At 66.4% G+C, this 113,316-nt stretch carries 104 protein-coding genes and 1 tRNA gene (2 of these 105 only partly in view); 54 read left to right on the top strand and 51 right to left on the bottom strand.

Annotated features, from left to right (window positions below):
* From xdhA to CFB40_RS04195, 4 genes are all read left to right on the top strand, one after another.
* A protein-coding gene (xdhA, locus tag CFB40_RS04180) for a xanthine dehydrogenase small subunit (RefSeq protein WP_089424623.1) crosses the window boundary here: on the top strand, positions 1–552 show its 3' portion. Its footprint begins 1,014 nt before the window's first position; the window shows 552 of its 1,566 coding nt (coding positions 1,015–1,566); the start codon falls outside the window, past its left edge; its stop codon occupies positions 550–552.
* 18 nt (positions 553–570) lie between these two features.
* Positions 571–2,934 carry a xanthine dehydrogenase molybdopterin binding subunit gene (gene xdhB, locus CFB40_RS04185; RefSeq protein WP_089424624.1) on the top strand — a complete coding sequence of 788 codons (2,364 nt, stop codon included), beginning with the start codon at positions 571–573 and terminating at the stop codon, positions 2,932–2,934.
* An 84-nt stretch (positions 2,935–3,018) separates the two neighbouring features.
* Positions 3,019–3,636: a xanthine dehydrogenase accessory protein XdhC gene (xdhC, locus tag CFB40_RS04190; protein WP_089424625.1), complete on the top strand. Its 618-nt coding sequence runs from the start codon at positions 3,019–3,021 to the stop codon at positions 3,634–3,636.
* Positions 3,637–3,724: 88 nt separating this feature from the next.
* Positions 3,725–4,126, top strand: a complete 402-nt coding sequence (locus CFB40_RS04195) for a polyketide cyclase (protein ID WP_089430679.1) — start codon at positions 3,725–3,727, stop codon at positions 4,124–4,126.
* 34 nt (positions 4,127–4,160) lie between these two features.
* On the opposite strand, the gene CFB40_RS04200 is transcribed toward CFB40_RS04195, so the two are convergent.
* The 3 genes from CFB40_RS04200 to CFB40_RS04210 form a co-directional block, all read right to left on the bottom strand.
* Positions 4,161–5,108: a LysR family transcriptional regulator gene (locus tag CFB40_RS04200; RefSeq protein WP_089424627.1), complete on the bottom strand. Its 948-nt coding sequence runs from the start codon at positions 5,106–5,108 to the stop codon at positions 4,161–4,163.
* A 68-nt stretch (positions 5,109–5,176) separates the two neighbouring features.
* Entirely contained in the window at positions 5,177–5,815 is a 639-nt protein-coding gene (locus CFB40_RS04205; RefSeq protein WP_089430680.1) for a 2-hydroxychromene-2-carboxylate isomerase, read from the bottom strand.
* 94 nt (positions 5,816–5,909) lie between these two features.
* A complete protein-coding gene (locus CFB40_RS04210; protein ID WP_089424629.1) occupies positions 5,910–7,352 on the bottom strand; it encodes a TAXI family TRAP transporter solute-binding subunit in 1,443 nt (480 codons plus the stop codon).
* Between the two features lie 438 nt (positions 7,353–7,790).
* On the opposite strand from CFB40_RS04210, the gene CFB40_RS04215 reads away from it, so the two are divergent.
* The 3 genes from CFB40_RS04215 to CFB40_RS04230 all read left to right on the top strand — a co-directional run bounded on the left by CFB40_RS04215 (position 7,791) and on the right by CFB40_RS04230 (position 12,836).
* Positions 7,791–8,156 (top strand): BON domain-containing protein, encoded by a 366-nt coding sequence (locus CFB40_RS04215; RefSeq protein ID WP_089424630.1) that lies wholly within the window; start codon positions 7,791–7,793, stop codon positions 8,154–8,156.
* A gap of 136 nt (positions 8,157–8,292) precedes the next feature.
* Complete coding sequence (locus CFB40_RS04220; RefSeq protein WP_089430681.1) at positions 8,293–10,383, top strand: D-(-)-3-hydroxybutyrate oligomer hydrolase; 2,091 nt, start codon at positions 8,293–8,295, stop codon at positions 10,381–10,383.
* Positions 10,384–11,000: 617 nt separating this feature from the next.
* The gene (locus CFB40_RS04230; RefSeq protein WP_089430682.1) at positions 11,001–12,836 is read left to right on the top strand and encodes a S10 family peptidase; all 1,836 of its coding nucleotides are present in this window, start codon (positions 11,001–11,003) and stop codon (positions 12,834–12,836) included.
* 157 nt (positions 12,837–12,993) lie between these two features.
* Here CFB40_RS04230 and CFB40_RS04235 read toward each other — a convergent pair whose 3' ends face one another.
* From CFB40_RS04235 to CFB40_RS04255, 5 genes are all read right to left on the bottom strand, one after another.
* A complete protein-coding gene (locus CFB40_RS04235) occupies positions 12,994–13,782 on the bottom strand; it encodes a sulfite exporter TauE/SafE family protein (protein WP_089430683.1) in 789 nt (262 codons plus the stop codon).
* A 342-nt stretch (positions 13,783–14,124) separates the two neighbouring features.
* Positions 14,125–15,561: a DHA2 family efflux MFS transporter permease subunit gene (locus CFB40_RS04240; protein WP_089430684.1), complete on the bottom strand. Its 1,437-nt coding sequence runs from the start codon at positions 15,559–15,561 to the stop codon at positions 14,125–14,127.
* 136 nt (positions 15,562–15,697) lie between these two features.
* Positions 15,698–16,429 carry a DsbA family oxidoreductase gene (locus CFB40_RS04245; RefSeq protein ID WP_089430685.1) on the bottom strand — a complete coding sequence of 244 codons (732 nt, stop codon included), beginning with the start codon at positions 16,427–16,429 and terminating at the stop codon, positions 15,698–15,700.
* 207 nt (positions 16,430–16,636) lie between these two features.
* Positions 16,637–17,431, bottom strand: coding sequence for a helix-turn-helix transcriptional regulator (locus tag CFB40_RS04250; RefSeq protein WP_089430686.1), 795 nt, complete (start codon positions 17,429–17,431; stop codon positions 16,637–16,639).
* Entirely contained in the window at positions 17,428–18,402 is a 975-nt protein-coding gene (locus tag CFB40_RS04255) for an ornithine cyclodeaminase family protein (protein WP_089430687.1), read from the bottom strand. Before CFB40_RS04255 ends, CFB40_RS04250 begins: the two co-directional genes overlap by 4 nt.
* 379 nt (positions 18,403–18,781) lie before the next feature.
* Between CFB40_RS04255 and CFB40_RS04260 the strand changes: the two genes are divergently transcribed.
* The 9 genes from CFB40_RS04260 (at position 18,782) to CFB40_RS04305 (ending at position 27,957) form a co-directional block, all read left to right on the top strand.
* Positions 18,782–19,561, top strand: a complete 780-nt coding sequence (locus tag CFB40_RS04260) for an ABC transporter substrate-binding protein (protein WP_089424638.1) — start codon at positions 18,782–18,784, stop codon at positions 19,559–19,561.
* A gap of 73 nt (positions 19,562–19,634) precedes the next feature.
* Complete coding sequence (locus CFB40_RS04265; protein ID WP_089430688.1) at positions 19,635–20,879, top strand: NAD(P)/FAD-dependent oxidoreductase; 1,245 nt, start codon at positions 19,635–19,637, stop codon at positions 20,877–20,879.
* Positions 20,880–21,363: 484 nt separating this feature from the next.
* Positions 21,364–24,321, top strand: coding sequence for a beta strand repeat-containing protein (locus CFB40_RS04275; RefSeq protein ID WP_089430689.1), 2,958 nt, complete (start codon positions 21,364–21,366; stop codon positions 24,319–24,321).
* A gap of 295 nt (positions 24,322–24,616) precedes the next feature.
* Positions 24,617–24,976 (top strand): COG4315 family predicted lipoprotein, encoded by a 360-nt coding sequence (locus CFB40_RS04280; protein ID WP_089424641.1) that lies wholly within the window; start codon positions 24,617–24,619, stop codon positions 24,974–24,976.
* Positions 24,977–25,010: 34 nt separating this feature from the next.
* Complete coding sequence (locus CFB40_RS04285) at positions 25,011–25,526, top strand: sigma-70 family RNA polymerase sigma factor (protein WP_039361534.1); 516 nt, start codon at positions 25,011–25,013, stop codon at positions 25,524–25,526.
* On the top strand, positions 25,523–26,305 hold the full coding sequence (locus CFB40_RS04290) for an anti-sigma factor family protein (protein ID WP_089424642.1): 783 nt from the start codon (positions 25,523–25,525) through the stop codon (positions 26,303–26,305). Before CFB40_RS04285 ends, CFB40_RS04290 begins: the two co-directional genes overlap by 4 nt.
* Positions 26,306–26,336: 31 nt before the next feature.
* Complete coding sequence (locus CFB40_RS04295) at positions 26,337–26,768, top strand: quinol oxidase (RefSeq protein ID WP_373452670.1); 432 nt, start codon at positions 26,337–26,339, stop codon at positions 26,766–26,768.
* Positions 26,765–27,397, top strand: coding sequence for a LolA family protein (locus CFB40_RS04300; RefSeq protein WP_089424643.1), 633 nt, complete (start codon positions 26,765–26,767; stop codon positions 27,395–27,397). Before CFB40_RS04295 ends, CFB40_RS04300 begins: the two co-directional genes overlap by 4 nt.
* A 44-nt stretch (positions 27,398–27,441) precedes the next feature.
* Positions 27,442–27,957, top strand: a complete 516-nt coding sequence (locus CFB40_RS04305; protein ID WP_089424644.1) for an SRPBCC family protein — start codon at positions 27,442–27,444, stop codon at positions 27,955–27,957.
* 56 nt (positions 27,958–28,013) lie between these two features.
* On the opposite strand, the gene CFB40_RS04310 is transcribed toward CFB40_RS04305, so the two are convergent.
* The 6 genes from CFB40_RS04310 to CFB40_RS04335 all read right to left on the bottom strand — a co-directional run bounded on the left by CFB40_RS04310 (position 28,014) and on the right by CFB40_RS04335 (position 35,773).
* Positions 28,014–29,063, bottom strand: coding sequence for an ABC transporter ATP-binding protein (locus CFB40_RS04310; protein WP_089430690.1), 1,050 nt, complete (start codon positions 29,061–29,063; stop codon positions 28,014–28,016).
* A gap of 28 nt (positions 29,064–29,091) precedes the next feature.
* Positions 29,092–30,690, bottom strand: a complete 1,599-nt coding sequence (locus CFB40_RS04315; RefSeq protein WP_089430691.1) for an ABC transporter permease — start codon at positions 30,688–30,690, stop codon at positions 29,092–29,094.
* Between the two features lie 2 nt (positions 30,691–30,692).
* Positions 30,693–31,727 carry an iron ABC transporter substrate-binding protein gene (locus tag CFB40_RS04320; RefSeq protein WP_089430692.1) on the bottom strand — a complete coding sequence of 345 codons (1,035 nt, stop codon included), beginning with the start codon at positions 31,725–31,727 and terminating at the stop codon, positions 30,693–30,695.
* A gap of 65 nt (positions 31,728–31,792) precedes the next feature.
* Positions 31,793–33,097: an iron uptake transporter deferrochelatase/peroxidase subunit gene (gene efeB / locus CFB40_RS04325; RefSeq protein ID WP_089430693.1), complete on the bottom strand. Its 1,305-nt coding sequence runs from the start codon at positions 33,095–33,097 to the stop codon at positions 31,793–31,795.
* An 11-nt stretch (positions 33,098–33,108) separates the two neighbouring features.
* Positions 33,109–34,242, bottom strand: a complete 1,134-nt coding sequence (locus CFB40_RS04330; protein ID WP_089430694.1) for a hypothetical protein — start codon at positions 34,240–34,242, stop codon at positions 33,109–33,111.
* A 64-nt stretch (positions 34,243–34,306) separates the two neighbouring features.
* A complete protein-coding gene (locus CFB40_RS04335; protein ID WP_089430695.1) occupies positions 34,307–35,773 on the bottom strand; it encodes a carbohydrate porin in 1,467 nt (488 codons plus the stop codon).
* A gap of 680 nt (positions 35,774–36,453) precedes the next feature.
* On the opposite strand from CFB40_RS04335, the gene groES reads away from it, so the two are divergent.
* Positions 36,454–36,747, top strand: a complete 294-nt coding sequence (groES, locus tag CFB40_RS04340) for a co-chaperone GroES (protein ID WP_039361157.1) — start codon at positions 36,454–36,456, stop codon at positions 36,745–36,747.
* 46 nt (positions 36,748–36,793) lie between these two features.
* Positions 36,794–38,434, top strand: a complete 1,641-nt coding sequence (groL, locus tag CFB40_RS04345; RefSeq protein ID WP_039361154.1) for a chaperonin GroEL — start codon at positions 36,794–36,796, stop codon at positions 38,432–38,434.
* Positions 38,435–38,589: 155 nt separating this feature from the next.
* On the opposite strand, the gene CFB40_RS04350 is transcribed toward groL, so the two are convergent.
* The 6 genes from CFB40_RS04350 to CFB40_RS04375 all read right to left on the bottom strand — a co-directional run bounded on the left by CFB40_RS04350 (position 38,590) and on the right by CFB40_RS04375 (position 44,617).
* Positions 38,590–40,404 (bottom strand): hypothetical protein, encoded by a 1,815-nt coding sequence (locus tag CFB40_RS04350; protein WP_089430696.1) that lies wholly within the window; start codon positions 40,402–40,404, stop codon positions 38,590–38,592.
* Positions 40,405–40,453: 49 nt separating this feature from the next.
* Positions 40,454–41,374 carry a hypothetical protein gene (locus CFB40_RS04355; RefSeq protein WP_174973407.1) on the bottom strand — a complete coding sequence of 307 codons (921 nt, stop codon included), beginning with the start codon at positions 41,372–41,374 and terminating at the stop codon, positions 40,454–40,456.
* Positions 41,332–41,976 (bottom strand): class I SAM-dependent methyltransferase, encoded by a 645-nt coding sequence (locus tag CFB40_RS04360; protein WP_089424653.1) that lies wholly within the window; start codon positions 41,974–41,976, stop codon positions 41,332–41,334. Before CFB40_RS04360 ends, CFB40_RS04355 begins: the two co-directional genes overlap by 43 nt.
* Positions 41,973–43,007: a glycosyltransferase family 2 protein gene (locus tag CFB40_RS04365; RefSeq protein WP_089424654.1), complete on the bottom strand. Its 1,035-nt coding sequence runs from the start codon at positions 43,005–43,007 to the stop codon at positions 41,973–41,975. Before CFB40_RS04365 ends, CFB40_RS04360 begins: the two co-directional genes overlap by 4 nt.
* Positions 43,008–43,120: 113 nt before the next feature.
* Positions 43,121–43,705, bottom strand: coding sequence for a hypothetical protein (locus tag CFB40_RS37750; protein ID WP_143329811.1), 585 nt, complete (start codon positions 43,703–43,705; stop codon positions 43,121–43,123).
* 45 nt (positions 43,706–43,750) lie between these two features.
* Entirely contained in the window at positions 43,751–44,617 is an 867-nt protein-coding gene (locus tag CFB40_RS04375) for a hydroxymethylpyrimidine/phosphomethylpyrimidine kinase (protein WP_089424656.1), read from the bottom strand.
* A gap of 254 nt (positions 44,618–44,871) precedes the next feature.
* On the opposite strand from CFB40_RS04375, the gene CFB40_RS04380 reads away from it, so the two are divergent.
* From CFB40_RS04380 to CFB40_RS04415, 8 genes are all read left to right on the top strand, one after another.
* The gene (locus CFB40_RS04380) at positions 44,872–45,042 is read left to right on the top strand and encodes a rubredoxin (RefSeq protein WP_004186709.1); all 171 of its coding nucleotides are present in this window, start codon (positions 44,872–44,874) and stop codon (positions 45,040–45,042) included.
* A gap of 104 nt (positions 45,043–45,146) precedes the next feature.
* Positions 45,147–46,448, top strand: a complete 1,302-nt coding sequence (locus CFB40_RS04385) for a hypothetical protein (RefSeq protein ID WP_089430698.1) — start codon at positions 45,147–45,149, stop codon at positions 46,446–46,448.
* Positions 46,449–46,630: 182 nt separating this feature from the next.
* Positions 46,631–47,209, top strand: a complete 579-nt coding sequence (locus CFB40_RS04390; RefSeq protein ID WP_011351143.1) for a YqgE/AlgH family protein — start codon at positions 46,631–46,633, stop codon at positions 47,207–47,209.
* Positions 47,206–47,655 carry a Holliday junction resolvase RuvX gene (ruvX, locus tag CFB40_RS04395; RefSeq protein WP_089430699.1) on the top strand — a complete coding sequence of 150 codons (450 nt, stop codon included), beginning with the start codon at positions 47,206–47,208 and terminating at the stop codon, positions 47,653–47,655. Before CFB40_RS04390 ends, ruvX begins: the two co-directional genes overlap by 4 nt.
* On the top strand, positions 47,642–48,154 hold the full coding sequence (gene pyrR / locus CFB40_RS04400) for a bifunctional pyr operon transcriptional regulator/uracil phosphoribosyltransferase PyrR (protein ID WP_039361132.1): 513 nt from the start codon (positions 47,642–47,644) through the stop codon (positions 48,152–48,154). Before ruvX ends, pyrR begins: the two co-directional genes overlap by 14 nt.
* Before the next feature lie 73 nt (positions 48,155–48,227).
* A complete protein-coding gene (locus CFB40_RS04405; RefSeq protein WP_006476735.1) occupies positions 48,228–49,259 on the top strand; it encodes an aspartate carbamoyltransferase catalytic subunit in 1,032 nt (343 codons plus the stop codon).
* Between the two features lie 52 nt (positions 49,260–49,311).
* Positions 49,312–50,592, top strand: coding sequence for a dihydroorotase (locus CFB40_RS04410; RefSeq protein WP_089424659.1), 1,281 nt, complete (start codon positions 49,312–49,314; stop codon positions 50,590–50,592).
* Between the two features lie 19 nt (positions 50,593–50,611).
* Positions 50,612–51,469 (top strand): lysophospholipid acyltransferase family protein, encoded by an 858-nt coding sequence (locus tag CFB40_RS04415; protein WP_089430700.1) that lies wholly within the window; start codon positions 50,612–50,614, stop codon positions 51,467–51,469.
* A 32-nt stretch (positions 51,470–51,501) separates the two neighbouring features.
* Here the strand turns inward: CFB40_RS04415 and CFB40_RS04420 are convergent, their stop codons facing one another.
* Complete coding sequence (locus tag CFB40_RS04420; RefSeq protein WP_089424661.1) at positions 51,502–52,341, bottom strand: symmetrical bis(5'-nucleosyl)-tetraphosphatase; 840 nt, start codon at positions 52,339–52,341, stop codon at positions 51,502–51,504.
* A gap of 342 nt (positions 52,342–52,683) precedes the next feature.
* Here CFB40_RS04420 and rfbB point away from each other — a divergent pair, with 342 nt between their 5' ends.
* The 17 genes from rfbB to CFB40_RS04505 all read left to right on the top strand — a co-directional run bounded on the left by rfbB (position 52,684) and on the right by CFB40_RS04505 (position 74,678).
* Complete coding sequence (gene rfbB / locus CFB40_RS04425; protein ID WP_089424662.1) at positions 52,684–53,745, top strand: dTDP-glucose 4,6-dehydratase; 1,062 nt, start codon at positions 52,684–52,686, stop codon at positions 53,743–53,745.
* 11 nt (positions 53,746–53,756) lie between these two features.
* On the top strand, positions 53,757–54,650 hold the full coding sequence (rfbA, locus tag CFB40_RS04430) for a glucose-1-phosphate thymidylyltransferase RfbA (protein ID WP_089424663.1): 894 nt from the start codon (positions 53,757–53,759) through the stop codon (positions 54,648–54,650).
* Positions 54,635–55,186 carry a dTDP-4-dehydrorhamnose 3,5-epimerase gene (rfbC, locus tag CFB40_RS04435; RefSeq protein ID WP_089424664.1) on the top strand — a complete coding sequence of 184 codons (552 nt, stop codon included), beginning with the start codon at positions 54,635–54,637 and terminating at the stop codon, positions 55,184–55,186. Before rfbA ends, rfbC begins: the two co-directional genes overlap by 16 nt.
* Positions 55,179–56,078 (top strand): dTDP-4-dehydrorhamnose reductase, encoded by a 900-nt coding sequence (gene rfbD / locus CFB40_RS04440; RefSeq protein ID WP_089430701.1) that lies wholly within the window; start codon positions 55,179–55,181, stop codon positions 56,076–56,078. The genes rfbC and rfbD overlap by 8 nt, the downstream gene beginning before the upstream one ends.
* A gap of 402 nt (positions 56,079–56,480) precedes the next feature.
* The gene (locus CFB40_RS04445; protein WP_089424666.1) at positions 56,481–57,929 is read left to right on the top strand and encodes a mannose-1-phosphate guanylyltransferase/mannose-6-phosphate isomerase; all 1,449 of its coding nucleotides are present in this window, start codon (positions 56,481–56,483) and stop codon (positions 57,927–57,929) included.
* Entirely contained in the window at positions 57,929–58,723 is a 795-nt protein-coding gene (locus tag CFB40_RS04450) for an ABC transporter permease (RefSeq protein WP_089424667.1), read from the top strand. The genes CFB40_RS04445 and CFB40_RS04450 overlap by 1 nt, the downstream gene beginning before the upstream one ends.
* Positions 58,723–59,943, top strand: a complete 1,221-nt coding sequence (locus CFB40_RS04455) for an ABC transporter ATP-binding protein (RefSeq protein ID WP_089430702.1) — start codon at positions 58,723–58,725, stop codon at positions 59,941–59,943. The genes CFB40_RS04450 and CFB40_RS04455 overlap by 1 nt, the downstream gene beginning before the upstream one ends.
* Positions 59,910–61,379, top strand: a complete 1,470-nt coding sequence (locus tag CFB40_RS04460) for a methyltransferase domain-containing protein (protein ID WP_254600199.1) — start codon at positions 59,910–59,912, stop codon at positions 61,377–61,379. The genes CFB40_RS04455 and CFB40_RS04460 overlap by 34 nt, the downstream gene beginning before the upstream one ends.
* Positions 61,379–65,089: a glycosyltransferase gene (locus CFB40_RS04465; protein WP_089430703.1), complete on the top strand. Its 3,711-nt coding sequence runs from the start codon at positions 61,379–61,381 to the stop codon at positions 65,087–65,089. The genes CFB40_RS04460 and CFB40_RS04465 overlap by 1 nt, the downstream gene beginning before the upstream one ends.
* A 15-nt stretch (positions 65,090–65,104) precedes the next feature.
* Positions 65,105–66,139, top strand: coding sequence for a GDP-mannose 4,6-dehydratase (gene gmd / locus CFB40_RS04470; protein WP_089424671.1), 1,035 nt, complete (start codon positions 65,105–65,107; stop codon positions 66,137–66,139).
* Entirely contained in the window at positions 66,117–67,034 is a 918-nt protein-coding gene (locus CFB40_RS04475) for an NAD-dependent epimerase/dehydratase family protein (RefSeq protein WP_089424672.1), read from the top strand. Before gmd ends, CFB40_RS04475 begins: the two co-directional genes overlap by 23 nt.
* A complete protein-coding gene (locus tag CFB40_RS04480) occupies positions 67,031–68,182 on the top strand; it encodes a glycosyltransferase family 4 protein (RefSeq protein WP_089424673.1) in 1,152 nt (383 codons plus the stop codon). Before CFB40_RS04475 ends, CFB40_RS04480 begins: the two co-directional genes overlap by 4 nt.
* Before the next feature lie 25 nt (positions 68,183–68,207).
* Positions 68,208–69,284 (top strand): glycosyltransferase family 4 protein, encoded by a 1,077-nt coding sequence (locus tag CFB40_RS04485; RefSeq protein WP_089430704.1) that lies wholly within the window; start codon positions 68,208–68,210, stop codon positions 69,282–69,284.
* Positions 69,281–70,471, top strand: a complete 1,191-nt coding sequence (locus CFB40_RS04490; RefSeq protein ID WP_089430705.1) for a glycosyltransferase — start codon at positions 69,281–69,283, stop codon at positions 70,469–70,471. The genes CFB40_RS04485 and CFB40_RS04490 overlap by 4 nt, the downstream gene beginning before the upstream one ends.
* Positions 70,472–70,793: 322 nt before the next feature.
* On the top strand, positions 70,794–71,759 hold the full coding sequence (locus CFB40_RS04495) for a UDP-glucose 4-epimerase family protein (protein ID WP_089431358.1): 966 nt from the start codon (positions 70,794–70,796) through the stop codon (positions 71,757–71,759).
* A 6-nt stretch (positions 71,760–71,765) separates the two neighbouring features.
* Positions 71,766–72,782: an MraY family glycosyltransferase gene (locus CFB40_RS04500; protein ID WP_089424676.1), complete on the top strand. Its 1,017-nt coding sequence runs from the start codon at positions 71,766–71,768 to the stop codon at positions 72,780–72,782.
* Positions 72,783–72,794: 12 nt separating this feature from the next.
* Positions 72,795–74,678, top strand: a complete 1,884-nt coding sequence (locus tag CFB40_RS04505; RefSeq protein ID WP_089424677.1) for a polysaccharide biosynthesis protein — start codon at positions 72,795–72,797, stop codon at positions 74,676–74,678.
* A gap of 82 nt (positions 74,679–74,760) precedes the next feature.
* Here the strand turns inward: CFB40_RS04505 and CFB40_RS04510 are convergent, their stop codons facing one another.
* From CFB40_RS04510 to CFB40_RS04530, 5 genes are read right to left on the bottom strand one after another with little or no spacing between them, the layout of a single operon-like run.
* Positions 74,761–75,867 carry an MraY family glycosyltransferase gene (locus CFB40_RS04510; protein ID WP_089424678.1) on the bottom strand — a complete coding sequence of 369 codons (1,107 nt, stop codon included), beginning with the start codon at positions 75,865–75,867 and terminating at the stop codon, positions 74,761–74,763.
* A gap of 27 nt (positions 75,868–75,894) precedes the next feature.
* Positions 75,895–76,917, bottom strand: a complete 1,023-nt coding sequence (galE, locus tag CFB40_RS04515; RefSeq protein ID WP_089424679.1) for a UDP-glucose 4-epimerase GalE — start codon at positions 76,915–76,917, stop codon at positions 75,895–75,897.
* Between the two features lie 15 nt (positions 76,918–76,932).
* A complete protein-coding gene (locus CFB40_RS04520; protein ID WP_089430706.1) occupies positions 76,933–78,069 on the bottom strand; it encodes a glycosyltransferase family 4 protein in 1,137 nt (378 codons plus the stop codon).
* A 51-nt stretch (positions 78,070–78,120) separates the two neighbouring features.
* On the bottom strand, positions 78,121–78,945 hold the full coding sequence (locus CFB40_RS04525) for a glycosyltransferase (protein WP_089430707.1): 825 nt from the start codon (positions 78,943–78,945) through the stop codon (positions 78,121–78,123).
* Positions 78,942–80,198: a lipopolysaccharide biosynthesis protein gene (locus tag CFB40_RS04530; protein ID WP_089430708.1), complete on the bottom strand. Its 1,257-nt coding sequence runs from the start codon at positions 80,196–80,198 to the stop codon at positions 78,942–78,944. Before CFB40_RS04530 ends, CFB40_RS04525 begins: the two co-directional genes overlap by 4 nt.
* Before the next feature lie 262 nt (positions 80,199–80,460).
* Between CFB40_RS04530 and CFB40_RS04540 the strand changes: the two genes are divergently transcribed.
* The 4 genes from CFB40_RS04540 (at position 80,461) to waaA (ending at position 85,625) form a co-directional block, all read left to right on the top strand.
* Positions 80,461–81,855 (top strand): phosphomannomutase/phosphoglucomutase, encoded by a 1,395-nt coding sequence (locus tag CFB40_RS04540; RefSeq protein ID WP_089424683.1) that lies wholly within the window; start codon positions 80,461–80,463, stop codon positions 81,853–81,855.
* Between the two features lie 462 nt (positions 81,856–82,317).
* Positions 82,318–83,313, top strand: a complete 996-nt coding sequence (waaC, locus tag CFB40_RS04550; RefSeq protein WP_089431360.1) for a lipopolysaccharide heptosyltransferase I — start codon at positions 82,318–82,320, stop codon at positions 83,311–83,313.
* A gap of 34 nt (positions 83,314–83,347) precedes the next feature.
* On the top strand, positions 83,348–84,232 hold the full coding sequence (locus tag CFB40_RS04555; protein WP_089424685.1) for a Kdo hydroxylase family protein: 885 nt from the start codon (positions 83,348–83,350) through the stop codon (positions 84,230–84,232).
* Positions 84,233–84,269: 37 nt separating this feature from the next.
* Positions 84,270–85,625 carry a lipid IV(A) 3-deoxy-D-manno-octulosonic acid transferase gene (gene waaA, locus CFB40_RS04560; protein ID WP_089424686.1) on the top strand — a complete coding sequence of 452 codons (1,356 nt, stop codon included), beginning with the start codon at positions 84,270–84,272 and terminating at the stop codon, positions 85,623–85,625.
* Positions 85,626–85,691: 66 nt separating this feature from the next.
* Here the strand turns inward: waaA and ureG are convergent, their stop codons facing one another.
* The 16 genes from ureG to hemN all read right to left on the bottom strand — a co-directional run bounded on the left by ureG (position 85,692) and on the right by hemN (position 100,391).
* Entirely contained in the window at positions 85,692–86,339 is a 648-nt protein-coding gene (ureG, locus tag CFB40_RS04565; protein ID WP_046196649.1) for an urease accessory protein UreG, read from the bottom strand.
* A gap of 17 nt (positions 86,340–86,356) precedes the next feature.
* Positions 86,357–87,037 carry an urease accessory protein UreF gene (locus CFB40_RS04570; RefSeq protein ID WP_089431362.1) on the bottom strand — a complete coding sequence of 227 codons (681 nt, stop codon included), beginning with the start codon at positions 87,035–87,037 and terminating at the stop codon, positions 86,357–86,359.
* Positions 87,024–87,623, bottom strand: a complete 600-nt coding sequence (ureE, locus tag CFB40_RS04575) for an urease accessory protein UreE (protein WP_089430710.1) — start codon at positions 87,621–87,623, stop codon at positions 87,024–87,026. Before ureE ends, CFB40_RS04570 begins: the two co-directional genes overlap by 14 nt.
* Before the next feature lie 22 nt (positions 87,624–87,645).
* The gene (ureC, locus tag CFB40_RS04580) at positions 87,646–89,352 is read right to left on the bottom strand and encodes an urease subunit alpha (protein ID WP_089424689.1); all 1,707 of its coding nucleotides are present in this window, start codon (positions 89,350–89,352) and stop codon (positions 87,646–87,648) included.
* A 28-nt stretch (positions 89,353–89,380) separates the two neighbouring features.
* Entirely contained in the window at positions 89,381–89,686 is a 306-nt protein-coding gene (locus CFB40_RS04585) for an urease subunit beta (protein ID WP_046545089.1), read from the bottom strand.
* 8 nt (positions 89,687–89,694) lie between these two features.
* Positions 89,695–89,997 (bottom strand): urease subunit gamma, encoded by a 303-nt coding sequence (gene ureA, locus CFB40_RS04590; protein WP_006406310.1) that lies wholly within the window; start codon positions 89,995–89,997, stop codon positions 89,695–89,697.
* 236 nt (positions 89,998–90,233) lie between these two features.
* On the bottom strand, positions 90,234–91,109 hold the full coding sequence (locus tag CFB40_RS04595; protein ID WP_089430711.1) for an urease accessory protein UreD: 876 nt from the start codon (positions 91,107–91,109) through the stop codon (positions 90,234–90,236).
* Between the two features lie 208 nt (positions 91,110–91,317).
* Complete coding sequence (gene urtE / locus CFB40_RS04600; RefSeq protein ID WP_047851116.1) at positions 91,318–92,010, bottom strand: urea ABC transporter ATP-binding subunit UrtE; 693 nt, start codon at positions 92,008–92,010, stop codon at positions 91,318–91,320.
* A gap of 4 nt (positions 92,011–92,014) precedes the next feature.
* Positions 92,015–92,872, bottom strand: coding sequence for an urea ABC transporter ATP-binding protein UrtD (gene urtD / locus CFB40_RS04605; RefSeq protein ID WP_089430712.1), 858 nt, complete (start codon positions 92,870–92,872; stop codon positions 92,015–92,017).
* The gene (gene urtC / locus CFB40_RS04610) at positions 92,869–94,056 is read right to left on the bottom strand and encodes an urea ABC transporter permease subunit UrtC (RefSeq protein WP_089430713.1); all 1,188 of its coding nucleotides are present in this window, start codon (positions 94,054–94,056) and stop codon (positions 92,869–92,871) included. The genes urtD and urtC overlap by 4 nt, the downstream gene beginning before the upstream one ends.
* Positions 94,053–95,678: an urea ABC transporter permease subunit UrtB gene (gene urtB / locus CFB40_RS04615; protein ID WP_089430714.1), complete on the bottom strand. Its 1,626-nt coding sequence runs from the start codon at positions 95,676–95,678 to the stop codon at positions 94,053–94,055. Before urtB ends, urtC begins: the two co-directional genes overlap by 4 nt.
* Positions 95,679–95,827: 149 nt before the next feature.
* A complete protein-coding gene (gene urtA, locus CFB40_RS04620) occupies positions 95,828–97,135 on the bottom strand; it encodes an urea ABC transporter substrate-binding protein (protein WP_089430715.1) in 1,308 nt (435 codons plus the stop codon).
* 428 nt (positions 97,136–97,563) lie between these two features.
* Positions 97,564–97,887, bottom strand: a complete 324-nt coding sequence (locus tag CFB40_RS04625; protein WP_089424695.1) for a rhodanese-like domain-containing protein — start codon at positions 97,885–97,887, stop codon at positions 97,564–97,566.
* Between the two features lie 14 nt (positions 97,888–97,901).
* Entirely contained in the window at positions 97,902–98,558 is a 657-nt protein-coding gene (locus tag CFB40_RS04630) for a protein-L-isoaspartate O-methyltransferase family protein (RefSeq protein WP_089424696.1), read from the bottom strand.
* Between the two features lie 104 nt (positions 98,559–98,662).
* Entirely contained in the window at positions 98,663–98,920 is a 258-nt protein-coding gene (locus CFB40_RS04635) for a hypothetical protein (protein WP_006488573.1), read from the bottom strand.
* A 79-nt stretch (positions 98,921–98,999) separates the two neighbouring features.
* Positions 99,000–100,391 (bottom strand): oxygen-independent coproporphyrinogen III oxidase, encoded by a 1,392-nt coding sequence (gene hemN / locus CFB40_RS04640; RefSeq protein WP_089430716.1) that lies wholly within the window; start codon positions 100,389–100,391, stop codon positions 99,000–99,002.
* Between the two features lie 161 nt (positions 100,392–100,552).
* Between hemN and CFB40_RS04645 the strand changes: the two genes are divergently transcribed.
* The 3 genes from CFB40_RS04645 (at position 100,553) to CFB40_RS04655 (ending at position 102,372) form a co-directional block, all read left to right on the top strand.
* Positions 100,553–100,882, top strand: coding sequence for a YkgJ family cysteine cluster protein (locus CFB40_RS04645; protein WP_254600200.1), 330 nt, complete (start codon positions 100,553–100,555; stop codon positions 100,880–100,882).
* The gene (locus CFB40_RS04650; RefSeq protein WP_071334060.1) at positions 100,879–101,460 is read left to right on the top strand and encodes a DUF1439 domain-containing protein; all 582 of its coding nucleotides are present in this window, start codon (positions 100,879–100,881) and stop codon (positions 101,458–101,460) included. The genes CFB40_RS04645 and CFB40_RS04650 overlap by 4 nt, the downstream gene beginning before the upstream one ends.
* A gap of 81 nt (positions 101,461–101,541) precedes the next feature.
* Positions 101,542–102,372, top strand: coding sequence for an undecaprenyl-diphosphate phosphatase (locus tag CFB40_RS04655; protein ID WP_039367732.1), 831 nt, complete (start codon positions 101,542–101,544; stop codon positions 102,370–102,372).
* A 111-nt stretch (positions 102,373–102,483) separates the two neighbouring features.
* Here the strand turns inward: CFB40_RS04655 and trmB are convergent, their stop codons facing one another.
* From trmB to CFB40_RS38975, 6 genes are all read right to left on the bottom strand, one after another.
* Positions 102,484–103,251: a tRNA (guanosine(46)-N7)-methyltransferase TrmB gene (gene trmB, locus CFB40_RS04660; RefSeq protein WP_089430717.1), complete on the bottom strand. Its 768-nt coding sequence runs from the start codon at positions 103,249–103,251 to the stop codon at positions 102,484–102,486.
* Positions 103,252–103,385: 134 nt separating this feature from the next.
* Positions 103,386–103,460 (bottom strand) — tRNA-Gly (locus CFB40_RS04665).
* A 128-nt stretch (positions 103,461–103,588) separates the two neighbouring features.
* Positions 103,589–104,431, bottom strand: a complete 843-nt coding sequence (locus CFB40_RS37755) for a hypothetical protein (RefSeq protein ID WP_143329812.1) — start codon at positions 104,429–104,431, stop codon at positions 103,589–103,591.
* Positions 104,432–104,445: 14 nt separating this feature from the next.
* Positions 104,446–106,050, bottom strand: coding sequence for a hypothetical protein (locus CFB40_RS37760; RefSeq protein ID WP_143329813.1), 1,605 nt, complete (start codon positions 106,048–106,050; stop codon positions 104,446–104,448).
* Positions 106,051–106,562: 512 nt separating this feature from the next.
* A complete protein-coding gene (locus tag CFB40_RS38970; protein WP_256976546.1) occupies positions 106,563–107,642 on the bottom strand; it encodes an HNH endonuclease in 1,080 nt (359 codons plus the stop codon).
* A gap of 52 nt (positions 107,643–107,694) precedes the next feature.
* The gene (locus CFB40_RS38975) at positions 107,695–108,027 is read right to left on the bottom strand and encodes a hypothetical protein (RefSeq protein WP_256976547.1); all 333 of its coding nucleotides are present in this window, start codon (positions 108,025–108,027) and stop codon (positions 107,695–107,697) included.
* Here CFB40_RS38975 and CFB40_RS04685 point away from each other — a divergent pair.
* Positions 108,010–108,324: a hypothetical protein gene (locus CFB40_RS04685; protein WP_089430719.1), complete on the top strand. Its 315-nt coding sequence runs from the start codon at positions 108,010–108,012 to the stop codon at positions 108,322–108,324. The two genes, CFB40_RS38975 and CFB40_RS04685, sit on opposite strands and share 18 nt — an antisense overlap.
* Before the next feature lie 61 nt (positions 108,325–108,385).
* Here the strand turns inward: CFB40_RS04685 and CFB40_RS38980 are convergent, their stop codons facing one another.
* Both CFB40_RS38980 and CFB40_RS04695 read right to left on the bottom strand, forming a co-directional pair.
* A complete protein-coding gene (locus tag CFB40_RS38980) occupies positions 108,386–108,520 on the bottom strand; it encodes a hypothetical protein (RefSeq protein WP_256976548.1) in 135 nt (44 codons plus the stop codon).
* 238 nt (positions 108,521–108,758) lie between these two features.
* A complete protein-coding gene (locus CFB40_RS04695) occupies positions 108,759–109,487 on the bottom strand; it encodes a DUF5343 domain-containing protein (RefSeq protein WP_089430720.1) in 729 nt (242 codons plus the stop codon).
* A gap of 893 nt (positions 109,488–110,380) precedes the next feature.
* Here CFB40_RS04695 and CFB40_RS04700 point away from each other — a divergent pair.
* The 3 genes from CFB40_RS04700 (at position 110,381) to CFB40_RS04710 (ending at position 112,809) form a co-directional block, all read left to right on the top strand.
* Positions 110,381–110,725, top strand: coding sequence for a cupin domain-containing protein (locus CFB40_RS04700; protein WP_006752094.1), 345 nt, complete (start codon positions 110,381–110,383; stop codon positions 110,723–110,725).
* A gap of 342 nt (positions 110,726–111,067) precedes the next feature.
* Positions 111,068–111,532, top strand: coding sequence for a hypothetical protein (locus tag CFB40_RS04705; RefSeq protein WP_089430721.1), 465 nt, complete (start codon positions 111,068–111,070; stop codon positions 111,530–111,532).
* 116 nt (positions 111,533–111,648) lie between these two features.
* Positions 111,649–112,809 carry a mandelate racemase/muconate lactonizing enzyme family protein gene (locus CFB40_RS04710; protein WP_089430722.1) on the top strand — a complete coding sequence of 387 codons (1,161 nt, stop codon included), beginning with the start codon at positions 111,649–111,651 and terminating at the stop codon, positions 112,807–112,809.
* Here CFB40_RS04710 and CFB40_RS04715 read toward each other — a convergent pair.
* On the bottom strand, positions 112,795–113,316 hold the 3' portion of the coding sequence (locus CFB40_RS04715) for a LysE/ArgO family amino acid transporter (protein ID WP_089430723.1). It continues 123 nt past the right edge of the window; the window shows 522 of its 645 coding nt (coding positions 124–645); its start codon lies off the right edge, out of view; it ends in the stop codon at positions 112,795–112,797. The two genes, CFB40_RS04710 and CFB40_RS04715, sit on opposite strands and share 15 nt — an antisense overlap.

The raw sequence follows: 113,316 nt of genomic DNA on the forward strand, positions 1-113,316 counted from the left end.
GCGCTCGGCGCGCGCGTGGTGCTGCGCGGCGGCGACACGGTGCGCGAGCTGCCGCTCGAGGCGCTGTACACGGGCTATCAGCAGAAGGACATGGCGCCGCACGAATTCGTCGTCGGCCTGAAGGTGCCGACCCGCACCGGCGCACGCGAGAAGCTGCAGTTCCGCACGTACAAGCTGTCGAAGCGGTTCGACTCCGACATCTCGGCCGTGTGCGCGGCGTTCGCGTTCATTGCGGACGGCGACACGATCCGCGAGCCGCGCATCGCGTTCGGCGGGATGGCAGCGACGCCGAAGCGCGCGACCCAGACGGAAGCCGTGCTCGACGGCGCGCAGTGGCACGAAGCCACCGCGCAGGCCGCGATGCAGGCGCTCGAGCGCGACTACCAGCCGCTGTCCGACATGCGCGCGACGAGCACGTACCGCCTCGATACCGCGAAGAACCTGATGTATCGCTTCTGGCTGGAGACGCGCCCGCACGACCCGCTGCCGCCGCAAGCCCTGAATGTGCGTGAAGTGGCCGCCGAACTCGGCACCGACGCGGCGCGCGTCTGAAGACGGAGAACACCGAACATGAACCAGCAAGCAGAACCGTTCCTGAGCACCCTCGACCCGCAAGCCGACGCCGCGCAGGTCCACGTATCGCGCGCGCACGAATCGGCGCACCTGCACGTCAGCGGGCGTGCCACCTACACCGACGACATCCCGGTCGTCGCGGGCACGCTGCACGCGGCGCTCGGCCTGTCGGCGAAGCCGCACGCGAAGATCGTGTCGATGAACTTCGATGCGGTGCGCGCGACGCCGGGCGTAGTCGCCGTGTTCACGGCCGACGACATCCCGGGCGTCAACGATTGCGGCCCGATCATCCACGACGACCCGGTGCTCGCGAAGGGCATCGTGCAGTTCGTCGGCCAGCCGATGTTCATCGTCGTCGCGACGTCGCATGAAACCGCGCGGCTCGCCGCGCGCCGCGCCCAGGTCGACTACGAGGAGCTGCCGGCGATCCTCACCGCGCAGGAAGCGCGCGCGGCCGAAACCTACGTGATCCCGCCGCTGAAGCTCGCACGCGGCGACGCGGCCGCGCGGCTCGCCGTCGCGCCGCACCGCGAGTCGGGCGAAATGCTGCTCGGCGGCCAGGAGCAGTTCTACCTCGAAGGGCAGATCGCGTACGCCGTGCCGAAGGACGACGACGGGATGCACGTGTACTGCTCGACGCAGCACCCGAGCGAGATGCAGCATCTCGTCGCGCACGTGCTCGGCGTCGCGTCGCACAACGTGCTCGTCGAATGCCGCCGCATGGGCGGCGGGTTCGGCGGCAAGGAATCGCAGTCGGGCCTGTTCGCGTGCTGTGCGGCGCTCGCCGCGTGGAAGCTGCTGTGCCCGGTGAAGCTGCGTCCGGACCGTGACGACGACATGATGATCACCGGCAAGCGGCACGACTTCCATTACCGCTTCGACGTCGGCTACGACGACGATGGCCGCATCGACGGCGTCGCGCTCGACATGACGTCGCGCTGCGGTTTCTCGGCCGACCTGTCGGGCCCGGTGATGACGCGCGCGGTGTGCCACTTCGACAACGCGTACTGGCTGGGCGACGTGAACATCGCCGGCTACTGCGGCAAGACCAACACGCAGTCGAACACCGCGTTCCGCGGATTCGGCGGCCCGCAGGGGGCGTTCGCGATCGAGTACATCCTCGACGACGTCGCGCGCGCGCTCGATCGCGATCCGCTCGACGTCCGCTATGCGAACCTGTACGGCAAGACCGAACGCAACGTCACGCCGTACGGGCAGACGGTCGAGGACAACGTGCTGCAGGAGCTGCTCGGCGAACTCGAAGCGACGAGCGACTACCGCGCGCGGCGTGCGGGCGTGCGCGAATTCAACGCACGCAACACGGTGCTGAAGAAGGGCATCGCGATCACGCCGGTGAAGTTCGGCATCGCGTTCAACGTCACGCACTTCAACCAGGCCGGCGCGCTGGTGCACATCTACACCGACGGCTCGGTGCTCGTGAACCACGGCGGCACGGAGATGGGGCAGGGGCTCAACACGAAGGTCGCGCAGGTCGTCGCGCACGAGCTCGGCATCCGCTTCGGCCGGATCCGCGTGACGGCGACCGACACCAGCAAGGTTGCGAACACCTCCGCGACCGCTGCGTCGACGGGCTCGGACCTGAACGGCAAGGCCGCGCAGGATGCGGCGCGCCAGTTGCGCGAGCGGCTCGCGGTGTTCGCGGCGAAGCAGTTCGGCGACGGCAAGGTCGATGCGGCCGACGTGAAGTTCGCCAACGACTTCGTGTGGGTGGGCGGCAACGGCGTGCCGTTCGGCGAAGTGATCGCGAAGGCGTACCTCGCGCGCGTGCAGCTGTGGTCCGATGGTTTCTACGCGACGCCGAAGCTGTACTGGGATCAGTCGAAGCTGCAGGGCCGGCCGTTCTACTACTACTCGTACGGCGCGGCCGTGTCGGAAGTCGTGATCGACACGCTGACGGGCGAGATGCGCACGCTGCGCGTCGATGCGCTGCACGACGTGGGGGCGTCGCTGAACCCGGCGCTCGACATCGGCCAGGTCGAAGGCGCGTTCATCCAGGGGATGGGCTGGCTCACGACCGAGGAGCTGTGGTGGAACAAGGGCGGCAAGCTGATGACGCATGCGCCGTCCACGTACAAGATCCCGACGGTGAACGACACGCCGCCGGAATTCAACGTGAAGCTGTTCAAGAACCGCAACGTCGAGGACAGCATCCACCGGTCGAAGGCCGTCGGCGAGCCGCCGCTGCTGCTGCCGTTCTCGGTGTTCTTCGCGGTGCGCGATGCGGTGGCCGCGGTCGGCGATTACAAGGTGAACCCGCCGCTCGATGCGCCGGCGACCGGCGAGTCGATCCTGCGTGCGGTCAGCGCGGTGCGTGCGGCACGCGCCGGTCAGGCAGGCTGAGATGAAACGCCTCCCACGCTCACTTCGTTCACTGTCCCCCGAGGGGGTGGTCAGCCTCCTTGGGGCGGCCCGGCGGAGGCTGACATGAACGGCCCCGCCCGCTCGCTCCGCACCGCGTCGACTCCGGCGTTCGCGCCGGGCACCGGCCAGCGCAACCGCGCGACCGGCACGCCCGCGCCGATGCACATCGTGCTGTTCGGCGCCGGGCACGTCGGTCACGCGCTCGTCACGCTGCTCGGCGCGCTGCCGTGCGTCGTGCAGTGGGTCGACACGCGCGACGAGCTGTTCCCGGACGAATGTCCGCCGAACGTGCAGCCGGAGCCGACCGACACGCCGGAGGCGGTCGTCGACGCCGCGCCGCCCGGCGCGTACTTCCTCGTGATGACGCACAACCACGCGCTCGACTTCTCGCTCGCCGCGCAGATCATGCGGCGGCGCGACTACGCGTACTTCGGGATGATCGGTTCGCGCACCAAGCGCGTGAAGTTCGAGCGCCGGCTTGCCGCGCGCGGCGTCGATCCGGCGCGGCTCGTGGAGATGGTGTGCCCGATCGGTGTCGCGGGCATCGTCGACAAGGCGCCGGGCGCGATCGCGGTGGCCGTGTGCGCGGAGCTGCTGCAGGCGCGCTCGGGCATGCCGGTGGCCGACGCGAAGGCCGCCGCTTCGGGGCGTGTGCGCGACGACGTGTCCTGCGCGCGGTAGCGCCGCGCGGCCAGCGCGGGGCCGCGCAATTTTGCATACACTGCACGACGACGCGCGGCATCCGGCCGCGCCTTACCGTGCACGTGCCATGTCCGATCATCAGGTTTATCTCGACGCGCTCGATGCGAGCCTCGTCGCCATCGAGCGCTGGCTGTCCGGCGTCGATGCCGCGCCCGAGGCGCTCGATGCGCTGCTCGCCGCGTTTTCCGCCGAATTCACGATGATCCTGACCGACGGCCGCGTCGTCGATCACGACGGTACGCGCGCGCTGTTCGAAAAGCTCGCCGGCGCGAAACCGGGGCTGCGCATTACGCTGTCGGACACCCGCGTGCTCGCGGCCGATGCGTCGCATGCGACGCTCACCTATCTCGAAGCGCAGCACGCAGCGTCGGGCGAGCTGCCCGCGCGCCGTTCAACCGCCGTGTTCGAGCGCGACGCGGCGGGTGTCGTGCGCTGGACCCATCTGCAGGAAACCTTCTGCACGGCCTGAACTCGAGCGGCCGCGCCGCGCTTTGTGCCGCGGCTCAGCGCTTGCGGCTGCGGGGAACCGTCAGCTCGTCGGACACGCTCTGCATCAGCGCGCACAGCCACGCGATGTCGGTCGGGCGGTCGGGCTGCGGATGCGTGAGCAGGTAGCTCTTGATGCGCGGGAACGGCACGGGCGGCGTGACGACCACGAGCGGCAGCAACTGCGCATAGTGCGTCGCGAAGCGCCGCGTCGTCGTGAAGATCAGGTCCGACTGCAGCAGCACCTGCGGCACGATGCCGAAGTAGGGCAGCGTCGTCACGATGCGCCGCGTGAGGCGCGCGCGTGTCAGGCCGATCTCGATCGCGTTGCGCTTGTCGCCGGTGTAGGGCGTCGGCGCGACGTGCGCGGCCGATGCGTACGCTTCACGCGTGAGCGGCACGCGTGCGAGCGGGTGCGCATCGCGCATCAGGCACACGATCGTGTCGGAGAACAGGTCCTGGCGCGCGAACTGCGGGTCGGGCTTCGGCCAGTTGCCGATCACGAGATCGAGCGCGCCCGATTCGAGCGCGCCCGCGTGATCTAGTGCGGGATTCAGCGAATCGATTTCCAGATGGGCATGCGGCGCCGCGTCGCGAAAGCGCTCGATCAGCGTCGGCATGAAGAAATCGTTCAGGTAATCGGGTGCGGCGACGCGGAACGTGCGCCGTGCGGACGACGGATCGAAGTCGCCGTGCGGCGTCGCGATGAAGTCGACCTCGCGCAGCGCGCGCTGCGCGGCCTCGAGCAGCGACGCGCCGTATTCGGTCGGGACCATGCCGGATTTGCCGCGCACGAGGATCGGGTCGTTCAGCGTCTCGCGCAGCTTGCGCAGCGCGGTGCTGATCGCCGGCTGGGTCTGGTTCAGCCGCAGCGCGGCCTGCGTGACGCTGCGCTCGAGCAGCAGCGTGCGCAACACGCGCACGAGCCAGATATCGAGCGAGGCGGTACGGTCGTCTTCTTCCATCGTAGGCGGGGATTGCGGGGAAGCGTAACCTTACCGCAGCCGCGCATTGGCGTGCGTGATACCGGCCATCACACACGGCCCTTCGGCAGCGCGCTGATCCGCTTGACCTCGCGCGATTCGAGCCAGTTCGGCGTGCGCGCGCAGTACAGCACCATCGGCAGCGCGTCCTCGCCCCAGAACAGCTGCCGGTTCATCCAGAAGGTCGGCACGCCGAACACGCCGAGCGCGATCGCGTCGTCGGTGTTGCGGCGCAACTGCGCGCTCGTCTCCTCGAATTCGATCAGCTCGTCGCCGTGGCCGACGCCGACGCGCTCGCACAGTGCCGCGAAGCCTTCCGGCGTCGACGGGTCGTTGCCGTCGTGCCAGATGAAGCGGAACATTTCCAGCACGGTCGCGATGTCGGCGCGCAGCGCGATCGCGAGGCGCAACACCTTGTCGGAATCGAACGGATGGGCGGGCGGCATCTTGAAGCGGATGCCGAGCTGCTCCGCGCGAAACAGGGCGTGACGGTACGTGAACACGCGCTTGGCGGGCACGTCCGCGCTCGAGCGTTGCCCCCAGTGGCGCTGCAGGTCGGGCAGCGACACCGCGACGGGCTCGAACGGCACGTCCGGCCATTTGTCGAGCTGTTCGAGGAGCAGGTAGGAGAACGGCGACACGAAGTCGTAGAACCAGGCGGGTTGGGCGGTGTCGAGGCCGGTTGTCATGGCGATCTCCAGAAGGTGGGGCGTGCGGCGCCTGGCGGCGGCCTCCATGTTACGCGGCGGCGCGCGCATGCAGCAATGATCGCGGATCGTCCGCTCACGCGGAACCGGGAGTCGCCCGGGGGGGCGTGCCGGCCGGCGGCGCGGCTTCGGCCCGTGCCTGCGGCGGGCCGCCTGCGCCCGGCGGGCTGGCCGGCGTGTCCTGATCGTGCGCGGTGAGCCGTTCGCGCACGAAACCGATGTGCTCGCGCAGCACGTAGAACTGCCCGGCATAGGCCAGCGGCATCTTCATCCGGTTCACGGCTTCCTCGATGTCGTCGAGCTCGTCGAGCAACTGCACGCGCTCCTCGGCCGTGTGCTCGCCGAGCGCGCTGCGCTCGAGCGCGATCAGCGCGCCGTACCAGCGGTAGATGCGCGAGCGTACGCGCCAGCCGTACAGCGACGGCACGAGCCGCAGCCCGGGGATCAGCACGACGATCAGCGGCACGACCACGACGAGCAGCCGGTCGACGAGGCTCGCGACCCAGAACGGCAGCCGCCGGTACAGGAAGGTCTTGCCTGATTTGTAGTAGCGCGCGGCGTCGTCGGAGAGCTGGAAGCCACGCGTGACGGGCGACGGGAATTCACCCGCGTGCTGCAGGATCGTCGCGTGGCCGTGCACCTCGCGCGCGGCCTCGATCAGCAGGTCGGACAACGCGGGGTGCAGCGAGTCGCGCGCGACGAGTTCGATGGTCGGCGCGACCGTGTGGATGTCGGCGGGCGGCAGGTTCCGGCCGAGATCGTAGACCCCCATCGGCAGCGTGATCGCGGTCAGGTACGGAAAGCGCCGCGCGTACGCCTCGGCCTGCGTGAACGAATACACGTGCACGCCCGGCGCGCGGAACAGTTTCGCCATCACCGGGATCTGCGTCGAGTCGCCGGACAGGAACGCCGCGTCGATCTTGCCGTCGAGCAGCGCGGTGGCCGCGTCCTCGCCGGCGGTCGGCAGCAGCTCGGTCGAGCCGCCCGGCACGATGCCGTTCATCTTCAGCAGCGCGAGGCTCAGCTCGCGCGCGCCGCTGCCCTCCGCGCCGAGCGCGAGCCGCTTGCCCTTGAAGTCGGACAGGCGCGCGACGACCGGGCCGCGATACATGATCGCGAGCGGCACGTAGCCGATGCTGCCGAGCGACACGAGGTGTTCGTCGCGCTCCTTCGGGCCGATGCCGCTCTGCACGAAGCCGACGTCGACCGGCGCGTTCGGGTTCGACAGCCGCGCGAGGTTCTGGGCAGACCCTTCGGACGACTGGACGTCGAGCGTGACGCCGTTCTTCGCGAGGATCGTCTTGTATTTCTGCGCGGCGTTCCAGTACGTGCTGCCGGGCGGCCCGGACGAGATCACGAGCGTGGACGGCGGGGCCGGCTGGATCAGCTTGACCGCGAGCCAGACGGCCGCGCCGGCGAGCAGCACGGTCGGGCCGATCGACAGCGCGAGGTCGCGCCACGATACCGCGACGAAGCGGGCGAGGATGCGGCGAGGCGGGCGAGGGCGGGCTGGCTTCATGGGGGCGGCGGATGACGCTGGCGTGACGTATCGGTGACGATCGGACGGTTGTCATGGACGACGCCGATGCTCGCGGCGATGGTACCCGGTTTCACCGGGCGTGCGCGAGTGGGGCGGCCTGGCGCGGCCCCGCGGCGACAGTGGCGGGCGGCCCCGCGTCAAAAGCTTTGCGCTTCCGCGGGCGCTGGATTACATTGTGCGACGCAGCCGCGCCCGATTTGCGCGCGACCCGGCACGCAATGAGACCGGGCGCGTTCGGCCGGCGGCTGTCCGGCCCGGCCGGCCCGCTTTCGCGTGCGCCGGCCGCCAGCCCGTCTCGCCTCTCTCGTATCGCCGTGGAAAACACCGGCTGTCCCGCCCGTTCGCGCGCGGGCCGGCTGTTTTTGGGGGTAATCGGCCGTACTGTGCACGGCCGTTCCGGAGTGATAAGGAGATAGCATGAAGTCGATCGTGTTGAGAGCGTTGGGCGTTGCCGCCGTGGCGGCCTGTCTGTCGGGCAGCGTGTATGCGCAGTCGAGCGATGCCGCGGCAACGGAAGCGCCCGCGGCCGCGACCAGCGCGCCGAAGGCCGCCGCGAAGACCGCGAAGAAGGCGAACCGCAAGCTTGGCTATGCGGTGCGCAAGGCCATTACGAAGGCGGGCGGCATCGACGTGGCGAACATCGTCGTGCGCTCGAAGGGCGGCGCGATCACGCTGGAGGGCACGGTGCCCGACCAGGCCCAGATCGACAAGGCGGAAGAGGCGGCGAAGGGCGTGAGCGGCGTGACGTCGGTGTCGAACAAGCTGACGGTTCAGCAGCAGTAACGCCGGGCGACGGCGCGTGAGCGCCGCATGCGCCCGTTTTCAGGCGGGCCCCGGCATGCCGGGGCCCGTTTGCGCTTGAGAGGCCGCAAGCCGCACGAAGCGGCGGCGGACCGATAACGATATCGAGAGGGCGGCGATGACGAGACTCGGGTGGGGCAGGCGGATGGTTTTCGGCGCGGCGCTGGCCGCGGTCGCGATGCTCGGCGCCTGTAACGGCGACGAGTCGGCCGAGCGCAACCGGTTGCCCGGTTTCGTGTCCGGCAGCGTGCGCACGACGGCCTATGACGGCGCGAGCGACGACCTGCTGACGGCCGGCCTCGGCAAGACGGGCCTCGGCTCGGCGAGCGCCCCCGGCTTTGCGAATGCCGCCCGGCCGACGGGCGCCGAGCTGCGCCGTCTCGCGATCTGGTCGAACTACCGCGCGCTGGTCGACATGAGCGCCAACGGCGGCTACGGCCGCTTCTGGGGGCCGAACGTCGACCTCGACGGCAACGACACGCTCGGCGAAGGCAAGATTCCCGGCACCGAATATCTCGCCTACGCCGACGACGGCAGCGGCAGCAAGAACGTCACGCTGCTCGTGCAGGTGCCCGCCAGCTTCAATCCCGCGCAGCCGTGCATCGTCACCGCGACGTCGTCGGGCTCGCGCGGCGTGTACGGCGCGATTTCCGCGGCCGGCGAATGGGCGCTCAAGCGCGGCTGCGCGGTCGCCTACAACGACAAGGGCGGCGGCAACGGCGCGCACGAGCTGATGTCGGACACCATCACGCTGATCGACGGCACGCTCGCCAACGCGGTGCTGGCCGGCACCGCGAGCCTGTTCACCGCGAACGTCACCAGCGGCGATCTCGCCACGTTCAATTCCCGCTTCCCGAACCGCTATGCGTTCAAGCACGCGCATTCGCAGCAGAATCCCGAGCAGGACTGGGGGCGCGTGACGCTGCAGTCGGTCGAGTTCGCGTACTGGGCGCTCAACGAGCAGTTCGGACCGCTGGTCGACGGCTCGCATCACGGCGTGCGCTATCGCGCGGGTGACATCACGACGATCGCCGCATCGGTCAGCAACGGCGGCGGCGCGTCGCTCGCGGCGGCCGAACAGGACAACCGCGGCTGGATCACCGCGGTCGTGGTCGGCGAGCCGCAGATCAACGTGCGGATGGCGCCGAACGCGGTCGTGCGCTCGGGCGGCCAGCCCGTGCCGTCGTTCGGCCGGCCGCTGGCCGACTACGCGACGCTCGCGAACCTGCTGGAGCCGTGCGCGGCCGCGTCGGCGTCGCTTGCCGACGCGCCGTCCCTGAGCGCGCTGCCGGCGGCGACCACGCAGTCGATCCGCACCCAGCGCTGCGCGACGCTCGCCGCGGCCGGGCTCGTGTCGGGCGCCGATACGCAAAGTCAGGCCGCCGACGCGCTCGCGCAGCTCCACGCGGCCGGCTACCTCGCCGATTCCGACCTGCTGCAGGCGCCGATGTGGGATTCGCAGGCGATTCCGGCGATCGCGGTCACGTATGCGAACGCGTACACGCGCTCGCGCGTCACCGACAACCTGTGCAATTTCAGCTTCGCGACGACGAACCCGGCGACGGGCGCCGTCGTCGCGCCCGCCACGTCGCCGATGCCGGCCGTGTTCGGCGTCGGCAACGGTGTGCCGCCGACGGCCGGCATCAACCTCGTGTTCAACACGGGCGCGGGCGTCGACCACCGGCTCGCGACGCCCGACGGGAGCTTCGCGGGCGCGCTGTGCCTGCGCCAGCTCTGGACGAACGGGATGCTCGGGATGCCCGCGAACGTCGACGCGGTGCGCGTGAACGCGAACCTGCAGGGCAAGCCGGCGATCATCGTGCAGGGCCGCAGCGACGCGCTCGTGCCCGTGAACCACGCGTCGCGCGCGTACGTCGCGCAGAACGGCATCAGCGAAGGCGGGCGCAGCCAGCTCGTGTTCTACGAGGTGACGAACGGCCAGCACTTCGACGCGTTCCTGCCGGTGCCGGGCTTCGACACTCGCTTCGTGCCGGTTCATTACTACAACCTGCAGGCGCTGAACCTGATGTGGAAGCACCTGAAGAGCGGCGCGCCGTTGCCGCCGTCGCAGGTGATCCGCACGGTGCCGCGCGGCGGCACGCCGGGCGCCGCGCCCGCGCTGACGAGCGCGAACCTGCCGCCGATCTCGGCCGCGCCGGGCGCGAATACGATCACGACCGGTGCCGGCGCGATCGACGTGCCGTTCTGACGGCGCGCGCCGCGCCGCGCTCACGAAGCCGGACACTCGTCCGGCTTTTTCTTTTGGGTGCTCTGGAATCGGTCCCGAACTGCCTTTTATCGGAATGGCGAGCGCCGTAACAAATTATTACTTTACGGCGATAAATCTGAACCCTAATATGCGCCGGTATTTTCACTTAATTTAATAAATTCCAGATACGAGGATATTCCTTTCCATTTAGTTAATCGATCCTTTCGATTTTATTAAATCGGCTCGAGTCGCGATTGATCGTCATTTTGCGATTAATCGGCATCTCGCCGAGGGGGATTGTTCGTCTGTTCGAAGCGAGGCGCCCTTGCCGGGGATGGCCTGGCAAGGGCGTGTTTTTGCCGTCGATTTTGTGCGTGTGCAAATGCGCTGAACGAATATGTATTGCTGCGGATTATCGAATTGTCGTTCGCAATGGAATTGATTTCATTGTGCGGTCGCAAAAAAATATGGGTGGGGTAAATCATGCCGGTCGGTATTCGCCGAGCCGGTAAAAAACTCGGAGTGCGTCGCATAACGAATGCATTCCCGGTGCGGAGCGCCGGCGCAAATGATCCTTTGCGACCGGCGGTATTTATCGTTCTGTTCGAGAGGCAATAATGACGACACGGAAGTCCTTGAAAGACGGTTTCGCGCTATTCGGAACGACACTGAGCGTGCCGCTCGCAGCGGCCGCGGCCGCTGCGCTGCTCGTCACGGGGTGCGGCGGCGACGACGGGTCGAGCCCGGCCGCTTCGGCCGCCGCCGCCGCCGCGACGTCGGCCGGCGCCAGCACGTCGGCCAACACCACCGCAACGGCCGCCGCGGCCGACCAGCCGTACGTCGACAACGACGTGTACGGCACCGGGCCGAACGACGCGGTCACGGATTCCACGGAAGGGGCGGCCGTCGTGCACCGCACGGTCACGATCGGCGGCAAGACCATCAAGTACACGGCCACCACGGGCCACCTGACGACGATCGATCCGGTCACGTCGGCGCCGAACGCGAAGATGTTCTACGTCGCGTACACGCAGGACAATCCGGACCCGTCGAAGCCGCGCCCGGTCACGTTCTTCTACAACGGCGGCCCCGGCTCGTCGTCGGTCTACCTGCTGCTCGGCTCGTACGGGCCGAAGCGCCTGCAGTCGTCGTTCCCGAACTTCACGCCGCCCGCGCCGTACAAGCTGCTCGACAACCCGGACAGCCTGCTCGACCGTACCGACCTCGTGTTCATCAACCCGGTCGGCACCGGTTACTCGGCGGCGATCGCCCCGGCGAAGAACAAGGACTTCTGGGGCACCGACCAGGACGCCCGCTCGATCGACCGCTTCATCCAGCGCTACCTGACCAAGTACTCGCGCTGGAATTCGCCGAAGTTCCTGTACGGCGAGTCGTACGGCACCGCGCGCAGCGCGGTCGTTTCGTGGGTGCTGCATGAGGACGGCATCGACCTGAACGGGATCACGCTGCAGTCGTCGATCCTCGACTACGCGAACGCGCTGTCCGCGCCGGGCACGTTCCCGACGCTCGCGGCCGATGCGTTCTACTGGAAGAAGACGACGCTCAACCCGACGCCGACCGACCTCGACGCGTACATGGTCCAGGCCCGCAACTACGCGGACAACACGCTCGCGCCGCTCGCGCAGAAGCCGAACCCGCAGGACGGCGGCTTCGTGAACGTGCGCCTGAACCTGAACCTGCAGACCGCGCAGCAGATGGGCGCGTACATCGGCACGGATCCGACGTCGCTGATCCAGACGTTCGGCAACCCGGCCGCGCTCGGCAACGTGCCGTCGTCGAACGACAACCCGCCGTACACGTTCTTCCTGACGCTCGTGCCGGGCACGCAGATCGGCCAGTACGACGGTCGCGCGAACTTCACGGGCAAGGGCATCGCGCCGTACATCCTGCCGAACTCGGGCAGCAACGATCCGTCGATCACGAACGTGGGCGGCGCGTACACGGTGCTGTGGAACAGCTACATCAACACCGACCTCAAGTACACGTCGACGTCGTCGTTCGTGGACCTGAACGACCAGGTCTTCAACAACTGGGACTTCAGCCACACCGATCCGACCGGCGCGAACAAGGGCGGCGGCAATACGCTGTACACGGCCGGCGACCTGGCGTCGACGATGAGCGTGAACCCGGACCTGAAGGTGCTGTCGGCCAACGGCTATTTCGACGCCGTCACGCCGTTCCACCAGACGGAGCTGACGCTCGCGCAGATGCCGCTCGACCCGACGCTCAAGGCGCAGAACCTGACGATCAAGAACTACCCGTCGGGCCACATGATCTACCTGAACGACGCGTCGCGGACCGCGCTGAAGGGCGATCTCGCCAACTTCTACGACGGCATCCTCGCCAACCGCACTGCGCTGCAGCGCGTGCTGAAGCTGCAGATGCGCACGCAGCAGCTCAAGCAGCAGAAGTTGCAGCAGCAAGGGCAGTAAGCGCCGCGGGCGGCTTGCGCCGCCCCGGATGGACGACAGCCCGATCGGCGCAGGCCGGTCGGGCTGTTTTTATGTGCGGCGGGCGATGGGTCGGCGCGTCGTTCGCCGGCCGCGAAACGGCATCAAACCATCGAGGACAGGGCGGTTGCGCCGCGTGTTACGCCAGCACGAGCCGCACGCCGACCGCGACGAGCGTCGAGGCGAGCAGGTTGCGCAGCAGCCGTTCGGGCGCGCGCGCCGACAGCAGGCTCCCGATCACGATGCCGGGCAGCGAGCCGAGCAGCAGCGACAGCAGCATCGACCAGTCAACCGAGCCGAGCAGCCAGTGGCCCATGCCCGCGACGAGCGTGAGCGGCACCGCGTGCGCGATGTCGGAGCCGACGATGCGGGTGGTCGCGAGCATCGGATACAGCAGCAGGAGCACGGTCACGCCGATCGCGCCGGCGCCGACCGACGTCATCGACACGAGCACGCCGAGCACGGCGCCTGTCAGCACGGTCGACCACAGCGTGCGCGCGGGGCTCGGCGCGAGCGGGTTGCGCGCGGCGAACGCGGTGAGCTGCGGCCGGAAGATCAGCGCGAGCGACGTGAGCAGCAGCGCGATGCCGAGTACGAGCTGGATCATCCGCGCGGTGCCCGGCGCGTTCATCCCGTGCGTATGCAGCCACCACAGCGTGACGGCCGCGGCCGGGACGCTGCCCGCCGCGAGCCGGCCCGTGATGCGCCAGTCGATCGAGCCTTTCAGGCCGTGGACGAGCGTGCCGGTAGCCTTGGTCGCGGCCGCGTACAGCAGGTCGGTGCCGACCGCCGTTGCCGGGTGGACGCCGAACAGCAGCACGAGGATCGGCGTCATCAACGAACCACCGCCAACGCCCGTCAGGCCGACGAGGATACCGACGAACAGGCCGGACAACGAGTACAGCAGATCGATATGGGGAAGCGACATCGGAAGCAGGCGGTTATGCGGCGACGGTTATGCGATGTTCGGCGGCGGCGCGTGGCCGCGGCGCGCGCATCAAAGTCCGCCATTGTCGCAAAAGTGGCGCGTCGATGGTCGACTGCGTTAAAAATCGGCGGGGGAAGCCCGTGGGGCGGGCATCTGGCCCGAAGTAAAACAGGCGTTTGAGCGGAGCGAGGGGCGTGATGGCTGTTCTCCTCGCGACTGATCCGCCCGAAGCGCCCGGTGAAGCGAGAGCGGGTGCCAGGCCCGGCACGCATAAAAAAGGGCGCGACAGTGCGCGCCCTGGTTCGAGGGCGGCGGTCGATGCCACCCGCCGCCGGCCACCGGTCAGTGCATCGCGGAGCCGACGCCTTCGACCGCACCCTGCTGCCGGATGCGCAGCGCGAGGCCGATCAGCGCGGCGACGGCAGCGAATGCCGCGCCGAACGCGAAGGCCGCATGGTAGCCGCCGTTCAGCGCGTCGAGCGGGGCATTCGCCGCCGCGAGCGCGTTGGTGCGGGCGGCCGCGAGGCTGGCGAGCACGGCGAGGCCGAGCGCGCCGCCCATCATGAACGCGGTGTTGACGATCCCCGACGCGAGCCCGGAATCGGCCGGATCGACGTCGCTCATCGCGGCGAGCAGCACCGGATTGAACGCGACGCCCGCGCCGATGCCGAGCAGCGTCATGCCGGGCAGCACGTGCCAGACGAAGCCGCCGTCCACCGGTGCGCGCGAGAACAACGCGAGGCCGCACGCCGCGATCAGCAGGCCGGCCGCGATCGGGCCGCGGATGCCGAAGCGCATCACGATCCGCGCGGACAGCCCGAGCGAGAACGCGGCCATGATCAGGTTCGCCGGCAGGAACGCGAGGCCGACCTGCAGCGGCCCGTAGCCGAGCACGCGCTGCATGTACAGCGCGGACAGGAAGAACCATGCGAACATCGCGGCCGCCCACAGCACGGCGATCACGTTCGCGAGCGCGACGTTGCGCGAGGCGAACAGCGAGAGCGGCATCAGCGGATGCGCGGCGCGCGCCTCGATCGCGATGAACAGCGCGAGCAGCGCGGCGGCCGCGCCGATCAGCGCGACGGTCTGCGTCGACAGCCAGCCGGCTTCGTTGCCGCCGACGATCCCGTAGACGGCCAGCATCAACGAAGCAGTGACGGTGATCGCGCCCGCGACGTCGAGCCGTGCGTTGCCGGCCGGCGCGCGCAGGCGCGGCAGCAGCGCGGCGCACATCGCATAGACCGCGATGCCGATCGGCAGGTTGACGAGGAAGATCCAGTGCCATGACAGCGAGCTCGTCAGCAGCCCGCCGAGCAGCACGCCGATGCTGCCGCCGCCCGCGCAGACGAAGCCGTACACGCCCATCGCGCGGGCGCGTTCGCCGGGCTCGGTGAAGAGATTCATGATCAGCGACAGCGCGACCGCCGATACGACCGCGCCGCCGATTCCCTGCACCGCGCGCGCGGCGATCAGCATCGCCTGCGATTGCGCGAGGCCGCACGCGAGCGATGCGAGCGTGAAGACGACGAGGCCGGCGAGGAACATGCGCCGCTGGCCGTACAGGTCGCCGAGCCGTCCGCCGAGCAGCAGGCAGCCGCCGAACGTCAGCAGGTACGCGTTGACGACCCACACGAGGGCCGTCTCGGTGAAATGGAGGTCGGTGCTGATCGACGGCAGTGCAACGTTCACGATCGTGCTGTCGAGCACGATCATCAGCACGCCGAGGCAGAGGACGATCAGCGCGTACCAGCGCTTCTCGCCGTGAATCCCGTGGGTCATGGGCTTGCCGCCTTCTGATAGTTATTTGAAAGGCTGCATTGTAGACCCCCTCGGCGCGGGCTTCCTGCCGGTTTGTGGCAGCAGCGATGCGTAGTCGCGCGTCCGGGCGGGACGCGCGCGATGGAGGCGACGGGCGTTACGAGCGCGCCGGCAGTTCGCAGCCATCGGGGCCGCACGCGGCTGCGTCGCCGCCGTCGAGTTCGACGATGCCGTCGCGCCATGCCTGGTCGAGCGCCTGCGCGAACGCGTCGGCCGGTTGCGCGCCCGACACCGCATAGCGGCCGCCGAACACGAACAGCGGCACGCCCCGGCCGCCGATCTGCGCGGCGCGGGCGGCATCGGCCTCGACTTCGGCGCGGTACAGGTCGCTGCGCAGCACGGCTTCGACGGCCGAGCGCTCGAGCCCCGCTTCGACCGCGAATTCGGTCAGCTCGGCGTGATCGAACAGCGAGCCGTGCTCGCAGAAATACGCGCGGTACAGCCGCTCGGTCAGCGCGTGCGCGCGGCCCGTCGCTTCCGCGAGCTTCACGAGCCGGTGGCCGTCGAGCGTATCGCCGACGAGCGTGCCGGGCAGGTCGTAGCGCAGCCCGACGCTCGCGGCCGCATCGGTCACCTGGCGCAGCATCTGGTCGACCTGCGCGGGCGACATCCGGTACTTGCCGCCGAGCATCGCCTCGACCGGCTCGACGGGCTGGCCGGGCATCAGCCGGTACGCGCGCAGCGCGACGTCGACGCGGTCGGCGTGCGCGAACGCGGCGAGCGCCTCGTCGAAGCGGCGCTTGCCGATCCAGCACCACGGGCAGATCAGGTCGGACCAGATCTCGACGGTCAGGGTCGGGCGGGCAGTCGGGGCGGGAGCGGTCGTCATGGGCAATTCCGGGCAGCAAAAAAATGTAACCGGGACTATATCATTTTGTACTTCGACGTTTCGTCCTGGCCGGGCGGCCATGCGGTCATATGAAACGGGCGCCCGGCGTATCACGAAGCATAGACACGGAAGCGGCGTCCCGATAGCGAATGCCGATGCCCGGCCGTCGCCGTATGCGGCGGCGAATCTGCCCGAAGGGTGGTTCGCTTACGCGTCGCCCTGCGTTTCCTTCAGGTGCTTGAGGTGCTTGTAGACCGTCGCGCGGCCCATTCCGAGCACGTTCGCGACATAGTTCGCCGCGCTCTTGCCGCGGAACGCGCCTTCCGCGTAAAGCGCTTCGACGAGCTCGCGCCGGTGCTCGCGCGTGAGCCCGTTCAGCCCGACCTGCCGCTCGCGCAGCCAGCCGTGCAGGAACGTGTTGATGCGCTCCTGCCAGTCGTCGCGGAACAGCTCGTCCGGCTGCGCGACGACGCCCGCGCCCTTGATGAACAGGTCGAGCGTCGCGCGCACCTCGTCGAACACCGCGATGTTGAAGTTGATGCACATCATCCCGGCCGGGCGGCCTTCGTCGTCGAACAGCACGTTGCTCACGCAGCGCATCCGCCGGCCGTCCCAGTTCAGCTTCTCGTACGGGCCGATCACGCGCTCGCGCGCGGAATGATCGATTTCCTCGAGCGCGGAATCGTCGCCGACCTCGCGCTTCGACAGGTTGTTCGCGAGATACAGCACGGTCTGGTCGTGCAGGTCGTGGATCACGACTTCCGCGTACGGGAAGAACAGTGCGGCGATACCGTCGGCGATCGGCGCATAGCGGGTGAGCAGCAGGTCTTTGACGGGGGATTTCTTCTTGCGCATCGGGTTCGCCATCTCGGGTGGGCGGGGGCCGGGCAGCGCATCGGGCCGGCGTGCCGGCGAACCGTTGACCGGCATGCCCGTGCGCCCGCGCGCGGCCGCCGCGGCGGTTGCGCCATTGTATCGGCCCCGCGCGCGCGTGCCGCTCATGCACGTGCCAGGTGCGTGTACAGCGCGTGCGCGATCGCGATGTCCTCGAGCCCGAGGCCGATCGAGCGGAAGAACGCGTGACGGGCATACGACGGTGACGGGCAGGTGCCGGCGACGAGCGCGGGCAGGTCGCCGGCGATCCGCGCGGCGTCCCAGCCGTGTTCGGCCGCCGCGATCTGCATCTCGCCGGCGCTCGCGGGCGTTGTATGCCGGTAGTCGCAGTACACGTCCATGTCGGGCAGCCAGGCGGGCGGGATCTCGTGGGCGCGCGCGACGTTCGTGCTGATCGACGTGACGAGCGCGGGGCGCGTGAGCATCCCGTCGCCGAGCACGGGCGTGCCGGACGACGTGCACAGCATCACGACGTCCGCGTCGCGCACGCAGGCTTCGACGCTCGCCGCGGCGCGGGCACGCGGATCGAGCTGCGCGAGCGCCGCCTGCTGCGCCGCGTCGCCGGCAAGCGACGGCGAGTACACGCGGATCGTCTCCCAGTCGCGCAAGTCCGCCGTGTGCCGCAGGTGCGCGAGGCCGACCGCGCCCGCGCCGACGATCGCGAGATGGCGCGCGGTGCGCGGCGCGAGGCAGTCGACCGCGAGCGCGGTCGTGCCGGCCGTGCGCTCGACGGTCAGCAGGCCGGCGTCGCACCACATCAGCGGCTGGCCCGTGCGCATCGACATCAGCGCGGTCCAGGCGGTGACGATTGGTCTCCCGTCGGGCTTGCCGCCCGTCACGACATACGGCGACAGCTTCGCGCCGAATACCTGCGCGTCGGCGAGCGCGCCGAGATACGTGATGAAGTCGCCGGCCTGGTCGGGAAACAGCGTGAGCGTTTGCGGCGGCTGCACCGCGCGCGCCGCGGCGAGCGACGCGAACATGCTGCGCAGCGTGCCGAGCACGTCGAGCGACGGCAGGGCCGCGCGCACCGCGGCTTCGTCGACGGTCAGCGGCAGGGTCGGGGCGGGTCGCGTCATGGGGACATCTCCGGTCGGGGCCGGACAGGACAGTCTCGATCGACGGTGTCCGGCAGTGTTCGTGATGGACGAAAAGTCTAATATAGACAAACTAAATCGGGAGAATTTTTCTTTTCGAGATGTCGTGCCGTCGCGTGGTTAGGAAAAATCGCAGGTAAATCAAGGGGGTTAAGGATGGGTGGCGAATTTTCGACGTCGCGTATCAGGGCACGATTCTCGTATCCCCTATAGTCTATAGTAGACTTTGAGTCTATATTTCGCGTGCAGGACTCGACGCATCGCCGCGTGGCGGCCGCCTGCTTCGAATGCCGACCCGGCGCCCGGCCCGGGGCGTCGTGCACCGATCTTCATCGCCTCAATCCGGAACGGAAGGACCGTCATGAACTGGAAGCTCTCCCTTTGCGCCGCTGCGGCGCTTGCCTGCGCGGCCGTCACGGCCCATGCGGAACAGACCACGTTGCGCTTCGGGATCGAAGCCGCCTATCCGCCGTTCGAGAGCAAGACGCCGGCCGGCCAGCTGCAGGGCTTCGACGTCGACATCGGCAACGCAGTGTGCGCGAAGCTGAACATGAAATGCGTGTGGGTCGAGAATGCGTTCGACGGCCTGATCCCGGCGCTGCAGGCACGCAAGTTCGACGCGATCAACTCGGCGATGAACATCACGTCGAAGCGCCGGCAGAGCATCGACTTCACGCCGGCGATCTACGTGGTGCCGATCGTGATGATCGCCAAGCACGGTTCGCCGCTGCGGCCCGACGTCGCGAGCCTGCGCGGCAAGCACGTCGGCGTGCTGCAGGGCTCGTCGCAGGAGGATTTCCTGAAAGCGCACTGGGCCAACGCGGGCGTGGCCGTCGTGTCGTACCAGGATCAGGACCAGATCTATGCGGATCTCGTCGCGGGTCGCCTCGACGCGGCCGTGCAGGAAGCACAGACCGCGCAGGACGGGTTCCTCGACAAGCCGGCCGGCCGCGACTACCAGATCGTCGGCGAGCCGCTGAAGGATCCGGCGACGCTCGGTGAAGGCACGGGCTTCGGGATGCGCAAGAACGACAAGGCGCTGCAGGCGAAGATCGTCGGCGCGCTCGACGCGCTGAAGAAGGACGGCACGCTCAGCGCGCTGTCGCAAAAGTACTTCAAGCGCGACATCGTCTCGAAGTAATCGTCATGACCGCCGCGCGCCGGCCGCCGCGCCGGCGCGTGTCGCATCGAATCTCGACGCAGTACGGGGAACCATGGATTTCGACGTCATCGTTCTGGGGGCCGGCATCGTCGGCGTGTCGTCGGCGCTGCATCTGCAGGATCGCGGGCTGCGCGTCGCGCTCGTCGACCGGCGCGCGCCCGGCGAGGAAACGAGCCACGGCAATGCGGGGCTGATCGAGCGCTCGTCGGTCGTGCCGTACGCGTTTCCGCGCCGGCTCGGCACGCTGCTGCGCTATGCGCGCAACCGCTCGGTCGATCTCTACTGGGACTACCGCGCGCTGCCCGCGTATGCGGGCTGGCTCGCGCGCTTCTGGCGCGAATCGTCGCCGCAGCGGCTCGCGGCCGCCGCGCGCGACCTGTTGCCGCTCGTCGCGGCGAGTGTGGTCGAGCACGACGCGCTGCTCGCGCGCACCGATGCGCAGCCGCTCGTGCACGACGGCGGGTGGATCGAGGCGTTCCGTTCGCCCGCGCTGTTCGATGCGGAAGCGAGCGCGCAGCAGCGCGTGGCCGACGCGCACGGGCTGCGGATGACCGTGCTCGACGCACGTGCGTTGCGGGCGCGCGAGCCCGGTATCGGCGACGCGTTCTGCGGCGCATTCCACTGGCAGGACCCGAAGACCGTGTCGAGCCCGGGCGGGCTGACCAAGGCCTACGCGCGGCTGTTCGAGCGCGACGGCGGCACGTTCGCGCTTGGCCATGCCCGGACGCTCGTGCAGGTGGATGACGGCTGGCAGGTCGGTACCGAGCACGGGCCGATTTCGGCACGCTCGGCCGTGGTGGCGCTCGGGCCGTGGTCCGATCACGTCTTCGAGCCGCTCGGCTACCGGATTCCGCTGCGCGCGAAGCGCGGCTATCACATGCATTACCGGCCGACGCGCGCGCCGTTGAACGTGCCCGTGTGCGATACCGAGGCAGGTTTCGTCGTCGCGCCGATGGAAGGCGGCCGCCTGCGGCTCACGACCGGCGTCGAGATCGCGCTGCGCGGCGCACCGCCGACCGGCGTGCAGCTCGCGCGCGCCGAGCCGCTGGCGCGCGACGCGTTCGGCATCGGCGAGCGGCTCGATCCCGAGCCGTGGCTCGGGATGCGGCCGTGCACGCCCGACATGCGCCCGGTGATCGGGCCCGCGCCGCGCCATCGCCACCTGTGGTTCGCGTTCGGTCATTGCCATCACGGGCTCACGCTCGGCCCCGCAAGCGGCCGCTTGCTCGCCGAAATGATGACGGGCGCGCCGACCTATATCGATCCCCATCCGTACCGGCCCGCGCGCTTCGGCTGATCCGGCGGCGCGCGCTGCGTCGCGCGCGCCGGCCTTCACAATGTTTCAATCTGCTATCCGAATTATCGGAAATCACGCAATCGGAAATGATCTGCGTAATCGGCAAGAAAGATAATCGCGAAATAAAGAAAATCAGCAAATCGGCGATTTATCAATGCATTTTCATATTGATGAAATGCGTAATGGGAAGCCGCTCGTGACGGTGTGGCGCATCGTTGCAGCGGATGTTCCGGCGTTACGCGGAATGTACCGGAACACGTTACCACGGGGCTCGCAAACGTTACGTTACATCCGCGTTCAGTCGGCCTTTTTCGTCGGATGATTGCGGCGCCAAGGCCGTGAATTTCGTCTGAAATCGATTAAAAAAGCGTTATTGCCCGTCAATAGGCAGACGAATCAATCCCGTTTTTCGAATTGGCACACTTCGTGCAATCCGTCCCCATGCTTTATCAACGTTGTGCCAACCGAGATGGGGAAAATAAAGATGGGACACAATTTGAAATTGACGGGTGTGGCGCTGTCGGTCGCGACGGTGTTCGGGGTACTGGCTTCGGGTTCGGCGATGGCGGGGGCCCTTGATGCGCTGCCGATTCCGCAAGTGATCGTCAACCCGCCGACGAACAGCGTGTCGGTCGGATTGGTCGCGACGGGGACGTCGCCGCTGGGCTCGGTCACCGTGGCGGCAGGCGGGGCAGGCGCGATCCAGACGTCGCTGGGCGATCCCGGCCAGGTGCTGTCGGGCGCCGTGGGGGCGGTGACGGGCGCACTCGGCGGTGGCGGCGGCACGGTGCAGCCGCTCGCGCCGGTCCAGGGTGTGCTGAATCAGGTGACGGGTGCGCTGAGCGGCGGTAACCCGGCAGGTGCGTTGACCGGTGCGCTGAATACGGCGACGGGGACGCTGAGCAACGCGGTTGGCACGGTGACCGGGGCACTGGGCGGTATCGGCGGCGGCTCGAATCCGCTGGCGCCGGTACAAGGTGTCGTCAATCAGGTAACGGGCGCGCTCGGTGGCGGCAACCCGGCAGGCGCACTGACCGGCGCTCTCGGCACGGTGACGGGTGCGCTGGGCGGTATCGGCGGTGGTGCGAACCCGCTGGCGCCGGTTCAAGGTGTCGTCAATCAGGTAACGGGCGCGCTCGGTGGCGGCAACCCGGCAGGCGCACTGACCGGCGCTCTCGGCACGGTGACGGGTGCGCTGGGCGGTATCGGCGGTGGTGCGGACCCGCTGGCGCCGGTACAAGGTGTCGTCAATCAAGTCACGGGTGCGCTCGGTGGCGGTAACCCGGCAGGCGCGTTGACCGGTGCTCTCGGCACGGTGACGGGCGCACTGGGCGGCATCGGCGGCGGCTCGAATCCGCTGGCGCCGGTTCAAGGCGTCGTCAATCAGGTCACGGGTGCGCTCGGTGGCGGTAACCCGGCAGGCGCACTGACCGGCGCCGTCGGTACGGTGACGGGTGCACTGGGCGGTATCGGCGGTGGTTCGAACCCGCTGGCGCCGGTTCAAGGTGTCGTCAATCAGGTAACGGGTACGCTCGGTGGCGGCAACCCGGCAGGCGCACTGACCGGTGCCGTCGGCACGGTGACGGGCGCATTGGGCGGTATCGGCGGTGGTTCGAACCCGCTGGCGCCGGTTCAAGGTGTCGTCAATCAGGTAACGGGTACGCTCGGTGGCGGCAACCCGGCAGGCGCACTGACCGGTGCCGTCGGCACGGTGACGGGTGCACTGGGCGGTATCGGCGGTGGTTCGAACCCGCTGGCGCCGGTTCAAGGCGTCGTCAATCAAGTGACGGGCGCACTTGGCAGCGGCAACCCGGCAGGCGCATTGACCGGCGCACTCGGCACAGTGACCGGCGCGCTGGGTAATGTCGGCGGCGGTTCGTACCCGCTGGGGGCGGTTCAAGGTGTCGTCAATCAAGTGACGACGGCGCTCAATAACGGCAACCCGGCCGGTGCGTTGACGGGTGCACTCGGTACGGTAGCCGGTGAACTGGGTGCCGGCAATCCGGCTGGCACGTTGACCGGTGCGCTCGGCAACGTGACGGGGGCACTGGGTGCTCTGGGCTCCATCGGGGGTGGCACGAATCCGCTGGCGCCGGTTCAGGGCGTCGTGAATCAAGTGACGGGCGCGCTCGGCAGCGGCAACCCAGCCGGCGCACTGACCGGCGCCCTCGGCACGGTGACGGGCGCATTGGGCGGCATCGGCGGCGGCTCGAACCCGCTGGCACCGGTACAAGGCGTCGTCAATCAAGTGACGGGCACGCTCGGTAGCGGCAACCCGGCCGGCGCACTGACCGGTGCACTCGGCACGGTCACTGGCGCACTGGGCGGCATCGGCGGCGGCTCGAACCCGCTGGCGCCGATCCAGAGCGTCGTCGACCAGGTCACGGGTACGCTCGGCAGCGGCAACCCGGCCGGCGCACTGAGCAACGCGGTCAACACGATCACGGGCACGCTCGGCAACGTCGGCGGCGCGGGAAGTCCGCTGGCTCCGGTGCAGGGCGTCGTCACGCAGCTCGCCGGCACGCTCGGCGGCGCGGGAAGCCCGCTGGCGCCGGTGCAAGGCGTCGTGAACCAGGTCGTCGGCACGCTGTCCGGCGCCGGTGGCGGTAGCCCGATCACGCCGATCACGAACCTCGTCAACGGCCTGCAGAACGCGCTGCCGACGGGCGGCAACGCAGCCGGCGCGCTGACCGGCGCACTGGGCTCGGTGACGGGCGCACTCGGCAACCTCGGCGGCTCGAACCCGCTGGCGCCGGTGCAGGGCGTCGTGAACCAGGTCGTCGGCACGCTCGGCAACAGCAACGCGGTCGGCACGGCCACGAATGCCCTGGGCAACGCGGTCGGCTCCGTCGTGGGCGCGCTCGGCAACCTCGGTGGCTCGAGCCCGCTGGCGCCGGTACAGGGCGTCGTGAATCAGGTGGTCGGTACGCTCGGCAACCTCGGCGGCTCGAACCCGCTGGCGCCGGTGCAAGGCGTCGTGAACCAGGTCATCGGCACGCTGTCGGGCGCGGCGGGCAGCAACCCGATCGCACCGATCACGAACCTCGTGAGCGGCCTGACGGGCGGCAGCAACCCGGCCGGCGCACTGACCGGTGCGCTCGGTTCGGTGACGGGCGCACTCGCGAGCGGTCCGGCGGCCCTCGGGCAGGCGGCCGGCGCGCTGTCGGGCGCGGCCGGTTCGACGGCAGCGGCGGGCGGCAGCCTGCTCGGCTCGGGCGCGAACGCGGCCGGCGGCACGGCGGGCGCAGTCGGCTCGCTGCTGACGACGGGCGCCAACGCGACGGCGACGGTCGTCAACGCGGTCGGCACGACGGTGGGCACGACGCTCGGCTCCGCGCCGGGCCTGTCGGTCACGCCGCACTCGGGCAACAGCGCGCCGGGCAACCCGCTCGCGCCGGTGTCATCGCTGCTCCAGTCGCTGACGGGCGCACTGCCGAAGTAACCGGCCGCGCACGCACGGCGGAGCCGGATCGGCCGCCGTGCGCAACGGGCCGCACAACGCGGCATGACAGCGATGTCATGCCGCGTTGTCTTTTGGCGTCCCTTTTTTCTTTCGTCGCACGAATGGCTTCCGCCGCCGAAGACGACGCTCGCCGGCCGGCGTGGAATAACCGGTCGCCTCCATCCGTTTACATACCGAATCCCGGCAGCGCCGGCCGGCGGGATAATGGTCGAGACGAAGCCGATCATCCCGGCCGGTGCCGCCGTGTCGCGATGCCGTGTCAAGGAGAAAGGGCATGAAACGGATACTCGTCGCCGCCGCGCTGACGGCGTCAATCGTGCGGCCGGCCGCCGCGGAACCCCCGCGCGCCGGCGACGGAAAGCTGGTCGACGAAGATCACATGACGCTGTACGTGTTCGATCGCGATGCGCCCGGCAAGAGCGCGTGCGACAGCGGGTGCGCGGCGAACTGGCCGCCTGCGCTTGCCGACGCGTACGACAAGGCAACCGGCGCGCTGAGCCTCGTCGCGCGTGACGACGGCAGCAAGCAATGGGCATACCGCGGGCGCCCGCTGTATCGCTGGAAGCTGGATCACAAGCCCGGCGACGCGGGTGGCGACGGGGTCGGCGGCATGTGGCACGTCGCGCGTCCGTGACGACGGGCGGTGGGGTGGTGCGCGAGGCATCCTGATGAGCTATGAATCGGATCTGCTGGTGTGGTTGCCGCATCTCACGCGTTATGCGCGTGCGCTGACGGGTGACCGGGCCTGGGCAGACGATCTCGTGCAAGACACACTCGAGCGTGCGCTGAACCGCCCGCCGCGCGACGGCGGCAACCTGCGCGCATGGCTGCTGACGCTGCTGCGGCACCGCTTCATCGACCAGTTGCGCGCACGGCACGAGATCGCGGTCGACGATGCGACGGCGCCGTGGCAGACGATGGCCGCACCGGCCGGCGAAATCGGCGGGCTGGTGCTGCGCGACGTGCAGCGCGCGCTGTACCGGCTGCCGGTCGAACAGCGCGAGGTGCTGTTGCTGGTCGCGCTCGAGGAATTGAGCTATCGCGATGCCGCGGAGGTGCTCGGCGTCCCGGTGGGGACGGTGATGTCGCGGCTTGCACGGGCGCGAGGGCAGATGCGCGCGCTGTTGTCCGACGAGCCGCCGGCGCACGGCACGGCTGCATTACGGGTGATCGGGAAGACATGATGGACGATCCGCACAAGCCTTCGAACGAGCGGGACGACGATGCGTCGGCGCAGCTGCTGTCCGCGTTGCTGGACGGCGAGCTGTCCGGGCACGAGCGTCGCGAGGTGCTCGAGCGCGTGCTGGCCGATCCGGAGGAGGCCGAACGATTCGCGCACTATCGGGCGCAGCGCGACGCGCTGCAGGCGCTGTTCCCGCTGCCGGCCGCCGCGCCCGCGCTGTTCGTGCAACGCCGTGCGCCGCGCCGGCGCGGGATCGCCTATGCGTTCGCGGGGCTCGCGGCCGGGCTGCTGATCGGTGTCGCGCTGCATGCGGGCTGGGTGGCGTTCGGCGGTGAACCGGCGTTCGCCGCACGCGCGGATGTCGCCTATGCGACGTACGTGGCCGACCGCGACCATCCGGTCGAGGTCGGTGCGGGCGATCCTGACCATCTCGTCGCGTGGCTGTCCGCGCGTCTCGGGCGGCCCGTGCATGCGCCGTCGCTCGACGAATACGGTTACCAGTTGCTCGGCGGCCGCCTGCTTCCCGGCGAAGCGGGGCCGGCCGCGCAACTCATGTACCAGCGCGCGGACGGCGCGCGCGTGACGCTGTACATGACGGCCTACGACACACGACGTCTCGCGCCGCAGGCGATGTCGGCCGGCGACCGCTACACGTATTTCTGGTCGGATCGCGGGATGGGTTACGCATTGTCCGGCCAGGGCGACGAACGGCGCCTGCGCGAACTCGCGATCGACGCATGCGGCGAACTCGGCGGCCCGACCGACGCGTGGAAGGGGTGACGCGCGCGCCGCCGCCGGCAGGGAGCAGGTGATGAAGACGACGATGACGAAGCGGCGCGTGCCGATGCTGGTGCTGGCGGCGCTCGCCGCGGGCACCGCGCTTGCTCAGGCGGACGGCGATGCGCCGCTGCGCGTGCCGGTCGACGCCGACGGCGTGCAACGGGTGGCGATCGTCGGCGGCAGCTATTTCTTCCGACCGAACCACGTGATCGTGCGGGCACACGTGCCGGTCGAGCTGACCGTGTCGGCCGAGCCCGGCCTGGTGCCGCACAGTTTCGAAATCGATGCGCCGCAGGCCGGCATCGCGGTGCGCACCGAACTCGGCACGACGCCGAAGACGTTTCGGTTCACGCCGGCGCAGCCGGGCCGGTTCGCCTACTATTGCACGCATCGGCTGCTGTTTTTCAGCAGCCATCGCGAGCGCGGGATGGCAGGCGTGCTCGATGTCGAGGCGGCGCCGTGATCGCCGCGTTGCTGGCCGCGAGCCTGATAGGAGCGAGCATGACCGCCGATCCCGTGACCGTTGCGCAGGCGCATTTCGACCACGTCCGCTCGTACCGCGCGACGATCCGCTCGTCCGCGCGCGGCGGCGAGCATACCGAGATCCGTTACGCGTACCTGAAACCCGGCTTCGTCCGGATGGATTTCGTGTCGCCGCATCACGGCGCGGTGCTCGCGTACGATCCCGGCGACGGCAAGGTGCGGTTGCGTCCGTTCGGCGTGCATGCGCCGCCCGCGCTGACGCTGTCGCCGTCCAATCCGCTCGTGCGCGACCGCAGCGGCCACCGGGTCGACCGGTCGGACGTCGGCGAGCTGCTGCGCAACGTTCATGCGCTGCAGGAAGGCGGCGCGACGGTGACCGAAGGCGAGGAGGCCGTCGGCGGCCGAACCGCGCTGCGCGTGTCGGTCACGGGCGCGCCCGCGCACGCGGTCGACGGCGTGCATCGCTACCGGCTGTGGCTCGATACCGAGGACGGCTTTCCGCTGAAGGTCGTCAGCTTCGCGGACGATGACGACGTGCCGCTCGAAACCGTGACGCTCGACGACATCGAAATCGATGTCGCGTTTCCCGAACGCTTCTTCGCGCCCTGAGTGGTGTGCTGACTCGTGCCCGTGACGGGCATGCCGGAGGCTGCATGGCGGAATACCGGTTCTCGACGACCTGGCGCGTGGACGCGCCGCTCGCGGCGGTGTGGGACGCGATCTACCAGGTCGACCGCTGGCCCGCCTGGTGGAAGGGTGCCGTGAGCACCGTCGAGATCGAACCGGGCGACGCGCGTGGCGTCGGCGCGCTGCACCGTTATACATGGAAGGGGGCGCTGCCGTACCGGTTGACCTTCGACATGCGCGTGCGGCGCGTCGAGCCGCCGCATGTGCTCGAAGGCCGTGCGAGCGGCGCGATCGAAGGCGACGGATGCTGGTCGTTCGTCGCCGACGGCGCACGGACGATCGTGCGCTACGACTGGCACATCCGCACGCACGTGCGTTGGATGAACCGGCTGGAGCCGCTCGGTCGCCCGCTGTTCCGCTGGAACCACGACGTCGTGATGCGCGAAGGCGCGAAGGGGCTCGCGCGGCTGCTGGGCGCGACGGTCGAGACGGAGGGCCGGATCTTCCGGCCGTTGTCGGAGGCGGGCTGCGCCGATGCCTGAACGTGGGTGAACGCGACTGAACGCGAGTAAGCGCGCGTAGCGACGGCCCGCGCCGCTCAGCGCGCATACGCCATCACCGCGCCATCCACCACCAGCGCGACACGTTCGCCGACGGCCGGACACCGGTGTCCCGGCACGCGTGCGCGCACGCGTACGTCGCCATCGGCATCGAGGCGCACGAGCACGTCGGCGTCCTGGCCCGCGAACTGCGCGGCTTCGACACGCGCCGTATGGCCGCGCGCCGCGTCGCCGTGCGTGACCGGCACGATGCCGATCTGCTCGGGACGCAGCATTGCGTCGGCCGGCCCGTCGGGCAGCGGCGCGACGAGCGGCAGGTCGCCGAGCGCGCAGGCGATGCGCAGGTTGCTCACGCGGCCGGCGAGCAGCACCGCCTGCCCGACGAACGACGCGACGTCGCGCGTGACGGGTTGCCGGTACAGCGTCTGCGGCGCGGCCGTCTGCACGAGCCGGCCGTGCCACATCACCGCCACTTCGTCGCCGAGCGTCATCGCCTCGGGCTGATCGTGCGTGACGAGCACCGAGGTCGCGCCTGCCGCGGCGAGCGCATCGGCGACCGCGCTACGCGTTTCGTGGCGCAGCGACGTGTCGAGCGCGGAGAACGGTTCGTCGAGGATTACGAGCGACGGCTCGGGCGCAAGCGCACGAGCGAGCGCGACGCGCTGCTGCTGTCCGCCGGACAGTTGCTGCGGCGCACGGCTCGCATACGACGCGGGTAGCCCGACCATCTCGAGCAATTCGTCGACGCGATGATGGCGCCGCCGCGCCGCGCGCGGCAGCCCGAACGCGATGTTGTCGGCCACCGACAGATGCGGAAACAGCGCGCCTTCCTGCGGCACGTAGCCGATCCGGCGCTGTTCGGGCGGCAGGTGCAAGTCGGGCGCGGCCACGCGGCGGCCATCGATTTCGACGGTGCCGCGCTCGGCGCGCTCGAAGCCGCACAGCACGCGCAGCAGGGTGGTCTTGCCGCTGCCGGACGGGCCGAGCAGCGCGAGGCGCGAGCCACGCCGCACCGTGAGATCGACGTCGTGCAGGACGGTATGCGATCCGAACGATTTCGACAGGCCGTGGATGCGTAGTTCGCTCATGGGCGGTTCCGGGGAAAAAGGGCGGCGCTCAGTCGCGCACCGACGCGCGGCCGAGCAGCAGGAACAGCAGTCCCGACGCGCCGAGCGACAGCGCGACGAGCAGTGCCGCGTAGGGCGCCGCGGCGGCGAACGCAAGCGTCGCCGTATCGCTCCACACCTGCGTCGCGAGCGTGCGGGTGCCGATCGGCGACAGCAGCAGCGTCGCGTTGAGTTCCGTCACGACCGAGATGAACACCATCGTCGAGGCCGCGCCGAGGCCGGGCGCCGCGAGCGGCAGCACCACGCGCGTGAGCGTCGCGCGCCAGCCGAGCCCAAGCGAGCGGGCGATTTCCTCGAGCCGGACCTGCACGTGCGACAGCGCGGCGCGCACGCTGACGACCGCGAGCGGCAGGAACAGGATCGCGTACGCGGCGACGAGCGCCGGTGCGCTCTGGTAGAGCGGCTGCAGCAGCCGCACGGTGATCGACACGATCGCCAGCGCGACGACGATGCCCGGCACGCCCTGCACGGTCATCGCGGTGCGCTCGAGGAGCGTCGCGACGCGGCCCGGATAGCGAACCAGCAGGAACGCGAGCGGCAGCGCGAGCAGCGTCGTGACGGCTGCCGCCATCAGGCCGTAGCCGGACGACGCGAGCGTGGCCTGCCACAGCAGTTCGGGCGACACGTCGACCGGCGTGACGGCGGCCGCGCCCTGTTGCGTGAGCCAGTAGCCGATCATCGCGAGCGGCACGCCGAGCGTCGCCGCCGCGAGCGCGGCGAACGCGACGGTGACGGGGCCGCGCAGACGGCCGAGCGGATAACGCATCGCGACGCGGCGCGCGGCACGGTGCGTATGACCGTAGCGCGCATGGCCGCGAGCGCGTGCCTCGATCGCGAGGCACAGCAGGCACAGCGCGATCAGCACGCAGCCGAGCAGCGATGCGCCGCCGCCGTCGAACGCGGTGCGGTATTCCGCATAGATCTCGGTGGTGAAGGTGCGAAAGCGCAGCAACTGGAATGCGCCGAACTCGGACAGCACGCCGAGCGCGACGAGCAGCATCCCGCCGCACAGCGCGGGGCGCAGCTGCGGCAGCACGACGCGGAAGAAGGTATGCCACGGCGAGCAGCCGAGCGTGCGTGCGCTTTCCTCCAGCGCGGGGTCGAGTTCGCGCAGCGCGGCGGCCACCGGCAGGTAGACGAGCGGGAAGTACGCGGAGCTCAGCACGATCAGCGCGCCGAGGAAATCCTGCAGGTCGAGGCTCAGCGACACCCACGCATAGCTCGTGATGAACGGCGGCACCGCGAGCGGCGCGGCCGCGAGCGCGGTCCACAGCGGCCGGGCGGGCAGGTCGGTGCGCTCGATGAACCACGCGAGCGCCGTGCCGAGCAGCGTGCACGCGAGGGTCGCGGCGAGCGTGATCGACAACGTGTTGACCAGCAGTTCGCCGACGAGCGGGCGCCACAGCAGCGCGATCGCATCGTCGACGCCGAAGGTGGCCGCGCGGTACAGCGTGAAGCCGAGCGGCAGCAGGATCGCGAGCGGCCCGCACGCGGCCGCGGCGACGAGCGCGCGTGACGGGCGGCGCCGTGTCGCGGTGGGCTCGCCGTCGCGTGCGGTGCTCGCCGTGCGCGACACGGCGTCGCTCATGGTCAGAGCAGGCCTGCCTGGCGCAGCAGCTTGCCGGCCTGGCTGTCGTCGCCGAGCTGTTCGAACGACAGCGCCGGCGGGCTCAGTTCGTTGAACGGCTTCAGGATCGGATCGGGCGCGACGCCCGGATGCAGCGGATACTCGAAGCTGATATGGCCGCCGGCCATCAGTTTCTGCGCGCGCTCGCTGACGAGATACGCGACGAACTTCTGCGCTTCCGGCTGGTGCTTCGAGGCCTTCAGCACCGCGGCGCCCGACACGTTGACGGCCCCGCCGACGTCGCCCTTGCCGAAGTGATGGATCGCGCTGCGGGTCGACTTGTCGCCGAGCTCGGCGTGCAGGCGGTCCCAGTAGTAGTTGTTGACGATGCCGGTCAGCACGCCGCCGCGGTTGACGGCCGCCGTCACGCCTTCGTCGTCGTCGAAGATCTGCGCGTTGGCCTTCAGGCCCTTCAGCCATTGCAGCGTCGCGGCTTCGCCGTGCAGCGCGAGCACCGCGCTCACGAGCGGCAGGAAGTCCGCGTCGCTCGGCGCGACGCCGACCTTGCCCTTCCATTCCGGCTTCGCGAGATCGAGCAGCGAAGCGGGCAGCTGCTGCGGCTGGATTTTCGCGGTGTTGTAGACGAGCACGTTCTCGCGCGCGAGCACGCCGACCCAGTTGCCGTCGGCCGGGTTGAAGCGCGCGGGCACCGACTGCAGCGTGGCGGCGTCGGTCTTCGCGAACAGGCCCTTGCGATCGAGCAGCACGAGCTCCGGCGAGTTCTCGGTGAAGTACACGTCGGCCGGCGTGCGGTCGCCTTCCGCGACGAGCTGCGCGGCGAGCGCCGGGCCTTCGCCCGAGCGCACCTTCACGGTGATGCCGCTCTGCGCTTCGAAGTCCTTGACGAGCTGGTTGACGACCTGCTCGTGCTGCGCGTTGTACAGCGTGAGCGTCGCGGCATGTGCACGCGCGGCGTGCAGCGCGCCGGTCAGCATCAGCGCGGCGGCCGCCGCGGAAATCAGGTGCCGCAGCGGGCGGCTAACGGGTGAAGTGTTCATGTGGTTTTCAGCAGGTTGCATCCGGCCGAGCCGGGAAGGTGTGCGTTGGCTTGCGCGGCGTGTCGTCATGCGTCGAACAGCGCGGCGCCGATGTACGAACCCGGTTGCGCGCCCGGCGGGCACGCGAAGATCGCGCTGCCGACGTGCGTCGTGAACTGGTTCATGATGTCCAGCTTCGCGAGCTTCTCGTTGATCGGAATGAAGCCCTTGCGCGGGTCGCGCTGGTGCGCGACGAACATCAGCCCCGCGTCGTACTCGGTCTGCTGGCGCCACGGCGGCCAGCGCTCGATGTAGAAGTTCGTGCTGTCGTTGTACGAGTACGCGCGGCGCAGGATCTGCGCGCCGTTGTTCAACTGCGGCGACGCGAGGCGCGCGTGCGCGTTGTCGGGGATCACCGGGTTGCCGTCCTTGTCGGCCGCGTCGAGATCGAGTGCCTCGAACTCGTGCTTCTGGCCGAGGGGGGCGCCACTGTACTTGTGACGGCCGACCACCTGCTCCTGGAAGCCGAGTTCCGTGTTGTCCCAGTGCTCGAGCGTGATGCGGATCCGGCGCACGACCGTGTAAGTGCCGCCGTTCATCCATGCCGGGCCTTCGCTGCCGGCCCATACGAATTCATCCATCGCGGCGGGGTCGGACATCGGCGGATTCATCGTGCCGTCCTTGAAGCCCATCAGGTTGCGCGGCGTCTCGCCGGGCTTGCCCGACGTGAAGCCGGCCTGGCCCCAGCGCATCTGCGCGGCTTTCGCGCCGAGGCGCACGAGCTGGCGCACCGCGTGGAACGCGACCTGCGCGTCGTCCGCACACGCCTGGATGAACAGGTCGCCGCCGGTCTTTTCCGGCAGCAACTGGTCGCCGTTGAAGCGCGGCAGGTCGACGAGCGCGGCGGGCCGATGCTTCGCGAGGCCGTAGCGGTCCTTGCCCGCCAGCGCGAACATGCCGGGGCCGAAGCCGAACGTGATCGTCAGGCGCGCGGGGCCGAGGCCGAGCGCGTCGCCTCCGTCCGCCGGCGCGACGTCGTCGGCGCCCGTCGCGGCGAGCGGCAGTGCGGTATCACCGCGCGTCATGCGCGCGGCGGCGTCGGTCCAGGTCTTCAGCAGCGTGATGACGTCCGCGCGCTGGGCCGTCGTCAGGTCGAGCGCCGCGAAATACGCGTGGCGTTGCTGCGGCGTCGTGATGCCGCTCTGGTGCTTGCCGTAGAACGGCTCGACGCCGTCATGCGCGGCAGCGGGCGCGGGTGCGGCGGCGGGCGCATCCGTCGCCTTCGCGGCCGGGATCGACGCCGCCGCGAGGCCGGCGGCCACCGCGGCGCTGCCCGCCTTCAGGAAGCCGCGCCGCGCGGGGCGTGGTGGCTGGTTGGAATCGTCTGCCATGATGGGCTCCCTTACTTCGCGAGCAGCAGCGTGTTGACGTCGTCCGCGACGTAGTAGAAGCCGTCGCCTTCAGGCGTCATGGCGATGCCGAACAGGTTGCCGTTGCCGGGGGGCGATTGCGCCTTGTCGGTATTGATCCAGCGCGCGTAGATCTGCTTGCCGGCGACCGGATCGATCTCGACGACCTGGCCGTTCTGCGCGTTGGTCGCGAGCAGGTGGCCGTTCGGCGCCGTCGCGAGTGCGAGCGGGCGGCGCAGGAAGCCGTCGGCGGTGACTTGACGGCCGACGCCCGCGCTGGTGTCGCGCGTGAGCGGGTCGTCGATCTCGACGATGCGGTTGCCGATCGCGTCCGACACGTACAGCTTCTTCTGGTCGCCCGACAGCGCGAGGCCGGTCGGGCCGACCAGGAACACGCCCTTGTCGGCCTGCGCGCCGAGGCCGCTCGCGACGACCGTTTCCTGCTTGATCACGGGCGGCTTGCCGGCCGGCACGTCGAGGTCGAGACGCAGTACCGTCGCCTGCTTGTAGACGGGCGGATTGCCGTCCGCGCCGCCGACGCCGAAGCCGGCCATGCTGACGAACAGCGTCGCGCTGTCGCCGCGGTCGACCACGGCCATGTTGCCCCACGGGTCGTTGATGTTCGGGGTCGACCACGTCGACGCGATCTTGCCTTGCGGATCGAGCACGATCAGGCAGCCGGCGCCCTTGGTGTTGGTCGTGCCGTCGTTGCTCGGCGTGCTGCCGACGATCACCCAGCCGGATTTCAGCATCGTCATCGCCGTCGACAGGCCGACGCCGCCCGGGCAGGCCTTCAGATCGCGCGGAATCGACGCGAACAGGCTCAGCTGCTTCGTCGACGGGCGGTAGTCGACGATCGTGCTGCCGGTGCCCTGCAGGTTCGCCGCGTTGTTGAAGTTGTCGACGAGCACGTCGCCCGCCTGGATCGTGCCGGCCGACACCGGCGCGACCGCGATCGCGTACGGGTTCTGGTCGCCGTTGTCCGGCACCGTGTTGACGAGCGTGGTGTGGCGATGCACGGTCTCGAGGAAACCTTGCGGCTCGGCGAGTGCGCCGGCGGCGGCCGTCAGCGCGGCGGCGGCCAGTGCGCCCGTCGCGAGACGGCGAAGCGGGGCGGATGGATTCATGTGGGGCTCCTGGGGAGCGCGCCGTCCGGACGGCGCGCGAAAATGGTCGGCGTGGGCGCGTCGCTCAGAACGTGATCGTCGTCCGCGCGCCGAGCACGAACGTGTTGCGCAGCGGCTGGGTCGCGTCGCTCGGGTTCTGGCCGGCGCCGGCATTGAACGTGTACTGCGCATCGGCCTGGACGATCCACCACGGGTTGACCTGGTACTGGTAGGTCGCCTCGAGCGTCGTCTCGCGCGTGCGCACGCCGTACGGGCCGGTCGCGAACGTCCGCGCGCTCTGGTCGAGGTCGGTCACGTGGTTGCCGACCTGGATGTACGTGACGCCGAGGCCGACGCTGTCGTTGTCGCGGCCTGCGAACGGCGCCTTCAGCACGATCCCCGCGTTGGCGGAGAAGCTCACCAGGTTGCGGTCGCCCGGCGCGCCCATCACGCGCGCAAACACGCCGAGGCTGCGCGGGCCGGTCGGGTCGGGGCGCCAGATCATCTGGTCGGCCACCGCGTAGAAGCTGTAGTTGCCGTGACGCTGCTGCGCGTCACCGTTCGACGCGGGATCCGCGAGCGACAGCCCGTCGGTGCCGACGTTCTGGTCCGCGAAGCGGCCGTTGTGATACCAGACGCCGATCTTGTAGGTACCCGGCAGCCCGTTCGAGCGGCCGGTGTCCATTTCGCCGTCGGACGGCTGATTCAGCGCGTACTGCAACTCGCCGATATAGAGCGCGCCGTTGTGCAGGTTGAAGTTGGTGCCGCTCAGGTTGCTCGGGTTGTTGCCGAGCGGATCGCCGTCGAACACGCCCGCGAGCGCGGTGAGTTTCGGCGTGATCTGAGCACGTACGCGCACGCCGAGGCCCGCGAGCGGATACGCGGGGCCGCCGTTCGGCAGGTCGTAGGACGGCAGCGCGGGCCAGCCGAACATCGTGTTGACGAACGTGTTCGCATACGTGCTGACCATGAATTCCTGGTCCAGGCTCTGCTGGCCGATCTTCACGTCGACGCGCTTGTCGAGGAACGACTGCTGGTACCACAGCTCCCACAGGCGCGTCGTGCCCTGCGCCTCGATGCCGCTCGCGGTGTTGAGCGTGCCGAGGTTCCGCGCACTCAGGTTGGTGCCGTGGATCTGCAGCGCGCTGACGTTGAACGTGCCGCCCGGCAGGCCGATTGCCTTCTGCGTGTCGACCGTCAGGGTGGCGGTCGTCAGCCCGTCGTAGGCGCCGCCGCGGTTCAGGCCGCCGCGCAGGTTCGCGAGGTACTCGCTGGTTTCGGTGATCTGCAGCGTCGCGCCGTACTTGCCGAGCCACGGGCGGATGCCGCCCATGTCGCCGAGCAGGCTCTGGCGCGTCCAGATGCCGGTCCACATGTTGGTCGGCTTCGCCTGGATCGCCAGGTCGGCCTCGGGGGCTTCCGGTTGTGCGTCGACCGGCACGTCGGCGAACGCCGCGCCGCTCGCGAGCGATGCGCACGCGAGGATGGCCGCGCAGGCGGCGGGGCGCATCCGGGCACGGGCGCTGTCTCCCTGGAACGATGCAAACTTCATATCAAATCCCTGGTTCTAATTAGTGTGGAGTCCTGCTTGTCGGTCGCTGTCCGGACGCTCGGCACCGATCGGCCAGGGCATGAAGATGAACGCAACGCGGCGCATCGTAGGAGTGTCGAATGGGAATGTCAATGTAAACGAGAATGATTCGCATCTATATTACTGAATGTAATCCACCTCCTTACGGATGGGGCCTGACACGTGTTTAGTGCCGAGGTAAACCGTAAATATCGCTGTAATGAAAATGAATGCTTCGATGCGAATCGATGAATCCTCGGGGCGGGGCGCAGGCGGCAACCGGCGGGCGCCGGATGGCGTGTGCCGGCGGACGGAATCGACGCCGCTACGGAATTTATCGAGTGATGCCGCCGATCGCAGGAACTCCGTGCTTTCCCGGTGTCCAAACGGGGCTGGATGGGATTCCGGGGCCGCGCGGCCCCGCCTGCAAGGCTGGGTGGCGCTTGTCGGGGTTTGTTTTCAAAGGGTTTTTTGTCGGATCCACGTGCTTTTTGCGCCTCGTCCCCGCCCCGAAAATTCGTCCGGTTCCCCTTCTTGAATTTGTCAAAACCCGTCCATATAATTAGCACTCGCTGCACGAGAGTGCTAACAATTCTCTGCCGGGCGATAAGCCGGGCAGATTCCCTAAGCGTTCTTCAATCTCAGTCAAGAGAGGAGTGAATATGAACCTTCGTCCTTTGCACGATCGCGTGATCGTCAAGCGCCTGGATCAGGAAACCAAGACCGCCTCGGGCATCGTGATCCCCGACGCCGCTGCTGAAAAGCCGGACCAGGGCGAAGTCCTGGCCGTCGGCCCGGGCAAGCGCGACGACAAGGGCGCCCCGATCGCGCTCGACGTGAAGGTCGGCGATCGCGTCCTGTTCGGCAAGTACGCAGGCCAGACCGTGAAGGTCGACGGCAGCGAACTGCTGGTCATGCGCGAAGAAGACATCATGGCCGTGGTCAACGCCAAGTAAGCGTCCACCGACGGTACATATTCCCAAGAATTCAAGGAGTTAGAAGATGGCAGCTAAAGACGTCGTATTCGGCGATTCCGCCCGTTCGAAGATGGTCGAAGGCGTGAACATTCTCGCCAACGCAGTCAAGGTCACGCTGGGTCCGAAGGGCCGTAACGTGGTGCTCGAGCGCAGCTTCGGCGGCCCGACGGTCACCAAGGACGGTGTGTCGGTCGCGAAGGAAATCGAGCTGAAGGACAAGCTCCAGAACATGGGCGCGCAAATGGTCAAGGAAGTCGCTTCCAAGACCAGCGACAACGCAGGCGACGGCACGACGACGGCAACCGTCCTCGCGCAATCGATCGTTCGCGAAGGCATGAAGTACGTCGCATCGGGCATGAACCCGATGGACCTGAAGCGCGGCATCGACAAGGCAGTCGCAGCGGCTGTCGAAGAGCTGAAGAAGATCAGCAAGCCGTGCACGACCAACAAGGAAATCGCACAGGTCGGCTCGATCTCGGCGAACAGCGACACGTCGATCGGCGATCGCATCGCTGAAGCGATGGACAAGGTCGGCAAGGAAGGCGTCATCACCGTCGAAGACGGCAAGTCGCTGGCTGACGAACTCGACGTCGTCGAAGGCATGCAATTCGACCGCGGCTACCTGTCGCCGTACTTCATCAACAACCCGGAAAAGCAAGTCGCCGTCCTCGACAACCCGTTCGTGCTGCTGCACGACAAGAAGGTGTCGAACATCCGTGATCTGCTGCCGGTGCTCGAGCAAGTCGCGAAGGCTGGCCGTCCGCTGCTGATCATCGCTGAAGACATCGAAGGCGAAGCGCTCGCAACGCTGGTCGTCAACAACATCCGCGGCATCCTGAAGACCGTTGCGGTCAAGGCGCCGGGCTTCGGCGACCGTCGCAAGGCGATGCTGGAAGACATCGCGATCCTGACCGGCGGCCAGGTGATCGCGGAAGAAACCGGCCTGACGCTCGAGAAGGCAACGCTGGCAGAACTGGGCCAGGCGAAGCGCATCGAAGTGGGCAAGGAAAACACGACGATCATCGACGGCGCAGGCGAAGCCGTGAACATCGAAGCACGCGTGAAGCAAGTGCGCGCGCAAATCGAAGAAGCGACGTCGGACTACGACCGTGAAAAGCTGCAAGAGCGCGTGGCCAAGCTGGCTGGCGGTGTTGCAGTGATCAAGGTTGGTGCCGCGACCGAAGTCGAAATGAAGGAAAAGAAGGCACGTGTCGAAGACGCACTGCACGCAACGCGCGCAGCTGTGGAAGAAGGCATCGTGGCAGGTGGCGGCGTTGCGCTGATCCGCGCTCGCACCGCGATCGCAGGCCTGACCGGCGCTAACGCCGATCAAAACGCCGGCATCAAGATCGTGCTGCGCGCAATGGAAGAGCCGCTGCGCCAGATCGTCACGAACGGCGGCGAAGAAGCCAGCGTCGTGGTGGCGGCAGTTGCTGCAGGCCAGGGCAACTACGGCTACAACGCAGCGACGGGCGAGTACGTCGACATGGTCGAAGCCGGTGTTGTCGACCCGACCAAGGTCACGCGTACCGCACTGCAGAACGCAGCGTCGGTTGCAGGCCTGCTGCTGACGACGGACGCAGCTGTTGCTGAACTGCCGAAGGAAGACGCACCGATGCCGGGCGGCATGCCGGGCGGCATGGGCGGCATGGGCATGGACATGTAATCGACTTCGGTCGATGGTGTCCGGAGCGCGCAGCGATGCGCGTTCCAGCCAAAGAAAAAGACCCGCAGCGATGCGGGTCTTTTTTTATGGGCGCGTGGATTTCGATGCAGGCTGAAAGCGGGCGGCTGATACTCGATGTGAGCCCGTCCCCTGTGCTATTCGCGCGCGATGACCAACGCGTAGTAGGGTCGCTCCTTCACGACGAAACGGGGATTGGCGGAGAGCGTATTCACTGCCGGGGCGTAGCGTGCGCGAGCTTGGGCCAGCTCTGCCGATGACGGTGGCCATTGATGTGCATTCCATAGCAGGTCGACGTAGCTGATGACCACGGCGCGGGCGCTGCGATCCGCGAGGGTGCGTTCGATGTTGCCGGCGAGCGTCGTCGTGTCGGACACGAACAGTGTCGAGATGGATGCGGGCCAGTGCGCCTGGGCCAGCGCAACGTTCTTGTCGCCGCCGATGTTGTAGGTGCGTGTATTGGATGCAGCGGCCAGATAGGCGGCGAGAAAGTCGTTGCCCTGGGGGAAAAACGCGGTGATGCCATCCTTCGGGGCATCCTGCCGGAAGTCGGCGACGATCGACTGGTCGAGCTGCGCGAACTGATCGCGGAAGCGCAGCGGCGCATGCAGCAGCACCTGATGTTCGTAATGGCGGACTTCGGAATACGCGAGCCCTGATTCCGGATTCGGGAGGTTGGACGCCATCACCAGGCCCAACAGCCACCACGCGGCCTTGTTTCTGTCGCGACGCGACAACTCCGCGATCAGCAAGACGAACAATGCCCAGAATGCCAGAACGGTCAGGGCGGACCATCGATACGACGCGCGCATGTTCCTGAAGCCCGGTACGTGCGTGGACAGATAGGCCGTTCCGGTGGGCGCGACTGCATACTCGGGCGGCATCGTGGCCTGGAAGTTGCCTGCAGCCCGGTCGGCATCGGGCCGCACGGAATGGACTTTCAATGACGGCCCGAGCGCGAGGTACGTTGCAAGCATGCCAAGCACCAGCAGCGGAACGCCATGGGTCTTGTTGTTCGACAGCGCGAATCCAGCCAAGCCTGCCATGGCGATGGGGGCGATGAACGTCGTGACCCACACGGAGGCGTCGCCGAAGTAGGCCGAATCGCTTCTCGGGGTGCTGACGCGGAGTACATCCCATATCCCCAGCAGTCCTTGGGTTGGCCGTACGAGCATGGTGATGTCGACGCCGAAGCCGCGGAATACGGACAGCGGATCTGCGGTGAAGCTCTGCGTGCCGACGAATTGACGGTAAAGCACGAACGCGAGTCCGAAGCCCGCAGCATAAATCGGCATGCCGACGCCAAGCAGGCGTACCCTGCGGCCACTCGAGCGCTTGAGGCCGCCCGCATACTGGACGAGTGCGCCGAAGGCGAACATGACGAACGTATAACCGTCGGTAAAGACAGCTAGGCATGCGACTGCCACAAGGGCGAGCGCCGATATCGCGATCGTCCGTGTGCGATGTGCGTCGATCGCTTCGCAAAGCCGGTGCGTCGTCCACAGATAAAGCGGCAACAGCGCGATCCCGATCGACAGCATCGAATAGCCGGAGTGCGCCCAAATGACCGGCATGGTCGCCCACACCACGGCCAACGCCAGCGCATATCGCGCAGGGGCGCCCAGAGCCGATGCATAGCGTTTCGAGCCCCACATCGCGAGCGCCAAGAACAGCAACGTGGTCGTGCTGTAGGCGTCGGCGGGGTTCAGCGGCGTGGCCGCAAGCACGGCGCTTTCCACCAGCGCGCCTGATAGGCCGAACGCAATCGGCGCGGGGGCGGGGAGGCCGAAATTGTGGGCGAAGATCGATGGCCAGCCGCTGTTCACGAAGGATTGGGCGAACGACGAAATCCACAATGCCTGACCGAGTGTCGGAAGGGCGATGAATGGCACGGCCCCGTAGATGACGGCGACAATCGATAGTGCGACTGCGAACGGCAGCGACTCGCGCACGGTTGATCCAAACGGACGCTGGCTTGTTGGAGTGGTACGCATATCCGGGTCAGTGCGGGGGCCTGGGCGCCAGGGCGGCGCCGACAAAGAACATCAAGTCGCCGGCTACCGTCACCAAGCGGCCGAGGACGATAGCGGTGATGAGGTCCGCTTGTCCGACGACACCATGCATCAGCCAGTACAGGACGGCTTCGCGAACGCCCACGCCCGCGGGTGCGCCGGGCGTGACAAGCCCGGCGAGCCAGGCAATGACGTAGGCACCGCATACGGGCAACCAGAATGCGGCACCGTGCGTGTCGATCTTCGCGTGCTGCATCGTGATCGCCAGCAGGGCGCTGAAGATCAGCCCGGACACGAGCAGAAACACTGCATACAGCGATACCGCCCGGGCAACGCAAAGGGACCAGCGGGCACGGATGCCCGACACGGCAATGGCAAGCACGCCCGCGAACGCAGCGATGGCGGTTGCCGTACCGATCGCCGTCCATTTGAGCGGTGCCGCCATCAGTGCAAACGGAAGGGCGGTCGACGCGATGACCGCGAGTTCCCATCCGATCGATTTGGCAACGGGCCATGCAGGCAGGCCTGCAGCGACGCAGATCGCTTGTCGGCCAGCGAGATGGAAAATGTTGCCCGGCGTATATTTGGCAAGCTGCGAGACGCCGTACGTCCTGATCGCCCAGAGGCGCGACGGCGTGACCCCTTGGTGGGTGAGCAACTGCCGCCACGCGAGTGCAAGCAGCAGGCCGCAAGCCCCGTAACCGGCACTGAGTGTCGCTACGGCCCCCCAGGTAACGGCCGAGAAAGTGTCGAGCGAAAGCTGGCGGCTGTACTCGACAAGCTTCGTTCCGACGAAGATCGTGCCGAGTGCGCCCAGCGCGCTACCGGCGAGGTGTATCCAGCGCCGTTGCTGCTTGCCTAACTTCACTACCGTGCGGCGCTGTGAGGGCGGCAAAGCAACATCGTCCACGGCAACGGGGTGCGCACGCACAAGATGTCGAAGCGCGTGGAAACGAATTCGATGAATGCCCGTTTCGACCAGCGCTGTATGTGGCCGGGCGTGTTCCCGAGTGCGGAGATATATTTGCCTCGCGCGAGATTCATCGCGCTCCAGACCGGTTCGCGCGGAACGCTGAAAATCACGTGGCGAGCGCCGAGCGTCGCGATGTTGCGCAGCGCGACTTCCGGCTGCTCGAGATGTTCCAGGACTTCGCAACAGACGACGAGATCCGCTTGTATGTCCTGAGCACCGACCCGATAGACGTCCTGACGGGAGAAATGCGCCGGGTCGACGCACTGCGTCACGGCGTTCTCCTGTGCCAGCTCGATCACGCGAGCAGAAAAATCGCTTCCCGTGGCCTGAAGGCCCTGTTGTCGCCACCGCAGGACCCAGTAGCCCTCGCCACAGCCGATTTCATGGATCGACGACGGCGCTGCCTGCGTCACGAAATCGGTCAACGCGTCGTCGAATCCTCGCATGAGGCGCCGCACGATCGGATTCGTCGAGCCGTACTTGTCGTAGTTGTTGCCAACGACGATGCCCTGTTCGGCCATGCCGCCCGACATCTTCATCGAACGACCCCGAAGGCGCGCGTGGTTTCCTTCTCGACTGTGGCGACCTGGCTGCGGTCCGCTTGTGTCTGTTTGGCCGGGACAGCAGGATCCCGGTCCGTTTGCATCTGCTTGACCGCGAAACGTACGTCCTCGAGCAGCTTGCGGTTGGTGGACAGGAGGTCTGCAACGATGGCGATCAACAGCGTCTGGAATCCGGCGCCGACGAGGATCGATGCAAGGATGAGGGACTGGACGTGCCCGGTGCCGTTGCCGGTCGCCCAGAAGTAGACGAAGCGCAGTCCGGTCAGTACACCCGTGCCGAACAGGATCGCGCCGAGCGTGCCGAAAAACGCGGCGGGCCGATAGATGACGAAGATCCTGAAGATTGTCTGGGCCGATTGCATCACGTACGAGCGGATGCTTTTGACTAGGCGCGACGGCCGCAGGAACCCGTTGACGCGGATGGGCACCGAGACGATCGACATGTTGCGCTGGCCTGCCTGGATGATCGTCTCCAGGGTGTAGGTGTAATCGCTGAATACTGTCAGGCGTTGGGCGGCATGGCGGCTGTAGGCGCGGAAACCGCTCGTCGTATCGGGAATCTCGGTGCGGCTGACTGCACGAACTACCCAGCTACCGATTTTCTGCAGCGATTTTTTGATCGGCGAGAAATGATCGATTTCGTCGATCGGCCGTGACCCGACGACGATATCGGCTTCACCCGCATAAATAGGCCGAATGAGCGCTGGAATATCGGCTGCATTGTATTGGTTGTCGGCGTCGGTATTGACGATGACATCGGCGCCGCGTTTCAGGCAGGCTTCGAGTCCGGTCGTGAACGCGCGCGCGAGGCCCTGGTTGCGTGGATGTCGGACAATGTGGTCGACACCGGCGGCGCGCGCTACATCGACTGTCGAGTCGGTGCTACCGTCGTCGACGATCAACCATTCGACCCTATCAAAACCCGGCACTCGGCGAGGCAGTGCCGCCAGCGCAATCGGCAACGTCGCGGCCTCGTTGAAGCAGGGGATTTGAATAATTAATTTCATCGCCTGTGAGAGATAAATTCGCCCCCACGCCGCCGGATTTCAAATCTTGAAAAAAACGATATCGTGTTTGGCGAACGTCGATGAAATATAAATCAAAATGAAATGGCAAAAAATTACGACAAATTACTTTCCATGATCGATCGTGGGCGGCTAAACGCCGTGCCGACGGGATCGGAAGCACGCCGGTTCTTCGCGGTATTGTCAGTGCCGACGGGCGGATCGACCCGTTGGTCGATGTGGCGGTGCATACGGTATGTCTTTTCTATCGTAATCAAATGTTTCAAAAACTGCGGCCGAGCGGCGGGCGTCGCGTAGTCGGCAGCGCCGGGCAGAGAGGGAAGGAAGCAGGCGACACGTTGGATGCTGCGCTGCACCTGATGACGAAGGGCGTCGCGGATTGGAGGGGCGTTGATGCGAGCGCGCAGGCGCGGCCGGCGGATCTTCCGGTGTCGGAGCAGGGGCGCCGACGCACGAAGATCCGGCCGTTGGCTCAGTGTCGGGCAATTCTTGGCGCGCTTTTGCTGCTTTCCGTCGTCGGACGCAGCCGTTGCTGAACTGCCGAAGGAAGAGGCATCGATGCCGGGCGCATGGATATGGGCGTCGGTCGATGGTATCTGGAGCGCACAGCGACGCGGGTCTTTTTTATGTGCGCGCGGATTTGGGCGTGTCAGCGGGGTGGCTGGAGAGGTTGCGCCCAAGCCGGCACAGCAGGTGCGACGGCGGGGTGCCCCGCCGCGTCCGCCTCAATGCCGGTGCGACGTCCTCGGCACCGGATCGGCTTTCACGGCCGGCGGCGTGTCCGAGTCCTCGTTGCTGCGCGCCCAGAAGAACCGGTCGGGCAGGTACGCGCCCATGCCGGGCCGGAACGCGTCACGCACGGCCTGGTACAGGTATTCCTGCGCTTCGCGAACCGCTTCGGGCGGCTCCTGGCCGTTCGCGAGTAACGCCGCGATGGCCGCGCCCAGCGTGTCGGTGATGCCCATCAGCCGGTGCGGCGAGCGATCCCACATGTCCTCGCGGAGCTGGCCTTCCTCGCCGTACAGCGTGTTGACGAGCCGGTGCGAGCCCGTCTCGGACGACAGGATGTACTCGCAGCCCTGCGACAGCAGGTGCGAGACGGCCGCGTCGAGATTCGGCGCCTCGGCGTCGCCGTCCGGCTGCGCGAGCGCGATCAGCGTCGCGTAGTCGGCGACCAGCAGCGTGGTTTGCGGCGCCAGCAGGTCGGCGATCGATTCGCGCAGGTCGTCGGCTGCGAGCACGTGCTCGTCGTCGAGCGTGAAGTCGGGCGCGAGCACGAGCGGCACGCCGTCGTAGTCGGCGACGACCTCGGCGATCGCGCTCACGACCTCCGCGCGCGTCGCCGCGCCGATCTTGAACGCCGCAACCGGCATGTCTTCGAGCAGCATGCGCGCCTGGGCGGCGACCACGTCGGGATCGAGGCCGGTCACTTCGTCGCAGGCGGCCGAGTCGCGCACGGTGTAGCCCGTCAGGACGGACACGCCGTGACAGCCCATGCTCGCCAGGGTCAACAGATCGGCTTGAATGCCAGAGCCGCCGGTGGGGTCGGACAGGCCAAAGGTGAGGACGATCGGAGGGGCGTTGCTGGACATGTAAAAATGGGGCAAGAGAAAAACGGGAAAGCGACGGGCATGCGGACGGCGAGGCGAAATGGGCGTTTTCGGCCCTGTGTTGCCCGGCAGGCCGCACTTTTCAGCCATTATGCGGCGGAATCCGGCCCGCACGACGGATTTTTTAGCGCAGCGCAACGTAGTCGCGTTACTCCAGCGCGATTGCTAGGCAGTCCGGCCCCGACACGGTACCATCATGGCTCCCGAATTTACCGACTTTCCCGACGCGGCTTAAGATGGAATACAAGAGCTGGATGTGCCTGATTTGTGGCTGGATTTACGACGAAGAAGCCGGGCTGCCGGAAGAGGGCATTGCCCCGGGCACACGCTGGGAAGACGTCCCGATCAACTGGACGTGTCCTGAATGCGGCGCCCGCAAGGAAGACTTCGAGATGGTCCAGATCTGACCGGACCCTTGGCCCACGGACACACCGCTCAGGCCTCGCATCGACCCGGCGCTCATGCGTCGAGGCTCGCGCGAGCGACTTGACGATGACAGGCGCGCGTGTCCATGAGGCCAGAACCGGCGAACGTTCCCCACCCTGACGCACTGCCCAACCCGCGCGGCGGGGCCGTGCGCGCGGCCGACGCATGGCTTGCGGCGGCCGCCGACGCTTTCGAGCGTCGCGACGACGCAGCCGCACCGCTGTCCGCAGCGGCGGCCGTGCTGGCGGAAGCCGGCTGGCTGCCGGCCGCGCGTTTCGCGGGGCAGCTGTCGGCCGCCGTGCCGCTCGTCGCCGCCGAGCCGACCTCGGCCGGCTGGCGTGCCGCGCTGCGCGATTTCCGCGCGGCCGTCGCACGCCACAACCTGCGCGAGCTCGCCTGCTCGCCGGTTCTCTTCGAACATTTCCGTGCCTTGCGTGCGCAAAGCGCCGCCGACCTGCGCGCGCAGGCGCCGCTCGACGCGCTCGCGCTCGTCGGCCGCGCCGTGCCGCCCGCCACGTTGCGCGCGCTGCCCGACGCGTTCGCGACCCGGATTCGTGCCCGCTACGAGCAGGCGCTGCTCGGTGTGCTGCGTGCGGAACACGGCGCGCCCGATGCGGCACTCGACGAACTCGACGCGATGCTGGCCGCGCTCGCCGGCGACGATCCCTACGATTTCTGGCGGCTCGCGGCCGCGTGCGTGCGCGCACTGCGCGCCAGCGGCGCGCCCGAGCTGAAGCGCTTTCTCGCGCGCACGAACCTGCTGCTCGGCGAGCACGCGCAGGGCCGGCGCAGTGCGCCGCCCGAACTCGTGCGGGAGACGGTGGCGCTGCTGTGGCGAGATTTCGCGCTATTCGGCGCCGCGGCCGAGGATGTCGCGCTCGTCGACGTGCTGCACGACTACGGATTGACGGTCGACTGGCACGTCGCCGGCACGCCCGCGTCCGAAGCGCTGTGGGAGGCCGATGCCGCCCGGGCCGAGCACGACGCGGTTGCCGCCGCGCCGACTCGCGCACTCGGCGTCGTGACGGTCAATGCGCATGCCTATGAGGATTTCCTGCAGACGGCCGATGCGTCAATGGTCGACCTTGCTGCCGATCCGGCGAGAGCCGACGCGGGTGCCGCATGGCATGCGTCCGGCGCCGCCTACCGGGTCGGTACGGCCGCATGCGCGCTCGGGCTCGGCCACGCGGCGCTGCTGGCCGACACGCTCGGCCTCGCGTGGCGGCGTGCGGCACACGGCGTGCCGCTCGCCGACGGCGGCCTCGATGCGCACGGCCACGCGTCCGACATGTTGCGCGCGGCGCTGCTGAAGATTGCGGCCGGCGTTGCGCCGCCGGATCTCACGGCGGCGTCCGGCGCGCTCGGCGCGGCGCTCGGCCGGGCCTGATGAAGAAGGGGACGAACACGCGTCGGCGGCCCTTGCCGCGCGGGCCCGCAACACGCTGCCGACAGCGCCCGCGCGCGTGTTAGAGTGCCGTGTGATCCGTGCGCGCCGTTGCCAGCGCGGTGCGGCGTTGCTTGTTGATCGCGGCCCGGTCAGGCCGCGGCGTCTTTGCTAAAATTCAAACCATGTCAAAGCCTTCCGATCGCATCAATCTCACCAACCAGTTCCTGATCGCCATGCCGAACATGGCCGATCCGACGTTCTCGGGAACGGTGGTCTATCTTTGCGATCACAGCGAGCGCGGTGCGCTCGGCCTCGTCATCAATCGTCCTACCGACATCGACCTCGAATCGCTGTTCAACCGCATCGACCTGAAGCTCGACATCGAGCCGCTGCTGCACATCCCGGTGTACTTCGGCGGCCCGGTCCAGACCGAGCGCGGTTTCGTGCTGCACGAGCCGGTGGAGGGCGCGAGCTACAACTCGTCGATGTCCGTCGAGGGCGGGCTGGAGATGACCACGTCGAAGGACGTGCTCGAGGCGGTCGCGACGGGCACCGGCCCGAAACGCTTCCTGTTGACGCTCGGCCATGCGGGCTGGGGCGCAGGGCAGCTCGAGGAAGAAATTTCCCGCAACGGCTGGCTGACCGTGGCCGCCGATCCGCGCATCGTGTTCGACACGCCGGCCGAAGAGCGCTTCGAAGCCGCACTCGGCCTGCTCGGCGTCAGCTCGTCGATGCTGTCCGGCGAAGCAGGGCACGCATGAGTGGCGCGAGCGCGCGCGATGCGACGCTCCTCGCGTTCGACTACGGCGAAAAACGTATCGGCGTCGCGGTCGGCAATGCGCTGACGCGCTCGGCCCGTGCGCTCGTCGTGATCCAGAACCTGAACCGCGAACACCGCTTCAAGGCGGTCGGCGACCTGCTGGCCGAATGGCGGCCGGACGCGCTCGTCGTCGGCCTGCCGATGCATCCGGACGGCACGCCGCACGACATGACGCAGCAGGCGAAGCGCTTCGGCAACCAGCTGAACGGCCGCTTCGGGCTGCCCGTCACGTGGGTCGACGAGCGCTATTCGTCGGTCGAGGCCGAGGCCGGGCTGCGCGAGCGCAACGTGCGCCGCCGCGCACGGGCCGACATGCTCGATGCCGAGGCCGCGCGCGTCATCCTTCAACAGTATCTCGATCAATTGTCCGACCATGAGCACCATTGACGCCGAGGCGCTTTACCGCGTCCTGCTCGACCAGATCCGCGCCGCGTACGGCACGGCTTTCGCCGAACCGGGCGGCCCGCGGCTCGCCGGCATTCACAGCGGTGGCGCATGGCTTGCCGAGCGCCTCGCGCGCGATCTCGGCGCGCCGGCGTTCGGCGTCGTGAACGTCGCGCTGCACCGCGACGATTACGCGAAGAAGGGGCTGCACAGCCAGGCCAGCCCGACGTCGCTGCCGTTCGAGATCGACGGCGCGCGCATCGTGCTCGTCGACGACGTGCTGTTTACCGGGCGCACCGTGCGCGCGGCGCTCAACGAGCTGTTCGACTACGGCCGTCCGGCCGCGGTCGAGCTCGCGGTGCTCGCCGATCGCGGCGGCCGCGAGCTGCCGGTCGCCGCGCGCTTCGCGGGCGGCGCGCTCGACGTGCCGGCCGGCGCGACGCTCGTGCTCGCACGCGACGATGCGCAGTTCACGCTGCGCGTCGAGGCGCACGGCGCCTGAACGACACGCGAACCGTATCCCGGGCCGCTGGTTTGCACCGCGGCCCGTTTGCATAGTTGGAATCACGCACACCATGACCACCGACACCACTGGCCGCACCGGCAATCCTGCTGCGGCCGCGAGCCCCGACCGGTTCCGCTACGGCTTCCTGAAGGGCAACCCGCAGCTCACGAAAAACGGCGAGCTGAAGCACCTGCTGTCGATCGAGGGCCTGCCGCGCTCGATCGTCAACCACATCCTCGATACGGCCGAGCAGTTCGTCAGCGTGACGGACCGTGAAGTGAAGAAGGTGCCGCTGCTGCGCGGCAAGTCCGTGTTCAACCTGTTCTTCGAGAACTCGACGCGCACGCGCACGACCTTCGAGATCGCCGCGACGCGCCTGTCGGCCGACGTGCTGAACCTGAACATCAATGCGTCGTCGACGAGCAAGGGCGAATCGCTGCTCGACACGATCAACAACCTGTCGGCGATGCATGCCGACCTGTTCGTCGTGCGCCATGCGTCGAGCGGTGCACCGTACCTGATCGCCGAGCACTGCGCACCGCACGTGCACGTGATCAACGCCGGCGACGGCCGCCATGCGCACCCGACGCAGGGCCTGCTCGACATGTACACGATCCGTCACTACAAGCGCGACTTCACGAAGCTGCGCGTGGCGATCGTCGGCGACATCCTGCATTCGCGCGTCGCGCGCTCCGACATCCACGCGCTCACCACGCTCGGCGTGCCGGAAGTGCGCGCGATCGGCCCGCGCACGCTGCTGCCGGGCGGGCTCGAACAGATGGGCGTGAAGGTGTTCCACAACCTCGACGAAGGGCTGAAGGGCGTCGACGTGATCATCATGCTGCGCCTGCAGAACGAGCGGATGAGCGGCGCGCTGCTGCCGTCCGCGCAGGAATACTTCAAGACCTGGGGCCTGACGCCCGAGCGCCTCGCGCTCGCCGCGCCCGACGCGATCGTGATGCACCCCGGCCCGATGAACCGCGGCGTCGAGATCGATTCGCAGGTCGCCGATGGCCCGCAGTCGGTGATCCTCAACCAGGTCACGTTCGGCATCGCCGTGCGGATGGCGGTGATGGGCATCGTCGCCGGCAATAGCGACTGAGCCCGCTTTCGCGCCTCCTTATTCACGCAATCAACGCATTCACAGACAGCGCATGAAGATTCATATCAAAGGCGGCACGCTGATCGACCCGGTCGCCGGCACCGAGCAGCAGGCCGACGTATTCGTCGCGGACGGCAAGATCGCCGCGCTCGGCACGGCGGCGCCGGCCGGTTTCAACGCGGACAACACGATCGACGCGGCGGGCCTGATCGTCGCGCCCGGCCTCGTCGACCTGTGCGCGCGGCTGCGCGAGCCCGGCTACGAGCACAAGGCGACGCTCGCGTCCGAGATGGCCGCGGCCGTCGCGGGGGGCGTCACGACCCTCGTGTGCCCGCCGGATACCGACCCCGTGCTCGACGAGCCGGGCCTCGTCGAGATGCTCAAGTTCCGCGCGCGCAACCTGCACCAGGCGAACGTGCATCCGCTCGGCGCGCTGACGGTCGGCCTCAAGGGTGAGGTGATCACCGAGATGGTCGCGCTGACCGAGTCCGGCTGCGTCGGCTTCACGCACGCCAACGTGCCGGTGCGCGACACGCAGGTGCTGCTGCGTGCGCTGCAGTACGCGAGCACCTACGGCTACACCACGTGGCTGCGCCCGCAAGACGCCTTCATCGGCCGCGGTGGTGTCGCCGCGAGCGGTGCGCTGGCGTCGCGGCTCGGGCTGTCCGGCGTGCCGGTCGCGGCCGAGACGATCGCGCTGCACACGATCTTCGAACTGATGCGCGTGACGGGCGCACGCGTGCACCTCGCGCGGCTGTCGTCGGCGGCCGGCCTCGCGCTCGTGCGCGAGGCGAAGGCCGAGGGGCTGCCCGTGACCTGCGACGTCGGCGTGAATCACCTGCACCTGATCGACGTCGACATCGGCTACTTCGATTCGCAGTTCCGGCTCGATCCACCGCTGCGCAGCGAGCGCGATCGCGAAGCGATTCGCGTGGCGCTCGCCGACGGCACGATCGATGCGATCTGCTCCGACCATACGCCGGTCGACGACGACGAGAAGCTGCTGCCGTTCGGCGAAGCGACGCCGGGCGCGACCGGGCTCGAGCTGCTGCTGTCGCTGACGCTGAAGTGGGCCGACGAGACGCGTACGCCGCTCGCGCAGGCGCTGCGCCGCATCACGTCCGCACCGGCCGACGTGCTGAAGCTGCCGGCCGGCCGCCTCACCGAAGGCGGCGCGGCCGACCTGTGCGTGTTCGACCCGCGCGCGCACTGGCGCGTCGAGCCGCGTGCGCTGAAGAGCCAGGGCCACAACTCGCCGTTCCTCGGCTACGAACTGCCGGCCACCGTGCGCGCGACGCTCGTGGCCGGGCAGGTCGCGTTCGAGCGCCACTGAACCACGCCGGACTATCGCCATGATTGCCATTCGCAAGCTGCGTCTCGTCTTTCACCTGTTGCGCGGCATGGCGATCGTCGCGCTGCGTTTTTCGCACGTCACGCCCGCGCGCCGCGCCGAGCTGATACGCCGCTGGTCGCTCAAGCTGCTGCGGATCTGCGGGATGCGCCTCGTCGTCCATAACGACAGCGCGCGGCTCGACGCGAGCGCGCTCGTGGTCGGCAATCACGTGTCGTGGCTCGATATCTACACGGTCAACGCGTGGCGGCCGACGCCGTTCGTGTCGAAGGCCGAGGTGCGGCAGTGGCCGGTGGTCGGCTGGCTCGCCGAGAAGCTCGACACCGTGTTCCTGCAGCGCGAGAAGCGCACCGAGGCGATGCGCGTCATGCACGAGATGGCCGAGCGCCTGCGCAACGGCGGGCTGATGTGCGTGTTTCCGGAAGGGACGACGACCGACGGGCAGGAGTTGCTGCCGTTCCACGCGAACCTGTTCCAGGCCGCGGTATCGGCCGGCTGCGCGGTGCAGCCGATCTGCCTGATGTACGAGGACGTGCACGGGCGGCAGTCTGTCGCACCGGCCTACACGGGCGAACTGGCGCTTGGCACGTCGCTCGACATGGTGCTGCGCGGCGGCCCGCTCGTCGCGCACCTTTACGTGTGTGAACCGATCGCGCCGGGGGGCGACCGGCGGGCGACGTCCGCGGCGGCGCGCGATGCGATCGGGGCTGCGCTCGTGAAGCTGCAGGCGAACGTCGGCAAACCGACGGCCGAGTCGCTCGCGGAGCTGGCCAAACATGCCTATCCTGCGACCGAGGTTGGCGCCGGCGCGGCAGGGCATGAGGCGGCCGACGCACCGGTGCCGGGGCGCGAGGGTTGACGCGCTTCCCGGTCCCGCGAATCAGTCCGTAATCACTCGCCGCCCGACGCGCGGCACGCTTCGCACTGCACCTGCGTGACCGTGCGCTGCGCCGGATCGGCCGTCAGCCGGACGGCCGACAGCTGGTTACCCCACACGCACCCCGAATCGAGCGCGACGACGTTCTCGCGCACCATCAGGCCGAGCGCGGCCCAGTGGCCGAACACGACCGTCACGTCTTCCGTGCGGCGCCCCGGTACGTCGAACCACGGCAGGTAGCCGGGCGGCGCGCTGTCGGGGCCGCCGTTCGCCTTGAATTCCATCGCACCGTCGGGCGTGCAGAAGCGCACGCGCGTGAACGCGTTGAACGCGACGCGCATCCGGTCGCGTTTTTTCAGGTTCGGACTCCACTGGTTCGGCTCGTTGCCGTACAGCTTCTGCAGCGTGTCGCGCCAGTCGGGCGCGCGCAGCGCGCGCTGGAGTTCGTCGGCGAGCTCGAGCACGAGCGTGGCATCCCACTGTGGCAGCACGCCCGCATGCACGAGCAGCATCCCGTTCTCCGCATGCACGAACGGGCGGTGGCGGACCCAGTCGAGCAGCGCGTCGGCGTCGGGCGCGTCGAGGATCTCGCCGATGGTGTCGCCCGGGCGCTCGGTGCGCAGGCCGGCGGAGACCGCGAGCAGGTGCAGGTCGTGATTGCCGAGCACGACGGTCGCGCGCGGGCCGAGATCGACGAGTGCGCGCAGCGAGGCGAGGGAGTTCGGTCCGCGGTTGACGACGTCGCCGGCGATCCACAGCGGCGTGTCGGCGGGGGCTGAAAGCTTTTCGAGCAAAGACTGGAAAGCGGAATGACAGCCTTGGATGTCGCCGATGGCGATGGGGGGGTGGGTCATGAGAGGCAAGTTGTTACAAATCTTGGCGCGAGACGGAAAAAGGGATGGTTGCCGGAATGTGGCCCGGGCGTGTTTGTGGGATTTTAACGTATTGATTTGAATCGAAAATCTTAAGATTTTGCGGGTCTGGCACACTGTATCAAGTTGTTAGCGACGTGGCCTTTGGGCCGTGTCGCTTCTTATAATCGACCGCTTCGCAACAAAATTAGCATTTCATGACTTTGACGGTTACGGTCAGCAGTTAGAATGCCCGCCTTAGGGGCGCGCACGGTGACGTTGCCGCGTTCAGAATTCGTGGCGGCTCGGGCTTGAGGCCCGCCATGTATGACTAGAGGGGGCCTCATGATCCTGGTGACGGGCGGCGCGGGTTTTATCGGTGCCAATTTCGTAATCGACTGGCTGCGTCAATCCGACGAGGCCGTACTCAATGTCGATAAACTGACCTACGCAGGCAACCTTCGTACGCTTCAATCGCTGAACGGAAGCTCGAAGCACGTATTTGCCCGCGTCGACATCTGCGACCGTGCGGCGCTCGACGCGCTGCTTGCCGCGCATCGGCCGCGCGCGATTCTGCATTTCGCGGCGGAAAGCCATGTCGATCGCTCCATTCATGGTCCGGCCGAGTTCGTTCAGACCAACGTGGTCGGTACGTTTACGCTGCTCGAGGCCGCGCGTCATTACTGGAGCGCGTTGCCCGATGCGGAACGAGCGGCCTTCCGTTTCCTGCACGTGTCGACCGACGAAGTGTTCGGTTCGCTGTCCGCCACCGACCCGCAGTTCTCCGAAACGACACCCTATGCGCCCAACAGCCCGTACTCGGCGACGAAAGCGGGCTCCGATCACCTGGTGCGTGCCTATCATCATACGTACGGCCTGCCGACGCTCACGACGAATTGCTCGAACAACTATGGTCCGTATCAGTTCCCCGAAAAGCTCATTCCGCTGATGATCGCGAATGCACTCGCCGGGAAGCCGTTGCCCGTCTACGGCGATGGCCAGAACGTGCGCGACTGGTTGTACGTCGGCGATCACTGCAGCGCGATTCGCGAAGTGCTCGCGCGCGGCACACCCGGCGAGACCTACAACGTCGGCGGCTGGAACGAAATGACGAACCTCGACGTCGTGCATACGCTGTGTGATCTGCTCGACAACGCGCGACCCATGGCGCAAGGCTCGTATCGCGACCAGATCACGTACGTGAAGGATCGCCCGGGGCACGATCGCCGTTATGCGATCGACGCGCGCAAGCTGGAGCGTGAGCTGGGCTGGAAGCCGGCCGAGACGTTCGCGACCGGCCTCGCGAAGACCGTCGCCTGGTATCTCGAAAACCAGGCGTGGTCTGACGAGGTGGCTTCGGGCGAATACCGCAAGTGGGTCGAGACCAACTACGCAGAGCGCGTTTGACAGGAGTGGCGATGGCACGCAAGGGCATCATTCTCGCCGGCGGTTCAGGCACACGGCTGTATCCGATTACACACGCGGTATCGAAGCAGTTGCTGCCGGTGTACGACAAGCCGATGATCTACTACCCGCTGTCGACGCTGATGATCGCGGGCATTCGGGACGTGCTGATCATCTCGACACCGCAGGACACGCCGCGCTTCGAGTCGATGCTCGGTGATGGCAGCCAGTGGGGGATGAATATCGCGTATGCGACGCAGCCGTCGCCGGACGGACTTGCGCAGGCGTTCGTCATCGGCCGGACCTTTGTCGGCAACGATCCTTCGGCGCTCATTCTCGGCGACAACATTTTCTATGGGCACGATCTCGCGAAGCAGCTCGAGCGCGCGAACGAGCGCGATGCAGGCGCGACCGTGTTCGCCTATCACGTGCACGACCCCGAGCGTTACGGCGTGGTGGAGTTCGATCGGAACTTCCGCGCGCTGTCGATCGAGGAGAAGCCCGCGCAGCCGCGTTCGCAGTATGCGGTTACCGGGCTGTACTTCTATGACAACCGCGTGTGCGACATCGCGGCAGACATCAAGCCGTCGGCGCGCGGCGAACTGGAAATCACCGACGTCAATTCACGGTATCTCGCGGACGGTGCATTGAATGTCGAGATCATGGGGCGCGGCTATGCGTGGCTCGATACAGGCACGCACGATTCGCTGATCGAGGCGGCGACGTTCATCGCGACGCTGCAGAAGCGTCAAGGGCTCGTGGTCGCGTGTCCCGAGGAGATCGCGTACCGCCGCAACTGGATCGACGCGGAGCAGGTGCTGAAGCTGGCACAGCCGCTCGCGAAGAACGCCTACGGACAGTATCTCCGGAACCTACTCACTCACCAGGTCGCATGGCAATCCACGTAACGACAACGGCACTGCCCGAAGTCAAGCTCATCGAGCCGAAGGTCTTCGGCGACACGCGCGGTTATTTCTACGAAAGCTTCAACGGGCGCGAGTTCGCGCAAGGCGTCGGGGCCGACGTCGAATTCGTCCAGGACAACCATTCGCGATCGACGAAGGGCGTGCTGCGCGGGCTGCATTACCAGATCGAACATGCGCAGGGCAAGCTCGTGCGCGTGATCGAAGGCGAGGTATTCGATGTGGCGGTGGACATTCGCCGCAGCTCGCCGAATTTCGGGAAGTGGGTCGGCATGGTTCTGTCGGCGGACAACCATCGTCAGCTTTGGGTGCCGCCCGGTTTCGCGCACGGTTTCGTCGTGTTGTCGGCGGCCGCGCAATTCCTTTACAAGACCACCGATTACTGGTTTCCCGAGCACGAGCGCAGCATCATCTGGAACGACCCGGAGATTGGAATCGCTTGGCCGATCGACGGCGAGCCGGTCCTGGCATCGAAGGACGCGGCCGGCAAGCGTTTGAGCGAATCCGACGTCTATGCGTAAAGGCGACACGAACGCCTCACCGACGATCCTCGTGACGGGCGTGAACGGGCAGGTTGGCTTCGAGCTGTTGCGGACGCTGCAGGGGCTCGGGCGTGTGGTGCCGTGTGACAGGTCGACACTCGATCTGTCCGATCTCGAGCGCGTGCGCACGTTCGTGCGGGACGTGAAGCCGTCCCTGATCGTCAACCCTGCCGCGTATACCGCGGTGGATCAGGCAGAGACCGACGTCGATGCTGCACGCCGCCTGAATGCCGACCTGCCGCGTGTATTCGCGGAGGAGATGGCGCGCAGCGGCGGCGCGCTCATTCACTATTCGACCGACTACGTGTTCGACGGTACGAACACAGAGGCGTATACGGAAACCGATGCGACGAATCCCGCCAACGTTTATGGCGCGACCAAGCGTGACGGCGAACGGGCGATTGCGGCGACCGGGTGTGCGCATCTGATTCTGCGAACGAGCTGGGTGTACGGCCAGCGCGGCAGGAACTTCCTGCTGACGATGCTGAAGCTGGGTGCCGAGCGCCCCGAACTGCGGATTGTCGCGGACCAGGTCGGTGCACCGACGTGGTCGAAGACGATCGCCGCTGCGACGTCGCACATCGTCGCGCAGGGCACGGCATCGACCGGGACCGACTGGTGGGCGCGCCGCTCCGGCGTCTATCACCTGACCTCGGCCGGCGCGACGTCGTGGTGCGGTTTCGCCGAAGCCATCTTCGCGGTCGCCATGGCATCGCATGCACCGAAAATCGTGCCTATTGCGTCGAGCGACTATCCGACGCCGGCAAAACGGCCTGCGAATTCGAGACTGGCGATGGACAAGCTGGGCGCGACGTTCGGACTGCGGATGCCTGACTGGCGCGATGCGTTGGCGCTGTGTCTAGCCGAATGATCCTGTCCCGGAGCGGGCTGATCGTCTGGCGGGCGAAGCTCGGATGGCGGTCGCGGAGGCCGGCTCTCGGCCCGGAGGGCGTTGCCAGGCTTGACGCAGCGACCGTTCTGGTGCGTTCGGCGAGTTTTAAGTGACCGATTGGTAACGCCCGGGTACGTGACCCGGTGGTTTGGCTGCCGATCAGGATCGAGCAGGGGCACGACGGTCGCGCTGCGTGCGCGTTCGGGCCTTGTCTGGCGGCCGTCCCGGGTCAACCGCCGTTTTCGGTGGGAGTGGTGCCGGCTATAATTCCGTTCCGGCCGGGTCTCGCATGACCGGCTGGCAACCATGCCGGCCGGTGTATGGATGCAAGTGGCGAAGGCGTTGGCTTCGCCAGCGAATACTAAATGTGGAGTGAATGTGATGTTAATCCCCGTCATCCTGTCCGGTGGTGCCGGTACGCGACTTTGGCCCGTCTCTCGCGAAGGGCATCCCAAACCGTTCATGAAGCTCGCCGATGGCGAGAGTCTGCTGCTGAAAACCTACCGTCGCGCTGCCGCGGCGGTCGGCGGCGGTGACGACGCCCAGGGCGGAGAATTGCTGACGGTCACCAACCGCGACTACTACTTCATGAGCAAGGACGAGTTCGTGAGCGCGGCGCTCGGCGAACAGCGCCCCGGCGTGTTCATGCTCGAGCCGGCCGGTCGCAACACGGCGCCCGCCGTGGCAATGGCAGCGCATCATGTCGCTGAAAAATACGGGCGCGACGCGCTGATGCTGGTGCTCGCGGCCGATCACCTGGTGCAGGACCAGAAGGGTTTCGTGGCCGCTGTCGCGAGCGCAGCCGAACTGGCGAAGCAGGGCAGGCTGGTGACGTTCGGCATCGTGCCGACGAGCCCGGATACCGGCTTCGGCTATATCGAGGCAGGCGAGCCTGTCGGAGCCGGCCGAGCGGCGCTGCGCTTCGTCGAGAAGCCGGATGCAGCGAAGGCGGCCGAGTACCTGGCGGCGGGCAACTACCTGTGGAACTCGGGCATGTTCTGTTTCAAGGCCGGCGTCATTCTGGACGAGATGGCCCGCCATGCCCCGGACGTCGCCGCGGCCGCCGAAGCATGCTGGGCGGCGCTGCAGGAAGCCAACAAGACGTCGACGCAAATGCTCGAGATTCCCGCCGAATCGTTCGAGAAGATGCCCGACATCTCGATCGACTATGCAGTGATGGAGCGCTCGTCGAACGTGGCGGTGGTGCCCGCCAGCTTCGGTTGGAGCGACATCGGCTCGTGGGGCGCGGTGCGCGACCTGGTCGAGCCTGACCAGGACAGCAACCGGGCCGTCGGCGATGCGATCTTCGTCGATAGCCGCAACATGTACGTGCAGACGCAGGATCGCGTCGTGGCGTCGGTCGGCGTGGCCGACCTGATGATCATCGATACGCCGGACGCATTGCTGGTCGCCCATCCTGACCGCGCGCAGGATGTGAAGCAGGTGGTCGCCCGGCTGAAGAAACGTAATCACGACGCGTACAAGCTGCACCGCACCGTGAGCCGCCCGTGGGGTACCTACACGGTGCTGGAAGAGGGGCCGCGGTTCAAGATCAAGCGGATCGAAGTCAAGCCGGGTGCGAGCCTGAGCCTTCAGATGCACCACCATCGCAGCGAGCACTGGATCGTCGTGAGCGGGATGGCCAAGGTCGTCAACGGCGATCAGGAGATTTTCGTCCGGACCAACGAGTCCACCTATATTCCTGCGGGGCACAAGCACCGCCTCGAGAATCCGGGTGTGCTGGACCTGGTGATGATCGAGGTGCAGAGCGGCGAGTATCTGGGAGAGGACGATATCGTTCGTTTCCAAGATGTATACGGGCGGGCTTGATGCTGGGCATGCTGAGAGCCCTGTGGGCCTATCGCGGCTTCATTCTGGGAAGCGTCAAGCGGGAATTTCAGTCCAAGTACCGTAATTCCCTGCTGGGCGCAGCATGGACCGTCCTCAATCCGCTTGCGATGATCGTCGTTTATACGGTGATCTTCTCGCGTGTCATGCATGCCCGGTTGCCCGGCGTGGACAGCACCTTCGCGTACAGCGTTCACCTGTGCGCCGGCGTTCTGCCATGGGCCATGTTCGTGGAAGTCGTCAGCCGAGGGCAGACTGCTTTCATCGACAACGCCAACCTGCTGAAAAAGCTGAGCTTTCCGCGGCTGTGTCTGCCGGTGATCGTGGTCGCCAACGCGCTGGTCAGTTTCGTGATCGTCTTCGCGCTGTTCACTGCATTCCTGGTGATCACCGGGAATTTCCCCGGCATTTCGTATCTCGCGATTTTTCCGGTGCTGCTGGTGATGACGCTGTTCGCGATCGGCCTTGGCGTCACGCTGGGCGTGCTGAATGTATTTTTCCGTGATGTCGGGCAGTTCTTCGGAATCGTGCTGAATTTCTGGTTCTGGCTGACGCCGATCGTCTATTCGGTCAACATTCTGCCGGATAGCGTGAAGTCCGCGATGCGATTCAATCCGATGGCGCCGGTGATCCAGTCGTTCCAGGTCGTACTGGTGCAGCGCGTATGGCCGGACTGGCAGGCGCTCTGGCTGCCGGCCGTGTTGGGTATCGTCCTGTGTCTTTTTGGCCTGGGCCTGTTCCGCAAGCATGCGGGCGAAATGGTGGATGAACTCTGATGGGCACCATTACCGTTACCAATCTGGGCAAGGCCTACAAGCAGTACCCGACACGCTGGTCACGTCTCGTCGAGTGGATGGACCCGCGTCGCAAGGAGCATCACAAGCTGCACTGGGTGCTGCGCGACGTGAATTTTTCGGTGCGCGCCGGCGAGGCGATCGGCATCATCGGCATCAACGGCGCGGGCAAGAGCACGCTGCTGAAAATGATCGTCGGGACCACGCAGCCGACTGTTGGCAGCGTGTCGATGACCGGGCGCGTCGCTGCACTGCTGGAGCTCGGGATGGGGTTTCATCCGGACTTCACCGGGCGCCAGAACGTGATGATGGCCGGTCAGTTGCTGGGCTACAGCGTCGACGAACTGACCGCGATGATGCCCGAGATCGAAGCGTTTGCCGAAATCGGCGAATACATCGATCAGCCGGTGCGCGTGTACTCCAGCGGCATGCAGATGCGTCTCGCGTTCAGCGTCGCGACGGCTCGACGGCCCGACGTGTTGATCGTCGACGAAGCGCTATCGGTCGGCGATGCGTATTTTCAGCACAAGAGCTTCGACCGCATCCGCGAGTTCGGCAAGAAGGGCACGACGCTGTTGATCGTTGCGCACGACAAAGCCGCGATTCAGGCAATCTGCGACCGCGCGATCCTGCTGAATGCGGGGCGGCTGGAGATGGAGGGGCCGCCCGAAGCGGTCATGGACTACTACAACGCGATGCTGGCCGATCGTGAGAACAGTGAGGTCAGGCAGGAAAAGCTGGACAGTGGCGCGGTGCAGACCGTTTCCGGAACCGGCGAGGCACTGATCGACGAGGTTACGCTGCTCGATCGATCAGGCCAGCCCGTCGAGATCATCGGCGTCGCGCAGCCAGTCGCGTTGCGCGTCAAGGTCAAATGCGTCAAGGCGATTCCCGAATTGGTCGTCGGGTACATGATCAAGGACAGGCTCGGGCAAACGGTGTTCGGAACGAACACCTATCACCTGAAGCAGGTGCTGGTCGATCTTGCCGAAGGCCAGATAGTGGAATTGCTTTTCGAATTCGCGGCGAACATCGGCGTGGGCAGCTACTCGGTTGCCGTTGCACTGCATACGGGCGATGCGCATCTTGCAAATAACTACCAGTGGCGCGATCACGCGCTGGTGTTCAACGTCGTGAACATAAAGATGGATGATTTCGTCGGTGTGGCGTGGCTGCCGACGACGGTGAGGAGTTTGCCGTAGTGGACAGTTTTTATCGTGCGTTCGAGGACCGGCATCGCGGGTCGCGAGATCTGATCAAAAGCCGGCTGGCGAAGTACGCGGCGTTCTTTCAGCCGCTGGCGGCGTTGCACCCCGGCGCGATGACGTTCGATGTCGGGTGCGGTCGCGGCGAGTGGCTGGAACTGATGATCGAAGCCGGTTTTGTCGCGTCGGGTGTGGATCTCGACGACGAAATGCTTGAAGCGTGCCGTGAGCGAAATCTACCGGTATCGAAGGGCGACGCGATCGAGCATCTCGCGACGCTTGACTCGGACAGCCATGCGCTGATCTCGGCTTTTCACGTCGTCGAACACGTGAGCTTCGAGCAATTGAAGACGCTCGTGAGCGAAGCGCTGCGCGTGTTGAAGCCCGGTGGCCTGCTCATTCTCGAGACGCCCAATCCGGAAAACATCGCTGTGGCGACGTGCAACTTCTATATCGATCCGTCGCACCAGAAGCCGGTGCCTCCGATGCTGCTCTCGTTCGTTGCCGAACACGCTGGGTTCGATCGCGTCAAGGTCGTGCGTCTTCAGGAGCCCGAGGTATTGCGCGACGCGAAAACGAAGGTTCACCTCCTGAACATCCTCGGTAGCGTGAGTCCCGATTACGCGATCGTTGCGCAGAAGGCGGCCAGTTCGGCGCAAGGCGCGTTCGACGCGGCATTCGATGCCGATTACGGCCTGACGATCGATGTCCTTGCGGATCGCTACGAAACACGGCTGGCCTCGAATCTTTCTCATGTCGACGCGAGGGTGGAGCGTGCGGAGGAGGCGCTGCGGCTTTCCGCAGAGCGGTGGAGCGAGCTGGTCGACCGGCTGCAGACGGTGACCGAGCAGTTGAAGTTCGCAGAGGAGCGCTATCAGCGCGTCGAAGAGCGAAACCGGCTGGCTGACGAGCGACGCCAGCTTGTCGACGAGCGCAGCCAACTGGTCGAGGAGCGAAACCAACTGGTCGAGGAGCGAAACCAACTGGTGGACGGAGAGCGCCAGCATGTCGAGCGCCAGGTACTCGAATTGCAGGCACGCCTCGAACAGGCCGAGGCCATGATGCATCAGGCGAATGCGCAACTGCATGCGATGTATCACAGCACGTCGTGGAAAATCACCCGCCCGCTTCGGATCGTCGCGCTCGTGCTGAAGGGGCAAGGGAAGACGGTTTTCAAGGCCGGACTCAAGCGCGTCATTCAGCAGACTGCACGATTCGGCGACGAGCACCCTTCGTTCAGGCGGTTCGCCGTTTCCGTGCTCAACCGTTTTCCCGGTCTCAAGCAACGGCTGATTCCCGTTGTTTCCGGGACGGTGCGTCCCTATTCCGCACGACCCGACGTGCCGCCGGAGAGTCTGAGTCCGCGCGCGCAACAAATTCATGCTGCATTGGCATTTGCAGCGAAGAGCTACAGCAAGAAGGAGGGGGCGTAATGCGGATCGTCATCGATATGCAAGGTGCGCAGAGCACCGGTTCGCGCAATCGAGGCATCGGCCGTTACACCCAGGCGATTGCAAAAGGCCTGGTGCGCAATCGCGGAGAGCACGAGATCTTTCTGGCGCTGAGCGACCTGTTTCCCGAGACCATTGAGCCCATTCGCGAGGCGTTTTCACATGTGCTGCCGCTCGAGAACATTCGGGTCTGGCACGCCGCAGCCCCTGTTTCGCACGTTGAAAAATCGAACGATTGGCGGCGGCATGCGGCGGAACTGGGATTCGAGTCGTTCCTGTGTACATTGAAGCCGGATTTCATCTATGTCACGAGTTTGTTCGAGGGGCTTGGCGACGATGCGGTCACGAGCGTCCATCGACTGCAGCACGATATTCCGGTCGCGGTCACGCTTTACGACCTGATTCCGTATATCAACCCCGATCCGTACCTGAACAATCCGGTCATCAAGTCCTGGTATCTGGAGAAGGTCGACCATTTGCGCCGGGCTGATTTGTGGCTGGGTATTTCGGAGTCCTCGCGTCAAGAGGGCATCAAGTACCTGGGGCTGCCCGCAGACTGCTCGATCAACATCGGCACCGACGCAGACGATGCATTCCAGTCCATCGACGTTTCCCCGGAACGGGAAGCGACGTTGCGCAAGCAATACGGGCTGACGAAACCGTTTGTCCTGTACACCGGCGGCATCGATCACCGCAAGAACGTCGAAGGCCTGATTCGGGCCTATGCGCTTTTGCCTGAAGCGGTACGACGTGATCACCAATTGGCGATCGTGTGCTCGGTGCAGCCCGCGAATCGGCAGGAACTCGAGCGCTTGGCACAGCAGCATGGCCTGAGCCAGGGCGAGGTGGTGCTGACAGGCTTCGTGCCGGACGAGGATTTGCTGTATTTCTACAACCTGTGCACGCTGTTTGTGTTCCCGTCGTGGCACGAGGGTTTCGGTTTGCCCGCATTGGAGGCGATGCGCTGCGGGGCGCCCGTCATCGGCGCCAACACGTCCAGCTTGCCGGAAGTCATCGGTTGGGATGATGCATTGTTCGATCCGCATTCCGACGCGGCGATTGCCGACGCAATACGTCGCGGTCTGACCGATGCGCCGTTCCGCGAAGCATTGATTCGGCACGGGAAAGAGCAGTCGCGCCGCTTCTCGTGGGATGAAAGCGCACGCCGCACCATTGCAGCCATGGAGCAGTGGCATGTTCGGGGCAAGCAGCCCGCGCATCGACAGGAGTCGCGGCGCCCGAAGCTCGCCTATGTTTCTCCGCTGCCGCCTGCTCGCACCGGCATAGCGGACTACAGTGCCGAACTGCTGCCTGAGCTTGCGCATTTCTACGATATCGATGTCATCGTCGATCCGGATACCGCCGGGAATCCGCAGTTCGATGGCGTGATGGTAAGGTCTGCTCAGTGGTTCCTTGACCATGCCGGCTTGTATGACCGTGTGGTCTATCACTTCGGCAATTCGTCCTTCCATCGCTACATGTTTCCGCTTCTGGATGTCATTCCCGGAGTGGTGGTCCTGCATGACTTTTTCCTGTCGGGCATCGTTGCGGAAATGGACGGCCAGGGATGGCGGCCGGGTGGCCTGTCGCAGGCGTTGTATGAGGGCCACGGCTACGCCAGCCTGGCCGAGCGCCATCAAAAAGCGGATCCGGCGGATGTCGTCTGGAAGTATCCGTGCAGCCTGGAGGTGATTCAGAAGAGCCTGGGCCTGATCGTCCACTCCGGGAATTCGAAGCGCCAGGCCATGCGCTGGTATGGCGGCGACCTTGGCGACTGGGTCGAAATTCCCCACATGCGAGACAACGATGTCGACCTCGACCGGGCTGGCGCGCGCGCCGCACTCGGTATTGCGGAAAGCGACTATCTGGTCTGTGCGTTCGGATTGCTGGGGCCGATGAAGCTGAACCTGCAATTGCTGAAGGCATGGGCTGCATCGTGTCTGGCAAAGGACGCGACCTGTCATCTGGTGTTTGTCGGCGAGAACAATCCGGGGCAATACGGGCAGGACGTGTCGCGCCTGATCCGCGAGCTCGGTTCGACCGCCAACGTGCGGATCACGGGCTGGGCGGATATTTCGATTTTCCGCCAGTATCTCGCGGCTGCCGACGTCGGTGTGCAGTTGCGAACCCTGTCCAGAGGTGAAACGTCCGGCACTGTGCTGGATTGCATGAATTACGGCAAGGCCGTCATCGTCAACGCGAATGGCAGCATGGCCGACCTTGACGACGACGCCGTATGGAAACTGCCAGACGCATTTACCGAGCCGCAACTCGTCGAGGCGCTGGAAACCTTGCGCACCGATACCGAGTTGCGGACGAAACTGGGTCGTACCGCGCGGGAGCTCATCGTGAGCCGCCACGCTCCGGATCTGTGTGCGCAAGCGTATCGCGATGCAATCGAGCGCTTCCATGTTGCAGGGTTGGCGCATCCCGCGATACTGGCGCGCGCAGTCGTCGCAGAGGCCGGCACAGCCGAGGACAACCAGTTGCAGCAGGCCGCGGCGGCCATGGCCCGGAACGTCGTGCCGCGCAATGCGAAGCGGCAACTGCTGGTGGATATCTCCGAGCTCGCTCGACACGATGCGAAAAGTGGCATCCAGCGGGTGGTGAGGAGTCTTGTCAAGGAATGGCTGGAGCATCCCCCCGCCGGGTTCAGGGTGGAGCCGGTTTATGCGACGGCGGCGCAGTCGTATACTTATGCCCGCCGATTCACCGCCGAGCTGATGGGTTTCGAAGACGCGTGGCTGCATGACGCGCCTGTCGATTACGGGCCCGGCGACATCTTTCTCGGCCTGGACCTCGCGCCAGAGCTCGTGCCTGCGCAGCGGGCGTTCTACCAGAAGCTCCGGCACCAGGGCGTGCAGGTCAAGTTTGTCGTGTACGACCTGCTGTGTATTTTCCTGCCCCAATATTTCGGTCCCGGCGTTGCCGAGAATTTCGCCAAGTGGCTGGACGTCGTCGCGGAGAGCGACGGTGCGTTCTGCATTTCGGAGGCCGTCGCGGGCGATCTGGCTCGATGGATGGCGCAACATGCGCCGGAGCGCGCAGCCCGCTTCGCGATCGACTGGTTCCACCTGGGTGCGGATATTCAAAATTCCGTCGCATCGACGGGGCTTCCTGCCGATGCCGGGAACTTGCTGGCGACGCTGAAGAAATCACCGTCCTTCCTGATGGTCGGGACGCTGGAGCCTCGCAAGGGGCATGCGCAGATCCTGGATGCATTCGAACGGCTGTGGCAGGAAAATCGGCAGGTCAACCTTGTCCTGGTGGGCAAGCAAGGCTGGTTGGTAGGGGATCTGGTCCCGCGGCTGAAGAGGCATCCGGAACTCGGCCGGCGCCTGTTCTGGCTGGAGGGTATCAGCGACGAATATCTGGAAGCGCTTTACGCCGCATCGTCGTGCTTGATCGCCGGCTCATACGGAGAGGGCTTCGGCCTTCCGCTGATCGAGGCGGCTCAACACGGGATTTCCATCATTGCCCGGGATATCCCCGTGTTTCGGGAAGTCGCGGGAGATCACGCCTATTATTTCTCCAGTGAGACCGGGCAGGATCTGGCCGTTGAAATCAACGCCTGGCTGGAACTTGAAAGCAGGGGGCAGGCGCCTTCGTCCGAAGGCATGGCTTATTTGACCTGGGCCCAAAGTTCTCGCGACCTGGCGAAGCTTTTTACAAAAAGCGCATCACTTTCGTAAGGAAAGAGCATCACTATGAAGACAGTCATCATCACCGGCATCACCGGCCAGGACGGCGCCTATCTCGCCGAACTCCTGCTCGACAAGGGCTACACCGTTTACGGTACCTATCGTCGCACCAGCTCGGTGAATTTCTGGCGTATCGAAGAGCTGGGCATCGCCAAGCATCCGAACCTGCACCTGGTCGAATACGACCTGACCGACCTGTCGGCGAGCATTCGCCTGCTGCAGACGACCGGCGCGACCGAGGTGTACAACCTCGCGGCGCAGAGCTTCGTCGGCGTGTCGTTCGACCAGCCGGTCACGACCGCCGAGATCACCGGCGTCGGTCCGCTGAACCTGCTCGAGGCGATCCGCATCGTCAATCCGAAGGTTCGCTTCTACCAGGCAAGCACGTCCGAAATGTTCGGCAAGGTGCAGGCGATTCCGCAGATCGAATCGACGCCGTTCTATCCGCGCAGCCCGTATGGCGTGGCGAAGCTGTATGCGCACTGGATCACGGTGAACTACCGCGAGAGCTACGACATCTTTGGTTGCAGCGGGATCCTGTTCAATCACGAATCGCCGCTGCGCGGCCGCGAATTCGTCACGCGCAAGATCACCGATTCCGTCGCCAAGATCAAGCTCGGCCAGCTCGACGTGCTCGAACTGGGCAACATGGACGCGAAGCGCGACTGGGGCTTTGCGAAGGAATATGTCGAAGGTATGTGGCGCATGCTGCAGGCCGACGAACCGGATACGTTCGTGCTGGCCACGAACCGTACCGAAACCGTGCGCGACTTCGTGCGCATGGCATTCAAGGCGACCGGCGTCGACCTCGAATTCAAGGGCAGCGATGTGAACGAGATCGCCGTCGATGTCGCAACCGGCAAGACGGTGGTTCGCGTCAATCCGAAGTTCCATCGCCCGGCCGAGGTCGACCTGCTGATCGGCAATCCGGAGAAGGCGAAGCAGAAGCTGGGCTGGGAGCCGAAGACAACGCTCGAGCAGCTGTGCGCGATGATGGTTGAAGCGGATCTGCGACGCAATGAACTCGGCTTCTCGTTCTGACGTGCCGCGCGCGCTGGTCACGGGGCTCGGCGGCTTTACCGGCGACTATCTGGCGCAGTCGCTGAGGGCGGCTGGCTATCGTGTATTCGGCACCGCGCACGGTGCCGAAGCGATCGGGTCCGACATGTATCGGGTGGATCTGTGCGACCGCGCGGAACTGGCGAAAGTCGTCGCCGACGTACGGCCGGACGTGGTCGCGCATCTCGCCGCGATCGCGTTCGTCGCGCACGGTGACGCCGACGCGATCTATCGCACGAACGTGGTCGGCACGCGCAACCTGCTGGAGGCGCTTGCTAACCAGGAAAGCCGTCCGAAAGCGGTTTTGCTCGCCAGCAGCGCCAACATCTATGGCAACGCGGCGGTCGAGGTCATCGATGAATCCGTCGAGCCGAATCCGGCGAACGACTACGCGGTCAGCAAGCTGGCGATGGAGTACATGGCGCGCCTCTGGCACGACAAACTGCCGATCGTCGTTGCACGCCCGTTCAACTACACGGGCGTCGGCCAGTCGCCGCAGTTCCTGCTGCCGAAGATCGTCGGCCATTTCCAGCGCGGCGAGCGCGTGATCGAGCTCGGCAACATCGATGTCGAGCGCGATTTTTCCGATGTGCGCCGCGTGGTGGACGCGTACCGGCGCCTGCTGCAACTCGCGCCTGCCGGCGGCGTGTTCAACGTCTGCTCCGGCCGGGCGGTGTCGTTGAAGTCGGTGATCGCGCTGATGGAGCAGATCGCCGGCTACTCGATCGAGGTGCGCGTCAATCCGGCTTTCGTGCGCGCGAATGAAGTGCGCCGATTGCAGGGCGACGGCACGCGGTTGCAGGCCGCAGTCGGGCCGCTCGAGGATATTCCGCTGGAAAGCACGCTGCGCTGGATGTTTGGCGGAGGGCGTGGGTGAAGGTAGGTTTCGGCACGACTGCGCTTGCCCGGAGCAGTGCGCATGGCGGTGTTGACGGCATCGGTTCGTATACGCGCGAATTGGGGCGGGCGCTGCTGGCGCGGGGCGGGATCGGCCTCGTTCCCGCGGGCTTCGGTGCGGTTGTCGGCAACGATGTGTTTCCGGGGGCTCGGCCGCCGGTCAATCTCGGTCGGCATGAGGTCGCGACGGTGCTGGGCGCGGTGACACCCTGGACGTCCATCGACGAAAGGGCGCTGCGCGCAGAAAGCGTGGACGTGTTCCATGCGACGGATCACCTGATTCCCAAACTGTCTTCGGCACCGGTCATCGCGACGCTGATGGACGCAATTCCGCTGTCGCATCCGGAATGGACGACGATCCGACTGGCGGCGCTGCGCCGCTGGTTACTGCGCCGCTCGGGAACCTGGGCTGATCATGTGATCACGATTTCCGATTATTCGAAGCGGGAAATCGTCGAGCATTTCGGCATCGCGCCGGAACGGATTTCCGTCGTTCCGCTGGGCGTGCATCCTCGTTTCTTCGAACGGATCGATCAGGCCGAGCGCGCCGAAGTACTGAAGCGGCTTGGCTTGCCGGCGCAATTCTTCCTGTGTGTGGGGACGCTGCAACCGCGGAAGAATCTCGAGCGGGTACTCGACGCGCACGCGGGCTTGCCGGCGGACCTGCGCCGTGCGATACCGCTGGTCATCGTCGGACGCGCCGGGTGGGGCTGCGAGCAACTCGTCGCGCGTTTGGGCGCGGGCGGTGACGGCAACGTTCGCTGGCTCCAGTATCTGCCCGATCACGACGTGCGCGCGCTGATGCAGTCGGCCAGCGCGCTCGTGTTCGCGTCGCTGTGCGAAGGTTTCGGGCTGCCTGTCGTGGAAGCCTTCGCGTCGGGATTGCCGGTCGTGGCGTCCAGCACGACATCCGTTCCCGAAGTCGCGGGCGATGCGGCGATTCTGGTCGATCCGTCTCGTACCGACGAGATAGCGGACGGCATGAGAATGATCGTCGAGCAGGAGGGCAAGGCCGATATGCTCCGCGGAGCCGGACTCGCGCGTGCGCGGGAACTGAACTGGTCGGCATGCGCCGAGAAGACGGTGGCCGTGTACGAAGCCGTTCTGCGCGGGACGCGTTATTCATGAGTCAATTCGCTTCGAGGAGCGTCGCGTGAAGTTGGGGGTGGATATCACCTGGATGGTGGGCAATTACCGCGGCATGGGGCGCTACGCGCGACAACTGGTGGAGCCGGTCAGCGCGTCGGTGCTGGGCCTCGGTCCCAGCGGCGTGCATGCGGACGACTGGCCGTGCGTCAGCGCAGGGCGCGGCTTCTTCCCATGGTGGGAGCAGGTCGAGTTGCCGCGCCGGTGCCGTGAACAGAAGCTCGACTATTTGCTGTGTCCGTACAACACGGGGCCGTTGCAATCCACCGGCAACACGCGGATCGTCGCGGTCGTCCATGACCTGATCTACCTGAAGCCCTGGAATGTGCTGCCGCCGGCGCGATCGCCGTATCAGACCGCCGGGCGCATCTATCGTCGCCAGGTGGTGCCGAGGCTCGTGCGTCGGGCCGACGCCGTGTTGACGATCTCTCGGTTCACGCAGCTGGAGCTGATGGAGCGGTTCGGGTTGCGTGAGGCGGACGTCCCCGTCATTCCGTGCATGATTGCGGATGACTGGTTCGCGCCGCCGGTGAGTCAGGTTGCGCGCGAGCCTTACTTGTTCACGGTCGCGGGGGAGGCGCCGAGCAAGAACGTCGATCGGCTGTTACAGGCCTTTGCCGTGGCGCGCCCCGCACTCGGTGACGATGCACGGCTGAGGATCGCAGGGATCAAGTCCGACCATCACACCCATTTCCTCGCACGGGCGGACGCACTCGGGCTGACGGGCGTCGTCGAACTGCTTGGCTATGTGTCGCGGGAGGAGTTGCGCGAGCATTACCGCCGAGCCCGCGCATTCATTTTTGCGTCGTTGTTCGAAGGGTTCGGAATTCCGTTGCTGGAGGCGATGGCCTCGGGTACGCCCGTCGCGTGCAGCAACACGACGTCGATGCCCGAGATCGCTGGTGAGTGCGGCCTGCAGTTCGATCCCTATTCGGTGGAAGACATGGCGGAACAGATCCGCAGGGTGTGGGACGACAGCACGCGATTCGACGTGGCGGCCGGTGCCGGGATGGACCGCGCACGCACCTTCTCAGCATCGGCCGTTCGTCCTTCGATTCAGGATTTCTGGGCGCGTCTGTCATGAGCCAGGACAGGAAGAAGCTGCTGGTGCTGACGCCCCGGTTTCCGTATCCGGTAATCGGCGGCGACAAGCTGCGGATCTATCACCTCTGCCGCGTATTGTCCCGCCATTACTCGCTGACGCTGCTGAGTCTGTGCGAGAGCGACGAAGAGATGCACGCCGCGTTACCCGACGATGGCGTGTTCGACCGGGTCGAACGGGTCTTGCTGTCCCGTCGGCGATCCTACATCAACACGCTGCTCGCGCTGCCCACGCGCACGCCGCTGCAGGTGGCGTACTACCGGAGTCGCGCATTTGCGGCGGCCGTATCGCGATTGCTGCCGTCGCACGACGGCGCATTCGTGCATCTCGTGCGCTGCGCGGAGTATGTCCGCCGGTCGGACAAGCCGCGCATCCTGGAAATGACCGATGCGATCTCGCTCAACTACAGCCGCGTGAAGCAGTTGAAGAAAGCGCGCGGGTTGAAGTCGCGCGTGTTCGGCATCGAGGCGAGGCGCCTGCTCGACTACGAGCGCACGATCGTCGACGATTTCGACCTGTCGGTGCTGGTTTCCAGGACCGACCGCGATTACCTGTTTCCCGGCGCGTCCGCCGGGAAGGTGATGGTGTGCTCGAACGGCGTTGATCTGTCGAACTTGCCGTATACCGCACGCAGCATGGCGAGCCGCATCCTGGTTTTCATCGGCGACATGCGCACCGTCCAGAACCAGGACATGTGCCACTTTTTCGCCGAAGCGGTGCTGCCGTTGCTGCGCAAGCGTGCCGACTATCGCTTCCGGATCGTGGGGTCCATCGCACCCGCGCTGGCCGAGCAGTTTCGCGCGTACGACGGCGTCGACGTGACCGGCCGGGTCGAGTCAGTCGCGCAGGCCACGTCCGACGGCGCGATCGGCGTGTGCCCGATGCGCATCGGCGCCGGCGTGCAGAACAAGATTCTCGAGTACATGGCGCTCGGGTTGCCTGTCGTCACCACGTCGCTCGGGTACGAGGGCTTGGGCGCGGAAAGTGGCCGGGATCTGCTGATCGCCGATACGCCGGGAGAATTCGTCAGTCGTATCGAGCGGCTCGTCGCCGACGAGCCCGCGGCGGTCGAGATGGCTGGGCACGCGCGCGCCTTCGTCGAGCGCGAGCACGGATGGGAGCGGATGATTGCGCCGCTCGTTGATCGCATCGGTGCGTTGCTGGCCTGAAGGAAGGCCCGTCCGCTTTGCGCGCTACCGCGCGAGACGGGCGGCCCCGGTTTGGTTGTGGCGCGGCGGCAAGGTTACAATGGCCGCGCAGGCACGATATGCCCCCGGATGCCAGCCGGGCGGCGCCGATCGATGACGGCGCCAGCGATCGGCCTTCTCCCTGTCTTCGAGATCCTGACGTGTTCGTTTTCGTCCCCCTTGCAGTTCCCCCGTGCCGGTCGTGCGCGGATAGTCGTGCGCATTGGCAGGCGTTGCCTGCGTGCGCCATCCGAGGTTGCACACCGCTTCGCCGAGCCGTCAGCCCGCAAGGCCGGAGATGGCGATGACTCATCTCGTCATCACCGGCGCGAATGGTTTCGTCGGCCGGGCAGTCTGCCGCCGCGCGCTGGCAGCCGGGCATACGGTGACCGCACTGGTACGGCGCCCCGGTGGCTGCATCGACGGCGTGCACGAGTGGGTGCACGCCACCGCCGATTTCGACGGTCTGGACGAAGGCTGGCCGGAAGGTCTGGCCGCCGATTGCGTGATCCATCTCGCCGCCCGCGTGCACGTGATGCGCGACGAGTCGCCCGACCCCGATGCCGCGTTCGACGCCACTAACGTCGCTGGTACCTTGCGTCTCGCGCAGGCGGCACGCAATCACGGCGTACGCCGCGTCGTGTTCGCGAGCAGCATCAAGGCGGTCGGCGAGGGCGACGGTGGTGTGCCATTGTCGGAAGCGACCGAACCCGATCCGCAGGATGCTTACGGCCGTTCGAAACTGCGCGCGGAGCGGCAACTCGCGCAGTTCGGTGCGTCGGCAGGGCTCGACGTTGTCGTCGTGCGACCGCCGCTCGTCTACGGGCCGACCGTCCGTGCCAATTTCCTGAGGATGCTGGACGCGGTCGCGCGCGGGATGCCGTTGCCGCTCGGAGCCGTGTCGGCGCGGCGCAGCATCGTATTCGTCGAAAACCTTGCCGACGCGCTGCTGCACTGCGCCATCGATCCGCGCGCGGCCGGCGAATGCTTCCATGTTGCCGACGACGACGCGCCGTCGGTCGCGGACCTGTTGCGCCTCGTCGGCGATGCGCTCGGCAAGCCGGCACGCCTGCTTGCGGTGCCGCCGGCCCTGCTGCGCGTGGCTGGCAAGCTGACCGGCCGCAGTGCGGCCGTCGATCGCCTGACGGGCAGCCTGCAGCTCGACACGGGCCGGATCAGGCGCGTGCTCGACTGGCAGCCGCCCTATACGACCCGCCAGGGCCTCGAAGCGACCGCCGCATGGTATCGTTCGCGCGATACACGAAAATAAGGCCACATGCTTCTCGCGAACCCCACCTGGCTCACCGCAGCTGCGGTGGCCCTGGCCGCCGCACTCGCTTCGACGACGATTCTTCGTACGTTGCTTGCCACCGGCCTGGCCTGGCGCCTCGCAACCGATATTCCGAACGACCGTTCGCTCCATACGCTGCCGACCCCACGCGTCGGCGGATGGGGCATCGTGCCGGTGTGCGTTGTCGCATTGCTGGCGCTCACGCCGCGACTGTGGCTGATTGCCGCCGCCGCCGCAGGGCTGGCCGCCATGTCGCAGATCGACGACCGGCGCGGGCTGCCGGCCCGCGTGCGGTTCTCGGCGCACCTTGCGGCAGTCGTCGCGCTGATCGTCGTGTTTCCGGCCGACGCGCCTTGGTGGCTGCTCGCCGGCGTGGGTTTCGCGATGGTCTGGCTGACGAACCTGTACAACTTCATGGATGGCGCCGACGGCCTTGCGGGCGGCATGGCGCTGTTCGGCTTCGGCGGATACGCGGTCGCGGCGCTCGATGGCGTCCATGCGTCGCCCGATCTTGTCGTGGCTGGCGCGGCGGTTGCCGGTGCGGCGTTGGGTTTCCTGCTGCTCAACTTTCATCCGGCACGGCTGTTTCTCGGCGATGCCGGCTCGATTCCGCTCGGATTCCTGGCTGGCGCGCTGGGCTACTGGGGCTGGCGTACCAACGCCTGGCCGATCTGGTTTCCCGCGATGGTGTTCGCTCCCTTTATCGTTGACGCATCTGTAACACTTTTGAGACGTCTGTTACGCGGAGAAAAGTTCTGGCAAGCGCACCGTGAGCACTATTATCAAAGGATGGTTCGATCGGGCGTCAGTCACGGTCGGACCGCTCTATATTGGTACCTCATCATGCTCGCGGGCATAATTCTCGCCGTGTGGGCAAAGGGCCGCCCCGAACTGCAGCAGTGGCTGTCGTTCTTCGCTTGGTACGGCGTCCTGGCATGCTTCGGATGGTTGATCGACATGCGTTGGCGCCGGTTCCAGGCAGCCGCCGAAAACAACTCTTGAGGTTTCCTGCCGATGTTGCGATCCAAAGCATCGTGGCTGTCGCTGAGTGCTTTCCTGTTCGACCTGACGGCGGTCATCGCCGCATGGTTGTTCGCTTATCTCGTTCGTTTCAATGGCAGCGTTCCGCATGATTTCCTGAGCGGTGCGCTGATGGCGCTCACGTGGGTGCTGCCCGTCTACGCGCTGATGTTTCGCGGGTTCGGCCTGTATCGCGGGCTTTGGGTGTTCGCGAGCCTGCCCGACCTGATGCGCATCGCGAAGGCGGTGGTCGGCGGCGGTGTGATCGTGATGATCGGCGCCGTGATGTTCCAGCCGCAGCCGATCATTCCGCGCTCGGTGCTGCTCGTGTCGCCCCTGATGCTGTTCCTCGCGATGGGCGGCGCACGCGCGCTGTATCGCGCGACGAAGGAGTATTACCTGTACGGCGGGCTCGTCGGGAAGGGCAAGCCGGTGCTGGTGCTCGGTGCCGGTACGGCCGGCGCGAGCCTCGCGCGCGAACTGTCGCGTTCCGGCGAATGGCGCCTCGTCGGCCTGCTCGACGACGACGTCGTAAAACAGGGCCGCGAAATCTACGGCCACAAGGTGCTGGGCTCGTTCAACGACCTCAAGCACTGGACCGACGCAATGAAGGTCGAATACGCAATCATCGCGATTCCATCGGCGTCCGTCGAGACGCAGCGTCGCGTCGCGACGCTGTGCGTGCGGGCCGGCGTGAAGGCGATGGTGCTGCCGTCGCTGACCGCGCTGATGCCAGGGCAGGGCTTCCTGTCGCAGGTGCGAAACATCGATCTCGAGGATCTGCTCGGCCGCGATGCCGTGACGATCGACACGCCGCACGTCGAGGCGCTGCTGCGCGGCCGCGTCGTGATGGTGACGGGCGCGGGCGGGTCGATCGGCTCCGAGCTCTGCCGGCAGATCCTGCGCTTCGCGCCCGCGCAACTCGTCGCGTTCGACCTGTCCGAGTATGCGATGTACCGGCTGACCGAGGAGTTGCACGAGCGCTTCCCGGATCTCCCGGTCGTGCCGATCATCGGCGACGCGAAGGATTCGCTGCTGCTCGACCAGGTGATGTCGCGTCATGCGCCGCACATCGTGTTCCACGCGGCCGCCTACAAGCACGTGCCGCTGATGGAGGAGCACAACGCCTGGCAGGCGCTGCGCAACAATGTGCTCGGCACCTATCGCGTGGCCCGCGCGGCGATCCGCCACGATGTGCGTCACTTCGTGCTGATCTCGACCGACAAGGCCGTCAATCCGACCAACGTGATGGGCGCGAGCAAGCGCTTGGCCGAAATGGCCTGCCAGGCGTTGCAGCAGACGAGCGGGCGTACGCAGTTCGAGACGGTGCGCTTCGGTAACGTGCTCGGCAGCGCGGGCAGCGTGATCCCGAAGTTCCAGCAGCAGATCGCGAAGGGCGGCCCGGTCACGGTCACGCACCCGGAGATCACGCGCTTCTTCATGACGATCCCGGAAGCATCGCAGCTGGTGCTGCAGGCGTCCAGCATGGGGCATGGCGGCGAGATCTTCATTCTCGACATGGGCGAGCCGGTGAAGATCGTGGATCTCGCATGCGACCTGATCCGCCTGTACGGTTTCTCGGAAGAGCAGATTCGGATCGAGTTCACCGGGCTGCGGCCCGGCGAGAAGCTCTACGAGGAGTTGCTGGCGGACGACGAGGCGACGACGCGCACGCCGCATCCGAAGCTGCGGATCGCGCGGGCGCGGGAAGTGCCGGACAATTTCCTCGACGAGCTGCTGCCGTGGCTGATGCAGCATCGTGTCCTGCCCGATGACGAAGTGCGGCGCGACCTGCGGCGCTGGGTGCCGGAATACCAGACGGCCGTAGCTCCCGTGTTGCAGAGTGTCCCGTCGGTGCGTGCGGCATCGAACGGGTGATACCGTCCCGGGTGGTGAACAGTGCCGCAAGACGAAAAAAGCGCCCCGCGGGGCGCTTTTTTCATGCCGGGCCGAGAACGGCTCAGCGACTGGGCCGGTGCTTGCGCACCACCATCCACCTCGGCGCGCGGAACCGCACGATGCTGAGGTACAACCACACGTAAGTCAGCGCGAACAGCACGACGAACACGAACAGGTGCACCGTGTGCCGCCAGAACAGCGTCGCGGGTATCACCGCGACGAGGCACAGCAGCCACAGGTACGGCGACGTCAGCGAATTGCGGCGCGTCAGGTCGTGCGCGTGCTTCGTGCCGACGGCCCAGCGCATCAGCCGCTTGTACACGAGCATGTGCAGGTGCACGCCGTCCGGAATCCCGGGCGACATCCCGCGGATGAACTTCTTCCGGTAGATCGAAAAGCAGGTCTCGAAGATCGGGTACATGAACAGCAGCACCGGGTACCACGCGGACACCTCGCGGTTGCGCATCACGAGCATGATCGCGAGTTCGGCGAGCATAAAGCCGATGAAATACGCGCCGCCGTCGCCGAGGAAGATCAGCCCGGCCGGGAAATTCCACAGGAAGAAGCCGAGCACGGCGCCCATCATGATGATCGAAGCGGACATCACGACCGGATCGTTCACATGGAACGCGACATACGCGAGCGATGCGAACATCATGAAGCTGACCATCGACGCGAGCCCGTTGAAGCCGTCGATGATGTTGATCGCGTTCGCGAGCGCCGCGACCGCCAGCACCGTGATGAACGCCGAAATGACCACGTAGCCGAGCAGGAAGTCGAGCGGCGGCACGCTGATGCGCTTGACCGCGATGCCCAGCAGCCAGAACGCCAGCGCGGCCGCACCCATCGTGCAGAGCAGCCGCGCGCGCGGCGACACGCGCTTGGTCAGATCCTCGACGAGGCCTGACAGGAACGCCGGCATTCCGCAGGCAACGATCCCGAGAATGCTGCCGGCGATCGTCGGATAGCGCCGGGACAGGATCAGCGCGGCAATGACGACGCCCGCGAGGATCCCGATGCCCCCGACCCGCGGCACGGGCCGCACGTGGAATTTCTGCACGCCGGCCAGGTCGCTGTCGATCGAGAATTTCTCGTGAAGGTGCGCATAGCGCACGATGAACAGCGTGACGAGCAGGGAGACGATGAAGCCGGACGCGAAGCTGAGCATGGGATCGCTCGAAAAATGGACAGCGGATTATACAAAACCGCGCGGGTTGCCCTCCTGCCATCGCCAGTGGTCGGCACACATTTCTTCGATGCCGAGCGTTGCGCGCCAGCCGATGATGTCGGCCGCGGCCTGCGGGTTCGCGTAGCACTCGGCGATGTCTCCCGGGCGGCGCGCGACGAGCTCGTACGGCACCGGGCGGCCCGATGCCTTCTCGAACGCACGCACGACTTCCAGCACGCTGTAGCCCTGGCCCGTGCCGAGGTTCACGACGAAGCTCGCGTCGCGCTTCGCCAGTGCGTCGAGCGCGGCGATGTGCCCCTTCGCGAGATCGACGACGTGGATGTAGTCGCGCACGCCGGTGCCGTCCGGCGTCGGGTAGTCGGAGCCGAACACGCGCAGCTTTTCCAGCTTGCCGACCGCAACCTGTGCGACGTACGGCATCAGGTTGTTCGGGATGCCGGCCGGATCCTCGCCGATCAGCCCGCTCGCGTGCGCGCCGACCGGGTTGAAGTAGCGCAGCGTCGCGATCCGCCACGTCGGGTCCGAGACTTCGAGATCGCGCAGGATCTGCTCGGCGATCAGCTTCGACTGGCCATACGGGTTCGTCGCGGACAGCGGGAACGATTCGTCGATCGGCGAGCGCTCGGGCACGCCGTATACGGTCGCGGACGAGCTGAACACGAACTGCCTGACGTTGCGCTCGCGCATCACCTTGAGCACGGCGAGCAGGCCGCCGATGTTGTTCTGGTAGTACTCGAGCGGCTTCGCGACCGATTCACCGACGGCCTTGAGCGCCGCGAAATGGATCGTGCCGGTGATCGGGTGTGCATCGAATACCTTGGCGAGCGCGGCTTCGTCGCACACGTCGACCTGATGGAACGCGGGCGTCTTGCCCGTGATCCGCTCGATGCGGCGCACGGATTCGGCCTTGCTGTTGACGAGGTTGTCGACGATCACGACGTCGTAGCCGTTGTCGAGCAGCTCGACGGCCGTGTGCGAGCCGATGTAGCCCGCGCCGCCGGTGACGAGGATGGTGCCTTTAGCGGTCATTGCAGATGCGCTCCTTCAGAGTGTGAATCCGGTCAACGAATGGATGGTCTCCCGATAGCGCTCGACGACCTGTTGCTCGTCGAACTCCGCCGCGACCTTTTGCCGGCCGCGTGCGCCCATCGCTGCTCGGCCTTCCGGTCCGAGCGCGATCATGCGATTCAGTTGCTCCGCGAGGCTCGCGCTGTCGCGCACGCGGCACAGGAACCCCGTGTCGCCGTCGGCGACGACGTCGCGGCAGCCCGGCACGTCGGTCGCGACGATCGGGCGGCCCATCGCCGACGCTTCCATCAGCGTGCGCGGCACGCCTTCGCGGTACGACGGCAGCACGACGCAGTCGGCCGCCGCGATGTGCGGGCGCACGTCGTGCGCTTCGCCGAGATACTCGATCACGCCTTCGCCGGCCCACGCATCGACGTCCGCGCGGCCGATCGCGCTTGGATTGTCGACGCCGAGCGGCCCGAGCAGCTGGAAGCGCGCGTTCGGGAAGCGCGCGCACACGATGCGCGCGGCCTCCACGTATTCGCGCACGCCCTTGTCCCACAGCAGCCGCCCGATCAGGATGAAGACGGGCGCGTCGCCGGCGGGCAGCGGCACGGGCGCGAACTGTTCGAGATCGACGCCTTCGCCGTGCAGCAGCCGCGCGCGATCGGGATGCGCAAGCAATTGTTCGTCGGTGAAGGTCGCGAGATCGTCGCGGTTGAGGAACCACACTTCACGCGGGAAGCGGAACGCAAACCGGTACAGGCGCTTCGCGACGCTCGCCGCGCGACTCTTCTGGATGAAGACGTAGCCGAGCCCGGTCGTCACCGCGATCGACGGCACGCGCGCGAGCCACGCGGCGACCGAGCCGTAGATGTTCGGCTTGATCGTGTAATGGAACACGAGATCGGGCTTCAGCGCGCGGTAGTGACGCACCAGCGCGGCGAGCGTGCCGAGATCCTCGCGCGGGCTCGTGCCTTTCGAGGCAACCGCGAGCGCCACGTAGCGGCAGCCCATCTGCTCGAGCAAGGGCACCGTGCGGTCGTGCGGCGCAATGACGATGACCTCGGCGCCGCGCGCGACGAGCGCACGGATCAGCCCGTGGCGATACGTGTAGATCGCCCAGGCCGTGTTGCAGACGAGCGCGATGCGCAGCGGGGAGGTGACGGACATGAAAAAAAGAATAAATAAAGCGTCGAAATTGCCGAAAGGGCCGGATGCGCGTCAGGCGGACGGCCGCGCGGCGAACAGCGTCTGCTTGATCCGCTGCAACGTGCGATACGGCGTCACGAAATGCAGCAGGTTCTTGGCGAGGCCGGCCCAGTCGTACGGGTTCAGCGCGTTGAAGTGGCTCAGCAGCAGCGTGAGCGTCGACACCAGCTGGCGCCGGCGCTTGGTCGCACTGATCCCGCCCTCGTTCAATTCGTAATAGAGGCCGAGTTCCGGCAGGTTCGCGCAATCGTAGCGTTGCATTAACCGTAAAAAAAGATCGAGATCCTCGGCCGCACGGTATTTCGCCCGATAGTTCCCCACTTCCCGCACGGCGTCGATGCGCAGCATCACCGACGGATGCACGAGCGGCGAGCGCAGGAAGCGCGTGCGGCGCAGCGTGCGCGGATCCGCGGGCGGGGTCAGCATGAAGCGCGGCTCGCCGGCGCGGGACACGACTTGCGTCCACATGCCGACGCAGGCCACGCGCGGGTGGGCGCCGAGATACGCGCGCTCCTTCGCGAGGCGCTGCGGCGCGGCGAGATCGCCCGCGTCGATGCGCGCGGCATAGCGGAAGCCGCGCGCGGCGAGCGCGTCGATGCCGGCCGCGAGCGCACGCTCGATGCCGCCGTTCTGCGGCATGCGCAGCACGTCGATCATGAGGCCGGGCAGGTCGGGCGCGACGATCGGCGGCGTGCTGCCGTCATCGACGATCAGCACGTGCACGGGCGTGTCCTCGCGAAACGATGCGAGGGTCCGAACGACGTCGTCGTGCCCGTTGTAGGCCGGCATCAGTACGGCCACGTCGTCGAGCGGGGTCGGGCAATCAGGGGACGTCATGGTCGCAGCTTGAAACGGATGTAATAAAAATTGACGGCGGCGGCGGCCAGGTAGCCGGCCGCCAGCCCGACGAGCGCGCCGTACAGGCCGAGCCGCGGGATCGCGAACAGGTTGACGAGCGCCGCGATCGCGAGCGCGAGCAGCCATTTCGACAGCAACACGAATTTTGCTTGATATTTGAGAACGATAAGATTGCCTATCGCCTCGATGCCGGCGGGCACCGACAGCCAGACCGCCCAGCGGAAGATGTCGACCGAGGCTTCGTAGCCGTGGCCGAACACCTTGCCGACGATCAGCGGGGCGGCGGCGTCGAGCACGAGCGCGCCGGCCGTCATCAGGCCGGCCGTCATCGCGATCAGCCGGACGATGTTGCGGCGCAGCCGCGCGATGTCCTGCACGCGGTAGACGAAGGCGGGCGCGATCGTCTGCGCGAGCATCAGCGCGAGCGTGATCCAGTTCTCGTTGAGCTGCTGCGCGGCCGAGTAGCGGCCGAGATCGGCGAACGAGACGTGACGCTCGAGCATCAGGCGGTCGAGCTTCAGGAACAGGTACATGCAGATGAGGCCGAGCCAGAACACGGTGCCGGCCGTTGCAAAGTGCCTGAACAGCGGTTTGTCGAACGTCCAGCCGAGCGCGCCGCCGTTACGATGCCGGTAGTACAGCAGCAGCGCGAAGCCGATGGCGGCCGCTTCGAGCGCCCACAGCCACGCTAAGCGGGCGGGGCCCGCGGCCGCGCGGACCAGCAGCCAGACGAGCAGCGCCTTCACCAGCGCGGTGACCATGCTGGTGACGAGCTGCGGCTTGCTGTAGGTCATGCTCTGCAGCCACGCGTTGATGACGCCGACGAGCGGCTCGCGGAACACCATCGTGACCGCGAGGCCCGCGAGCATCGCGCCGACCAGCGGATCGAAGGCGCCCGCGGCGATCGCGATCCAGGTCGCGACGAGCGCGGCGACGGAGACGGCGATGCGCAGCGCGAATGCGCTGCCGAGCACCGCGCCGAGCTGGGCGGGCGGGCGCTGGACGATGGTCGGGACGAGGATTTCCGCGCCGCACACCCAGGTGAGCGGCGCCAGTACGAGGAGGAGCGTATTCGCATACTGCCATTTGCCGAACACATCTGGCCCGAAATAACGGGCCAGCAGGCCGCTGATCGCGATCGCGACGCCGATCTGCGTGAGCCGCTCGAGCCCCAGCCAGACGAGATTCGCGACGGCCTTCGCGACGTCCGGGTTGCCGAAGCGCTTCAGCATGCGCGGCAGCGGCGTGCGCGCGAGGCGGCCGGCAGGGCGCCCGGGGGCTGCAGGTTGGCGGCGACGGGACGGCTAGGCATTAAAATGGGCGGTATGCGCGTCATCAAAACCCGCGATTATAAGTGGGATCGGGGTCGCTCCCGCCGTTCCGCGCCAGCGGTTTCACGCCGTGCCGGGCCGCATGTATCATGCGCGGCACCGGCGAGCGGCGGCCAGGCAAGCCAGACATTTTTCCATGCACGCAACTGAGAGAAGAGAATCGATGATCTCCCAATCCATCTTCAAGGCATATGACATTCGTGGCGTGGTCGGCAAGACGCTCGACAACGACACCGCGCGCGGGATCGGCCGGGCATTCGGCAGCGAAGTGCGTGCGCAGGGCGGCGATGCGGTCGTCGTCGCGCGCGACGGCCGCCTGTCCGGGCCGGACCTCGTCGGCGCGCTGGCCGACGGCCTGCGTGCGGCGGGCGTCGACGTCGTCGACGTCGGCATGGTGCCCACGCCGGTCGGCTATTTCGCGGCGAACGTCCCGCTCGCGCTGAAGGGCGGCGAGCGCCGCGTCGATTCGTGCATCGTCGTCACGGGCAGCCACAACCCGCCCGACTACAACGGCTTCAAGATGGTGCTGCGCGGCGCCGCGATCTACGGCGAGCAGATCCAGGCGCTGTATCAGCGCATCGTCGACGAGCGCTTCGAGACGGGCAACGGCTCGTACGAACAGTTCGACGTGGCCGATCAATACATCGCGCGCATCGTCGGCGACATCAAGCCGGCCCGCCCGATGAAGCTCGTCGTCGACGCCGGCAACGGCGTGGCCGGCCCGCTGGCGACGCGCCTGTTCAAGGCGCTCGGCTGCGAGCTCGTCGAGCGCTTCACCGACATCGACGGCACGTTCCCGAACCACCACCCGGATCCCGCCCATCCGGAAAACCTGCAGGACGTGATCCAGGCGCTGAAGGACACCGACGCCGAGATCGGCTTCGCGTTCGACGGCGACGGCGACCGCCTCGGCGTCGTCACGAAGGACGGCCAGATCATCTATCCGGACCGCCAGCTGATGCTGTTCGCGGAAGAAGTGCTGTCGCGCAACCCGGGCGCGCAGATCATCTACGACGTGAAGTGCACGCGCCACCTCGCGCAATGGGTGAAGTCGAAGGGCGGCGAGCCGCTGATGTGGAAGACGGGCCACTCGCTCGTGAAGGCGAAGCTGCGCGAGACGGGTGCGCCGCTCGCCGGTGAAATGAGCGGCCACGTGTTCTTCAAGGATCGCTGGTACGGCTTCGACGACGGTCTCTACACGGGCGCGCGCCTGCTCGAGATCCTCGCGAAGACGGCCGACCCGAGCGCGCTGCTGAACGGCCTGCCGGACGCGATGAGCACGCCCGAACTGCAGCTGTGGCTCGACGAAGGCGAGAACTTCCGCCTGATCGACAAGCTGCAGAAGGAGGCGAAGTTCGACGGCGCCGAGGAAGTCGTGACGATCGACGGCCTGCGTGTCGAGTATCCGGACGGCTTCGGCCTCGCGCGCTCGTCGAACACGACGCCGGTCGTCGTGATGCGTTTCGAGTCGGAGACGCAGGAAGGGCTCAAGCGCATCCAGGAGGACTTCCGCCGTGTGCTGACGGCCGCGAAGCCGGACGTCAAGCTGCCGTTCTGAGCGTCGGCGGCCTCGGGCCGCCACCGGCGCGACGGTGAGTCCGATCGTCGCGCTATCCCCTAAAAGCGGCGCACGCCAAGGGCGTGCGGCCGCTTTTTGTCTCTAGGGCCTGTTCCCGCTAATAACGGGCTTGCGCTGGCCGCCAGAAGGGCCGAGCGCAAGGACTGCGACGAAGCGAATACTCGACGTATTCGCGAGGAGCATGACGCAGCGATCGGCCCTTCTGGCGGCCAGCCCCACAAAGGAATTTTCAATCACGGGAACGTGCCTCGCCGGCCGCATTGCGGCGTCGCGCGTCGCTTGTTTGGCACGAGCCAAACGGCGCTCCTTGCTTCTTGCACTGCAGCCGGCAAGGCACGTTCGCAAGCCCGTTATTAGCGGGAACAGGTCCTAGGCCCCGCCGGGCGAGATAAAATCCCCCCTTTATGCTTGTCGCCGGCTGCCTGCCGGCGTTTTTTCAGCGTGCAAAAGATCCTGATCGTGCGCGTGTCGTCGCTGGGCGACGTCGTGCACAACATGCCGGTGATCGCCGATATCCGGCGCCGCCACCCCGATGCGCAGATCGACTGGCTCGTCGAGGAAAGCTTCGTCGACCTGGTCAAGCTCGTCGACGGCGTGCGCAACGTGCTGCCGTTCTCGCTGCGTCGCTGGCGCAAGAAGCCGTTCTCGGGCGCCACGTGGCGCGAGATCCGCGCGTTCCGCCAGCGCCTCGCGGCCGAGCAGTACGACCTCGTGATCGACTGCCAGGGCCTCATCAAGACGGCCTGGGTCGCCAGCTGGGCGCGCGGCCCGCTCGTCGGGCTCGGCAACCGCACCGACGGCGCCGGCTACGAGTGGCCCGTGCGCTTCTTCTATCGCAAGCGCGTGCCGATCGCGCCGCGCACGCACGTCGTCGAGCGCTCGCGGCAACTCGTCGCGGCCGCGCTGGGCGACCCGGCGCCGACGCCGGCCGATCCGGTCGAGTTCGGCCTCGATACGCGCGCGGCGGCGCTCGCGGTGGCCGCGCTCGGGCTGAACCTGCCGGTGCCGTACGTGGTATTCGTTCATGCGACGTCGCGTGCCGACAAGCAGTGGCCGGACGCCGCGTGGATCGAGCTCGGCCAGGCGCTCGTGCGGCGCGGCGCGTCGCTCGTGCTGCCGTGGGGCAACGACGCGGAGCGCGCGACCAGCGAGCGGCTGGCGCAGGCGTTCGGCGCGGCGGCGATCGTGCCGCCGAAGCTGTCGCTGCCGGCCGTGGTCGGCCTGATCGACGGCGCGGATGCGATCGTCGGGGTTGATACAGGTCTGGTTCACATCGCGGCCGCGCTGAAGCGTCCGACGGTCGAACTGTACAATTTCGCGACGGCCTGGCGGACCGGCGGCTACTGGTCGCCGAACGTCGTCAATCTCGGCACGGCGGGGCAGCCCCCGTCGATCGCGCAGGTGAAGTCGGCGCTCGCGGGCTTCGGTCTCCTGTAACGCAGTCACACGCGCGAACCCACGCGAACCGAACATGAGCGAATCCCAGATCATCGAAGTCCCGTCCGCCGACTGGAGCGGACACAACCTGTCGGCGCCGCGCGAGCAGCTGCTGGCCGCCGTCGAGGAAGGCAAGGTGCTGTATTTTCCGCACCTGCGCTTCGCGATCGAAGGCGGCGAGGAAGCGTTGCTCGATCCGGCGCTCGCCGACCCGAAACGCAAGAACATCAGCCTCGCGCCGAACGGCGGCGCGCTCGCCGGCGTGCTCGGCGACAGCGTCACGCAGTCGGCGGTGCGCGCGCTCGTCGCGCGCTTCCAGCAGCAGGCCGGCACGCTCGTCGACGGCCTCTTTCCCGAATACCGCGGCAAGCTGCGCGTCGCGCCGACCAGCCTGCGGCTGCTGCAGGTCGAGACGCGCCAGACGTCGTGGCGCAAGGACGACAGCCGGCTGCACGTCGACGCGTTCCCGTCGCGGCCCAACTACGGCGAGCGCATCCTGCGCGTGTTCACGAACGTGAACCCGGCCGGCGTGCCGCGCGTGTGGCGCGTCGGCGAGCCGTTCGAGGACGTCGCGAAGCGCTTCCTGCCGCACATCAAGCCGCAGTTGCCGGGCGCCGCGTGGCTGCTGAACCTGCTGCACGTGACGAAGTCGCCGCGCAGCGCGTACGACCACCTGATGCTGAACCTGCACGACAGCATGAAGGCCGATCTCGACTACCAGAAGACGAGCCCGCAGGAGACGATGCCGTTTCCGCCGGGCTGCGTGTGGATATGTTTCTCCGATCAGACTTCGCACGCTGTGATGTCCGGCCAGTTCATGCTCGAACAGACCTTCTTCCTGCCGGTCGACGCGATGGTGCGCCGCGAATGCGCGCCGCTCGGCATCCTCGAACGCCTGACGGGCAGGGCGCTGGTTTGAGCGCGCATTTTCGTCGAAGCAAGACAAGGGACGCGGCATGCTGAGGGTGATCTATCGCGCGCTGTGGTGGCTCGTCGCCCCGATCGCCGTCATCCGGCTATACGTGCGCTCGCGCAAGGAGCGCGGCTATCGCGAACACATCGGCGAACGCTTCGGCCACGTGGCCGGCCGCTCGCGCGACGACCGTGCGCCGCTGATCTGGGTGCACGCGGTATCGGTCGGCGAGACGCGCGCGGCGCAGCCGCTGATCGACGCGCTGATGCACGCGCGCCCCGATGCGCGCATCCTGCTCACGCACATGACGCCGAGCGGCCGCGCGACCGGCGAACAGATCTTCGGCGATCGCGTGCTGCGCTGCTACCTGCCGTACGACATGCCGGGCGCGGTGCGACGTTTCCTGCACGCGTGGCGGCCGACGCTCGGCCTCGTGATGGAAACCGAGGTGTGGCCGACGCTGATCGACGAGTGCCGCCGTGCGGACGTGCCGCTGGTGCTGACCAATGCGCGCATGTCCGCGCGTTCGTTCCGGCGGGCATCGAAGTTCGGCGCGGCGACGCACGACGTGTTCGGCGGCTTCTCGCGCGTGCTCGCGCAGAGCCCGGCCGATGCGGAGCGGCTGACGTCGCTCGGCGCGCGCAACGTGACCGTGCTCGGCAACCTGAAGTTCGACATGACGACGCCCCCGGAGCTCGCGGCGCGCGGCCATGCGTGGCGCGAGGCGATCGGCACGCGGCCCGTGTGGGTGGCCGCGAGCACGCGCGAGAACGAGGAAGCGCTGGTGCTCGACGCATTCGCGGCGATGCGCACGCCCGGCGCGCTGCTGGTGCTCGTGCCGCGTCATCCGCAGCGTTTCGCCGAGGTCGAGGCGCTCGTCGAGCGCAGCGGCCTCAAGTGCGTGCGACGCTCGGTGTGGGCGGCCGACAAGGCCGCGCTCGCGTCCGGCCGGCCGGCGGCCGAGCCGTTGCCGGACGACGTGGCGGTGCTGCTCGGCGATTCGATGGGCGAGCTCGGCGCGTATTACGCGGCGGCCGACATCGCGTTCATCGGCGGCAGCCTGCTGCCGCTCGGCGGCCAGAACCTGATCGAGGCATGCGCGGTCGGCGTGCCGGTGCTGATCGGCAAGCACGTGTTCAACTTCACGCAGGCGACCGCCGACGCGGTCGCGGCTGGTGCGGCGCTGCAGGTCGAGGATCCGCTCGATCTCGCGCACGTGCTCGATGCGCTGTTCGCCGACAAGGCGCGGCGCATCGCGATGGGCGCGGCGGGCGCGGCGTTCGCATCGCGGCACCGCGGCGCGACCGCGCGCACGGTCGACGTGCTCGCGGCACTGTTGCCGCCCGCCGAACGCGGCGGGCGCGCGCTGCAGGACACGCAGGACCCTTCCGACGACTAGGCGAAGGCGGCGCAATGCCGCCATGAGCAAGCGTGGCGGCACCGGATGATGATGCCGCCGCGTCGCTCAGACCGTCAGCAAACCCTTCTTCTCGATGAACGCGATCACGTCCGCGACGCCTTCGAGCGCCTTCAGGTTCGTCATCACGTAAGGCCGCTCGCCGCGCATCTTCTTCGTGTCGGACGCCATCACGTCGAGGTTCGCGCCGACCAGCGGCGCGAGATCCGTCTTGTTGATCACGAGCAGGTCGGACTTCGTGATGCCCGGGCCGCCCTTGCGCGGAATCTTCTCGCCGCCCGCGACGTCGATCACGTAGATCGTCAGGTCCGACAGCTCGGGGCTGAAGGTCGCCGCGAGATTGTCGCCGCCCGATTCGATGAACACGATGTCGGCGTCGGGAAAGCGCGACAGCATCCGGTCGACGGCCTCGAGGTTGATCGACGCATCCTCGCGGATCGCCGTGTGCGGGCAGCCGCCCGTCTCGACGCCCATGATGCGCTCCTCGGGCAGCGCGCCCGCGACCGTCAGCAGCCGCTGGTCTTCCTTCGTATAGATGTCATTGGTGATCGCGACGAGGTCGTATTTGTCGCGCATCGCCTTGCACAGCATTTCGAGCAGCGTGGTCTTGCCGGAGCCGACGGGGCCGCCGATGCCGACGCGCAGCGGCGGCAGTTTCTTCGTGCGGCGGGCGGAGGAGGGAGCAGGTGCGTTCATGGCGGGTAGCGTCGGGTTCAGGAGCGGAACAACCGCGAATACTGGGTTTCGTGCCGCGCGGACAGGATGCCGAGCTGCGGCGCGAACGTGTTGACGGCGTCGGGCGGCGTCGCGAGCGCGCGGCGCACGGCCGCGTCGATCGCGCCGCGCAGCGCGACGATGATGCGTTGCCCGGCGAGCTGGCCGAGCGGCACGGCCTTCAGCGCGGCGGACGTCTGGTTCTCGACCCAGCCGAATGCGTACGCGGCGAGTACCGCGTCGGCACTCGCGTCGTGAGCGGCGGCCGCGTACGCGAACGCGGTGGGCAGCGCGATCGGCGCAATCGCCGCGAGCGTCGCGCGGCGCGCGCCATCGCCCCATTCGAGCGACGCGCAGAGCTGCGCGAGCGACCAGCCCATCTGTTCGGTTTCACGGCGCAGTTCCGCCGATTCGCGGCTCGCGATGAACCACGCATTCTCGGCGACGAGCGCCGGCGCGTCGTGTGCGTGCCAGCGCGCGAGTTGATGTGCGAGGAACGGCAGCTCGCCGTGCGCGAGCACGTCGGTCAGGCCGCTCGCGATCCAGTCGCGCGCGCTTTCGGCGTCGTGAATCAGGTTCGCGTCGAGCGCCGCTTCGAGCCCCTGCGAATAGCTGAACGCGCCGATCGGCAACGCCGGCGATGCAAGGTGCAGCAGCGCGACGAGTTCAGTGGTGGTCATGGCCGTGGCCGTGCGCGCAACCGGGACCATGCTGATGGTCGTGGTCGTGCGAATGGGAATGCGAGTGGCCGTGATGCTCGCCGAACACCTGCTGCGCGAGCGCGTAATCCTCGGCGAAGGTCGCGTCGTGCCCGTGCTTGTGGCCGCCGCCGTACGCGCCGGCTTCCGGCTGGAACGGCGCAAGGGTCTCCTCGACCTGCGTGCCGAGCCGGCGCAGCATGTCCGCGAGCACCGGGTCGGCTTCGAGCTTCAGGTAGCCGTCGCCGATCTCGACCGGCGTGTGACGGTTGCCGAGGTGGTACGCGGCGCGCATCAGCGTGAGCGGGTCGGTCGCGCGCACGCGCAGCACGGTCTCGGGCGCCGCGGCGACGCGCACGAGCGCGCCGTCGTCGGCGACGAGCACGTCGCCGTCGCGCAGGATCGTGCCGCGCGGCAGCAGGACCGCGACGTCCTCGCCGGTGTCGAGCGTCGCCGCGAGGCGGCTCTTGCAGCGGGCGTCATAGGCGAGCGTGAGCGTCGGCGCGCGCGCGACGAGCGACGCGGCGAGTTTCACGTTCGGGGCAATGCGTTTGTCGAGGGTGCGCATGAATCGAAAGCCGGCAATCAGGTCAGAACAGGAAATAGCGCTGCGCCATCGGCAGCACCGTGGCCGGCTCGCAGGTGAGCAACTGGCCGTCGGCGATCACGTCGTAGGTTTCGGGGTCGACGCTGATCGACGGGCGCCACGCGTTGTGGATCATGTCGGCTTTCGTCACGTTGCGGCAGTTGCGCACCGGCACGATCTGCTTCGCGAGCCCGTAGCGTTCCGCGATGCCCGCGTCGGCGGCCATCTGCGACACGAAGGTCAGCGACGTGCGCGCGAGCGCACCGCCGCGGGTGGCGAACATCTCGCGATAGTGGACCGGCTGCGGCGTGGGAATCGACGCGTTCGGGTCGCCCATCTGCGCCATCGCGATCATCCCGCCCTTCAGGATCATCGTCGGCTTGATCCCGAAGAACGCCGGCTCCCACAGCACGAGGTCGGCCCACTTGCCGGGCTCGATCGAGCCGACTTCATGCGCGATGCCGTGCGTGAGCGCCGGGTTGATCGTGTACTTCGCGACGTAGCGCTTCGCGCGGAAGTTGTCATTGCGCGTGCCGTCTTCCGGCAGCGCGCCGCGCTGCACCTTCATCTTGTGCGCGGTCTGCCAGGTGCGGATGATCACTTCGCCGACGCGGCCCATCGCCTGCGAATCGGACGACAGCATCGACAGCGCGCCGAGATCGTGCAGGATGTCCTCGGCCGCGATCGTCTCGCGGCGGATCCGCGATTCGGCGAACGCGAGATCCTCGGCGATCGACGGATCGAGGTGGTGGCACACCATCAGCATGTCGAGATGCTCGTCGAGCGTGTTGATCGTGTACGGGCGCGTCGGGTTGGTCGACGACGGCAGCACGTTCGACTCGCCGCACACCTTCAGGATGTCGGGCGCATGACCGCCGCCCGCGCCTTCGGTGTGGTACGTGTGGATCGTGCGGCCCTTGAACGCGGCGACCGTCGATTCGACGAAGCCGCCTTCGTTCAGCGTGTCGGTGTGGATCGCGACCTGCGTGTCGGTGTCGTCGGCGACGGACAGGCAGTTGTCGATCGCGGCGGGCGTCGTGCCCCAGTCCTCGTGCAGCTTCAGCCCGATCGCGCCGGCGGCGATCTGCTCGACGAGCGGCTGCGGCAGGCTCGCATTGCCCTTGCCGAGAAAGCCGAGGTTGATCGGCCAGCCGTCGGCGGCCTGCAGCATCCGCTCCATGTGCCACGGGCCCGGCGTGCAGGTCGTCGCGTTGGTGCCGGTGGCCGGCCCGGTGCCGCCGCCGAGCATCGTCGTGACGCCCGACGCGAGCGCCTCGTCGATCTGCTGCGGGCTGATGAAGTGGATGTGCGTGTCGATGCCGCCGGCCGTCACGATCAGCCCTTCGCCGGCGATCACCTCGGTCGCGGCGCCGATCGCGATCGTCACGCCCGGCTGGATGTCCGGGTTGCCGGCCTTGCCGATCGCGGCGATGCGGCCGTGCTTGATCGCGATGTCGGCCTTCACGATGCCCCAGTGATCGAGGATCACCGCGTTGGTGATGATCGTGTCGGGCACGTCGGCGGCCACGCGCTGCGACTGGCCCATCCCGTCGCGGATCACTTTCCCGCCGCCGAATTTCACTTCCTCGCCGTAGGTCGTGAAGTCGCGTTCGATCTCGATCAGCAGTTCGGTATCGGCGAGCCGGACGCGGTCGCCCGTCGTCGGCCCGAACATTTCCGCGTACGCGCGGCGGCTCAAGCGTAGTGTCATGTGCTGTTCCTGAAGAGCGGGGCGCGGCTTAGAGCGGCCCCATCACCTTGCCCTGAAAACCGTAGACGGCACGATCGCCCGCGAGCGCGACCAGCTCGACGGTGCGCGTCTGGCCCGGCTCGAAGCGCACCGCGGTGCCGGCCGCGATGTTCAGGCGAAAGCCGCGCGCGGCCGCGCGGTCGAACGACAGTGCGTCGTTGACTTCGAAGAAGTGGTAGTGCGAGCCGACCTGCACCGGGCGGTCGCCGGTGTTCGCGACGACGAGCGTCAGCGTCGCGCGGCCCGCGTTCAGTTCGTGTTCGCCGTCGTCGGTGAGGATTTCGCCGGGGATCATGCGGGGCCTCACGGAATCGGGTGATGGACGGTCACGAGCTTCGTGCCGTCGGGGAAGGTCGCCTCGACCTGGATGTCGGGAATCATCTCCGGCACGCCGTCCATCACGTCGTCGCGCGTGAGCAGCGTCGTGCCGTAGTGCATCACCTCGGCGACCGTCTTGCCGTCGCGCGCGGCTTCCATCAGCGCGGCGGTGATGAAGGCGACCGCCTCCGGATAGTTGAGCTTCAGGCCGCGTGCGCGACGGCGCTCGGCCAGCAGCGCCGCCGTGAAGATCAGCAGCTTGTCCTTCTCGCGGGGAGTCAGTTTCATGAAGGCAAACGTTCAGGAAAACGTAATTGTTATCGGTGCGTGCGCAACGGGGCGAACGCGCGGTTCATCGTAGCACCGCGCTGTTTTGCGTGCGTCGTGTATCGGTTATGTAAGGAGCAAGGCGCGTGCCATGTGCATGGAACGCAGTGCGATGCGCGCTTGTGGTGCGCGATGCATGGGCAACGTGCAGCATCCGCCGCGACGCTGCGCCGAAACGGTGCGTGGTATGACCGCGCTCAGGTTTGCCAGAGACGCAGCGGCCGCGCGTCGACGCCGTGCACGATCGGCCGCAGGTGCAGCCAGCAGTCGGTGAAGTGGCGTTGCAGCGCTTCCATCGACGTCGACAGCGCGCGGATCAGCACGACACCCGGCGTCACGCAAGTCGCGCCCGCACGCAGCGTGGCATCGAACGGCGTCCGCGCGGCGAGCGATTCGGCGAGCGCGGCGTCGCACGCGGCGCCGGCGGCCCACAGCGTGCCGTACGCGGGAAAGCCGGCCAGACCCTGCAGCGCGCCGCGCAGCGGGTCGTGCGCATCGAGCAGCGCGCGCTCGGTCCACAGCGGCCGGCCGTCGGCATCGACGAGCGCCGAAGTCGACGCGATGCGGCCCGCCGACCAGGTTTCGCCGGCCGCCTGCCGTCCGAGCTGCGTCGCGTCCCAGCCGATCGCGCTGGCGCCCGCGCCGAGCTTGACCGTGAAATCGAGCGACGCATGCGCCGCGTCGAAGAACAGGTTGTTCTGCGGCAGCCAGTCGAGCTTCGCGTGTTCGCCCACCGTGATGCCGATGCGCTGCGTCGCGTCCAGCCCGTTCGACTTGTACCACTTGGTCGCGCCGGGCGTGGTCAGCACCGCGTGCGTGCCGTCGCCGAGCGTGATGTCGATGTCGAGCCGGTCGCCGCCCGCGACGCCGCCCGGCGGGTGGACGATCACCGCGTGGCAGATCGCATCGCCTTCCGGATACAGCGGCCGCTGCACGCGCAGCGGGCCGTCGTGCAGCCGGTGCGCGAGCGTCGTGCGCGCGCCGTGCCGCTCGAAGCCGAGTTCGAGGCGGCCGCGCCACGACTTGGCGACGGCGGGGCGGGACAGCGGGGCGTGGGAATCGGGGGCGGACATCGGCGGGAAGCAGGGGACGGGCGCGGAGAACGAGGATGCTACCGCAACAATATACGCTTCGGTACCCGCGCTGCAGCGCGGGGTAACGCGCGATCTCGCGCCGAGCCGCTTCGCCGGCGTGCGCCTGACATGCGCCGTTCGACGAGATGCCGAAGCGATGGCCGGAATCGACGGCCGGAAGCGATGCCGCTCCGAGCCGCCTTTCCCGCTACACCGCGATCAGCTCGCGCACGCCGTTCGCTTCCATCTCGTGCGCGTCGCCGCCCGCGACGATCTCGCCGCGGCTCATCACCCAGTAGCGGTCGGCGATCGATTGGGCGAAATCGTAATACTGTTCGACGAGCAGCACGGTCATCTTCGATTCGTCGACGAGCTGGCGCAGCGTGCGGCCGATGTCCTGGATGATCGACGGCTGGATGCCTTCGGTCGGCTCGTCGAGGATCAGCAGCTGCGGCTCGCTCATCAGCGCGCGGCCGATCGCGAGCTGCTGCTGCTGGCCGCCCGACAGGTCGCCGCCGCGTCGCGCGCGCATGTCCTTCAGCACCGGGAACAGGTCGTAGATGCGGTCGGGCACCTTGGACGGCGCCTTGCGGCTCGCGGCGCCGACGAGCAGGTTCTCCTCGACGGTCAGCCGCGGAAAGATGTCGCGGCCCTGCGGCACGTAGGCGAGCCCGGCCGCGACGCGCGCATACGGCGGCATCGCGCCGAGCGCCGTGCCGCGCCACGACACGCTGCCGCTCTTCGCGGCGACGACGCCCATCAGGCAGCGCAGCAGCGTGCTCTTGCCGACGCCGTTGCGGCCGAGCAGCACGGTGAGCTTGCCGTCGTCGGCGGCGAGGCTCACGTTGCGCAGGATATGGCTGCCGCCGTAGTACTGGTTCAGTGCATCGATCTTCAGCATCGCATCATCGTCCAAGGTAAGACTCGATCACCGCATCGTCGCGCTTGACCTGGTCGAGCGTGCCTTGCGCGAGCACCGCGCCTTCGGCCATCACCGTCACGCGGCCCGTGTCGCCCGCGAGCGCCGCGACGAATTCCATGTCGTGCTCGACGACCATCATCGAGCAGGTGCCGCGCAGCGTGTTCAGCAGCTCGGCGAGCTCCATCGTCTCGTGATCGGTCATCCCGGCCGCCGGCTCGTCGAGCAGCAGCAGCGCGGGGCGCTGCATCAGCAGCATGCCGATCTCGAGCCGCTGCTTCTGCCCGTGCGACAGCTCGCCGGCCGCGCGAAAGGCCTGGCTCTCGAGGCCGATCAGCGCGAGCGTCTCCTCGATCTTCGCCTGCGCGGGGCGATCGAGCTTTGCGCGCAGCGACGCGAGCCAGCCCTTGTCGGTCTGCATCGCGAGTTCGAGGTTCTCCCACACCGGATGCTGTTCGAACACGGTCGGCTTCTGGAACTTGCGGCCGATGCCCGCGCGCGCGATCTCGGGCTCGTTCATCCGCGCGAGGTCGATCGTCTGGCCGAGAAACACCTTGCCCGCATCGGGGCGCGTCTTGCCGGTGATCACGTCCATCATCGTCGTCTTGCCCGCGCCGTTCGGGCCGATCACGCAGCGCAGCTCGCCCGCGTCGATCGCGAGCGACAGCTTCTTCAGCGCGCGGAAGCCGTCGAAGCTCACCTCGATATCCTCGAGGTAGAGGATCGTGCCGTGCGACGTGTCGATGCCGGGCGGCACCACGCGCCCCATCGACGCGGTGCCGCTGACGGCCCGCCCTTCGTCCTCGGGCGGCGGCGTGAATTGGTAGAGGGCCGTTCCGTTCATGCGCGTTTCCCCTTCGCGAGCACGGTTTCGACGAGGCCCATGATCCCGCGCGGCAGCAGCAGCGGCACCAGCACGAAGATCAGGCCGAGGAAGAACAGCCAGTATTCGGCGAAGTATGCGGTGAACAGGCTCTTCGCGCCGTTCACCGCGAATGCGCCGACGATCGGCCCGATCAGCGTGCCGCGCCCGCCCACCGCGACCCAGATCGCCATCTCGATCGAGTTGCCGGGCGACATCTCGCCGGGGTTGATGATGCCGACCTGCGGCACGTACAGCGCGCCCGCGATCCCGCACAGCACGGCCGACACCGTCCACACGAACAGCTTGTACGCGAGCGGGCTGTAGCCGAGGAACATCAGCCGCGTCTCGCCGTCGCGCACCGCGGTGACGACACGCCCGAGCTTGCTGGTGACGATCGCACGCGCGGCGATGAACGCGAGCACGAGCGTCGCGAACGTCAGCAGCAACAGCACCGTGCGCGTGCCGGGCGACGTGATCGCGAAGCCCGCGATGCGCTTGAAGTCGGTGAAGCCGTTGTTGCCGCCGAAGCCGGTCTCGTTGCGATAGAACAGCAGCATCGCGGCGAACGTCATGGCCTGCGTGATGATCGACAGGTACACGCCCTTCACGCGCGAGCGGAACGTGAAGAAGCCGAACACCCACGCGAGCACGGCCGGCACGAGCACGACGAGCGCGAGCGCCCATGCGAGATGTTGCGTGCCGCTCCAGTACCACGGCAACTGGTGCCAGTCGAGGAACACCATGAAGTCGGGCAGGTCGCTGCCGTACTTGCCGTCGCGGCCGATCTCGCGCATCAGGTACATGCCGATCGCATAGCCGCCGAGCGCGAAGAACAGCCCGTGGCCGAGGCTCAGGATCCCGCAGTAGCCCCACACGAGATCGAGTGCGAGCGCGGCGATCGCGTAGCACATCAGCTTGCCGGTGAGCGTCATCGCGTACGCGGACAGATGGAACGCGCTCGACTCGGGCGCGACGAGCGCGGCGAGCGGCACGCCGATGCCGATCGCGACGCACAGCGCGATCAGCGCGAGCCACGCGCGCCGCGACAGCAGTGCGGGGCGGGGCGGCAGGCCGAGCGCGAAGCGCTCTTCCGCGCGTGCGGCGGCGGCGGGCGTCGGCGCATCGGCGGCCGGGTTGGACAACGAGTGAGTGAATGAAGTCACGTCAAAGCCTCCGCACTGCGGCCCTTCGGGGCGAACATGCCCTGCGGACGTTTCTGGATGAACAGCACGATCATCACGAGTACCGCGATCTTCGCGAGCACGGCGCCCCAGAACGGCTCGATCGCCTTGCTCGCGAGGCCGAGCCCGAAGCCGCCGAGCACGGTGCCGGCGATCTGCCCGACGCCGCCGAGCACGACCGCCATGAACGAATCGATGATGTAGTTCTGGCCGAGGTCGGGGCCCACGTTGCCGATCTGCGACAGCGCGCAGCCGCCGAGGCCCGCGATGCCCGCGCCGAACGCGAACGCATACGCGTCGACGCGCGCGGTCTTCACGCCGACGCACGCGGCCATCCGGCGGTTCTGCGTGACCGCGCGCACGAACAGGCCGAGCCGCGTCTTCGTCAGCACGGCCCACGCGACGAATACGACGGCGAGCGCGAAGGCGAGGATCGCGAGCCGGTTGTACGGCAGGATCAGGTTCTGCATCACGGTCACGCCGCCGCTCATCCACGACGGGTTCACGACCTGCACGTTCTGCGCGCCGAACAGCATCCGCGTTGCCTGGATCAGGATCAGGCTCACGCCGAAGGTGGCGAGCAGCGTCTCGAGCGGGCGGCCGTACAGGTGTCGCAGCACGAGCCGTTCGAGCACGATGCCGACGAGCGCGGCCGTCACGAACGACACCGGCACCGCGACCAGCGGATACCAGTCGAACGCGCCGGGCGCGTAGCGCTGGATCAGCGTCTGCACGACATAGGTTGCGTATGCACCGATCATCAGGAATTCGCCGTGCGCCATGTTGATCACGCCGATCAGCCCGTACGTGATCGCGAGGCCGAGCGCGGCGAGCAGCAGCACGCTGCCGAGCGACAGCCCGGCGAACAGCGTGCCGACGATCTCGCCGCGGCGCTGCAACCCGTGCAGCGTGTCGAGACCTTGCTGCGCGGCGTCGCGTACGCGCGCGTCGGGCTCCGCGTAGGTGCCGTCGGCGTTCTTCGCGACGAGCGGGCGCAACTGCTCGATCATGTCGAGGTCCTGGCGCGCGGCCACCACCTGCACGGCTTCGAGGCGCTTCGCCGGATCGGCATCGTGCAGCGCGGCGATCGCCCATAGTGCGTCGAGGCGGCGCTTCAGCGCGGGATCGGTTTCCTTCGCACGGGCGCGGTCGATCATCGGCTTGAGCGCCGGGTCGGGCGATTTCAGCAACGCATCGATCGCGTCGCGGCGTGCGGCGACGTCGGGCGACGCGAGCGCGAGCCCCGACAGCGCGCCCGTGATCTTCGTGCGCAGCAGGTTGTTCAGCATCACGGGCTGCGCGTCGCCGGCCGGCGTCGCGGCCTGCGTGAGCGCGTCGTGTGCGGTGTCGCCGGTCTGGATCAGCAGGCGGCCGTCGCCGGTGGCGAGCGCGTCGCCGGTCGACAGCGCGTTGAGCAGTGCGACGGCGCGCGGATCGGCGTCGGCGGCGAGCCGTTCGATCGCGGCCGTCTTCGCGTCGAAGTCGTCGCCGGCGAGCGCGGCGGTATCGGTGGCCGTCAGCGCGAACGCGGCGTGCGGCAACCCGCCCGCGAGGGCAGCGCACGCGACGATCGCGACGGCGGCTCGGCGAAAGCGTGTAGGCATCGGGAAATCCTGTCGGGCGTGGGGAAGCGGATGCGGGCGGCGATGCGCGGGCGCGTGCGGTTCGTCACGGCAAGTGGGGCCGGCGCATCGGGTTCGGCATCGGCGTGCGAGCGGCACGTCGCGCGTGAAGCGCGACGCGCCGCCCGGCATCAGGCGAGCGCCGCGCGCTGCCGGCGCAGGAACGCCGGAATCGAGCTAACGATGTCCGGCTTGCCCTGGTTGCCTGCGATGAACGGGCTCCACGGTTGCGCGCGCACCGCGGTCTTGGTCTTCCACACCACGTTGAACTGCCCGTCGCCGCGAATTTCGCCGATCATCACCGGCTTGTGCAGGTGATGGTTGCCGTCCATCGCGAGCGTGAAGCCCGACGGTGCGGCCACCGTCTGGCCGATCATCGCGACGCGCACCTTGTCGACGTCGGTGCTCTTCGCCTTCTCGACGGCCTGCTTCCACATGTGGATGCCGACGTAGGTCGCTTCCATCGGGTCGTTGGTCACGCGCTTCGCGCCGCCCGGCAGGTTGTTCGCCTTCACCCACGCGGCGAACTGGTCCTTGAACTTCGTGTTGGTCGGGTTCTTCACCGACATGAAGTAGTTCCACGCGGCGAGGTGGCCGACGAGCGGCTTCGTGTCGATCCCGCGCAGCTCTTCCTCGCCGACCGAGAACGCGACGACCGGAACGTCGGTCGCCTTGAGCCCCTGGTTGCCGAGCTCCTTGTAGAACGGCACGTTCGAGTCGCCGTTGATCGTCGAGATCACGGTCGTCTTGCCGCCTTGCGAGAAGTTCTTGATGTTCGCGACGATGGTCTGATAGTCGCTATGGCCGAACGGCGTGTAGACCTCCTGAATATCCGCGTCCTTCACGCCCTTCGATTTCAGGAACGCGCGCAGGATCTTGTTGGTCGTGCGCGGATAAACGTAGTCGGTGCCGAGCAGGAAGAAGCGCTTCGCGCCGCCGCCTTCCGCGCCCATCAGGTACTCGACGGCCGGGATCGCCTGCTGGTTCGGCGCGGCGCCCGTATAGAACACGTTGCGCGACATTTCCTCGCCTTCGTACTGCACCGGGTAGTAGAGGAGGCCGTTCAGTTCCTCGAACACCGGTAGCACCGACTTGCGCGACACCGACGTCCAGCAGCCGAACACGCAGGCAACCTTGTCCTGCGTGAGCAGCTGGCGCGCCTTCTCCGCGAACAGCGGCCAGTTCGACGCGGGATCGACCACCACGGGCTCGAGCTTGCGGCCCATCACGCCGCCGCTCTTGTTGATGTCGGCGATCGTCATCAACGCGGTGTCCTTCAGCGACGTCTCCGAGATCGCCATCGTGCCCGACAGCGAGTGCAGGATGCCGACCTTGATCGGGCCGGTGCCCGCGTCAGCCGCATGAGCGAACGGGCTCTTGCCCGCGAGCGCGAGTGCGCCGGCCATCGAACCGAACTTCAACAGACTGCGACGTTTCATCGGGATCCCCTTGTCGTGTTGGATATGCGCGCCGTGAAGGCGTCGGCCAACGAGTAACGCAAGGCATGTGCCAGTCGTGCGGATGCACGTCCGGCGTGCCTGCGCGGGGCGGTGCGGGGCGTCGGGACGGTGCGCATGACGCGTCGTGCAGCATGCGCGGTCCGTCGCGGTGCAGGTTCACGGGCGCAAATGGTGCACGGTCGGGGTTCCCCGTTCCGGTGCCCGCACCTGCACGCGGTGCGGGGACCGTCGTGCACCATGACTTCGCACCGCGCAGGCAGGGCGCGGGCGCAGCACGGTGCCGTTGAAGTGATGAACCGGAGCGGAAAAGAGAAACGGGCACGCGATGCGTGCCCGTTGGGGGGATCAGTGCGGCCGGCGGCAGGGGGCCGATCGGCGCGGCGGCGCGTGATGCGCCGCGGGCAGGATCAGTAGCGCGGCACGGCCGGATCGACGTCGCGCGACCACGCGTCGATTCCGCCTTGCAGGTTGTACAGCTTCGTGAAGCCGCGCGATTCGAGGAACATCGCGACCTGCGCGCTGCGCATCCCGTGATGGCATACGCAGACGATTTCCGCTTCGTCGTCGAGCTCTTCGCTGCGCGCGGGAATCTGCTGCATCGGGATCGACACGCTGCCGGCGATATGCGCGGTCGCGATTTCCCACGGTTCGCGCACGTCGAGCACGACCGGCGCGGGGCGCGCCTTGTCGCCGAGCCATTCCGCGAGCATCGCGGCCGTCAGGATCTGCATGGTGGCTCCGCCGCTCAGAACTTGAAGCGCGACGGCTCGATCGCGTTGACGAGGTGGTCGATGTACGTTTCGAACACGTCGGCGACGCGGTACTGCTTGTCGTCGATGCGCGTGATGATCTGCGCCTTCATCACCGGACGGCCGCCGACGAATGCCGCGAGGCGGCCGCCGACCTTCAGCTGTTCGAGCATTTCCTGCGGCACGACGGGCAGGCCGCCCGCCACGCAGATCACGTCATACGGCGCCTTGCCGGCCCAGCCGCGCGAACCGTCGCCGAGGACGACTTCCGCGTTGGTCACGCCGTCGTTGCGCAGGTTGTCTTCCGCGAACTTCGCGTTGGTCGGATCGATCTCGACGGCCGTCACGTGCTGCGCGCGGTGCGCGAACAGCGCAGCCAGGTAGCCGGAGCCGGCGCCGATCACGAGCACGTTCTCGTGCTTCTTGACCGTCAGCTCCTGCAGCACGCGCGCTTCGACGCGCGGGAACAACATCTTGCCGTTGCCGCCGGGCAGCGGCAGTTCGAGGTCGGCGAACGCGAGATCGCGGTATTCGGCCTGAACGTAGTTTTCACGCTTGACGATCGACAGCAGGCCCAGGACGTCGAGATCCAGCACGTCCCACGGCCGGATCTGTTGTTCGATCATGTTGAAACGCGCGTTTTCGATATTCATGGTGTGGTCACGCAGCCTCGTCGGCCATCAGCGGGGATAGAGAAACTTCGTGATTGTACCAAAGGGGGCGGCCGCGAAGCCTTCAGGCGGCCTGCAACAGACCTTTACCCCTTGCTCTTCTTGATCTGCGCCTCGAACGCGAGGTCGAGCTTGCTCGCCTTGCGCGGTTTTTTGGGGCCGAATTCGTCGACGAATTTGACGAACTCGTCGAGCGGCAGCGGCTCGCAGCGCTTCTCGGCCGTGCCGCCGGAGCGGTCGACGAGATAAAACAGGCCGCCCGCCATCGCGACGGCCGCGAATTGCGGGTTGCCGGAGCGGGTCTTCAGGCGTTCGACCGCGTGGGTCGCTTTGGTGGTGCGCATCGTGCGGAATCTGGCGGGGCGTAAGCCCCACACTGTATCAAACCGGCCGCCCGCGTGCGGCCGGCCGGGCCCGTCGGGCTCAGACCGTGCGCGAGTAGCGCTGCTGCGGCGTCTGGCCGAGATACGCGTCGAATGCCATCGCGATGTTGCGCACGACCATCCGGCCAGCCGGATGGATCGTCAGGCGGTCGGCCGCGATCGTCAGCAGCCCGTCGCGCTCGAACGGGCGCAACGCGTCGAGTTCGCGCGCGAAATGATCGGCGAAGTGGATGCCGTGCGCGGCCTCGACGTGCGAGAACGGCAGGTCGAGGTTGCACATCAGCTGCGTGATCACGTCGCGGCGCAGCCGGTCGTCGGGGGTGAGCCGCACGCCGCGCGCGATCGGCAGCCGGCCCGCGTCGAGCGCGGCGCCGTACGCGGGCAGGTCCTTCGCGTTCTGCGCGTAGACGTCGCCGACCTTGCCGATCGACGACACGCCGAACCCGACGAGGTCGGTATCCGCGCGCGTGCTGTAGCCCTGGAAATTGCGCTGCAGCGTGCCGTTCTTCTGCGCCCGCACGAGTTCGTCGGACGGCCGCGCGAAGTGGTCCATCCCGATATACACGTAGCCGGCCGACGTCAGCATGTCGATCGCGAGGCCGAGCAAGGCGATGCGCGTTTCCGGCGGCGGCAGCGTCGCGTCGTCGATCTGTCGCTGCATCTTGAACAGGTGCGGCATGTGCGCGTAGCCGAACACCGACAGCCGGTCGGGTGCGAGTTCGATGATCGTTTCCAGCGTGCGCGCGAACACGGACACGGTCTGGTGCGGCAGCCCGTAGATCAGGTCGACGCTCACCGAATGAAAGCCCGTCGTGCGCGCGGCGGAGAGCAGGTCGGCCGTCATCGCCAGCGGCTGGATGCGGTTGATCGCCCGCTGCACGACCGGATCGAAATCCTGCACGCCCAGGCTCAGCCGGTTGAAGCCGATGTTGCGCAGATGGACGAGCGTCGCGGGCGTGACCGTGCGCGGGTCGATCTCGATCGAGAATTCGGCGTCGGCATCCGGCGCGAGCATGAAGTGCTCGCGGGTGGCCGCCATCAGCTCGGCCGTTTCGTCGTCGGACAGGAAGGTGGGCGTGCCGCCGCCCCAGTGCAGCTGCGTGACCGGGCGCGCGGGATCGAACAGCGCGGCCTGCAGCGCCATCTCGCGCTTGAGCTGGTCGAGATACGGGCGCGCGCGGCGATGGTTGTTGGTCGCGATCTTGTTGCAGCCGCAGTAGAAGCACGCGGTGTTGCAGAACGGGATGTGGAAGTACAGCGACAGCTCGCTCGACGATGCACCGGGGTCGGTTGCCGCACGCACGTAGTCGGCCGGGTCGAAATCGTCGCGGAACTGCAGCGCGGTGGGATACGACGTATAGCGCGGCCCGTTCGCGCCGTATTTCGTGAGCAAATCGGGACGGAACAAGGTGTCGGCAGAACCAGAATGCATGACGGTCTCGCGCTTTTTTAGATGCTTTCGAGTATATAAACGCGCGATTGGGCTGCATTGTGTAATAACGTCGCAGCCGGCGATGGCACAATGCGGGGTAGGGCTGCCGGCACCGCGTCCGGTTGCCGCACCGTTTTTTGTTGTTCGTTCGAGAGAGCCGAGTGTCCGTCGAATTGCCTGTCCGCCCGGCACCCGCCGATGTCCCGCCGCCGCATGCGTGCCGCGAGGGCTGCGGCGCGTGCTGCATCGCGCCGTCGATTTCCAGCCCGATTCCGGGCATGCCCGACGGCAAGCCGGCCGGCGTGCGCTGCGTGCAGCTCGGCGACGATCTGCGCTGCCGGATCTTCGGCCGCCCCGAGCGGCCCGCGTGCTGCTCCGGGCTGCAGCCGGCCGCGGACATGTGCGGCGCGTCGCGCGACGACGCGCTCGCGTGGCTCACGCGTCTCGAGGCCGCGACGCGGCCGTCGCAACCAGGAGAGTGTTCAGCATGACCGCACCTTGCGCGCCCGGCCGGCGCCGTTTTCTTGCCGCAACCGTCGGCGCCATCGGCGTGACGCTTTCGCTTGCCGCGTGCGCGTCGACGTTCCCGTTCATCCCCGATCACTACACCTTCTCGCGCGGTGACGTGCAGAAAGCCGTCGCGCGCAAGTTCCCGTACCAGAAGACGGTCGCGCAGGTCGTCGACGTGTCGCTCGCGAACCCGGCCGTCAACCTGCTGCCCGATCAGAACCGCGTGGCCGTGCAGCTCGACGCGCATTTCGTGAGCCCGTTCCTGCGTGCGCCCGTCAGCGGCAAGTTCACCGTGTCGGGCCAACTGGCCTACGACGCGCCGAGCCGCTCGGTCGTGCTGAGGTCGCCGGCCGTCGACAGCCTCGCGCTCGACGGCGACGCGCAGATGTACGCGCAGCAGGTCGGCGCGGCCGCGGGCCTGCTCGCGACGCAGTTGCTGACCAACTATCCGATCTACACGTTCAAGCCCGAACAACTGCAATTTGCCGGGGTGAACTACGAACCCGGTACAATTACGATTCTTACAAACGGCATACGCGTGGCCATCGTCGAAAAGTGACGGCGCACCGCGCTCGGCCGGAGGGGGGCCGCGCGCGGAAGAGTGGCCCATTCATTCGACCATTTCGGAGTTGGGCCACGGATGGACTGGATCCTGATCTGCAAGGCTTTGATCCTCGGCGTCGTCGAGGGGCTGACGGAATTCCTGCCGGTGTCGAGCACCGGTCACCTGATCGTCGCGGGCAGCTTCCTGAATTTCAACGATTCACACGCGAAGACGTTCGACGTCGTGATCCAGTTCGGCGCGATCCTCGCGGTCTGCTGGGAATACCGGCAACGGATCGCGTCCATCGTGTCCGGGCTGCCGAGCCGGCCCGACGCGCGGCGCTTCACGCTGAACGTCGTGATCGCGACGATTCCCGCCATTGCGCTCGGCCTCCTGTTCGAGAAGAAGATCAAGGCCGTGCTGTTCTCGCCGGTCCCCGTTGCGTTCGCGCTCGTCGTGGGCGGCGCGATCATCCTGTGGGCCGAGGCGCGGCAGCGCGAGCGCAGCGAACCGCCGCGCGTGGTGTCGGTCGATGCGCTGACGCCGCTCGACGCGCTCAAGGTCGGCATCGCGCAGTGCTTCGCGCTGATTCCCGGCATGTCGCGCTCGGGCTCGACGATCATCGGCGGGATGCTGTTCGGCCTCGACCGGCGCGTCGCCACCGAATTCTCGTTCTTCCTCGCGATCCCGATCATCTTCGGCGCGACGCTCTATGAAACCGTCAAGGACTGGCAGGCGTTCACCGTCGATTCGCTCGGCCTGTTCGTGCTGGGCGCCGTCGCGGCATTCGTCAGCGCGTTCGTATGCGTGCGCTGGCTGCTGCGCTATGTCGCGTCGCACGATTTCACGGTGTTCGCGTGGTACCGGATCGCGTTCGGGCTGTTCGTGCTGCTGGTCGGGTACAGCGGCTGGCTGAACTGGGCGTGACGCGAACACGAAGGCGGGCGCGCCTTCCATGAAAAAAGCCCGATCGGCGTAGGCCGGTCGGGCTTTTTCTTGTCCGGAGCAGGGCGGCGTGCGCCGCCTCGGCGGGAGGGCTCAGCCTGCGCGCTTGCGGAACACCAGGTCCCACACGCCGTGGCCGAGCCGCAGCCCGCGCCGTTCGAACTTCGTCACCGGGCGGTAGTCGGGGCGCGGCGCGTAGTCGGAGGCCGTGTTTTCGAGCGTCGGCTCCGCGCCGAGCACGTCGAGCATCTGTTCCGCGTAGTTCTGCCAGTCGGTCGCGCAGTGAATGTACGCGCCGGGCTTCAGGCGCGACGCGAGATGCGCGACGAGCGGCGGCTGGATCAGCCGGCGCTTGTGGTGGCGCGCCTTGTGCCATGGGTCGGGGAAGAAGATGTGCACGCCGTCGAGGCTTTCCGGCGCGAGCATGTGCTCGAGCACTTCGACCGCGTCGTGCTGGATGATGCGGATGTTCGTCAGATCCTGCTCGCCGATCAGCTTCAGCAGCGCGCCGACGCCCGGTTCGTGCACCTCGACGCCGAGGAAGTCGTCGCCGGGGCGGTTCGCGGCGATTTCCGCAGTCGATGCGCCCATGCCGAAGCCGATCTCGAGGATGCGCGGTGCGCTGCGGCCGAACACCGCGTTCCAGTCGGGCAGTTCCGGCGCATACGGCACCACGAAGCGCGGGCCGAGTTCGTCCATCGCGCGGCGCTGGCCGGTCGACACGCGGCCGGCGCGCGTCACGAAGCTGCGGATGCGGCGGTGGTGCAGCGGATTGACTGCGTCGGCGCCTTCGGCGGCTTCATCGGGAATGGCGTCGTCGTGCGGCGGCAGGCCGGCTTCGTTCGGATCGTCGTGCATCATCGGTGACAGAGAAAGGCTCGGTTGCGGGCGAGGGCCCGTTGCGCGCAGCAGTGCGCCGGGGGAACCGGCACATGGTACAAAAAAGCCGCCTTCGACGAGGCGGCTCATGCGCAGGCTGCGATGCAGCCGGAAAGTGGAGCGGGCGATGGGAATCGAACCCACGTCATCAGCTTGGGAAGCTGAGGTAATGGCCATTATACGACGCCCGCAGAACGCGCAATTCTACAGGGGTTCGGGTGGGGATGGCAAGCGGGAGGTTTTGGGCGGTCGCAGCGAAACTGGCATGGCTGGATCGTCTGCCGGTGGCGTCGTCCGTTGTGTGCACTGGGGCGGCTTGTTATTGACTGTTTTGGAGGTACTCTGTTGGAACAACGGCAGGGTAGAGGTTAGCCATCTCCTTCAACCATCGCGTTGCAGCCGATTGTGCTGCCTTATCATGTTCCGCGCGTGCGCGGGCAAGTCGTTTGGCCTGTTTCCCGCGCGGCTTATAACCTCGTTGACGCATGCGACTGTCGGCCCAACATCGTAGACTCATTGAGCCGACGCCACCATCAAATTGACCTAGATGCTGCACTTGTCCACTAGCGCCAGTATTGACATACGCCCAAAAGTCTCCAGTGCTTGGATCTTGCCATACAAGGCATCCATATGGAGCAACGGAAAACGGTGCAGCAATATTTCCGCAATATGTAAACGTCGCGCTGCTGGGACTGGCGGCGATGTAATAGGCGGGCGTTACGAAATCAGAAACTGATACTCCGTTGACAGAATAGGAGTTGCCCTGACATGGGTCGCATATCTCCTTGAGAAAATTTACGGATTGCCCATTGTTTAAAGTTCCCCCTACGAACGCGCTGAAACTGGGGTCAACCAGCATCTCAAGCACTTCATGACTGACCGTGACGCTCCACTCTCCGTCATCGCTGACAAGTGCGTATGGTTGATTAGCCTGATCGTGTCCAATATGAACCCCCATGTGTCCGTTCGGATGGTTGCTCACAATTGTTACGCGCTGGTAGTCGTACGGGACATCAGAAGGGGTCGCATACGCGGTGATCGTTCCGCTAATCGACCAACACGAGGCGTGTTCGTTTACCTGCCGTTGGACAGCGCCCGCTACTCTAGTAAGTTCTGAAAGATTGATGCTTGAGGAAAGTGACAACAGGGCTATATTTGCCATTTGAGTCTCCAGACTCAGTAAATGTCGTCAAACGGCACGGGTTGACCTGCAGCTCGTGCGGCCTCGTTGGCTATCGATTTTTTTTGCAATAGGTTGCTCTGATTTTCGATCACAGCGATTCTCAGCTTAGTATCGTCTTGATTCTTATTATATGAATCAAGAGCTTGTTGATAGTTTTGCTGGGCTTCGTCAACGGCGAGCTTGGCGACTTCGGCGGCGACAATTGCTTGCCGAGAGGCTGTCGCAGCCGTTTGTTCTTGCGTTTGTTTTTCCTTCGCACGAGCATCTCTAGCGACCGGGTCGAGCTGCGACACTACTTCATCTTTTAGCTTGGGGGTTACGGCGGCAACGGTCGGTGCGAAGAATGCAGCGACCGCGTTGGGTGGACGTTCCTCGGTGATGCTAGCGGAGATCAGGATGTCGCCAGCATATAGTGGTAATTTGAAAAACTCTCCCTGAAGGCATCGGGCAGCACCGTTGGCATTGCTTTCATAATTTTTCCCCGCGCAGTGCTTGTTCCACAATGACTTTGCTGCGATTTGATCACTAGCTCGCTGATCCGCTGCCTTTGCTAACATGTACTCTTGCTTTGAATTAACAAGCTCTAGTGGGCAGGCGTCGTCAGAGACCTTTTGAGCGTCAGGCTTGGCTTTGTTTGCTTTGACAAGTTCGCGGCAGTACAGGCTGTGGGCCTGTACTGTATGTGCCGATTCGGTAGGAGGGGCGGGAGGAGTGTCTGCGGGCAGCACCACAGCTTGCCGCAGCGATAGTGCAGTGTTTGCGCGTTGTTTCGCGATCGCCTGAGTTGCATCGGTTGCTGGTTTCGTAGAGAACCAGCCGTGCAGGCCGCCAAGCAGCGAGCTAGTGCAAGATGCGCCAATCTTCACACCAACACAGTCTTGCTGCCCTTTGCCCTGCTCGACACCTTGAAAGTCAAACTCGGTGCTTGCGAAGGCCGTATTGTTTGACCAGTCGGTGAAAGTCACCGCGATTTTATAGTTTCGATGCCTGGGGCCGAACAAGCCGTTGTGCATTGCGAACTGCCCAATATAGATTGCGCGAGGTTGAAAGGCTATAGATTTCTTGTCGTCCCCAACGATCATCGAAGTCTCGAAGTAGAATTCTGGATTATCAGCAAGCCATACCCCGGTGCTAACTACTGCAGGATCGTTGCTGTCGACAGGGTTGAAATTCGCGAGTATGGATTTGAGAACTAGATCATCGGAATGTGATGCTGTTTCGGGTTTCTTATTGACGAATGTTCCTCGAACAATAATCAGACAAGCAATGGCTGGATTGACAAGAACGTCTCCGGCAATGCCGATCTGGTAGAACTGTTTCTGGATAGCCGGTGGCACACTGAGCACCTGATCTTTTTCCTTTGCGGCTTCTGTGACAAGTCCGCTGGCTTTATCAACCACCGACTGTACAAGAGGCGCAATGGCGGCTGACATCAGAGCGGCGACAATTGGGGCGAATGCGCCAGGGCTCGCCGTTGTAGAGGCAGGCGATGTAACAGGACATTGCTGTGAAGTGAAAATCCGGGTTTCCACCTGTCCTGCAAAGGACGACTGGACGCCGGCTAGAGTGGCGAGAATCGCAAACGAGAACAATTTCATGAGCCCTCCGATGGATGGGTTCACTGCTGGCTGCGAATGCAGGTAACGATTATATGTGCCACCTAGCTTTTCAGCAGCGGCGCTGCTGCTTGGTATGAGGAATTGCACAAGTGCGAAAACTTGCGAATCATTGGTTTCCCCGTGTTGTGTGTGGGTTGATGTTCGAGTTCAGTACCCAGTTTTTTGCATTTTCTAAAAAGGTAGCAAAACTCTCTGAGATTTACTAGAGCTCTCGATCGCGCGACCGTTTTCGCCTAGTTGTCATCTATCACCTATCGGGGGATTGTGGCGGCATGGATGACACCCAACACCCCAACGATTTCCCGACGTTGACCGACGAGCATATTTGCGAGCTGGCTGCGGCGGTGTGTGACGATTTCGGCGGCGACCTCCCGCGAGCAGCTTTCATGGAGAAACTGCGGTTGCTTCTCGAAGACGTTCCAACGTGGATGCGAGGTTCATCGAATCAACGTGGGCGACATATAGCGGTCGCCCACCCAATTCCTGAGATTCTACTCGCGCACCAGCTCAGCGACCTTTTCATAGAGCGTTTCTCGGTATGCACGAGCATTTTCCGAGAAGTGGAGCCGTCGATGGCAGTTCGGGCAAACGGCGACCGCATTCTCTGGCGTGTCCGATCCGTCGTCCGCAAGTCTGCGGAGATGATGGACCTCCAGAAATGGGAAGCCGTCTGCGCCGATAAACGGAGCCGGCTGGTCGCAAGCTTCGCATGTCCCATTTGCTCGCTCCAGCACCCATGCTTTGACCTGCGGATCCCGCACGACGCTGGTCGTGGTTGATGTAGTTTTTTGGGGCGTTTTGCTTCCTGCGGGGCGTTGTTTCAGCGTCTTGCGAAGCTTGGCGACCGTAGCTGCTTCGGTAGCCCTCGGCGATTCGTGGCGGCCTTCCAGTTCGCAGATGAGCGTTTCTATCTGCTCAGTGACCCTAACCCCCACGTTCTTTGCCGGTGGGAGGCCGGGTATCCAGTCCCGTCCCATGAGAGCTAAGACATGAGAGATGTTCTGCATCCGGTATTCGCATGACTTCTCGGACCGGCCAATTCCCGCGGAGAGGTCTCGATAGACCTGCTTCTTTACAACGGGTTGCCCGTTCCGGAGCCGACGTGCCATGTCGAGATACGCGACGACGGACGCTCTCAATTCTGGCTCGGCCCAATCCGATTCAAGCCGATTTTCTTCATCGATCCTTCTCGCCCAGTCTTGCATCAGAAGCAGGCACGTCGCTTCGTCCTGGACCCAAAGATACGAACCGCTGTAGTCACTATTGACCTGCAATAGACTCGGATTACACCCATGTCGCAGGGCGAACTCGACCTTGTCGAAGTTTGGAGGAGCCTTGGCGCGATTCTTCTCGAACCGGTACAAGCAAGCATATGGGGGATTATGCCCCCAGAGGTCCTCGCGCATATTCCCGACGTGGACGCCGCGCCAAGTGATGCGCAGAGTCTTTCTCTGGACATTCGGACCTTGCGTTGTGGGAGCGATAGTAAAGCCGGCGGCTTCCAGCGCATGGATGACGCTCAGTGCGAATGTATTCGGTGGGTTGCCCGTATAGTTTGAAAGATCAGCCATGGAATAGTTTGATCCGAGTGAGTGCAACGTTTGTCGCTGCAAGACTTGATTGTTACTTGCGCCGTTTGCTCTTGGTCGAATGCTTGGCCTTGAGCATGTCGGCGAACTGCTGAACGAAATTCACGACGAGTTCCCGCTCGTTGCTATCCAATCCATCGAGCGCATCTGCGATCATCGCGAGTTGGTCGTCCGGCCGTTTCGATCCTCGTTGCAACAACTGATCTACCGAGCATTCCAGCGCGTCGCTGAGCTGCTGGGGCCGATGCAAGGTCGGTAGCCGTCGTGTCGGCCGTGATTGCTCGTCGCCGTTGCCCCGAAGGTTGATCTGCCGGACCCTGGGCGCACTTTCAACGAACGGAGTGTGATCATGGTCGATCAGAAGCAAGGTGCAACGAGCAAGGACGAGAAAGCTGGCAAGCCGGTTGCTGCTGATCAGAAGCAGGACGCGGCCTGGAACTCGACGGGGAACGATACCGCAGCGAAGGCGGCACAAGCGACGGCGGCCCCGCCGACGAAAATGGAACTGGCGATCGAAATCTACAAGCGGATGCGAGCCGTCAAGGATGTGACCCGGAAGGACATCGTCGAAAAGTTCATCGCCGAGGTGAAGCTGACGAAGGCCGGCGCGAGTACTTACTATCAGCTGATCAAGGACAAGCACGAGCCACAGGGTAAGAAGTGATTCCCTTCCGGCAGCAAAAAGAAGCGGGCTCCCTCGGGAGCCCGAATCGTTCCGTTGTTGATCAGTCGAAGTTGAAACTCAACTGACCGGGTGCGGACCGCCAGTGCGAGCACACATGTTCCAGATTGCCGAAGCGAATCCGGGTGTAGTTACGCACGAAGACGGTCTTTGCCTGCTCGAGAGCGAGGTTGGGCATAAACCCCTCCATGTAAGGAGGTTGAAAGCGATTCTTGCCCCCAGCTCCCTTGTCGCGTAGACTACAAGGGTTATCGGCAGATAACTGTGGGTGACAGAGGCACGCCTTAACGCGCTGTCTTCTGCTCGCCGGCGCCTCCAACGTTTCGATCTCCTGGCAGAGATCAAGGTGTTGGGGGCGTTGTTTTTTCCGGCCCGGCTACTACGAGCTATGTAACCGGGGCCGAGTCATCTTCTTTTCATTCTTTCCCTTCGGGCTTAAAGCCCTTCCAGCGTTGGATGTAAGCCCCGAGCATCGTTTGCAGCATTGCCCAATCGTCAGCATCTAGGCCGGCTGGCACAATGATTTTCGCAGTGGACTTGCCGGGCAGAGGAATCGAAAAAACCTCGAGTCCAGGGGCAACCTCATCCGCTGAGTCAATCACCTTCCCCGCGTTGACCTGGGATTCGTCGGTGCCGACTTTGCCTTTCTTCCCCCTCGTGCCGCCATTGGTGCCTTTCGGTGCTGCGGGCGCCTTGACGTGCGGAGACACTGGAATTCCGTATTCCTTGGCTGCGGAGAGGAAAAACGCGATGGTCTTCGTGAGGGTGCTTCCGTTGATTCCCCACGTCTTGAACTTTTCCATCACTTGACCCGAGCTGGCATGGCTCAAATCAAATTCGGGGTCGTCGAACAGGAAGCCATACGACTCGCGAAAGATCCTGTTAAGTGGTTCCTTACGCGCGTCGTCGTCGGCTAAGACAATGCTTTTGAAGTGATCTTTGGGTTTTCCGGTGTCGTCAATGAGCCCAAGAAAACGGAGGGCCGAGATCGTGCCGGATTGCTGAGAACCGGATGCTTTGGGCATCAACGTCTTGTCGATGCGCATCGGTACGGTGCCCATATCCCGCAGTTGGTTCAAAAACGAAGTGAGCGAGATGTGCGAGATAACAGGGGGCGTCGCAACTTTCTCTTTGCTGCTGGCCATGATTCATCCTGCGGAGTCATCGATGGCACAAATGTACCACCAAACTTGCTGCTGTCAAATGCCCCGTTGCAGAGATATTTTCGAAGGTGTGTCTGGTGTGAATTCGCGTGAATTGGAGTGAATCAGAGCGAATCAGAGTGAATGGCTGGTGTGGTTGCGCTCTCGCAAACGTTTGTGATTTGCATAAAGTATTGATTTTATTGAATTTTTATTTTTTGCGAGTGCGATGATGTGTCTGTTTGGGGATCTTGCTCTGCTTGCGGCGTACTTTAGGTGGGTAGCTTGGGATTGCGGTCGGTGTGGTTGTCAGATTGGCGTGTAGTGTCGCGTATGCTCGTCATTTCGTGCAGTGGGGTGGAGGGAGTTCCGCTGGAACGCATCAATGGATGCGTGCGCGACAAGTCAGCCCGACTTGCAGCTTCTCGAAATTATAGCTGGGGTGAAAACTGGCATCGCAGTGAAGCCCGCATGAACAGCGGTTCTTCGTGCAGCCGGGAGAAATTATGACGTGAGAATGCGCGTAGACAGTGGCTCTGATTATCGCGCTGGGGCTTGGGAAGCTGAAGTAATGGCCATTACACGACGCCCGCAGAACGCGCAATTCGACAGGGTTTGGCCGAGATGTGGCAAGTGGGCGGTTTTGGCCGCCGGCTTCAAGGCCCGCACGACGCGAGGGAGGTGCGGTGGCACCGCCGGAAATGGTCGTCAAAAAGGGATCGGCTCGAAGCGGTTCGTCGGCGTAACGCGCAACGCGGAGCCGAACGAACGGCCGAGTGCCCGCCCGAAGGCCCGTGTCGAAAATAGACGAGTCCGCGTCGGACGCATACAAGTCCCCAACACGCTTTCGAACTAACGTGACAGGCCTCTTACACGATCGTTAGTCTGGAGCCGACATGTCCGATTTCATCACCGTTCTGCGCGAAACCTGCCCGACCCCGGTCCTCGATGCGACCAAGTGGAAGCGTATCGGCGGCGATCCGCACACCGTGAACCTGAACGCCTACCTCTCGAAGGACGGCAGCAAGATCATGGGGACCTGGATCTGCACGCCGGGCAAGTTCGAGGTGAACTACGAAAAATGGGAGTACTGCCACTTTCTCGACGGCTACTGCATCATCACGCCGGAAGGCGAGGAGGCGGTGCACCTGAAGGCCGGCGACGTGTTCGTGATCGAACCCGGCATGAAAGGCACGTGGGAAGTGGTGGAAACGGTGCGCAAGTACTTCGTCTTTGCCTGAGCGGGCCGGTCGATTCGAGCGACGCATCCCTGCGTCGCTCGATCCCTTCCCGGTTCCTGGGGCCGGGAGGGCAAGCGGAGGATTCCGGCTCAATAGAACGCGTTCCGGTTCGGAAACAGCTCGCCGAGCATGACCGCGTTTCTTTCAGCGAGGCTGAGCACGCGCACATATCAAGCGTCGTTCCCGAAAGGGCCGGAAGTGCCGAGTGTGCCGATTGCATGGCCCGACGTCGCGCCCGGTGCGGCCGCCGGAAACCCATTGCCACCCGCCCGCGCCATTGCGCGGCGCCGGTGTTAATCTTCCGCCCATCCCCGCTGCCGCCCCCGACCCCAAAGGCCTCCCATGGAAAGCTGGACGATCGGCATCCTGCTCGGCATGACCACGATCCTCGTGCACACCGCGGCGATGGTCGGCCTGGCGGTCGTCGCGCGCCGGCTCCGCGAAGCGCTCGACGTGCGCCGCGACGACATCCACCAACAACTGCGCCAGGTGACGGGCATCATCGCGCTGATCTGCATCGCGCTCGGACTGCTGCATACGCTGGAGGCGATCGCGTGGGGCGCGACGCTCGTGCAGGTCGGTGCGATCGGTTCATTCAGCGATGCGCTGTTCTTCTCGATCGACGCGATGTCGACGCGGGGCGCGTCAGGCATCGTGCCCGCCGCGAACTGGCGAATGCTCGGCGCGATCGAATCGTCGTGCGGCGTGCTGCTGTTCGGGATGTCGACCGCGTTCATCTTCGCCGTGATCCAGGCCGACTTCTCGGCGATCACGCAGCGGCTGCAGCACGATCGTCCGCCCCGGTAGCGCACGCCTGCAGCCTGCGGCGACAGCGCCTATGATGCAGCGGTCCGCCCACTGTTACGGCCGCATCGCGTACGTCGTTTGCCAGCGTCTCGGCTGCCACCTTCGGAACCCCGACCATGCGCATCACCGCGATCCACGAACAAGCGATTCCCGTGTCCCGCTATGCCGACCCGGCGATCCCGTCCGGCGGCCTGACGACGAGCGTTGTCGCGGTCATCACCGACGTCGTGCGCGATGGCCGCCCGGTGACAGGCTGCGGCTACGCGTCGATCGGCCGTTTCGCGCAGGGCGGCCTGATTCGCGAACGGTTCGCGCCGCGCCTGCTGGCCGCCGCCGACTCACTCGCCGACGAGGCCGGCACGAACCTCGACCCGTTCCGCGCATGGCGCGCGATGATGGCCGGCGAGAAGCCGGGTGGGCACGGTGAACGGTGTGTCGCAGTCGGCACGCTCGACATGGCGATCTGGGATGCCGCCGCGAAGATCGCCGATGTGCCGCTCGCTCGCTTTCTCGCCGACCGACTTGAACGGACGGCCGCACCACGCGTGCGTGTGTACGCCGGCGGCGGCTACCGCTATCCGCATGACGATCTCGCGCGTCTGTCGGACGAAATGCGCCGCATTGCCGATCTCGGCTACACGCACGCGAAGATCAAGATCGGCGGCGCGGATCTCGATCAGGACCGCAGGCGCATCGAAGCAGCCGCAAGGCAATTAGCGGACAGTTCGCATCTCGCGGTCGACGCGATGAACACGTACGACGCGACGACCGTCGGCGCGGCCGCCGCGATGCTCGCGCCGTTCGATCTCTGGTGGTTCGAGGATATCTGCGATCCGCTCGACCTGCCGCTCCAGGCGGACATCGCCACGCGCTACGCACCGCCGATCGCGGCCGGCGAGGCGCTGTTCTCGCTCGCGGAAGCGAAGCTGCTCGACCGCTACGGCGGCCTGCGGCCCGAGCGCGACGTGCTCGTGTTCGATCCGGTGCATGGCTATGGGCTGCCGGGCTATCTGCAGATCGTCGAACACTTCGCATCGCGCGGCTGGCGGCGCGATGCGTTCTGGCCGCATGGCGGCCACCTGTTCTCGCTGCACGTCGTCGCGGCGCTCGGGCTCGGCGGTGCGGAAGTCAGTCCGTTCGCGTTTCATCCGTTCAGCGGACTGGCCGATGGCGCAAGCGTCGACGCCGGATACGCACGCGTGCCGCAAGCGCCGGGCATCGGCTTCGAGCGGCATGCCGGCGCGCACGACGTGTTTCGCACGTTATCGGGCCGCTGACGCCCGCAGTGCATCGATCGCGAAACGCACCGCGAAGCCGAGCATCATCACCGCGACGAAGCAATCGAGCATGCGCCATGCGAGCGTGCGGGCGAACCACGCGCGGCATGCGCGGGCGCCATACGCGAGCATCAGGAACCACGCGAGCGAAGCCGTCATCGAGCCGATCGCAAACGGCGCGCGCGCGGCGGGCGTATGGCTCACGATCACGGTGCCGAGCAGCAGCACGGTGTCGATCCACGCATACGGATTGAGCAGCGAGACGGCGGCGGTCGCGAGTACCGTGCGCGAGCGCGTGGATTCGCTGTCCGTGCCCGGACCGTCGACGTGCTCGGGCTGTCGTCGCCGGATCGCCGAGCGCAGCGCAAGCAGGCCATAGCCGGCGAGATACGCGATGCCGGCCCAAAGCGCGGCCGATACCACGCCGGGATGTCGCGACAGCAACGACGACAATCCCTGCGCACCGAGCACGATCAGCAGTGCGTCGCTGCCTGCGCAGACGAGGGC

The organism is Burkholderia sp. AU31652, from assembly GCF_002223155.1.
Lineage (GTDB): Bacteria > Pseudomonadota > Gammaproteobacteria > Burkholderiales > Burkholderiaceae > Burkholderia.

What these genes read in the sequence shown, in the direction of transcription:
- rfbD (WP_089430701.1), top strand. Translation starts at nt 55,179, where the DNA reads ATGCGTAAAGGCGACACGAACGCCTCACCGACGATCCTCGTGACGGGC.
- CFB40_RS04315 (WP_089430691.1), bottom strand. Translation starts at nt 30,690, where the DNA reads ATGAGCGACGCCGTGTCGCGCACGGCGAGCACCGCACGCGACGGCGAG.
- CFB40_RS04390 (WP_011351143.1), top strand. Translation starts at nt 46,631, where the DNA reads ATGTCAAAGCCTTCCGATCGCATCAATCTCACCAACCAGTTCCTGATC.
- CFB40_RS04200 (WP_089424627.1), bottom strand. Translation starts at nt 5,108, where the DNA reads ATGGAAGAAGACGACCGTACCGCCTCGCTCGATATCTGGCTCGTGCGC.
- CFB40_RS04320 (WP_089430692.1), bottom strand. Translation starts at nt 31,727, where the DNA reads ATGAACACTTCACCCGTTAGCCGCCCGCTGCGGCACCTGATTTCCGCG.
- groL (WP_039361154.1), top strand. Translation starts at nt 36,794, where the DNA reads ATGGCAGCTAAAGACGTCGTATTCGGCGATTCCGCCCGTTCGAAGATG.
- CFB40_RS04585 (WP_046545089.1), bottom strand. Translation starts at nt 89,686, where the DNA reads ATGATCCCCGGCGAAATCCTCACCGACGACGGCGAACACGAACTGAAC.
- CFB40_RS04500 (WP_089424676.1), top strand. Translation starts at nt 71,766, where the DNA reads ATGCTTCTCGCGAACCCCACCTGGCTCACCGCAGCTGCGGTGGCCCTG.
- rfbA (WP_089424663.1), top strand. Translation starts at nt 53,757, where the DNA reads ATGGCACGCAAGGGCATCATTCTCGCCGGCGGTTCAGGCACACGGCTG.
- CFB40_RS04415 (WP_089430700.1), top strand. Translation starts at nt 50,612, where the DNA reads ATGATTGCCATTCGCAAGCTGCGTCTCGTCTTTCACCTGTTGCGCGGC.
- CFB40_RS04540 (WP_089424683.1), top strand. Translation starts at nt 80,461, where the DNA reads ATGATCTCCCAATCCATCTTCAAGGCATATGACATTCGTGGCGTGGTC.
- urtD (WP_089430712.1), bottom strand. Translation starts at nt 92,872, where the DNA reads ATGAACGGAACGGCCCTCTACCAATTCACGCCGCCGCCCGAGGACGAA.
- CFB40_RS04555 (WP_089424685.1), top strand. Translation starts at nt 83,348, where the DNA reads ATGAGCGAATCCCAGATCATCGAAGTCCCGTCCGCCGACTGGAGCGGA.
- rfbC (WP_089424664.1), top strand. Translation starts at nt 54,635, where the DNA reads ATGGCAATCCACGTAACGACAACGGCACTGCCCGAAGTCAAGCTCATC.
- groES (WP_039361157.1), top strand. Translation starts at nt 36,454, where the DNA reads ATGAACCTTCGTCCTTTGCACGATCGCGTGATCGTCAAGCGCCTGGAT.
- ureG (WP_046196649.1), bottom strand. Translation starts at nt 86,339, where the DNA reads ATGAACGCACCTGCTCCCTCCTCCGCCCGCCGCACGAAGAAACTGCCG.
- CFB40_RS04235 (WP_089430683.1), bottom strand. Translation starts at nt 13,782, where the DNA reads ATGTCGCTTCCCCATATCGATCTGCTGTACTCGTTGTCCGGCCTGTTC.
- CFB40_RS04275 (WP_089430689.1), top strand. Translation starts at nt 21,364, where the DNA reads ATGGGACACAATTTGAAATTGACGGGTGTGGCGCTGTCGGTCGCGACG.
- CFB40_RS04330 (WP_089430694.1), bottom strand. Translation starts at nt 34,242, where the DNA reads ATGAATCCATCCGCCCCGCTTCGCCGTCTCGCGACGGGCGCACTGGCC.
- CFB40_RS04650 (WP_071334060.1), top strand. Translation starts at nt 100,879, where the DNA reads ATGACCGCACCTTGCGCGCCCGGCCGGCGCCGTTTTCTTGCCGCAACC.
- CFB40_RS37760 (WP_143329813.1), bottom strand. Translation starts at nt 106,050, where the DNA reads ATGAAATTGTTCTCGTTTGCGATTCTCGCCACTCTAGCCGGCGTCCAG.
- ruvX (WP_089430699.1), top strand. Translation starts at nt 47,206, where the DNA reads ATGAGTGGCGCGAGCGCGCGCGATGCGACGCTCCTCGCGTTCGACTAC.
- gmd (WP_089424671.1), top strand. Translation starts at nt 65,105, where the DNA reads ATGAAGACAGTCATCATCACCGGCATCACCGGCCAGGACGGCGCCTAT.
- CFB40_RS04530 (WP_089430708.1), bottom strand. Translation starts at nt 80,198, where the DNA reads ATGCTGAAGCGCTTCGGCAACCCGGACGTCGCGAAGGCCGTCGCGAAT.
- CFB40_RS04410 (WP_089424659.1), top strand. Translation starts at nt 49,312, where the DNA reads ATGAAGATTCATATCAAAGGCGGCACGCTGATCGACCCGGTCGCCGGC.
- CFB40_RS04630 (WP_089424696.1), bottom strand. Translation starts at nt 98,558, where the DNA reads ATGAATATCGAAAACGCGCGTTTCAACATGATCGAACAACAGATCCGG.
- CFB40_RS04490 (WP_089430705.1), top strand. Translation starts at nt 69,281, where the DNA reads ATGAGCCAGGACAGGAAGAAGCTGCTGGTGCTGACGCCCCGGTTTCCG.
- trmB (WP_089430717.1), bottom strand. Translation starts at nt 103,251, where the DNA reads ATGATGCACGACGATCCGAACGAAGCCGGCCTGCCGCCGCACGACGAC.
- urtA (WP_089430715.1), bottom strand. Translation starts at nt 97,135, where the DNA reads ATGAAACGTCGCAGTCTGTTGAAGTTCGGTTCGATGGCCGGCGCACTC.
- CFB40_RS04240 (WP_089430684.1), bottom strand. Translation starts at nt 15,561, where the DNA reads ATGACCCACGGGATTCACGGCGAGAAGCGCTGGTACGCGCTGATCGTC.
- CFB40_RS04360 (WP_089424653.1), bottom strand. Translation starts at nt 41,976, where the DNA reads ATGAAGATGTCGGGCGGCATGGCCGAACAGGGCATCGTCGTTGGCAAC.
- urtE (WP_047851116.1), bottom strand. Translation starts at nt 92,010, where the DNA reads ATGCTGAAGATCGATGCACTGAACCAGTACTACGGCGGCAGCCATATC.
- CFB40_RS04250 (WP_089430686.1), bottom strand. Translation starts at nt 17,431, where the DNA reads ATGAGCGGCACGCGCGCGCGGGGCCGATACAATGGCGCAACCGCCGCG.
- CFB40_RS04525 (WP_089430707.1), bottom strand. Translation starts at nt 78,945, where the DNA reads ATGACGTCCCCTGATTGCCCGACCCCGCTCGACGACGTGGCCGTACTG.
- CFB40_RS04290 (WP_089424642.1), top strand. Translation starts at nt 25,523, where the DNA reads ATGATGGACGATCCGCACAAGCCTTCGAACGAGCGGGACGACGATGCG.
- xdhB (WP_089424624.1), top strand. Translation starts at nt 571, where the DNA reads ATGAACCAGCAAGCAGAACCGTTCCTGAGCACCCTCGACCCGCAAGCC.
- xdhC (WP_089424625.1), top strand. Translation starts at nt 3,019, where the DNA reads ATGAACGGCCCCGCCCGCTCGCTCCGCACCGCGTCGACTCCGGCGTTC.
- CFB40_RS04495 (WP_089431358.1), top strand. Translation starts at nt 70,794, where the DNA reads ATGACTCATCTCGTCATCACCGGCGCGAATGGTTTCGTCGGCCGGGCA.
- CFB40_RS04700 (WP_006752094.1), top strand. Translation starts at nt 110,381, where the DNA reads ATGTCCGATTTCATCACCGTTCTGCGCGAAACCTGCCCGACCCCGGTC.
- CFB40_RS04380 (WP_004186709.1), top strand. Translation starts at nt 44,872, where the DNA reads ATGGAATACAAGAGCTGGATGTGCCTGATTTGTGGCTGGATTTACGAC.
- CFB40_RS04230 (WP_089430682.1), top strand. Translation starts at nt 11,001, where the DNA reads ATGACGACACGGAAGTCCTTGAAAGACGGTTTCGCGCTATTCGGAACG.
- CFB40_RS04625 (WP_089424695.1), bottom strand. Translation starts at nt 97,887, where the DNA reads ATGCAGATCCTGACGGCCGCGATGCTCGCGGAATGGCTCGGCGACAAG.
- CFB40_RS38970 (WP_256976546.1), bottom strand. Translation starts at nt 107,642, where the DNA reads ATGGCTGATCTTTCAAACTATACGGGCAACCCACCGAATACATTCGCA.
- CFB40_RS04570 (WP_089431362.1), bottom strand. Translation starts at nt 87,037, where the DNA reads ATGACCACCACTGAACTCGTCGCGCTGCTGCACCTTGCATCGCCGGCG.
- CFB40_RS04405 (WP_006476735.1), top strand. Translation starts at nt 48,228, where the DNA reads ATGACCACCGACACCACTGGCCGCACCGGCAATCCTGCTGCGGCCGCG.
- CFB40_RS04295 (WP_373452670.1), top strand. Translation starts at nt 26,337, where the DNA reads ATGAAGACGACGATGACGAAGCGGCGCGTGCCGATGCTGGTGCTGGCG.
- CFB40_RS04220 (WP_089430681.1), top strand. Translation starts at nt 8,293, where the DNA reads ATGACGAGACTCGGGTGGGGCAGGCGGATGGTTTTCGGCGCGGCGCTG.
- CFB40_RS04205 (WP_089430680.1), bottom strand. Translation starts at nt 5,815, where the DNA reads ATGACAACCGGCCTCGACACCGCCCAACCCGCCTGGTTCTACGACTTC.
- ureC (WP_089424689.1), bottom strand. Translation starts at nt 89,352, where the DNA reads ATGACACTACGCTTGAGCCGCCGCGCGTACGCGGAAATGTTCGGGCCG.
- CFB40_RS04450 (WP_089424667.1), top strand. Translation starts at nt 57,929, where the DNA reads ATGCTGGGCATGCTGAGAGCCCTGTGGGCCTATCGCGGCTTCATTCTG.
- CFB40_RS04375 (WP_089424656.1), bottom strand. Translation starts at nt 44,617, where the DNA reads ATGTCCAGCAACGCCCCTCCGATCGTCCTCACCTTTGGCCTGTCCGAC.
- CFB40_RS04365 (WP_089424654.1), bottom strand. Translation starts at nt 43,007, where the DNA reads ATGAAATTAATTATTCAAATCCCCTGCTTCAACGAGGCCGCGACGTTG.
- CFB40_RS04420 (WP_089424661.1), bottom strand. Translation starts at nt 52,341, where the DNA reads ATGACCCACCCCCCCATCGCCATCGGCGACATCCAAGGCTGTCATTCC.
- galE (WP_089424679.1), bottom strand. Translation starts at nt 76,917, where the DNA reads ATGACCGCTAAAGGCACCATCCTCGTCACCGGCGGCGCGGGCTACATC.
- CFB40_RS04210 (WP_089424629.1), bottom strand. Translation starts at nt 7,352, where the DNA reads ATGAAGCCAGCCCGCCCTCGCCCGCCTCGCCGCATCCTCGCCCGCTTC.
- efeB (WP_089430693.1), bottom strand. Translation starts at nt 33,097, where the DNA reads ATGGCAGACGATTCCAACCAGCCACCACGCCCCGCGCGGCGCGGCTTC.
- CFB40_RS04260 (WP_089424638.1), top strand. Translation starts at nt 18,782, where the DNA reads ATGAACTGGAAGCTCTCCCTTTGCGCCGCTGCGGCGCTTGCCTGCGCG.
- CFB40_RS04195 (WP_089430679.1), top strand. Translation starts at nt 3,725, where the DNA reads ATGTCCGATCATCAGGTTTATCTCGACGCGCTCGATGCGAGCCTCGTC.
- CFB40_RS04305 (WP_089424644.1), top strand. Translation starts at nt 27,442, where the DNA reads ATGGCGGAATACCGGTTCTCGACGACCTGGCGCGTGGACGCGCCGCTC.
- ureA (WP_006406310.1), bottom strand. Translation starts at nt 89,997, where the DNA reads ATGAAACTGACTCCCCGCGAGAAGGACAAGCTGCTGATCTTCACGGCG.
- CFB40_RS04255 (WP_089430687.1), bottom strand. Translation starts at nt 18,402, where the DNA reads ATGACGCGACCCGCCCCGACCCTGCCGCTGACCGTCGACGAAGCCGCG.
- CFB40_RS04215 (WP_089424630.1), top strand. Translation starts at nt 7,791, where the DNA reads ATGAAGTCGATCGTGTTGAGAGCGTTGGGCGTTGCCGCCGTGGCGGCC.
- CFB40_RS04655 (WP_039367732.1), top strand. Translation starts at nt 101,542, where the DNA reads ATGGACTGGATCCTGATCTGCAAGGCTTTGATCCTCGGCGTCGTCGAG.
- CFB40_RS04475 (WP_089424672.1), top strand. Translation starts at nt 66,117, where the DNA reads ATGAACTCGGCTTCTCGTTCTGACGTGCCGCGCGCGCTGGTCACGGGG.
- CFB40_RS04705 (WP_089430721.1), top strand. Translation starts at nt 111,068, where the DNA reads ATGGAAAGCTGGACGATCGGCATCCTGCTCGGCATGACCACGATCCTC.
- ureE (WP_089430710.1), bottom strand. Translation starts at nt 87,623, where the DNA reads ATGCGCACCCTCGACAAACGCATTGCCCCGAACGTGAAACTCGCCGCG.
- CFB40_RS04385 (WP_089430698.1), top strand. Translation starts at nt 45,147, where the DNA reads ATGAGGCCAGAACCGGCGAACGTTCCCCACCCTGACGCACTGCCCAAC.
- CFB40_RS04595 (WP_089430711.1), bottom strand. Translation starts at nt 91,109, where the DNA reads ATGTCCGCCCCCGATTCCCACGCCCCGCTGTCCCGCCCCGCCGTCGCC.
- CFB40_RS04695 (WP_089430720.1), bottom strand. Translation starts at nt 109,487, where the DNA reads ATGGCCAGCAGCAAAGAGAAAGTTGCGACGCCCCCTGTTATCTCGCAC.
- pyrR (WP_039361132.1), top strand. Translation starts at nt 47,642, where the DNA reads ATGAGCACCATTGACGCCGAGGCGCTTTACCGCGTCCTGCTCGACCAG.
- CFB40_RS04455 (WP_089430702.1), top strand. Translation starts at nt 58,723, where the DNA reads ATGGGCACCATTACCGTTACCAATCTGGGCAAGGCCTACAAGCAGTAC.
- CFB40_RS04335 (WP_089430695.1), bottom strand. Translation starts at nt 35,773, where the DNA reads ATGAAGTTTGCATCGTTCCAGGGAGACAGCGCCCGTGCCCGGATGCGC.
- CFB40_RS04635 (WP_006488573.1), bottom strand. Translation starts at nt 98,920, where the DNA reads ATGCGCACCACCAAAGCGACCCACGCGGTCGAACGCCTGAAGACCCGC.
- hemN (WP_089430716.1), bottom strand. Translation starts at nt 100,391, where the DNA reads ATGCATTCTGGTTCTGCCGACACCTTGTTCCGTCCCGATTTGCTCACG.
- CFB40_RS04445 (WP_089424666.1), top strand. Translation starts at nt 56,481, where the DNA reads ATGTTAATCCCCGTCATCCTGTCCGGTGGTGCCGGTACGCGACTTTGG.
- CFB40_RS04285 (WP_039361534.1), top strand. Translation starts at nt 25,011, where the DNA reads ATGAGCTATGAATCGGATCTGCTGGTGTGGTTGCCGCATCTCACGCGT.
- CFB40_RS04265 (WP_089430688.1), top strand. Translation starts at nt 19,635, where the DNA reads ATGGATTTCGACGTCATCGTTCTGGGGGCCGGCATCGTCGGCGTGTCG.
- CFB40_RS04510 (WP_089424678.1), bottom strand. Translation starts at nt 75,867, where the DNA reads ATGCTCAGCTTCGCGTCCGGCTTCATCGTCTCCCTGCTCGTCACGCTG.
- CFB40_RS04245 (WP_089430685.1), bottom strand. Translation starts at nt 16,429, where the DNA reads ATGACGACCGCTCCCGCCCCGACTGCCCGCCCGACCCTGACCGTCGAG.
- CFB40_RS38980 (WP_256976548.1), bottom strand. Translation starts at nt 108,520, where the DNA reads ATGCCCAACCTCGCTCTCGAGCAGGCAAAGACCGTCTTCGTGCGTAAC.
- CFB40_RS04685 (WP_089430719.1), top strand. Translation starts at nt 108,010, where the DNA reads ATGGTCGATCAGAAGCAAGGTGCAACGAGCAAGGACGAGAAAGCTGGC.
- CFB40_RS04520 (WP_089430706.1), bottom strand. Translation starts at nt 78,069, where the DNA reads ATGTCCGTCACCTCCCCGCTGCGCATCGCGCTCGTCTGCAACACGGCC.
- rfbB (WP_089424662.1), top strand. Translation starts at nt 52,684, where the DNA reads ATGATCCTGGTGACGGGCGGCGCGGGTTTTATCGGTGCCAATTTCGTA.
- CFB40_RS04280 (WP_089424641.1), top strand. Translation starts at nt 24,617, where the DNA reads ATGAAACGGATACTCGTCGCCGCCGCGCTGACGGCGTCAATCGTGCGG.
- urtB (WP_089430714.1), bottom strand. Translation starts at nt 95,678, where the DNA reads ATGCCTACACGCTTTCGCCGAGCCGCCGTCGCGATCGTCGCGTGCGCT.
- CFB40_RS04310 (WP_089430690.1), bottom strand. Translation starts at nt 29,063, where the DNA reads ATGAGCGAACTACGCATCCACGGCCTGTCGAAATCGTTCGGATCGCAT.
- CFB40_RS04710 (WP_089430722.1), top strand. Translation starts at nt 111,649, where the DNA reads ATGCGCATCACCGCGATCCACGAACAAGCGATTCCCGTGTCCCGCTAT.
- CFB40_RS37755 (WP_143329812.1), bottom strand. Translation starts at nt 104,431, where the DNA reads ATGGCAAATATAGCCCTGTTGTCACTTTCCTCAAGCATCAATCTTTCA.
- CFB40_RS04505 (WP_089424677.1), top strand. Translation starts at nt 72,795, where the DNA reads ATGTTGCGATCCAAAGCATCGTGGCTGTCGCTGAGTGCTTTCCTGTTC.
- CFB40_RS04465 (WP_089430703.1), top strand. Translation starts at nt 61,379, where the DNA reads ATGCGGATCGTCATCGATATGCAAGGTGCGCAGAGCACCGGTTCGCGC.
- waaA (WP_089424686.1), top strand. Translation starts at nt 84,270, where the DNA reads ATGCTGAGGGTGATCTATCGCGCGCTGTGGTGGCTCGTCGCCCCGATC.